Raw genomic sequence first — 115,343 nt, 5'->3', positions numbered from 1 at the left:
ATTCAAGAATGCATCTAAAACTGATCCTTTTGACAATGATTCCTTAAGACCAACTGTTAATCCAATGAATAGGTGAATAATACCTGCTACAATTGAGAATAACAAGATTGCCATAGGTCCATTGTTTACATCAATTCCACCAAGACTGAGTAATGGTTTTGCTGCACTGATGTATGTGCTTTCACCAAGCGGGTTTACAAGCGCAAATCCTGTAGTGTAGATGTCCATTCCAAGGAACTGGTACATAAAGTCACCAAGGTAGCCACCTGTTAATATTCCAAAGAATACTGTTGAAAGACCTGAGAGTGTTAATATATATCCCAAGTTGTATGCACCATTGCTCACTTTACCCATTCTTTTCCAGAGTACAAGACCAGCCAAGGTTAACAATAAACCATAAACCGCATCAGTAAGCATAATACCGTAGAATATTAAAAATCCAGGCATTATCATCATTGTAGGGTCGATTTCGTTGTATTTTGGCGGTGCGTACATTTCTGTAAGCATTTCGAATGGTTTTACAGCTTTTGCATTGTCGAGCATAACTGGTATTTTTTCAACTGGTTCATCAGGTTCTGAAACTTCAACAACTGCGTATCCTTCTGAAGCGCTTTCGATGATTTCCTGAACCTTTTTAACATGTTTCTTAGGAGTCCAAGCTTCAATGAGGTGCGTCCTTTCGGTTTTACCAGTCATTGAGTATGCTTCAGCTCTTTCTTTTTCAATTTCAAGAACTTCATGCAAAACTAAGACTTCTTCAGTCCATTTTTTGGAAAGTGCGTTCAATTTTTCTAAAATAGCTTTTGTTTCGTTTTCGATACCTAAAAGTTCTTTTTCAGTATCATTGAAAATCTCTGATGGAGTTCCTTCAACATTAGCGATGTCAAGTCTTTCAAAACCAGACTTTCTAAGTTCTGCGCTAACAACATCTGCACATTGTTTCAATGTAGCGACAATTACTGGAATTTTTTGTTCCTTTTCGCTTTTATTTACTGGATTTCCTTTTACAATTTCAACGTATCCTTCTGTAGCTTCTTCTAATGAAGATTCTAATTCAGACATATTTTCTTGTGAAACAAGTCCAGAAACAATATATGTGTAAGATCCTTCCCCGAGGAATTTCAAATCAAGATCAAAACCAGATAAATATTTAACACTGTCTTTTAACATTTCAAGAATAGTTTTTCTATTTTCAAGTTCGGCCAGCTTACTAGCGGGTTCTGAGATTTCTCCTTCAACGCTCTCGAGAACGTTTTCTACATTGGAGATAATTTCTTCAGATGATGAAAATGAAAGTTTCTTCTTTGCGGGTACTTTTGGGTTAAGTACGCCTGAAAGACCTGCTTTTTCTCCTACACTGACGTTTGAAAATAAGTCTAATATTCTACTTACTTTAATTGTCAATGAGGCAACATTTCTACCATACTCGGCTGATGGAGCTGGCGTCATAAGCGCATTCCATTCAGGGTCTTCGAGTTTCGTAGATAAGTCGTATAACTCCACTAGCCCGCTTTCATGGAGTTGTCTAATGACAGGATCCACTTTTTCATCCAAGATGACCGCTCTAATTTTGTTCATTCTTGCGGGTCTCAATAAAACCACCTTTCAAGTTTTGACAACGGGAAATTAGAATTCTATTACATCTTCCAATTTGATGTTTAATATTTTGACTTTAGCAATGTTTGCCATTTCAGCAATTGCTTTGCCTTCTTTAGCCATTATTTCATCGGCTTTTTCTTTAGCTTCTTTTTCGTATTTAGAAACTAATTCTTTCGCAGATGCTTCTGCAGTAGTTTCAGCGTCAGAAATAATAGTTTTACCTTCTTCTATTGCAGCAAGCTTTATTTCTGCTGCTTTTTTCTTAGCTTCTTCTATCGCATTCACAGCATTATTTTCTGCATGCTTTATTTCCCTAATGGTATCTATAGCACTCACAGAATAACCTCCTTTGAAGAATAATTAGTATATCCCGTAGAATACATATATATATTTTATTACTTCCGAGATTTTTAATTAGCGATTAATTTTACTGTTTAAAATCACTACGTGCAATATTTTAAAGCAGTCACCATAAATATATCAAGGTTATTTATGCCATTTTGGTTTTTTAAAGATTTTAATACAAAAAATCTTATTATTTGAATATTTAATATAATTGATATACCTTTCGAAATGATTTTGAAAAAAGGTATTATTTGTGGTATGGTTCACCATTAATGATTCTAAAACTTCGGTATACTTGTTCTAAAAGAATTACTCTCATTAACTGGTGAGGAAACGTCATTTTTGAAAAAGATAGTTTAAAATCTGAAATTTCAGAGATATTTTTAGATAATCCTAACGATCCGCCGATAATAAATGTTATATCACTTTTTCCAGAAATTGAAAGGTCGTTTATTTTTTTTGCAAGACTCTCAGAAGTTAGTTCTTTTCCCAAAATTTCAAGAGTTATTAAAAATGAGTCTTTTTTCAAATATTTTAAGATTCTTTCAGCTTCCTTTTCAAGTATTTTTGATTTTTCAACTTCGCTTGGATTTTCAGGGGTTTTTTCATCGGCAACTTCAATAATATCGATTTTTGAATACCTTGAAATTCTTTTCGAGTATTCATTAATTGCATCGCTCAAATATTTTTCTTTTATTTTTCCAACCGAAATAATTGTTATATTCATAATTTTTCCACGTTAAAATTTTAAATTTTTATAAAAATTAAAAAAGAATATGGATTTGAAATATTTAAAAAAATAGGAATTATTGTTTAATGAATTTTTTTGCAATATCCATAATGTTTTCGGAAATTACAAATTTGGTGTTATCTTTTAATGTGTTTGTTGTCACATCAAGAGCCTTATAGAGTTGGGCTTCATTTTTAAAGTATGTCTGAGCAGATTCTGCAACAATCTGGATTGCTTTTGCCTGACCTTCTGCTTCAATTTTCATACTTTCTGCACTACCTTGAGCTTTTAAGATTTTACTCTGTTTTTCTCCTTCTGCTTCTAAAATAGCTGCTCTTTTTAACCTTTCAGCTTTCATCTGTTGGGTCATTGCATTTTTAATGTCAGTTGGCGGTTCAATTTCTCTTAATTCAACCTTTTCAACTTTTACACCCCATGCATCAGTATCCCTATCGAGCGTTTCTAAAAGCTGTGAGTTGATGTATTCTCTTTTATTCAGCGCATCATCGAGTTCAAGGCTACCAATTATTGCTCTCAATGAAGTCTGTGCAAGGTTTATAATTGCGTACTGGAAGTTTTGAACTTCTAAAATTGCCCTGTTTACATCCATTACCCTGTAGTAGATAACTGCATCGATTCTAACTCCTGCGTTATCTCTTGTAATCATTTCTTGTGGTGGAACATCGATTACTTTGGTTCTCACATCGACCTTTATCGGTACATCGATAAATGGAATTATGAAGTTAACTCCTGGATTTAATCTTCCCCTAACTTTTCCAAGCCTGAATACCAGCCCTAATTCAAACTGGTTTACAATAATAACTGATTTTATGATTAAAACCAGTATGAATATACCAAATAACAAATTAAGCCAAAAAGACATAAATTTCCCTCCAAATGTATTAAGTAAAAATCATTTTTAATTTTTGTGTTTATTCGGATAATTCTTCAATGAGTAAAGATACTCCTTCAATTCCTGTAACAACTACTTTTGAACCTTTTTTTATTGGTATTTCAGATTTTGCCTGCCATCTCTCCCCATGTATTATGACGTGACCGTAATTATTTTCACCAATTTCGTCAACGAGGTCCCCGTGTTCACCGATTAAGTTTTCAGCACCGATTTTTACATCCAAACCGGTTCTGTAAACAAATCTTTTCATAATGTATGCAGTGATCAATCCTGCAAGTATTGCTGAAGGAAGCGCCCATTGTGGCGCATAAAGTAAGAATATACCATAGATCAGTACGGCAACACCCGCCACTGGAAAATTGAGTCCTGGAAGAAATGCTTCGAGAAGTATTAATCCCATACCGATTATAATTGTTATATAACCTAATTCCATAACGCACCCTTAAAGATTAGATTATTCTGTAGAAATATAACAAATAATGTATTTGAAAAGAACAATATATAGTTTATTGAATTATATCTGGAATTTTATCGATAATCGCGTTTAAAATTTCATCAAAAACTTGGGTTATCGATTTTGAAGTTGTGTCAATAATAATAAATCCATATTTTGGCATGAATTTTTCATTTTCTGAATTTATGAGGCTGTAGTATCCTTCTTTTATTTTTTTCTGAATTTCTATTTTTTCAAATATTTCTTTTTCCCGGGATTCCATTCTTTTCAAAGCTTCATTTAAATCAACATCGAGCAAAACTACAAGGTCCGGAGTTTTTGCATAATCATTGATTGTATAAATGAAGTCTTTTGGAATTCCCTGAGACATTTGGTAAACGATTGAAGAATAAACATATCTGTCAGAAACCACGTGGGATTTTTTTAAATCTTCTTCAATTTTTGAAACGTGTTCAACCCGATCTGCGGCAAAAAGGAGTGCAAGTGTTTCTTTTTGGCATTTTGAACCAGATAATATTTCGCGGATCGACTTTCCAATTTTTCCATCTGTTGGTTCAAAGGTAAATTTCGCATTTAATTTTTCAGCAATGAGTTTCGCCTGAGTGGTTTTTCCACAGCCATCGATACCTTCAAAAACGATAAATTTGTTCATGTTATTACCAATAAAAAAGAGATTAATTAGTGTTTTTGTCTTAATTTGTTATAGTATGATAATTTTAATCTCATTATTTCTTCTTTTATGCTCCATGTACCGTAATTTTCTAATTTTTCAAGTGTAGGCATGACTTTTTCAAGTATTTTGGGATCCTTTTGACCGAATTTTTTCAATGTAAGGAGAGTTTTTAAAATAACCGATTCGTCTCCGTCATTTAAAAGGCCGATAATTTTTGGAATCGCAGGTTTTATTAGTTCAGGATCAATATCTGCTAAAATTCCTAAAGCCGCATTTTTAACCTTCCAGTGCGGATCATCTAACTTTTCCATTACAATATCTAAATATCCGTAATGACCTTCATTGATAAAATCTCGAACTGATTGGAGTGCTTCTACTTTTATAGTCCAGTCTCCACTTTCAAGGAGGTTTTCAATACGCCTTATTCTATCGTACGCATTTGTTTGGGTTGATGGCTGTACTGTACGCCCAAGTTTTTCTAAAATATCTTTTGATATTTTTGAGATCATTGGATTTTTGTCTTCAGCGCACTCAAGGCACCAATTTATAATTTCGTAGTGATAGTGGTCAGCTCTTGGATTTTTAAGGAGATTTTCAAGTATTTTGTAAGCGTATGCCCTTCTATACCAATGTTCGTCATTTTTAAATTTCGAAACTACAGTCATTAATTTTTCGATATTATCTATTTCTTTGTCTCTGACGCTAAGTGTATAGAATGCTTCGTCGATTCCAGGATCACCATTTTTTATGATTTCAAGCAGTTCTTCGTTACTTTTGAAGAAATAATTTATCGAAATCTTCATATCAATTTTCGGACTTCCATAATTGATTTTTTCAAGCAGTATTCCAGCACGTTCCCTTATTTCAAATATTTTATCAAATAATGAAATATGGATAAGATCTGTTATGAAATTGTCAACAAACTGGAGATTTAATACGGATATTTTGTCAAGTATTGATATTCCAAGCATTCTAACTTTCCAGTTATTTTCAGTTAAATGCATTTTTATAAGCAGTTTCATCGAATTTTGACTTTCTTCTGAGCTATATATTAAATAATCGTTTAATTTTCCATAAAGTTCTTCGGACGATACGTCAATATCTATTCCATAAAGAATACAGAATATGTCACAACCGAAAGTGTAATGCGTCCTGCAAATGTCAACAAGCATCGAAACAACTTTTTCATCATGTTGATTTTGTTTTAAAAGGTATTTTATGATTCCAACTGATGAATAAGGGAATATTTCCAAGTAATCTTTAAAATTATCCAATGTAATATCCTTTTTATCCAGTTCTGTATCGAAATCGTATTTTAATATTAATTTCGCAACTTCGGAAACAATTTTTGTAGGGTCGTTCAATGAAATGTACATTAGATAACCCGCAAGTTCCGAAAGTTTATCCTCACAACCTTCAATTCCCTTTAAAAATTCGGAGAAACTTCTAAGTAGTAACACGTAATTTAACCTTACAAAGATATTTGGATCGTTTATTTTTAATAGTGGTTCCAAATGGCCGTCCAACGCTTCTAAAATATGAAATGGGTCTTCACTATTGTAAAGTATGGCCCTAACAATCCAGAGTCCTTGTGCACGAACCATCCCATAATTGTCTTCCATGGATTTTATTATAAGTTCAATTGAACTGTCAACATATTCGGAATTGTTTTTGGCCAAATTTCCAAGGTCATTCATCAGGTTAATTTTAGAAATCCAATGCTCAGAATTCCACGAATGTACGATTTCGCCAACACTGTTTCTTAGTCGCGCAGCAGAATTTTCATCAATATGTTCTGTTACATACGGATAATTATCCGGATTACTGAGTTCGTTTAAGAATTTCAATTTTACATCGTTTGAAATATCGGGCATTATAAGTCTATCGATAATCGAAAGGTATGTTGTAACGTGGTTGTCATTGAAGCAGGATAGAATCTGTTCAGAAGCCCTAGAATCTATTAATTGAATTGCAATTCCACGAATTAGTGAATTGGAATGATTTAAAAGATCCGAATTTGTTATTTTTTCTCCAATGGTGTAAAATCCTACCAATGCAGTAAATATTAAAAGCCAGTCTTTTTCGTTGTTAATTATTTTATTTACTTCGTGTATAAGTATAGTTTTTAAATAGGGTTTAGTTTGTGAAAGCATGCCTATTGTGTAAAACATTTTAGCTTTTACGTATCTATCCGTATTTGGAGATGTAAATAATTTCAATAAATCTTCCATTACTTCGTTATTTACATTTTCAGGGTTTTTTTCGATTAAAGATAGCGCCACAAATTTCATGACATGATCGGAGCTGTTTATCAATTTTTTAATATAGCTTGGGGGGTATTGTGCATTTAAATCAAGATGCAGGTAAACTTTATTTATTAAATCCACAATTTCATCAATCGTTTCATTATCTTCAGATTCCATTAATATCCATGAAAATATTCCTAATTTTAAATGGTTTTTATCTGTAATCGATTCAATAAGTTCAGGGAGTAAATTGTCGATTAATTCGGGATTAACAGGGGCCATTTTCCATATATTTACGATGGCGCTTAACTTTTCGTAGTAATCTTCCGAATGTATACTTTTTGAAAGCAATGTGCTGTATCTTGCAATTGCATACTTAATTAATGGTTTATTTAATAGTTCATTTGAAATTTCTTTAATTGCATTGTTTTCGCAATTCGAAAGTCTTAATAGGTGAGGTACTATTTTGTACGCCAATTGAGGATACTCTTTTATAATGTTGTTTGTGGCCCAAAGAGTTCGTGCTTGCATCACAGTTTTTGGAGATTCTAATTCAATAAGTAGATTTTTAATTACGTAATCTGCATCATCCTGTGTTTCGTAAGTAATGTTTCCTAACCTGTTTACAGCATCTAACTTTGTATACCAGCTTTCTTTTTTAAGGTCAGATACAATTCTTTTAATGTTCATGATTTCCCAAGTATTCTAAATCGTTAACTATATATTCTGAGTACTTTTGTCATATAGTATATACAAACAAATATAAAAATGGATGTTCAACATTATTATAGCTTTTATGTAGGTAAGGTTTAGGCAACTCTAAAAAATTCACCGGTGTAGTTTATGAATATCGACAAATTAAAACAAAAAATATTATCAAAAATCAGTCAGGAAGAACTAGAAAAAAAAGTAAAAGAAAAAATTGAAGAGAATTCTGGACTTCTTGGTGAGGAAAGTGCAGTAATGCTAGTTGCACAGGAACTCGGGATAGAAATAACATATGGTGATGAAGAGGAATACGATTTTACAATAAGTGATATTGCTGACGGGCAAAAAAATGTTGAAGTCACCGGAAAAATTATTGAAATTTCGCCTGCTAAAGATTTTAATCGAAAAGATGGTTCAACTGGAAAACTTGCATCAATTACCATTGGAGATAATACTGGAATTACACGACTTACGCTTTGGAACGACAAAACTGATCTAATTGAAGGATTAAAAAAAGGCGACGTTGTAAAAATTGAAAATGCATTTAGTAGAAAGTGGAACGACAAGGTTGAATTAAACAGCGGCTCAGAACTTTCAATTGACAAACTTAAAAAATACGATGAATCGAGATACCCCATTTTAAAAGAGAATTACAAAATTTCAGAATTAATGCCTAATTTATCTGGAACTATTAATGCAGAAGTTGTTGCTGCATACCCTAAAAAAGAATTTAGCAGAAAAGATGGAACAAAAGGCCAGCTAAAATCATTGATTTTAAAAGACGATACTGGAAGTATAAGGGGAACACTCTGGAATGAACTTGCAGATTTTGAAGTTAAAAAAGGAGATATTGCAGAAGTAAGTGGATATGTAAAACAGGGGTATTCAGGACTTGAAATTTCTGTTGACAATATTGGAATAGTTGAAGAATCTGCTAAGGAAGAAAAACCTGTTGAAAAAATGAATATTTCTGAACTTGCTGATTTTGATGGAGAATATGTAACAATCTCTGGAAATGTTGCGAACATCTCCGGCTCAAGAGAAGTTCAATTTAGCGATAGAACTGCAGAAGTTCAGGATATGTACTTAAACGATGGAACTGGAATGGTAAAAATTGCATTCTGGGGCGCAAACAGAAATATTCTTAACGATTTAAAAGAAGGAGATTATTTAAACGTTTCAAACTGTAAATTAAGAACTTACACAGACAATACTGGCGAAAAAAGAGCAGATTTAACTTACAACTACATGTCAGACCTTAAAAAAGATGAAACTGCAAGCGAAAAAATAGTTGAGAAAATAACTGCTATAGGGGATATTTTAAGCGGAAGTTCTGATAATGCTGATGTAACGGTTATTGGAATGGTTACAAATGCTTATCCCGTAAATGAATTTTCGAGAAGCAATGGTGGAACTGGAAAAGTTAGAAATATCGTGTTGGAAGACAGTACTGGAAGCATCAGGATGGCTCTTTGGGACAGTGATGCAGAAATCGAAATTTCTGAAGGCGACGTTGTAAAATTAATACATGGGTATGCTAAAGAAAGTGGCGAATACATGGATTTATCAACAGGAAGATTTGGAAGAATCGAGGTAAATCCCGAAGGAATTTCAATAAAATCTCCAAGAAATTACATTGCAGAGCTTGAAGATGGTATTTCCACCGAAATTAGTGGAACTGTTGTAGACTACAGAAAACAGGATGTAATTCTTAGTTTATGTCCAAACTGCAGAAAAAGATTGAATTTAGTCGATAACAAATACATGTGTGAAGTTTGTGGAGAAGTTGCGCCAAACGAACTTTTAGTTTCAAATTTAACAATTGACGATGGAACTGGTGTTATTAACTGCAGATTATATGGAAATAACGTTGAAAAAGTAACAGAACTTTCAAAAAATAAATTAAAAGAAATGAATTTAGATGCACTTTCAAATGTGCTTGGAAAAGATGTTTTATTCTATGGAACACCTTCATTTAGAAACGATGAATTAGAATTTGCAGTAAAAAGAGTTAATTTTGTAGATGCATCAAAAGAATTGGAAGTTTTAAAACAACACTAACTTTTTTATTTTTTTTAATTTTGGATAACATATATATATTTAGATTTAGATAGTAAATAGGGCGCATAACTCAAGTGTTTTTATTTTTATTCATTTTAACAGTAAAACGGTGGTTTAATGAAAAACAAGGTTGTTGTAGTAACTGGAGTACCTGGCGTTGGCGGTACAACTGTGACACAAAAAGCAATGGATATCTTATCAGAAGAAGGTTTAAACTATAAAATGGTTAACTTTGGAAGTGCAATGTTTGAAGTTGCAAACGAAGAAGGACTCGCTTCAGATAGGGACCAGATGAGAAAATTAGACCCTGAAACCCAAAAAAGAATCCAAAAAATGGCTGGAAGAAAAATTGCTGAAATGGCGAAAGAATACCCTGTTGCAGTAGATACGCACAGCACGGTAAAAACACCTAAAGGATACTTACCTGGACTTCCTGCATGGGTTTTAACTGAATTAAATCCAGATATGGTAATTGTTGTTGAAACAGACGGCGACGAAATCTTAATGAGAAGATTAAGTGACGAGTCAAGGAAAAGAGATCTCGAAACAACTGCAAGCATCGAAGAACACCAATTCATGAACCGAGCTGCTGCAATGAGCTACGGTGTTTTAACTGGTGCAACTGTAAAAATCGTTAAAAACAAAAACGGTCTCGTTGACAACGCAGTTGAAGAATTAATTTCAGTTTTAAGATAATCTATATATATTTTAACTTTTTTAATTGTTTTAATATTTTATATTATGATAAAGGGGAAAAAACATGTTTGAATCTATTTATTCCGCATTTTACAATGCACTGGATGCGATTTTTTTACCGATGGTACAAACAATGGATCCTGCAATTTTTATATTCGTAACTGCTTTTTTAGTATCGTTTATTATTAATTTGGCGACCAAAGTCTTGGTAAATCAGGACAGGATGGCAGAACTGAAAAACGAACTTCAGGAATTCCAGGTAAAAGCGAAAAAAGCATCAAAAGATCCTGAATTAATGGCTGAACTCCAAAAAGAACAGCAAAAAATGATGACCATGCAAATGGAAATGATGAAAATGAGTTTTAAACCTATGATTTACACATGGGTTCCAATTATCATCATATTTGCTTATTTAAGACACGTATATGACTTTGGTGGAATTTATCACACAATGATGCCAGCATGGGATGGAGCTATAGTTCAACTCCCAGTGATCATTTCAAAAATCATATTTATTGGAATCTGGCACTGGATCGGCGGAATATTCTACCACGGCGGTTTTGGTGTAGTTTCAGACACTATACTCGGATGGCTTGGATGGTATATATTATGTTCAATGGGAACATCAATGGTTCTTAGAAAGTTAATGGGTATAAAATAACTAAATAATTATTAAATACACTTATTTTTTTTAGAAAACTGTATTTTCAGTTCTTTTAACTGTTTTTTTATAAATTTACGCTTTTACTGGAACAAAATAACCTTAAAACATATATATTAGATTTACTGATTTAATTTTACAAATCTAAAATGTAATTCGAGGTAAATTATGTTAAAATTTAAAATCCTCCTAATTTTAACGGCTTTTATGATTTTAATTTCAGGATGCATTTCAAATTCCGAAAATGCGGAAAAAGAAACACTGGTGGTTGGAATAACTCCTGAATGCTACCCAATAAACTACATGGATGCAGGAATTCACAGTGGATTTGAAATCGAATATATCACTGGAATTGCAGAAAAAATGAATATGGAACCGGAATTTCGAATTTATGAATTTGCAAATCTTTTACATGCTGTAGAAACAAATCGGGTGGATTGTGCAATATCTTTAATCACAGTAACTCCTGAACGAGAAGAACTCGTAGTATTTTCAAAATCCTATATAAATACAACGAGTATCCAAGTTGTTGATAAAAATACTGGAATTGAAACAGTAGACAACTGCACTGTCGGAGTTATAAAAGGAACTGTTCAAGATGGATGTGCAATGAGACTTAAGGAAAACCATGAATTTATATTATATAAATATAGAACAACTACCGAACTGGAACGGGCATTCGATCAAGAAAAAATCAATGTAATGATTGTTGATGAAATATACTTTGAATACGTACTTTATCCTGAAAATAACAATTTAACAAGCATTTTTGAATGCCCATTTGGCGAAAATATCTCAATTGCAGTAAATAAAGAAAACACTGAATTATTAAGCGATATTAATAATGCAATAACTGAATTGGAAGAAGATGGAACTTACGATAATCTAAAAAATAAATGGTTATTAAATGAATAAAATTTAGATGTAGTAATCGACTATAAAATAAAATAAAACACTAATTTCATCCATATCTTTAAATTCAAAATCTGGAATTTCATTTTCAGTAGGGTTGTAGTAGTCATTGCTTAGATTTTTGAACAAAACTTCAACTTTGATATTTTCTGGAAGATTTTCTTTGAAATATTTACTTTTTGAAATAATTTCTTCTATAACTGACTTAACTTCTAAGGCAGTGAATTTTTCTCCATTTTCTGGAACATATGTAATTTTTGTCTTTAACTTTTCTCGAGTTTCAAAAGTCATCCAGAAATCTCCAAACTCTGTTTTTGGAATTCTGTAATCTTTTATTTCAAAACTTCTCTGAATTGTATTTTTCATGAAAACCAACTTCTATAATTTTTATTTAACTTTTTATTTTTAATTCAGAATTAATATGCCTTATGATTTGAATTTTAAAAATTAAAAATTATTTTAGTTTTATTTCGCTCTCTCCTGGAGGAAGTGCCCTTAAAATATCTTCATCATCTACTTCGAATTCACCAAATTCTTTTAAAAGCTCTTTTACAAGATCGCTCTTTTTTAATTTACCCGGTTTTAACAAAAGCCATTTTTTAAAGGTTTCTTTTGTAACACTTTCAGGGGCGGTGGTTATTCTTAATTTTCCATCGTACTCTAACATACCGATTCCAAGTTCAAGTGCAGCACTTCTTATGAAGTTTCTTTTTCCCCTAATTACAAAAGCTCCTTTTTTTAAGAATTCCCCACTTTCTGCGGTTTTTGAAATCTGGTCTGGCCTAACCCAGTAGACATCTGCACTTCCAATTCCAAGTTTCCAAGCTCTTGAGTGTGATGCTGCAAATTTTGCAACTTCAAACAGGATATTTTCATCAGGTATTTCTTCAGAGCCTTCTGTTCTAATAATTGTAAATGGGGCTCCTTCCATGAGTGTGTGGAATACTATATCGTTTTTTTCAACATATCTTTTTATCAACATCTCGTTTGTAGTCGCATCTTTTCCTGCAACAATTAAATATCCGCCAATAACCGTCCATTTTAATTTTTCATACCATTTAAGGACTTTTCTTTCCTTTTTCTTAATATTTTCTTCTTTTTCTTTCAGTACTTCTGAATCAAGTTTTTCTTTTTCTTTCAATTCAGCAAGTTTTTTCTCAGAAATTTTTAAAGCTTCAATTACACCGTGAACTTTATTTTTAAATTTCTTTGATTTTTGGTAAACTATGTCTGCATTTTCAAAAGCATTTTTTCTTAAATCTACAGGTACTGTATCTTCAATAAGTCCATTTCCATAGTCAGCAGATAGATTTAGTGTTAATTCTGCATTTTTTTCATTCACGTTTATTATTTTACTTAAAACTGGATGAGTTTTATTTTCTTTAATTACATTTTTAATTCCATTCCAGTCCATTTTTTCTCTTGCAAGCTTAATTGTGCTTACAATTTCATCTACTAGTGAGTAATTTGCGTAAATCAAATCTCCACGTTTATGGTTTAAAATGGATTGTTTTTCGTATTTTTCTTTAGTTTCAAGCTGGCTTTTTAATATACGCTCCTGTTTTTTCACGAGTTTTTGTAGTTTTGATTCAGCCTGCTTAATCTCTTTTTTCATTATAAATCTTGAGAAATATTCATCAAGTGCAGTTAAAAAACTTTCATAATGTTTAATTTCATTTTCTTTTAAATTTTCATGCATTTTTAAATCAATTGGGTCGATATCTATGAATTCCCCATTTTTAAGTACTGATTTTGGTTTTATTTCATTAAATGCTCTCTTAAAAAATGATTTTGAGCCTTCGAAAAGTTTTTTAATTTCTTCGTTTTTCGGATTTTTCAAATTTTTATCTATTTCTGAAATTAAACAAATTTCTTCTGAATAAACTCCCGCAAGCCCAAAAATTCTTGAAATTATTCTTACAACTTCTGTATCTTTGTTTTCTTCCTTATGGAATTCTTCGATAAATAATTCTTTAGCAAGCGAGTACTCTAAATTTTTTGGATCGAGGTCCTTTTGAGGCGGGAACTTGTAAATTTCTTTTGGAACAATCTTTCTTGTGCTCCACCTTTCAATTTTTAATGGCAAAATGATTTTATCTTCACTATCGAGGAGTATTGCATTTCCATCCCCGAATAACTCGATAATCAGTTTATATTTTAATTCGTTCCATTCAAAATTAAAAATTACAATTCTGTCAAAGTTATGCTGGGCAACACTCGTTATTTTAATGTTTTTCAAGTGTTTCCTAAGTAACATTACAAATGAAGGGGGGTTTCTTGGTTTTTCTCTCTCGTATTCCGTAGTTGTTATGTATTTATACTTTCCAAGGCCTATTGCGATTTCTCTTGAACCAATTTCAGGAATGTGTACTTTTAAAATTAATTCCTTTCCATCCTGGTTATTTACTAAAAAAGCCTTGTCTAATTTTCCGTTGATTACTTTTTGAAGTTCGGATACTGCGGCACTGATATCAACGTTCGTCATCTCTGTTTTCATACGTATCTCTTCCAAATTTTCCAAATGATTTTAATGTTTTTCAAAGAATAATGATTATCTAAATTCCATAAGTCTTATCATGGTAATATAACGTAGATTTCGACGTTTACCATACTATATATACTGTACTTATTAAAATATTTGGCAGGTGGTAAGTTGCCTAGAACAGAAGTTTACTTCCATGACGAAGAAAAACTAAAACTTTACAAAAAAGAATCTAAAGAACTAGGTTTTAATAGTTTTAGCGACTTTATAAGGTTTTCAATAGTATTTACTCTCAAAAACTACGAGAAAGAAAAAAATCCAAACATAACTGATAAGTTAGACCATATATTAAACATTTTAAACACCCTAGAATTGAAAAACAACGCAACACAAGACAAATTACTCAAATCGGTACACCATATATCAAGAGAATTACGTGAGAACTCAACAGGAAAAGAAAAGAGAGAATTAATCGATAAAGCATTTGAAATCATCGGAAATGTGTACCCTCAAACTTTAACATTTGCGGAATTAGTAGAAAAAATGGGAATCACTGATAATCCAAGATTGGTCAACATGTTTAGAGAAGTGGTCATACAAGACCCGTTATTTAATGACTACATCGAAAGAAGGGGAGATAAATTTATAGCTTTTGAAAATCCAAGTGGCAGATTCGCAAGTGTAGAGTTTCAAGAACTTTAAAACAGGTGTTTTAAAATGCAAGATGAAATCTCTAAAAGATACTTAGAATTTTGTACAGGACTTTCTAAATCCACAATAAACTCGTATAAATATGGATTAAGAACTTTCCAAAAGTATGCCAATAAAAGATGGCGAGATGTCATGGTAAATGATGTCATTTTATTTTATACAAATCACAAAGCAACTAAAAATAGTAAAATGTCAGTACTTGGAACAGTAAGCCGATTTTATGACTGGGGAATTGAAGAAAAATATTTACTGGACAATCCAGTTAAAAAGTTTTTAAAGACCCTCAGACGTGAAAAAAAGGAAAGAAATTATTTAACTACTTCCCAAGCAAACTATCTTTTATCAAATATCAAAAGATACGACTACTATGTAATTACTATGTTTATCCTTAAAACCGGAGTTCGAATATCTGAACTTGTAAACCTCAAAGTTCAAGATGTAGATTTGGATTCAAAAATTGCATTTATCGGTTCTGGAAAAGGTAAAAAAGATAGATATGTATTTTTTGATAGGGATTTGGCATTTCACTTAAGGGAATATATCAAGGAAAGAAGTTATCGAGATCCAAAATGTGATAATTTATTTCTTGGAGTTTACAGGGGACATTTTTCACAGAGAAGTCTAACATTATATAAAGAATACATTAACGAAGTAGCTCCAAACATACATATTAGGATAACGCCCCACATTCTAAGACATACATTTGCTACAAGCATGTTAGAACGTGGAATTGACTTAAAATCACTCTCTTTAATTTTGGGTCATGAAGATTTATCCACAACTTCGATATATCTGCACAAAAACAAAGAAGCTCTGCAAAGAGAGTATCAAAGAGTAATGGAAATTAATTTCTAATTCTTATTTTTTTAAACTGAAAAAACTGTTTTTAATAACCTAAATGATAAATAATCACTACTCATTTGTGAAAATATGGAAATTGAAGAATTTTTAGAAATTATAAAAACACTTTCCAAAACCAATTATGAACTAACTGAACACTTTGTTCATAGGTTGAAAGAAAGAAATTTTAAATTTGATGAACTTTATAATATAATCAAAACTAAAAAGTGTAAAGGAATAATTAATCAAAATTCTGATACATTTAAATTATATTATGAATATGATTCAAAAAAAGACATTATTCTCGTTATAGCATACAGATTCAATAAATTCTACTTTATTTCACCAATTCCCCAAGATTCTAAACGGAGGACAAAACATGAGTAAATTTGAAGGTAAAGATGTAACTTTAAATTATGATCCTCTCGCTGATGCAATGTATATCAAAAGAAAAAACATTGAAGCCGAATACGATCACACAATCGAAGTAGATAATATCTATTTAGATATGGGTGTAACTAAAACAGGGGAAAAAATAATAACTGGTGTAGAAATAATTGATGCTTCTGAAATATTTGGAGTAACTAAATTTGATTTAAGCAACATTATTGGAACAAGCGGACTTATAGAAGTTTACAAAGAAACCGTTAAAATAAACATAATTTTAGAAGTTTTAAAAAGAAATAAACCATTTGAAAAGTCAATAAACGCAAAAGCTCTTAATGAATATGGGCTTTCAAACGAATCATTTAATATTCAGGCAACAAGTGCGATTGCTTAAACTTTTTTACTTTTTTCAAATCAAAAAATTAAAACTCATTTTCAAGATAAAAGTTTAATCACTGCTTAAAATTCTTTTAAAGATATTAAAAATAGCTACAATAAATGTCATTTTACTGACGTGTTAAAATTATGTATTTAATGACTATTTAATGGTTATACTTGGGATTAAAAATTTAAAAAAGAAAAAAACTTTTCGGGTTAATTTTCTAAGTTTAAACTCTTTTGGACGTAGAGTTTATCGGAGAGGAATTTATAGAATTAAGCAACATAGCATATTTTAACTTAATTCAGACATGTGAATATTGTGGTCATGCCACGACGTATCTTATTTTTAATATACTATATGTTATTTTTGATTTAATTTTAGTGATATTCTATAAAGATTTATCAAATAACCTTCATAATATCCCCACAATATTAATTTAAATAAATTAATACCCTTTAATTATGTTATACCCCCAAATAATAAAGTTTTATGGCCGTTTGATCGTAAACTATTAATATTACGTGAATAATAGATCAAAAATGGAACTTCGGTTCCAACTTAGTTAGTTATTATGGGGATTTTAACTAACTCGAGGATAGGATTAACGGAATAAATATAAATGCAGTAATAAATACTAGCGATATTTTTTATTCCTTTTTGAAAAAAACTTTTTTAAAATCTGTTTTTTAAATTTAAAATCATTATTTATTAAAAAAAATCAATTTTCTTGAAATTAGAGGTGAGTGTCCCAATTCACCTTAAATTCTATCTTGAGGCCAAAAAGGTAAAAAATTTCAAAGTGGTGTCAATACGATTTAACTAGTTACCTGGGACATTGTAGCTAAAAGATTTTTTAAGTATATAAATTTTACTAATTGAAATATGAAAAAAGCCATAACAATTTACAAGTGAAAAATATCCGGCCCCCAATAAATTCATAAGAATTCGGATATTTTCAAGATAATAATTTATTTCGTATTGACACCAAGTAGGGGGCCCATTAAACATGAATTTTGATCTATAAATATTTTTTGTGTATGTTTTTAATTATTCTGGATCAAATTTCGATCAAAATCCATTTTAAAATTTAAATAAAAGAATAATAACTAAAATCCCGATTATTTATAAATAAAAAAGTGGTCCTGTTTTAGTAATGATTGGGGATTTAACTCTATCGAGGACAACACCATAAGTTTCAGGTGCTACAACGTAAGAACTAAAACAGAACCATTACTAGATAAAATCATATTTTATAAATACATTATGTAATTGAGATGAATTTAGGTCTTTAAATTCACAACCAACTTATAAAAATGACTAATTTGTGAATGTGGGCCCACAAAAGGCATAATACTTTAAAAAAATACATAATAACTATTTTAACGGGATTAAATGACGTTTGCTTTTGCTAAGAATTTTTAATTATTATTTTTAGCATAAATAAACAGGCTCTTTAAAGATGGTATCAAAGAGTAATGGAAATTAATTTCTAAACTTTATTTTTTTAAAAAATAATCTCCATAACGACAATTCCAATTGCTGACACGACCATGAAAAAGCCTGTTAAAATATCAAGATTATGCAATAGTTCATTTAAAAACGGATTTCGAACTATAACTAATTGAAATACATTTAAAACAATAAATGTTAAAAGCATTACTGAAAGAACACTAAACAGCATGTGTGAAATGTCTTTTTTAAAATATTTTCTTATTCTAGTTTCAATATTCATTTTAATCTTTGTCCCAACTTTTAAATTTTCAAGATATATTTTTGATACCATATATCTTATTTGCGATTTAATCAAATAATGGGGGTATCAAGATTTTAAAGGGGTATTGTCAAGGTCTAAACCCATAATTGAAATATAATCAATATTTTAACTATATTTTTAAAATTTCACAATTTAAATCAGAAATTAGAACTCATTTTAAAGTAAAATTTTAAAACATGTATCAAATCAAGATACAGACCCAATAAAAAAGATAAATTTTTGGAAAAATCATATTAAAATTAAAAAAAGAGTTATTCTTTAAAATTTCCTTCGGTGTCTATTATAAATAAAGTGTCTAATTTGTTGGCTTTGGATTTCCAATTTTCTATATCTTCAATTCTTTTTTCTCTTATTTTTTTAGTAATATACTCTTTTATTTTTTCAAAATTATCATAATATTCATCAATAGAAACTAGTGGTTCTATCCACCCCAGATATATGAATTTTTTACTGTTTTCTAACTTTTTCAACTGCCAAACTGGTCCGTAAGGTTTTAAAAACTTGTCCAATGGCAGTATAAACTCGTCAATATATTCTTCGACAGAATCGTCATAATTTTGTAATAGTGCAATTATTAGGTAAAACTCAAAAGTTTGAATAAAAGTACCTCGATATAACCATATTTTGCCACCCATTGTGTTTTTGGAGTACATACTTTTTAATTTTGAGTCAACTTTCTCAGAAATACTTTGTAATATATATTTAATACTCCTATTTTCGTTACTTTTTGGAATTAGTTCTATTAATTCGACAATTAAGTTATTGAGGAGGTTTCTAAACGTAATATGTTCTGATTCATATATGTCAAAAAGTACATGCGCACAATAGTCCATATTACAATTAATATTTTTAACTTGTCCAATATTTATTGCATTAAGCCCAATTTTATAAATATTTAGCAATATACACTGTAAACTTTCTCTTTCGGATTCAAAACCATTATTTTTACTTAAATTCTCAATTTTCGATACGGTGTCGTCAATAAAATCTCCCATATAATTACTTTCTTCAAAATTCCACGTAATTCTTTTATTCATTCTTTCGAACATTTTATAAATACATCTAAAAATATGCTCTAAATATTCCCCATTTTTAGTTTTAACGGCATAATTTGCAAGCGAAAGACATAAAATAAAGAATTCATAATTAAATTTAAAATAATATTTTTTATCGATGGTTTTATCGCAATATATATTTTTTTCTGCCACGTAGTACCATCCATTAAAAAAATACTCGAAAAGAAAATCAAAATTATTTGGCGACTCTTCATGCATTATTTTTTTAAATAATTGTTCGAACGGGTCAAAAATATATTCTTCTTTTTTCAATTTTTCGTTTATTTTTTCATGAGTTAGCCCGCTACATAAATAGCTAATCAGTACACGAGGTTTTGAACATTGTATAATAAATCCCAGATAGAATGGAACCATCATAAAATTAAAATATAAAAGAAAAAATCCTACAAATATTAAATGGAATTTATTTAAAATCCAAAAAATAGGCTCAATAACATTGGAATTCACCGGAATTATGGTACTTACGGCAATATCAAATAATATTGAAAAAATGTATGCCATAATTACTAACCAAAATGTTTTACTCCCTAAAAAAATAGTTGTAAGTTTTGTATTATATTTTTCAGATATGAGTTGCAATCCTACTAACGTTACAGAAATAATAATTCCTCCAAAAGCAGCTTGACTTTGTGCTGACGTACTGAATAAGTACAAAAGCATAGTAGCAAAATCAGAAGGATTTGCATTCCAGTTAATAACTTTCAATGTAAATACTGTAAAAACCACAGAAAAAATAGCACAGATAAAAAATGCATATTTTGTATAATATTGAGTAATTTTATTTAATTCATTAAATTTGTTCCAAATATTAATTAAATACTTTTTAATCCCCATTTTCCCACCATTAATTTATTTTTCCCCACTTAATAAACATAAATCAATCTTAAATAACAAATCAACCGCTTTTAAATCCGAAAAATAGAAAAATATCGTTATTTGGTAGGGTAAAGGTTTTCAACTGTTCCTATCTTTTTTAAAATTTCATAAACTGTTATAATCCTATCATTACCATATACAAAAAGTTCTTCTGCGAGTCCCTTAGAGAAGTCGCTTACCTCCAGTGTCTTTTCCCCATCTTTTTCTACTAATCTGAAATCTAAAATTGCCGAATTGGGCCCTATTGTAGCTCTGGCAGAAATAATATCTCCTTCTTCAAATTTTTGAATTTTTTCAAAGAGTTTTTCGTTCTGATATTTTATTAAAGCAACAAAATTAGTTTTTCCTTCTAAGTCTTCAAGCATCTCATAGACATCTAAAATAAGTTTACCCTCATATGTAATTCTATAATAAACTTTTGAAAGTTTAACATTATCTTCATCTATTCTTTTATTAATTAACTTACTTTCGTATAATTCGTTTAATAAATCTGTTAAATTTCTTGGATTAAGTTCTAAAGCTTTTTTAATTTCACTAAAATACATTTCATCGTTTGATTCTAATAATCTTAATATTTCTTTTACATGCTTTTTTGCAATCAGTCGTAACATGACAATCAGTTCACTTTTTTGTAATAATATGGATATCCATCTATATCTATTTTAAATTGTTTTTATGATATCGATTGTTAAAAAACAACAACATTTAAATACTCGTTTAATTATACAATAAGTTGTTAAAATACAATCAATATCTTTTAGGGTATTGACTTATAAAAAGGAGGTAAACCCACATGAACATCAAATCAAATGGAGTAAAAAGCACAACATTCACCGGAAGAATTAAAGAACACGGAAATTCAGCAAGAGCGCCATGTCCTAGAGAATATTTGGGAAAAGAATACATTTTAACAATCCTCAAAGATTCGGAGGTAAAAAACCGTGATTAAATGTATCAAACATTCAAAGCCACAATATTTCCAAAAAAATTAAAAATTCTCTCAACTCCGATAACTGCTCCAGTTTCAAAAGAAATTCAAGACATGAATTATCAGATTAAAAAAATCATGACTGTTGAGATGAACAAAGCCATTGCAGAAGACGAAAAAAAAGATAAATACTATTTCTACTTCGATATACACCTCAATCTTTCAAGAGATGACACAATCGAGGTTAAAAAAACATTATTGAAAACAGAAATCAAGGTGTTAGGATATGGAAGCCCCGAACCTAGAACAGATTCCAGAAGTTATAGAAATTCAGCTCCCTCACGGGTCAGTGAAACTTTTTCCCGGAACTGAAGCCATAGACAAAAAGGACGCTAAGGGAAATATTATCAAAAATTCAAAAGGATATCCCGATAAAGATTATATCAAATCTTTGAAAGCAAAAGGCAGGATTAATATTTCAGGCGGTACAAAAAACTACGGCTTTTTACAGTTCTCATATCTTGATATAAAAACAATAATAAACGAATATCAAGAAAATGAAGAAGTAAAACAACTTGTAGACTATTACGCAGATATTGAAAACATAGAAAACTTAAAACTCCTCAAAAATGGGGGAATGAGTAAAACTCAGATTTTAGAAAATGCAAAAGTCATGAATCTAAACGAAGATTTAGTAAAAGAAATTGTTTTCGGAGAAGGTCTTTAAAATGGAAGCATTAGCCGAATTAAGACCCAAAATTCATGAAAACGTAAACCCGAAATATCCAACACTAAATGACCCGAGAATAACACTTGATAGATGTACGTTTACAGTATATTCTGACGAGATACACAAACAAATCGATGAATGGAAAAGAAATAATTCCATTCCAAAAGGTTCAGAAACTTACAGAAAAGACGTTTATCAAAAATGGGAACACTTTAAATGTAGGACAGAAGACAAACGGGGTCATACTTCGGGTTTACAATTTCCCTTAGAAAATTTTGAGGGCGAAAATATTGCATGGATGCAGATATCCATGAGAGAGCCACACATGGCAATAGTTTACGTTAATATGCTCAAATACTACCGGAAAAAGCAAAATATCAAAAAACCAAACTATGGTTTTCACGATACAAACTTTCTACCTGTCGATTACACGGACAATAAACAACTTTTAAAAGATTTTGCACATCTCTACTATATATCATGCCTTGAAATTAGAAGAGAATACCAAAAATTAATTAAAAAGCTGTTTAACTACGAATTAACAAAAATTGACGTTACACCAAAATCAATAGAAATTCCTTGCGAATATCTTCATAGGGATGTCATGGAGTATGAATGGCTTTCAGATGTTGCAAAATGTAAATCAGTAGTCAAACATTCCGATTTAACAAGAACTATGTACTTTAACAAAAATTCTAAAAAAATAAAATCTCAATTGAAGTTCTATCAAAAAGCTCCGGGAATTTGCAGAATGGAAATAACGCTGCATAAAAATTTTGCAAGTGATTACCTAAAACTTTCAACTCCTGAAATGTTAGAACAACACATTTTATGTGCAATTCATGATGTTTTAAAACTCTATGGATTGAGTTTAGATAAAATAACCCCTTTCAAACTAAACCACGAGGATTTACTAACTCAATTTGCCCTAGCTTTTAATCTTGAAAAGGATTATCTGAAATTCTTAATTTATGGCAATATTGGAGAAATGACTTTTGATAAAGACAATCAGGGATTAAGAAATAAACTTTTAAAACGTGGATTAATTGAAAAAGGGGACAAAAGGGGTGTTTACGTAAAAACCGATATGATTAATTTCTTAAAATCAGTTCTTGGAAAATATTTTGTTTGCAATTGTGGATGGCTCATGTATTTTGATAGTGATGACGGGTCATACACCTGCCCGTGTTGTAATTCCAAGAGGTTTTTTTAAACGTGATATTCATGATCGCAATTCCAAATAATATGCAATACATGATAATGCCCCATTCAGAACTCAAAACAGTTAAAAAAGAACTAATCGACGAAGCCAAAAAAAGAGCCGAAGAATTTCTAAAATCTATGGATTTAAAAAATTTCGACGAAGAACTAGAAAATAACGATTTAACGTTTTCACTCGGATTAAAAACCCAAAAACTAAATGTAATGTGTTTAAAAATCAGAAAAACAGCCAAAGGTAAATACAGGTTCTATATCGTATCTGAAAACTTTGTAGATATTGATTATACGGTTAGAAATTGGAAAAATTGAAATTAAGGCGGTGATGAACGTCCTTAAATTTTCAAGTGATATCTCTTCCAAACTTTAAGATTACCTTAAAGCAGAAATATTTTTGAAAATTGCAGTATTTGATCGTTTCGATTAAAATAAAGTGATCAATACATTAGGAAAAATTATCAAGTTGATATTGAGGGATCAAAAAAGAAAAAAACAATATTTCAAAGGCAATTATATTTCCCCGTTTTAAGCTATTCGAATCAGGCTTTTTCCACAAAACAACGTATTCCGGACTAACGCCTCATTGAAATGAGGCAATATAATTTTTAAAATTTGTACTATTTACCGATTTCGATTAATTTATTAAAAGGTGATTAATATTACTTTAAAACTTTCAAAACCTTTTAAAAATGTTCCTTACTCTAAAATAACAAAAAAAATTTAAAAACCGTTAAAAACTTTTTAAAATTCCAGATGGCATAAAGAGGTGTTAAAAATGATGGCAGAAAGTGGAATAGACGCAGAATATGAAAGAATTGGAATTCCGGAATCAATTATTGCAATATCAAATCTATTCATGTGTGCGATAAAAGATTTTGAAAATGTTGGAACTTTTAAACCATTTCCAAAAATCTATCAGGACAACAGTGTATTTTCCGAAGAAGAAGATTTTGTTTATGTTGTACGAAAACAAAAAATTAAACTCGGAGACCTGCAAGCAACTTCAACAAATATTTTAAAAGATGATTCTTTAGTAGTTCTTCAAATTTTAGATGCAAAAGCAATAGATGAATCACAAATTATCGAAGAATTAAAAAAAGGAAATGTTGTCGAATACAGCAAGGAAAGAAACTTTTTTTATTCGATACCTGCTGAAAATTATTAACGAGGGGATTTAAATGCAAGCAGTTAATATATGTTCAAATCACGATTATCTTGAAAAAAACCATTTAAAACTAATATTAAATGGTCTTGAAACCGGATTTATCGCAATGCGGGAATTTAGGGAAACTTTGGAAAAACCAGACGATGAAGATATAATTTATAGAAAATTATGTATTGATATCGCAGACGATAACAGGATAATATTTAATGAATTTCAAAAAATCCACATTTCAGAACTGAATTATGAAGAATCAAAAGTTTTAAAGGACGGATATCTAAAACTTGATAGATTTATTGCTGGATATGTTATAAAAGAAGACCAAATAATGGATGAAATAAAGAAAGGAAATTTGATAGGCTATTCAAAAGACGTTGAAGAATATTATGTACTTTACTGTAATGAATTTTAACAATCTATTTTTAACTTTTAACTTTTAAAGATTTCAAGATTTACAACTTTTTTTATATTCTCAAATTAAACTATTATTCGGGGATATGTTCCCCAACTTTGGGATTGTTTAGGTTTGCTTTGGTTTTGGAAACTGGATATGTTTAATCATTTAACTACGGAGTTCATATGATTCATACACCTTTTTGATTTGTTTTCTCCGTACTCACAAAAATATTTTTTACTTTTTAAATTGTTTCAACTTAATATTTATTCTTTATTTCATTGTTATCTACTTTTTTTATTCTTTTTACTCAATTTAACAAACATTTTCTAACTTTAATATTTTTTAACTCAAAACAATTCTTCAAGACCTGGCACAATGAACTCAAAAAATTAAAATCCAAAAGACTCCCAAAACCTAAAACCCGTTACTAAAACCCCGAAGGGAATAAAATCCAATATACAAATTAAACCCCGTAGGGATTAGTATTCTCTCCGACCTTTGGCTCCAGCTAAACCATTAAGATTTTTCGCTTTACGAGGTTTTGCCGAGTCTAGCGAGGGAACCCGAAGGGCAAAACCCGATAAAGGCGGAAAATCGGTTTAGATGGTCAAAGGGCAGTCTAAACCGTATTACCGTAGCATTAGCCCGAAGGGCGATAAAATCAATCCGCCCTAAGCACAAAATTCGCCATATGGCGACATACACCCGAAGGGGTGTATAAGCTATGGCTTGACCTCTGAACAGTTCCCAGATTGCGCGGGGTTTCGGAGAACTTGCGAACAAATTAAAAAATAAAATCAATCTTCGAAAGTTCGAGAAACTCCTGAGCAGGTCGCGACCTGCGAGAGCAATCGAATCATTTTTAATCGATTACTTTAACGCATTCTTAAATGAATAAATGGCGAAGCCATTCATAAATCCGCTATACCTCAGACTTAGGTGTTCTGTGGTCATTCTCCCAAATTGTGTGGAAAGCCCACACCTAGAAAAAGGTGTGAGGCGAGCCACTTGGAACACCCTCCCGTCAGGGATATTAATAGATAGGCGACCTTTATGTGAAAAAAAATAAGGGTTTCCAAAAGAAGCCCATTTTAAATATATTAAAAATAACCTGTTTTTATACAATTAATCGTCAGATATTGCTTTATTTCTAAAAATAGCCTTAAATTAAATAAGCGTTTTCCATCCGTTTTAATCAAATCGGGGAATTTGAACCTTTAAATCTGGTCATTTATCTCTATTGTACGGGTGTTACATCTAACCGGGTTTGCCCCATGATTAAGTTTATATTATCTAAATGAACAGTACATCTTTTTCGTGTTTAATTATATATATTTAAAAGCCATGAATATATGTTATTGCATGATATAAGACTTAAGAACTTAAAATAGAAACACAAGGCGAGGCAGATTATGGACGTTGAAAATTTGATAATAACGACCTTAAAAGACAAGGTAGAGGAATTAACCGGAAATGAGATGGATATAAGACTTGACGAACCGCCTGCAATAAACATGGGAGATTACTCAACAAATATTTCATTTAGATTGGCAAAAGACCTGAAAAAAGCTCCAAAAGTGATTGCAGAAGATATTGCAAATTCATTAAATATTTCAGGAATTGAAAAAATCGAAGCTGTAAATGGATACATCAATTTTTTCATGAATTATTCAGATTTTTCAAAAGAAACAGTTTCAAAAATAATCGATGAAAAAGAAAACTTTGGAAAACTCGAAAAAAGACACGAAAAAGTAATTTTAGAGCACACCTCCGCAAATCCAAACGGTCCTTTCCACATTGGCCACGGAAGAAACATGGTTATTGGGGATAGCTTAAAAAGAATACTTGTAGCATCTGGATACGACGTAGAAACACAGTACTATGTAAATGATATGGGTAGGCAAGAAGCAATCGTTGTTTTTGGAAATGAAAAATTTGAACTCGATAAATCCAAAAAAGCAGACCACGCAATTGGTGAAGTTTACGTTGAAACAAACAAATTGCTTGCTGAAAACGAAGAACTCGAGCAGGAAATTCTAAATTTAATGAAAAATTACGAAGAAGCTTGTGAAGCAGGAATTGAAAATGAATTAACTGAAAAATTTAAAAATGCGGTTGATTATTCATTAGGTGGATTCAAAGAAACACTTTCCACACTAAATATTTACCACGATAAATTCGTCTGGGAAAGCGAGTTTGTAAAAAGCGGAATGGTTAGGGAAGTAATAAAAAGATTAATGGATACTGGAAAGGTTGTTGAAGATGAAGTTTTCAGACTCGACCTTTCAGATTACGGACTTGAGAAAAAGCTGGTTTTAGCAAGATTGAATGGAACAAGTCTTTACTCAACAAGAGATATCGCATACCACATTAATAAAATGGAAAACTGCGATTTTGCAGTGAATTTGCTTGGGGCAGACCATAAATTAACTGCGGTAATGGTTAACAAGACTTTAGCGCTTTTGGGATACAACGAAGCTGAGGTTGTATTTTACGAATTTATTTCCCTTCCAGAAGGCTCAATGAGTACGAGAAGAGGTAGATTCATCAGTATGGACGAACTCTTTGAAGAAGCAAAATCAAGAGCTGCTGAAGAAGTTAGAAAAAGAGGCGTTGCCGAAAGTGAAGAAGAAATTGAAGAAATCGCGAAAAAAATTGCAGTTGGTGCTGTAAGGTACAATATCGTTAGAATTGCACCCGAAAAACCAATGGTATTTAGGTGGGACGAAGCACTCGACTTTGAAAAAGTTGGATGTCCAGTTATCCAGTACGCTCATGCAAGATGTTCGAGAATTTTGGAAAATGTTGAAATTATTTCAAATGATAATTTATTTGCATACGAAATGAACGAAAATGAGAAAACAATTGTAAAATTGCTTTCAAAATTACCAAAAATCGTTGAAAAAGCAGCAGAAGTTAGAAAACCACAGATCGTTGCAAATTATGTACTCGATGTTGCACAAGGGTTCAATAAATTCTATGCAAACTGTCCGGTTTTAAAAGAAGAAAATCAAATAATCAAAAATTCAAGAATCGCAATTGTAAACAATACAAAAATGGTTTTGGAAAATACTCTCGATCTTTTGGGTATAGAAATGCCTGGAAAGATGTAAAATTTAACTTTTTTCTGTTTTTATTTTTTAAATTCAATTGATAGTCACATGAAGATTTATATTAAATAAAATAGATATTAAATTCTCATTTTATAATCATTACAATAATCGCTGTGAAAAAAATGGACGTTTATGATATTTTATTTTTAAAATGTACTGAATACGAAGTAGTTGTAAACGAAAGACACGTTCCACTCTGGATGTTGACTGAAGGGGACGAAGAAAGAATAAATTTTGATCTTCCGTGGACAAATTTACAGGATCTTGCAATATACTTATATGAATTAAAGCGAGAGCAGCAGAAGTCAAAAGAACTTTTAAAATGCAATCTCGAAGAAATAATTGTGGGAATTTCTTATTTAAAATCTAAAAAGTCAGGTTCTCTTTTGTCAGACGAATCAATGGCAATAAAAGCATGCATGGACTATTTATCCGAATTTATAACTGCAAGGATAAATTGTATATACCGATATCACTATCCAATGAAAACGCCTGCAAATAAATCTTTATTTGATGAAGTAATTCTTAAATTCCCTCAAAAGAAGGATATAAAAGCTAAAAACAGGCAGGATTTTGAAGAAGTGATTTCAAGACTTAAAAAATATGATTTTACTTTACAAAATTAATTTTGTGATAAAATGGAATTTGATGAAGAAGTTTTTTTAACTTTTTACGGCGATAAATTAAAGAAATACATGAAAGACCAGATTTCACAAAAGATGGTTAAAAATAACGTTTTTGAATTTGATATAGGCGATTTTTTAAAAAATTATTCTGATTCTTGTGATATAAACGATCAAATTATTGAAAATCCAAAATTGGTTGAAGATCCTCTTTTGTATATATTTAAAGATGCTTACATGGAGCTTTTTGGTGAAGATGACCATATTAAAAAGGAACTAGAAAAAACACAGATTGCATTTAAAAATCCGCTCGGGTGTGACAAAAAAATCGATGAAATAACGTCTTCAGAAATGAACAGGCTCGTTAAGTTTGAAGGAAATATCATAAAAGCGGCAAAAGTCTGCGCATTATTAAAAAAGGCATGTTTTGTTTGCCGAGCTTGTGGGGAAATTTCTTACAAAACAGTTCACGATTATTTTGAACAGCCAAGAAGTTACTGTAAAAATCAGAACTGTAGAAGCGAGATGTCAATTGATTACGACAGTTCTGCTTATGTAAATATTCAAGAACTTGAAATACAGCAGCCAATTGATTTGATGAGAAATCCTGACGATCCTCCAAGAAGTATTCGTGTTTTTTTAGAAAATTCGGATGGGATTTATTCTGGAAGGGTGGATGTTGTTGGAACAGTCATGAAAAAACTTACCCGTCCAAATATGCCTGTGTTTGAAATTTATGCAAAAAGTAACTACGTAAAACTTGGCGAAAGCTTCCAAAAAATCGAAGTAAAAGATATTATAAACAACTACGATTTGATAAACACGTTAGATGAGCTTGGAAAAAAAGAAAATATAATTGATATTCTTTCAAATTACTTAATCCCCCAAATTAAAGGTTACGATTTAGTAAAAAAATCGATATTTTTACAGCAGGTAAAAGCATGTACTAAATTTTTGCCAGATGGATCAGAACTTAGAAAAGACAGCCACATTTTATTAATTACAGATCCAGGAATTGGAAAATCTACAATGCTTAGAAAAATTTCAAGGTTATTCCCTCAAAATTCTTATGCCTCAGTTACAACTGCAACAGGTGGTGGATTAACTGCAAACGTTGTAAGGGAAGCCACTGAAATTGGTGATGGCTGGGTTGTAAAACCTGGAGTATTTGTTCGTGCAAATGAGGGAACTGCATGCATCGATGAATTAACTGTTGATAAAAATGTCATGAAATACATTTTAGAGGCAATGGAGTCCCAAACAATACACGTGAATAAAGGGGGAATTAACGTAAAACTTCCAGCAAGATGTGCGGTTCTTGCAGCCTGTAATCCAAAACGGGGAAGATTTGATAGAAACATGGGCGTAGTTGAACAGATCGGAATTCCGGCACCATTGTTGAGTCGTTTTGATTTAATATTCCCATTAAAGGATTCACCCGATAGAAGACGGGATGCAGAAATTGCAGAACACATACTTGATACCCACGTTGAAACTGCAACGAAAAATTATTCAAAAGTGCTTGGTTCAATCGAAGTCGATGGAATAACTGTCGATGAAAATTTAATTAAAAATTACATAATTTATGCGAGAACATGCGCATATTTTGATGAAAATCACCATTTGTATGCTGGAGAAGTTGATGAAAAGAAAATAAAAAGTCCTCCGCTTTCAAAAGATGCGAAAAAATTAATCCGGGATTATTACGTTGACATGCGAAAGCTTGGAGAAGGAAATAATCCAGTTCCCGTTACTGCAAGACAGCTCGAAGCTGCAATAAGGATTTCAGAAATGCATGCAAAAGCAAGGCTTTCAAGGGAAGTTGAAGAAAAAGATGCCAAAATTGCAATTGATATAATTGAAGAATGTTTGAAGCAGGTTGCATACGATCCAGAAACCGGGAAATTCGATATAGATAAGGGAATGGGTGAACTTCCAAAATCCAAAATGGATAAAATGGATAGAATAGTGGATATTATTCGGGAGCTCTCAGTTTTAAGTACTAGTGGTCTGGCAGATGAAGATGATATTGTAGAAAAAGCTTCAGAATTTCAAATTTCAGAAAAGGAAGTATCAGACCTCCTTTTAAAATTAAAAAAGAGTGCAGACGTTTTCAGTCCCAAATATGGATATTACAGGTTAACTTAAAATTATTTCTAAAATTAAATCTTTTTTAATTTTTATTTTGTCATTTTTTCAGATAAGTTTATATATCTAAAAGTCGATGTAAATTACATACCTTCTGGTAGGTATGGTATCATGAGTACAAGAGAAAAAATAGTGCAAAATGCAGCAAAGTTGTTTCTTAAAAAAGGCTATAATCAAACATCTTTAAACGAAATAGCTGAAAAATCAGGTATTACTAAGGGTGGTATTTACCACCATTTTAAAGATAAAAATGAACTTTTTGTAGAAATGGCCGAGTATTTTAAATCTAAATTTATGTCACTTTTGACAAAAATGGAGCAAGAACCTTCATTAGAAAATTTGTTGAAGAATTATTTTGAAAATTCTGAAATAGTAATGCATGAAATTGCAGAATATCTCGAATTAACTCTTAAAGACATTAGGTTCTTTCCAGAATTTCAATCGAGATTTATACTGGATTCAATTCAGTACGGTCCAGAAGATATGGACTTTACAATGCATACTAAAATGATGTATTCAATTCTGAAAAATAAGATAGAACTCGCCAAGAAAAATGGAGAGATATTAGATGATATCGATTCAAAAGAACTTTCGTTAGAAATTGTTGCAATTATCGAAGGTTATTCAAATTTAAGGCGGTTAAAATTAATTGACGAATCTTACGAATATGGAAATAGGACTATTGAACGATTGTGGAGTCGAATAAAAAAATAAACCTCATGAAAAATATAAAATATGTTTTCCACATCCAATTAAATACCTTCCGGTAGGTATTTTTAAATACTGGTGATTTGATGAAAGCCGAAAAAATCTTACAGAAAATAGCTGAAGCATCAGAAAAACGACCATTTGTGGTTGTTGCAGTTGTTATCGTCCTCACAATATTCATGGCTTTCATGGCTACTGGTGTTGAGTCTCAGACAGATTACGAAAAAATGGTTCCGCAAGATGATCCTGTAATCGTATCTATGAACGAAATAAGGGATGAGTTTGGCGGTACTGAGACAGTAATGCTCGGGATAAAACTTGTAGCCTCCGATAGCTCTGAAAAAGTAACTGATATCCGTGATCCGCGAGTTTTAGAACTTGTGGACTTTTTAGAACAGGATATTGGAAGCATGGATATGGTAACGTCTGTTAGTTCAAAAGTGGACGTTTTAAGGGCGTATAACAACGATGTTATTCCAAATGATATTGCAACAGTAAAGACAATATATCAAAATTTACCCGAAAGTTCAAAAAACGGAATATTTAACGACGATTACTCAATGGTCGTAGTTTACGCAACAACCGATGCAGGAACTGAGGATAAAAAGAAACTCGTTAAAGAAATAAATGCAAGATTGGAAGAATCTCCAATTCCCCCTGGAGTTGAAGTGGTTACAACAGGTACGCCTGCGTTAAGTGAACTTATCCGAAGAATGATGGATGAAAGCCAGGCAGTAACTGGAGCCGCTTCACTTTTAGCGATATTTACAATATTATTATTGTACTTTAGAAATTTCGTAAAATCAATACTGCCTTTAATTCCAGTTATAGTTGCAGTAGTATGGGCTGCAGGTGCAATGGCAATATTTGGTATTCCAATGGATACTGCAACATCAGTTATGGGTTCCCTACTATTGGGGCTTGGTATCGATTATGGGGTGCACCTGTATCACAGGTATGAAGAAGAACTCAGAGAAGGAAAATCCTTAGAAGAAGCGATAAACATTGCAGTAGTAAGTACGGGAAGTGCAGTTTTAGTAACTACTGTAACTACAATGGCAGGTTTCGCTGCATTAACAATTGCGCCATTATCAATGATGTCAAATATGGGTAAAGTCTGTACACTAGGTATATTCTTCTGTATGGCTGCAGTTATCTGTTTATTACCTCCATTAATCGTAATTGAAGAAAGACACACAAGACCATTCCTCAATAAACTTACCTTAAAATTAAAAGGTGAATAAAATGAGTAAATTATCAAAAATAATTTTAGCAATTGGGCTTTTGTCAATTATCACAACTGCAGTTTCAGCACTTGAAATTGACGAGCCACAGTATAATCCAACAGTTATCCACCCTGGAGATGACGTTGATGTATGGATTGATGTCACAAATGACGAAGGTTCAGATGAAAAAATTGAAGATTTAAGGATAACTGTAGATTCAAAATATCCCTTTGAAATAAAGCAAGTAAACCCGACAAAAGGAGTTTATACAATATCTACTTTGGCTGAAGGGGAAAGTGATACAGCATACTTTAAATTACACATAAATGAAGACGCATCATCAAGAGATTACCGGTTTGACGTCAAAGTTTCTTATGATATTGTAGAATATAAAAACGGAGACAAAGTAGTAACTACACGATCATTCACAAAAGTTTACTATATTCCCGTATATGGCCTTGCAAACTTTGAAATTAATTCATATGGGGTTACATTAACCCCTGCAAAAACTGAAGACGTTCAACTTAAAGTAACAAACAAAGGAACTGGAACTGCAAAACAGGCAACATTAACAATCGGATCAAACAGCCTCATAAATCCCGTAGATACGACTAAATTATACCTCGGAAGTCTGAGTCCTGATGTTACCAAATTACTTTCAGTTAGTTTACACGCAAGTGGTGATACAACTGAAGGCTCATATTTAATACCTGCAACTCTTTCATGGATTGATGAAGATGGAACAGAAAACTTTGAAGTAATAAACATCGGTTTTATCGTCGAAGGAGATATTAACTTGGGAATTTCAAATGTAATTACTGACCCGACTGAAATAAAAGCTCAGGAAACTTACGTAAAAATTGACGTTGATATAACAAACAACGGACACGGTGAAGCTAAAAACGTTGAAATTGATTTACTTTCAGAAGATCCATTTACCGATTCCTGGAGTAATTCAAACTTCAAAAATATCGGAATATTAAATTCTGGTGACACGAAAACAGCAATATTCTATATCGATGTAGATAAGGATGCACAATCAGGGCACTACTCAGTTCCATTAAATATTACCTACATGGATGTATTTGATGAAGAACATTCTGAACTCGAATATATTGATTTATACATTAAACCAAAACCTGTACTTGAAATCCTTCCCGAAACCTACACCTTGAAAGCAGGGGACGAAAACACAATCACGCTGACACTTCAAAACATCGGCTCAGAAAAAGCTGAAAGTGTAAAAATAACTGCAATTAAAAATACTGCTCAACCATTTGAGTATACTCAAAAAACTGATTCAATTGGGACACTTGATACTAATGAATCCGGTGAAGGACAGTTAATAATTGACGTAGATTCAGACGCAGCAAATAAAGAGTATTTAATTACCGTAGAAGTTAGAAGCGTTGGAGACTCTGAACAAGGTGACGACAACGTATATATTTCACAAAAAACCATAAGGGTAAATGTTGAAGGCGGAAGCAACTCGACAGTAGTTTATTTAGTAGTATTGATACTTGTTGCTGGTGTGGGATACTATATGTACCTTAAAAGAAAAAAAGGAAAAGAACAAACTGAATAATCTTTTCTAAATTTTTTAAGTTCCTATTTTTTTAATTTTTAATGTTCAATCAATTAGGTTTATTTAATTGTAATCTAATTCAATAGTAACGAGTAATTTTGAAATCTATTTCGAGGACTGGTAATTTTGAACAATAATGAATACGATATATTAGCCCGTGGATTTATAATATTTTCATTTTTTGCACTCAGTTATATGTTATGGCCGTTTATTGGAATTATTGCTCTCGCAGTTGCAGTTGCGTACATGACAAAACCCCTATATGATGTTTTAAGACCAAAATTTGGTAAAACGTATGGTGCAATAATCTGCCTTCTAGGAATCGTGATTCCATCGTTACTTTTGGTTATTTTGGTTGCTGAAGACGTTGTAACATTTTTACTTTCACTGGATATTGAAAATATTATTTCAAAAGTTACTCCAATTTTAAATGATATGGGTTATCTGAGAGTAGATGGGCCTGAAGTTTCAAAACCGGTTTCTGATATCTGGAGTCTTTCAAAACCACTGCTTGATAGTGCAGCAACGCAAATTTCTGCAATTCCCTCGCTATTAATGAAACTGTTATTCCTCTCATTCATGACATTTTACTTTTTGAAAGATGGGGATAGAATGCAAGATAGCTTCATGCTTTATGTTCCAACGGAAAAGAAAGAAAATGCAAAAATATTTTTAAATGAGATACATAAGGCATTAAAGACATTATTCATCGGAAACGCTGTTACATCCGTAATTGTGGGATTTATTTCCATAATTGGGTATTGGCTTATTGGTATTCCAAACCCGATTACACTTGGTGCACTTTCAGGAATACTCAATATTTTGCCTGTTGTTGGCGGTTGGACAATATACGTTCCACTTACGATATATTACCTGTTAACTGGAGAAATTGTTAAAGGAATACTTTTGGGATTGTTTGGAATTATATTCCTATCACTAGCACCTGATTTTGCAATAAGGCCACGTGTGATTTCAAAAGATGGAGATTTGCATCCTGCATTTGTATTAATTGCATTTTTAATAGGTCCATTGGTATTTGGAATACCGGGACTTGCAATCGGCCCAATAATTGTTGCGACCGTGTATGCAATCCATAAAGTTAGGAAAAGTATTGAAAATAGGGAAAAGTAATATTTTTAATATTTATTTTTTGAAACTGCAAATATTATTAATAATGCAACCAAAAGGAATCCAAAATAAACTAAAATACCCTTAAAACTAATATTTTTTGAAATTTCAAAAACTTCAGAAACATTTTTTGAGTTATGTTCTGAAATAATTATATTTTTTGAAACATTCTCTAAATTTTCTATTTTTTCAAAATTTTTAAAAAGATTAATGCTTTCACCTACCTTTACAGTGATTTTTTCAGAGTAGTTTCCAAAAATTTCAGAAGAAAGCCTTAAAAAGTGGTTCCCTTCTTTAATCGATACGTTTAAAGGTGTGTTTCCAACATAATTTCCATTCAGGTAAACGGATATATTTTCAGGGTTCGAATTTATTGAATATATTCCATAACCTTCGATAATTTCGTATGTAAAAGATTTCTGAATTGATTTTGGACCCACATATTCGTCATTTTTTGAATCGAAATCATAATACTCTATAAAAATTTTTCCGGATTTTTCACCAAGTTCAGTATTTTTTGAAGCATCGATTTTAAATGATACTTTAACAATTGTTCCATCGTTAAGGGTTGGAATTTCAATGTTTTCAGGGCTGATTTTCACATTATCGTCATAAATTTCGGGAATTATGGTAATGTTGTATGCATTAGAAGTTCCGCTTATTTCTTCAACTTCAACGTAAATCTTTTCAATAGTTCCTCTTTCGATTTCTGGAGAAGATATTTCTGCATCAAGATATGGGATTGCAGAAACTGAAGCGATATTTAAAATAATACACAATAAAAGAATAAATGCTGATTTTTTAAACATGATTATCACGTTTAGATATATGATTTTAAAAGTTTAAAAAAAGTTATGGTTCATTTTAAATCAATAAATTAATTCCATCCATCATAGCTTCAACTGATGCCATGACAACGTCTCCGTGCGCTTTTCTGACTTCAACAACTTCGTTTCCTTTTCTTAAATGTACGACTACTTCGATTAAAGCATCAGTACCTCCAGTCATCGCACGAACGCTGTAATCCTCAAGTTCAATGTCAGCAACACCTGTAAGTGCTTTTTTAACTGCATTTATTGCAGCATCAACCGGACCAAGACCGTATGCGGCTTCTCTGATATTGTCTTTGATATTGCAGTCGTTTGCAAATTTTAAATTTATTGATGCAAGAGGAGATACCTTGTTTCCAGACATCACCGTAATCTCATCGAGAATTACTTTTCTTTCGAGTTCAACACCCTGAACCTGGCTTATTACTGTTTTTAAATCTACATCGCTGATGTATTTTCCAAGATCGCCAAATGCTTTAATTTTTGAATAAACTTCTTCAAACTGTTCGTGGCTTAATCCAATGTTCATTAATTCTAATTTATATTTTAAAGCAGCTTTTCCACTGTGTTTTCCAAGTATGATTTTTCTTCTGTTACCGACTACCTCTGGACCTATTGGTTCATAAGTTTCAGTGCTTTTCATGAGGCCATCTACGTGAATTCCCGCTTCATGGGCAAATGCATTGTCACCGACAAGTGCTTTGTTTGCAGGAACTGAAAGTTTCATGTATTTTGAAACAATTCTCGAGATTTTGTATAGCTTTTCGGTTTGAATATTCGTTTCCATATCATAAAGTGACTTTAAACTCATAACCACTTCTTCTAATGATGCGTTTCCTGCTCTTTCACCAATACCATTGATTGTAACGTGGCACTGGTCTGCACCAGCACTTATTGCGGAAAGCGTATTTGCAGTAGCCATTCCAAAATCGTTGTGACAGTGGATTGAAATTGGAATTGTCACTGCGGCTTTCATTGTTTTTATAAGTTCCATGGATTTTACAGGTGTTAAAATACCAACAGTATCGCACAAACAAATTCTGTCCGCTTTTAACTCTTCCCCTTTTTTGAAAAGTTCTTTTAAAAATTCTACATCGCTTCTTGTAGCGTCTTCTGCCGAAAGTTCAACAATTAAACCATGTTCTTTAGCATAGTCTACAGCGTGCATTGCATCTTTTAAGTTTTCTTCACGGGTTTTTCTGAGTTTGTATTCCATATGAAGGTCTGATGTAGGAACAACTAAATGAACGCTATCTACATTGCAAGAAAGCGCAGCATCAATGTCTACAGGAAGAGCTCTAACAAATGATGATATTTCAGCATTTAGTTTCTGTTCAGCAACAAGTTTTATTGCTTCTCTTTCGCCTTTTGAGGTTATCGCACTACCTGCCTCGATAATATTTACACCAAGTTCATCGAGTTTTATTGCTATTTCAAGTTTTTCACTCGGGGATAGCGAAACTCCTGGAGTTTGCTCTCCATCCCTTAATGTAGTATCGAATATGTTAACCATCTTATCCTCTCACACCATTAGTTTTCAGTATTTTTGCCAAATTTAAAATGATAAGTTTAAATAATATTTCACTGATTAATTGATAAACCATAATATTTGTAGTATAGACTATGAATCAATATATTATAATTTATTATTTAAAAGGTGGTGTTGTTTGGTTACAGTGATGAAATTTGGTGGAACATCGGTTGGTAATGGCGAAAGGATAAGGAATGTTGCGAAAATCGTCGTAAACAAGACAAATGAAGATAAAGATGTTGTAGTTGTAACCTCTGCAATGACACAAGTCACTAATTCGCTTGTAGAAATCTCTGCTCAAGCACTTGATGTACGAGATATTGCAAAAATAAACAACTTTATCGAAGACTTAAGGCGAAAACACGAAATTGCAATAGAACAGGCAATTGAAAACCACGATATAAGAGTGGAAGTTTCAAAAACGATTCAAAGTTCAATAAACGACTTAGAAAAAGTTCTTGTTGGAGTTTCATACCTTGGAGAGTTAACCCCCAAGTCAAAAGACTTTATTCTTTCATTTGGTGAAAGGCTTTCAGCTCCAATTTTGAGCGGTGCAATAAGGGATATGGGTAAACACTCGCTTTTCCTTGCAGGAAGGGATGCAGGAATTATTACCGACGATACATTCACTTGTGCAAAAGTTTTAAGACTTGATGTTGCTGACAAAATCGAGCCCTTATTAAGGGATGGATTTATTCCCGTAGTTACAGGTTTTGTCGCAGGAACTGAAGAAGGACACGTTACAACTCTTGGGAGAGGCGGAAGTGACTATTCAGCTGCGTTAGTTGGTCGTGGATTAATGGCAGACATGGTTGAAATCTGGACTGATGTTAGCGGTGTTTTATCTGCTGATCCAAGAATGGTTGAAAATGTAAAAAAGATTCCAAAAATGTCCTACATTGAAGCAATGGAACTTGCATACTTTGGTGCGAAAGTTCTCCACCCGAGAACAATGGAGCCCGTAATGGAGAAAAAAATACCTTTAAGAATTAAAAACACGTTTGAACCAGAAAATGAAGGAACATTAATTACTGATGCATCAGAAACAAGCAATGGTGTCATAAAAGCAATTACTACCATCAAAGACGTGATTTTAATTAACATATTTGGTGGTGGAATGGTTGGAGTGAGCGGAACTGCTGCAAGAATCTTCAACGTTCTTGGAAAATCAAATGCAAACGTAATTTTGATTACGCAAGGTTCATCTGAAACAAACATCTCGATTGTAATTTATGATGGTGAGCTTGAAGCTAAAAAATGCGTTAGAGAATTAAGGTCTGAGTTTGGAGAATGCCACCTTGTAAAAGATATAACATTTGACAAAGAGGTCTGTGTAGTTTCCGTAGTAGGATCAGGAATGAAAGGCGCAAAAGGAATTGCAGGAAAATTATTCGATGCAGTTGCAGAAAGCGGCGCAAACATAAAAATGATTGCACAAGGTTCATCTGAAACAAACATCTCATTCGTAATCAACGAAGACAAGCTTGAATCATGTTTAAAAACACTTCACAAAACATTTGTTGAAGATGAAGTAAACTTTTAAAAAAACTTTTAAATTTTTTTAATTAAAAAATAAAAAAAAGAGAAGTTACTCCTCGTTTTCAGGAGTTTCAGAAAATTCTTCAGCCATTATTTCTTTTTTACCGCTGTTCAATGCTTTGGATTGTCTTTTTTCTCTATCTATACTCATCTGTTTTTTTACAGAGTCAAGCGCATCTTTTAGAACTTCTATGAAGTCCCATCTCTGTTTTTCGGCAATTAGTTCTATTTCTTCGCCGTCCCATTCTATTCTTTTAGTTGCCGAAAGTTTTGGTTTTCCTTCTGCAACGTAAAGCTTTCTTGGAGTTTTTACGTAAGTTTTTACACTATAGTATGGAACTCCACCTTTATCTCTTTCTTTTTTAACTGCCAGTTTAATCCAGTGGATTTTTTTCGAATAAACGGCAATTTTTTTAATTTCGTTAAATAAAATCCTTTCTGCAAGTTCTCTTTGGTCTTCATCGAAATCGCCCTGAATTTCAACTTCAACCATTGATTCGGCCCTTAAATCTCTTAAGTATTTTAAAATGTCGAGTCTTGTAACGATACCTCTTAATATATCGTTTTTAAATATTGGAACTCCTCTAATGTCCTGCTTTTCCATTAAATCTGCTACTGCAGCAATTGAGTCGTCTTCATCTGCAGTAATAAGTGGTTTATTTACTATCATTGATACAGGCTGTGCCATTCTCGGCATTTTGTCGCCCGTAAGTTCTCCAACAGTCATTTTAGTTTTTGGTTTGAAGACTTTTTTAACTATGTCATCTTCTGTAACCATTCCCATGGGATTTCCTTCTGTATCGAGCACAATTAGTCTTCCGATGTTGTATTTCATCATCAAACTTCTTGCTTTACCGATACTTTCATCGATATCAATTGTGACGGGGCTTTTCGTCATTATTTTATCGATTTTAACGTCTTTCAAAAGCTCTGACTGTGATGCACACCTCATGACGTCGTAATCCGTAATAATTCCGATTAGTTTGTCATTTTCGTTGATAACTGGGGCTACTCTTTGACCACTGTTTATCATTTCAAATGCGGCATCGAGCACTTGCGTATTCATTCTTACGCAATATGGCTTGAACATCAGATCTTCAACCTGTTGATGTACAGAGTTTCCAAGTAGCAAATCATGCATTGTCACGAGATAGATATCATCATCCTTCTCGATTATCAAATTATGGAACTTTCTATTTTCCATGATTCCAACAGCTTTTGATATTGGTGTATCAGGATTTACTGTGACAACGTCTTTTGTGGCTATGTCAATTACTTGCTCTTTCAAGACCTTCACCCCTTTTCGAGTCCATAGTATAATTATGATTTTGAGATTTTATATTATTTCCTATATGATTTCGAAAAGTATTGATAAATTCTCCGTTTCAACGGGTTAAGAAGAATATTTGGATGTATGGGGGTAGTTATATCTTTAAGTTAAAATCTATATTTTGGGGGGCAAGTTTAATTTTTAAGGTTTAAAAGTACCAAAATTAGTATCTTTCGAGTTCGTTTGCAATAACATTTAAAATTTCGTTTGTAAGCATGTTGACTTTTTCAGTTCTTTCTGAAACTTCAACTACTTTTTTCCTCAATCTTTCAGCATCGCACTGTTCGATATCTCTTGCTTTCAATGTTTTTCTTTTATCTTTTTCAGCATTTTCTTCTGCAATTTTTGTGGTTGTTACAACCATTTCCTGTAAAATTTCAACCAATGCTGCGACAGATTCGGCAGATACATTCATATCAGTATTTTCTTTCATAATTCTTTTAATGGTTCCTTTTGGTATCATAATAAGACCTCTTATATTATCTTTAGAATTATATAGAATTTAAATTATTTAAACCTTATATAAACAGTAAATCAAAAATAGGAAAATAACACAAAAGTATATTTAAAAAAATGAAATTAAATTAATTTTTCATCGCCAAGTGGCACAATATTTTTTTGTTCGTATTCTACGTACTCAATCCACTGTTTTTTGCACTCGCACTCGAGATCTAGTTTTTCAATTTTCTGAGTAACTGTAAATTCGTTGAAGATATCTTTTATTTTATCGTTACAGGTACAATCAATAGCGTTATGCGCCCCCCTTTTTGAAGAAACTCCTGCAGTGTCACACATTACGAGAGCATCCGGGTTTTTAGACTTTACTTCTTTCAATATTTCTAAAATACTCCATAGGAATGGTGGCCTGTACTGGTTTTTTTTCCAAAGGGTTTCAATTAACGTTCCTTTGTGAATTGATGCAGGACAGAAAGAAATTCTGCTGCAGCCCATTTCGATGCATTTGTTTGCAGTATCTATTGAATCAATAATCGCTTCTTTTTCAGAAATAAATGGCGGTTTTATTAAAATATATGCTTTTATCCCGACATCGTATTCTTTTGCAACAGAAAATGCATTTTCAATTGTTTTTGTTGGAACGCCCTTATGGATTGCAACGTTTCTTATTTTTTCATTCATACTTTCGATTCCAACACCGATTTCAATGTTACACGAAAGAATATTTTTTATGGATTGCATATTTTCAGGAGTTACAAATTCAGCTCTTGATTCAATTGCAACCTCTTTTGCACCCATTTCTTCGATTCTTTTGAATATGTATTCTCTTGTTTCAATCGGGATTTCAAAAGTATCTAAAAAACTTCCTGATGTGAAAAGTTTTATTGACATATTTTTATTCAATTGATCTTTATACTTCTCAACTGCATATTCGAACTGGTTTTTTAAGTTTTCAGAAGTAATCTCGGCAGGTGACGCGTCCATTAAGTAGCTACACATCGTACAGCCGCCGCTATCGTATGCCCATTTACAGCCCTTTGTTCTCAAAATTATTGTAAAACTTTTACCCATTGATTTATCGCGAAAAACATCGTCTTGAATCCACACCGCAATTGGATAGTCAGGATTTCTTTCTTTTCGTTTTTTAAGATGTTTTTCACGGATATTTTTTAAATAATCAGCCATAGACATAATATCTCCTCAAAATAAGAAAATAAATTAATAAAAAATTTAAAATAAAATAATTAGGTTTTAATTAATTTTCAAGTTCATTCAGTGAATAAACTCCAAGTTCTCCAGATTTAATTGCTTCAATAGCTTTAATTGCAGCGTATGCACCTTGCAATGTGGTCATACACGGAATGTTCAATTCTACTGCTGCCCGTCTGATGTAATATCCATCAGTTTTAGCTTTATCTCCTGAAGATGTGTTTATTAATAAATCAACTTCTCCTTTTTGCATTAAATCGAGAACGCTGTTTTGCATGCTTTCTGAAATTTTACTAACTTCCCTTACTGGAATGTCAAATAATCGAAGTTCTCTTGCAGTTCCTTTTGTAGCAACGATTTCAAAGCCTAAATCGTGGTACTTTTTAGCAATTTTTGTGATATTGTCTTTATCCCTGTTTCTTACGCTGATAAATACGGTTCCAGAAGTTGGAAGTTCCATGTTTGCTGAAAGCTGGGATTTGTAAAATGCTTTTCCAAAGTCCTGATCAATTCCGATAGCTTCACCGGTTGATTTCATTTCTGGGCTTAATACCGGGTCAACTCCAGGAAGTTTTAAGAATGGAAAGACTGCTTCTTTTACGCTTACATATTTTGCTTTCGCAAGTCCAGAGTATCCCATTTCTTTTAGTTTTTTACCCATAATCGCATTTGTTGCAATTTTTGCAAGCGGCACACCAACCGATTTACTTACATATGGAATGGTTCTTGAAGCTCTCGGGTTTGCTTCGATAATGTATACAACGCCATCTTTAACTGCGTACTGGATATTTAATAAGCCAATTACTCCAAGTTCGAGTGCAAGTTTGGTTGTATGTTCTGCAATTTTTTCAATTACTTCTTTTGAAAGCGTTTGGGGCGGAATTACACAAGCACTGTCTCCACTGTGAATTCCAGCTTCTTCAATGTGTTCCATAATTGCTCCAATGAATACACTTTCTCCATCGCACACTGCATCCACATCGACTTCAACAGCTTCTTCTAAGAATTTATCAATTAATATCGGGTGGTCTGATGAAACTTTAACTGCTTCTCTCATGTAATCTTTTAAATCTTCTGTGTTGTAGACGATCTGCATTGCACGTCCACCTAAAACGTATGATGGCCTAACAAGTGCGGGGAATCCTATTTTTTCAACAACTTTAAGGGCTTGCTCCTCACTGAATGCCGTTGCACCATCTGCTTGAGGTATTTTTAATTTTTCAAGCACGTGTATGAACTGATCCCTATCCTCTGCAAGGTCGATTGATTGAGGTGAAGTTCCTAAAATATTAACTCCAGAATTGTAGAGTTTCATTGCAAGGTTAATTGCAGTCTGTCCACCGAACTGGACGATAACTCCAAGCAACTGCCCGTTTTTATTTTCGTTTTCAATTATATTCATTATTTCTTCGTAAACTAATGGCTCGAAGTATAGTTTGTCCGATGTATCGTAGTCCGTACTTACGGTTTCAGGGTTGTTGTTTACAATTATTGCTTCAATTCCAAGTTCTTTTAATGCAAAAATTGCGTGAACTGTTGAATAGTCAAATTCCACACCTTGACCGATTCTAATTGGTCCGGAACCTAAAATTATTACTTTTTTCCTATCTGATGATACGCTTTCGTTTTGTTCTTCATCGAAGTATCTTTCGTATGCCGAGTAGTAGTATGGTGTTTTAGCTTCAAATTCTGCAGCACATGTGTCCACCATCTTGTAAACCGGAATTACTTCGAGTCTGTTTCTAAGCTCTCTTATCTCATTTTCAGTTTTTGAAAATATTTTTGAGATCTGAACATCTGAAAATCCTAAAGATTTTGCTTTTAAAAGGATTTCTTTTAATTTTTCGTCATCCACTGGAAGTCTTGAAATTACTTCGAGTTCCTTTTTACAGTCGATAATTTTTTTGATTTTTTCAATGAAGAATGGGTTTATTCCAGTTCTTTCACAAATTCCATCAACGCTCCAGCCTTTATCGAGTGCATAAGCAATTACAAAGAGCCTTTCGTCTGTCGCATGTTCTAAAATATCAACAATTTCTGAATTTGAGTATTCTTTATCTTTTCCATCCGCAATTAATCCGAATCTTCCAATATCTAAACTTCTAACTGCTTTTTGAAGAGCTTCTTGAAGGTTTCTTCCAATCGCCATGATTTCTCCGGTAGACTTCATGGAAGTTCCAAGTCTTTTATCAACAGTCCTAAATTTGTCAAAAGGCCATCTTGGAATTTTTACCACAACATAGTCAATTGTTGGTTCAAAGCTTGCAGGTGTTTCTTTTGTAACGTCATTTTGTATTTCATCGAGCGTTCTTCCAATTGCAATTTTTGCAGCGATTTTTGCGATGGGGTATCCTGTTGCTTTACTTGCGAGTGCAGAGCTTCTCGAAACTCTCGGGTTTACTTCGATTACAACGTAATCAGTCATTTCGGGGTTTACTGCGAACTGAACGTTACAGCCACCTTCAATTTTCAAGTGTCTGATAATTTGTAATGAAGCATCTCTTAATTTTTGGTGGAATTCATCGCTTAAGGTCTGTGACGGTGCAGTTACGATACTCTCTCCGGTGTGTATTCCCATCGGATCGATATTTTCCATGTTACATACAACAATGCATGTATCGTTTTTGTCTCTCATTACTTCGTATTCGTATTCTTTCCAGCCTAAAAGACTCTGATCAATTAAAACCTGTCTGATCATTGAGTATTTCAATCCTTTTTTAGTAATTTCAATTAATTCTTCTTCGTTAGTTGCAATTCCACCGCCTGTTCCTCCAAGGGTGAATGCAGGCCTTACGATAGCAGGGTAGCCAAGTTCTTCGGTAGCTTTAATTGCTTCTTCAACAGAATGGACCGCTGCAGATTTTGCAATAGGTTGGTTAATTTCTTCCATTGCTTTATTGAATAAATCTCTATCTTCTGAAGTTTCAATTACGCTTTCAGTTGAACCTAAAAGTTCAACACCGTGTTTTTCCAAGATTCCGCGTTTTGAAAGTTCCATTGCGAGATTTAAACCAGTCTGACCGCCCATTGTTGGAAGAATTGCATCAGGCTGTTCTTTTTCAATGATTTTTTCCAATATTTTTGGGGTTAATGGTTCTAAATAAACCTTATCCGCAATATTTGTATCAGTTTGGATGGTTGCAGGGTTTGAATTTACTAAAATTGTATAAATTCCCTCTTCCTTTAAAGATTTACAAGCTTGTGAGCCAGAAAAGTCAAACTCCGCAGCCTGTCCGATAACAATGGGGCCTGAACCCAAAATCATTACCTTTTTTATATCCTCTCTTTTCAAAATTCCACCTTAGGATACCTTTTCCATATAATATGGTATTCTCGTTTTTAAACTCTATGCTTATATAAAATTCAAATTGTCAAAGTATATCCAAAGACCCATATTTAAATTATCCGCTCGAAATAATTTCAAATCTGAATCAATCAAAAATAATTTTTTACAAAACCATAACAAAACGGAATTTATTAAAAATATTACCAATTTATTCTTTATTATTCACGATATTCTGTTTAAGCTATTTTTTGAAATATTATACTATTTTATAGTTTTTTAACATAAATTTATTTTATGAAAATGATATCGTGGAATGTAAACGGGATTCGTGCATGTTTGAAAAATGGTTTCATGGATTTTTTAGAGCGTGAAAGTCCAGATATAATGTGCATACAGGAGACAAAAGTGCAAAGTGGACAGGTCCAGCTTGGACTTGATGGTTATTTTCAATACTGGAATTATGCAGAAAAAAAGGGTTATTCTGGAACCGCAATTTTTACAAAAATAAAACCAAACAATGTTATTTTGGGAATAAAAAACACTGAACATGATGGTGAAGGCAGAGTACTTACCCTTGAATTTGACAAATACTATTTAATAAATGTTTACACCCCAAATTCACAACGGGGCCTTACAAGGCTCGAATATCGACAAAAATGGGATCAAGATTTTTTAAACTATATAAAAACGCTTGAAAATGAAAAACCCGTGATATTTTGTGGAGATTTAAATGTCGCACACAAAGAAATCGATTTAAAAAATCCTAAAAACAACGTAAAAAATGCAGGATTCACTCCAGAAGAAAGAATTGGGTTTGATAATATTGTAGATTCTGGATTTATAGATACATTTAGGGAATTTAACAAAGAACCGGATAATTACTCGTGGTGGAGCTACAGGTTCAATGCAAGATCAAAAAATATAGGCTGGAGGATTGATTATTTCTGCATTTCTAAAATTTTAAGGGATAATTTGAAAGATGCATTTATAATGTCGGAAGTTATGGGTTCAGACCACTGCCCTGTTGGAATCATATTTGAATAATATTTTAATTTCAGTTTTGTTTTTTTAATTTTCAAAGCATTTTATTTTAGATTTATTTTTAATATTTAAAATCGATAAGCTTTTTAAGCGAGACGGCATTACATTTAAGAGAACATTTTTGAAAAGGATTTTAGAAACAGTGATAATTATGAAAGATACTGTAATGGCATATTTACTTGAAAATTCGATTAAATTTAAGGGAAAACCAAATCCAAAAGCAGCAATGGGAAAAATTCTTGGAGAAAACCCCGATTTAAGAAGTAATGTTAAAGAATTAAATGAAGTTATTTCAGAAGTTGTAAAAGAAATAGAATCAATGTCTCTTGAAGAACAGCAGGCAAAATTGGATGAACTTGCTCCAGAAGGGCTCGGTCAAAAAACGGAAAGAAAAAGAAAAGAAATTGAACTAAAAAACGTTAAAGGAAATGTTGTAATGCGGTTTGCACCAAATCCTTCAGGACCTTTACATATAGGACACGCAAGAGCATCCGTATTAAACGACTTTTTCACAAAAAAATACAACGGAAAATTGGTTTTAAGGCTTGAAGATACCGATGCTAAAAGAGTTCTTCCAGAAGCTTATGAAATGATTCAAGAAGATTTAAAATGGCTTGGAGTAAAAGTCGACGAAGTAATTGTTCAGTCAGAAAGGCTTGAAATTTACTACGAATACGGTAGAAAATTAATTGAAATGGGGCACGCTTACGTTTGTGACTGTGATGCAGAAGAATTTAGAAATTTAAGAGAACAGGGAATTCCTTGCAAATGTAGGGATACAACTCCAGAAGAAAATATTGCATTATGGGAAAAAATGCTTGCTGGCGAGCTTGAAAACGTTGCAGTACGGTTAAAAACTGATATTGTACATAAAAACCCATCAATCAGGGATTTTCCAATATTTAGAATTGAAAGAACACCTCACCCTAAAAATGGAACAAAATATCATGTATATCCATTAATGAATCTTTCAGTAACTGTTGATGACCATTTGCTCGGTATGACGCACGTTTTAAGGGGAAAAGACCACATTGTAAACACCGAAAAACAGGAATATATTTACAACTACTTTGGATGGGAAATTCCGGAATACGTTCACTACGGAATTTTAAAAATCGAAGGACCTGTTTTAAGTACTTCAAAAATGCACGCAGGAATTTTAAGCGGAGAATACTCAGGCTGGGATGATGCAAGGCTTGGAACATTGAGGGCACTTAGAAAAAGAGGAATAAGGCCAGAAGCACTCTATAAATTAATGGTTGAAATTGGAATAAAACAAGCAGATGTTAGATTTGCATGGGAAAACCTCTATGCGGCAAATAAAGACATAATTGATAAAGATGCGAGAAGATTTTTCTTTGTCGAAAGTCCTAAAAAATTAGTAATTTCCGGTGCAGAAAGCAAAAAAATTGATCTTAGAATGCATCCTGATAGAAATGAACTTGGCAACAGGGAATTATTGTTTGATGGCGAGATATACGTTTCAGATGACCTTGAAGTTGGAACAATGTACCGATTAATGGAATTATTTAATATTGTTATTGAAAAAATTGAAAATGATGTTATATATGCAAAATATGACAGTGATGACCTTGCAGTTGCAAAAAGCAATAAAGCAAGTATTATACACTGGATTCCTGTAAAAGACAGCATTCCTGTAACCGTTATCGATGAAAATGCTGAAAAAATCGAAGGATTTGCAGAAAAAGATTTTGCAGTTGTAAACGAAGATGATTTTGTCCAGTTTGAAAGATTTGGATTTGTAAGGGTTGACGAAAAAGAAGACAATGGATACACCTGCTACTTAACCCACAAATAATTATAATATATAACTTATAACTTTTTTAAAGTATTTTTACACAATTTTATTTTAGATTTTTTATAATTTATAAAATGAAAAATTAATTAAAAAAACAGTGATTTCAAATGGAAAGTCAAAAAAATGTTTTAAAATTAGTTGTTGATTCAAAAATTGCTGGACACAAGTTAATCGATGTTTTACGGAATAATTTTGAACTTTCCAATAAAATGATAAAAAAGTTTGACAAAGAAAAGAAAATTTTTGTAAATTCAAAAAATATTTCCTTAAAATCAAAATTAAAAGAAAATGAAACTGTTTCTGTTGAAATTGATTGTGGAATCAATACTATTGATCCCGAAAACTTAGCCCTAAATATAATTTACGAAGATGACGATTTATTGATCGTCGATAAACCAAAAAATATGGTTGTTCACCCTACTAAAAATGTACTATCAAAAACACTTGCAAATGCAGTTTCAAATCACCAGAAAATAAATAATCAAAACTACAAAATAAGATTTGTAAACCGTCTTGATATGGACACCACTGGACTTTTAATCATTGCAAAAGATCCATATTCTCATCAACATCTTGCAAAACAGATGGATGAAGGAATTTTGGAAAAGATATATATTGCGGTAGTAAATGGGCATCTGGATTTAAAAGAAGGAATTATTGAAGATTCAATCGATTTAAATGACGACGGTATAAAAAGAGAATTATCTAATGTTGGAAAAATTTCTAAAACTAAATACAAAGTAATCGAAGAACTCAAAAATGCATCAATTCTTGAAATAAACTTACTTACCGGCAGAACTCACCAGATAAGGGTGCATTTATCAAATATTGGAAATCCAATAATAGGCGATGTTCTTTATGGGGAAATTTCCGATTTAATAAATAGGCAAGCTCTTCATTCGCATATTTTAAGCATTATTCATCCAATAACTAAAGAAAAAATGAAATTTTCATCAAATCTTCCCAAAGATATCGAAAATCTTATCGAAAATTTGAAAGATTAAATTTTTGTGTTGTGAGAAAAATGGTACTTTTAAAAAATGGAAAAATTGTGTCTGACAATAAGATAACTGAATCGGATATTTTAATCGAAGATGGGATAACTCAGAAAATTGAAAAAAATATTGATTATTCTGGCGAAATAATTGATTTAAAAGGAAATTATGTTTTTCCAGGTATGATCGATTCTCATGTTCATTTTCGCTGGGGAAATCCTGAAAAAGAAGATTTTGTTTCCGGAAGTGAAGCTGCAATTGCAGGGGGAATTGTTTATGCAATCGATATGCCAAACAACACGCCACCTGTAACGTCAAAAGAAATATTTTACAAAAAAATGAACGAAGGAAACGAAAAAAGCAAGATAAATTTATATTATGCTTATGGAGTTACTGAAAATAACTACTTAGAAACTGTTGAAGAAGCAAAAGTCTACAAAATATTCACGGTAAAGTCCGTTGGCGACCTTTTTATCAGCGATTATTCAAAATTAAGAGAAATTTTAGACCAAAATAAAATTTTTGCAATTCATGCAGAACATAAAAACATAATTTTAGAAAATTCCAAAAAATATCAATTAAATAGTTTTGAAAATCATTGTAAAATTAGAAGTCGAGAAAGTGAAATTGAAGCAGTTAAAGAAGTTTTAAATGTTTTAGAAAAAATCGATAATGAAAGTAAAAATAAACCGCACGTTCACTTCTGCCATATTTCAGTTAAAGAAGCACTGGATTTAATAAAAACTGCTAAAAAAACTTTTAAAAACGTTAAAATCACTGTTGAAGTTAGTCCTCACCATTTATTTTTAAATTGTGAAATGGCGGAAGATTTAAAGGGATTTGGAAAATTCAATCCTCCATTACGGGAAAAAGAAGATAATTTGGCACTTTTAAATGGAATTGTTGACGGAATAGTTAATATTGTTGCAACGGATCACGCACCACATTTAATCGATGAAAAATTAAATTCTGTTGAAAACTGCCCGTCAGGAATTCCAGGGATAGAAACAATGGTGCCATTGATTATGAATTTAGTAAATGAAGGAAAGATCTCGATTTTTGATGCGTACAGAGTTTTATCAAAAAATCCTTCAGAAATTTTCAAGATAAATAATAAAATTGAAGTTGGAAATAGCGCAAATATGAGTATCATCGATATGGATAAAAAATACAAGATATCTGCTAAAGATTTTAAATCAAAGGCTAAATTTACACCCTTCGAAGGAAAAACCGTTGAAGGAAAGCCCTTCGCAACATTGGTTAATGGGAAGATATATATATTATAATCTTTCTAAAACATATTATATAATGTAAAATTTAGAACGGTGGTAAATGTGACGTATAGGTCGGAACAGTCGGAAATAAAAGTCGAATCATTGTGTAAATTAAGTTCATTTGAATGTGTTGTTTTATTCCAGTGGTGGCAGTAATCACTGTGTAATTTGTTAGTGGACGCTATAGTCTGTTTAATTAGTATTTTTGCAGTTGTTATCAAGAATTTAAAGATATCAGTATAGTTAATATCAATATATCTAACAATACGGATTAATATAAAAATTCCAAGTATCGACTACACGGTTTATCAAGTTATTCAAGATTTAAATTTTAGAGGGTAATCATGGCTATAAATTTTAAAAAACAGGCAAATGCCATAAAAAATTTCGACAAAAACCCAATTATTGCGGAAATTAAGGTTCATTCTCCAAAATACGGCGATTTGTTGAAAGGACGATCTGAAATGGATATTTTAAGAATATATGAAGAAGCTGGAGCAGTTGGAATTTCATATATTACAGATAAGCAGTATTTCAACGGAAACTTTAATATTTTTAAAAAGATCTGTGAAAACACCGAGCTTCCAGTTTTAAGAAAAGATTTTCTAACAACAAAAGATGAAATCGAAAAAACAGCAAGTGCTGGGGGAAGCACCGTTTTAATAATTGCAAGATTATTGAAAGAAAAAACAGCAGAATTTGTAGATTTTGCACTTGAATGTGGGCTTGATACACTTGTTGAAGTACACAACAGGGAAGAAATTGAAATTGCCAAATCTACGAATACGACAATGATTGGAATAAACAATAGGGATATTTCAAAATTGGAACTCGATGATGGAACAGTTTCATTAACTGAAAAACTTGCAGATTTAATTCCAAAAGATAGGATACTTGTCAGTGAAAGTGGAATTGCCAATTTAACCGATTTAAAAACAGCATTAAAATACGCAGATGCTGCATTAATTGGAACATCATTCATGACAGCCGAAAACCAAAAAGAGTTCGTAAAAAGTTTTGTTGGGGGAAAATAATGTTAAACAAACTAATAGAACGAGAAAATTTATCATTTGAAGAATCATACGAATTATTCAACATGCTTTTAAATGAAAGTGAAATGAGAATAGCAGCTTATTTGGTGGCTTTACAGACAAAAGGAGTTACTGCTGACGAAATTGCAGGATTTGCAAAAGCAATGCGGGATAATGCAGTAAAGATTGATCTTGGGGAAGTTACCGACACTTGTGGAACTGGTGGAGATGGCTCAAAAACAATAAACGTGAGTACAGCAGTTTCAATAATTCTTTCATGTTTTACAAAAGTTGCAAAACACGGAAACGTTTCAATTACTTCAAAAAGTGGTTCTGCAAACGTTTACGAAGCATTGGGCTGTAAAATTCCAGAAACTCCTGAAGACGCGAAAAAATCAATGGATAAAACCAACTTTGCATTTTTATTTGCTCCAAAATACCACCCCGCACTCAAAAAAATAATGCCTGTCAGAAATGAACTGAAAGTAAAAACGATATTTAATATTTTAGGGCCTCTTGCGAATCCTGCAAACCCGAAATATCAGATACTTGGAGTAAACTCTCCAGATTTATTGGATAACGTTGCAATCGCGTTATCAAAAGTTGGAGGCATTAAAAAAGCGCTTGTATTATATGGTGATGGACTTGACGAGTTAACTCCAAATGGAACTTCGAAGATAACAGAATATAATGGTAAATTTGAAACTTATGAAGTAACTCCAAAGGACTTTGGATTAGATTACGCAAAAATAATGCCTTGTGAAAGCCCCGATGAAAGTGCAAAAAGATTAATCGATGTATTTTCTGGAAAACTTAATGAAGATAGGAATTTTATATTGATGAATGCTGCGGCAGCACTTTATACTTCTGAAAATGCTTCCGATTTCTTAGATGGTGTTGAAATTGCAAAAGAAGCGATCGAATCCGGAAAAGTTCTCAAAAAACTTGAGGAGATAAGAAATGTATAAATTGGATTATGTAAACCCGTTAAAACTTTACGGAGTTTTAAGGGATGAGGGAAAATATCCCGTAATGCTCGAATCGAGAGCTAAAGGACAGATCAATGCAAGGTATACGTATATTTCTTCAAATCCCGAATATATGCTCAGAATTGGAAATAAAACCAAAATGGACAATGAAACGATTTCAAAAGAAAGCAATCCATTTAAAGCTTTAAAAGAAAATTTCAAAATAACTCAGAAAGGAGATAGGTTTACCGGCGGATATGTTGGGTACGTTGCATATGACTGTATTCACAACTACATTGGCGGAAAAATCGAGGAACCATCAGTATTTGGGTATTATGACCATATGTATGTTTACGATCATGTAACGAGAAATTTTTATTACCATTCAGAAAATAACAACCCAGAAGAATTAAGAAATGCTGAATACATTGTAGAAAAAGCAAAAAATTTCAAAATCGAAGAAGAAGACGGAGGAATTGAAGTTTTAGGGTGTGATGCAGACCTGGATGATTACGTAAAAATGGTCGAAAAAACTAAGGAGTATATCTATTCGGGGGACGCATTTCAGGTCGTTCCTTCAAGAGAATATCGATTAAAAAATGAATTTTCCGCATTCCAACTTTACAGGAATCTCAGAAACGTTAATCCAAGCCCATACATGTTTTTGCTTGAGTTTGACAAGGATGTTGTTGGGGCATCTCCAGAAACAATGGCTTCAGTTCAAAATAATATATTAAAAGTAAATCCGATTGCAGGAACAGCTCCAATTGGAAAAACTGAAACTGAAACTAAAAAGCTTGCAGAATCGCTTTTAAAAGATGAAAAAGAGCGAGCAGAACACATGATGCTTGTTGACCTTGCAAGAAATGACGTTAGAAAGGTTTCGAAATCCGGAAGTATTGTACTTGAAAGATTTTTTGACGTTGTAAGATACAGCCACGTTCAGCACATAGAAAGCGAAGTTCTTGGAACATTAAAAGACAATTCAACAATATTTGATGCAATAGAGGCAGCATTTCCTGCAGGAACATTAACCGGAGCTCCGAAATTCAGAGCAATGGAAATTATTGATGAAATAGAAAAATCAAGAAGAAAAATCTACGGCGGGGCTGTCGGATACTTCTCAAACAGCGGAAATGCAGACCTTGCAATTGGAATCAGAATGGCAGAAATTGACAGTGTCTGTCGAGTTAGAGCAGGCGGGGGAGTTGTAGCTGATTCCGTGCCTGAAAACGAATACTACGAAACAGAGCGGAAAATGGCTGCAATGATGAAAGCACTGGGTGTTCAAAATGATTGTGATAATAGATAATAAAGATTCGTTTGTATGGAATTTGGCAGATTATGCATCGATTTATGATTCTGTAAAAGTTGTTCCAAATACAATTTCGATTGAAGAGTTAAAAAAATTGAATCCTGATGGAATAATTATCTCACCAGGGCCGGGAGCACCTGAAAATAAAAGGGACGTTGAAAACTGTCCAGAAATCATAAAAAATATGGATGTGCCAGTTCTTGGAGTATGTCTTGGTCATCAGACTATTGCACACATATTTGGTGGAAAAGTTGGAAGAATTCCTCCAGTTCATGGAAAATCGAGTTTGATAACGCATGATTCAAAAGGGATCTTTAAAGATGTGAAAAATCCATTTACTGCTGGAAGATACCATTCTTTGGCAGTTTTAGAAGTTCCAGAAAATTTCACTGTTACTGCAACAACGGACGATGGAATCGTCATGGGATTAAGGCACAATGATATACCAATTGAGGGAGTTCAATTTCACCCTGAAAGTGTTTTAACGGAATTTGAAGAAAAAGAAGGGCTAAAAATTATTGAAAATTTTGTAAAATTTGCAAAAAATTATAAATCTTCGAAAAAATAATTAAGTGAGAAATCATGTTCATAAAAATTTGCGGAATAAAAACCCCAGAAGAACTCGAAATTGTTGAAAGTTACGGCAACGCTACGGGGGTAATTTTGGAGTGTGCTTCAAAAAGAAGAATAGGTCTTGAAACAGCAAAAAATCTTGTAAATTTATCGAATATTCCGGTATTTGCAGTTTCAACAACGTCGGAAGTTTTGGTATGGGAAAATATTATTAAATTAACCAATACGAATTACTTGCAGATGCATTCAGATATCGACCAAAAAACAATAGATTTCATAAAAAATGAGTACGGATGCTTTATTATGAAATCATTTAAAATCCCTGAAACAAGTGAATCACCTGAAATAGATGCAGAAAAAATTATTTCCGATATTGAAACTTATGAAGTTGATAGAATTTTATTAGATACTGGAAAAGGGTGTGGCCAGACTCACGACCACAGGATAAGCCAGATAATTGCAAAAAAATTTGACATTATCCTTGCAGGTGGACTCGATCCAGATAACGTATTTGATATTGTAAAAAATGTAAAACCGTTTGGAGTTGACGTTTCAAGCGGAGTTGAAGCTAATAATTCAAAGGATGAAGAATTGATAAAAAGATTTTGTGAAAATGTAAAATCGGTGAAATTATGACGTGTGAAGGATACTTTGGAGAATTTGGTGGGCAGTATATCCCGGAAGTTTTGATGCCCGCAATCGATGAGCTTAAAGAAGCATATTCTGAGTTAAAAGATGACGAAGAATTTCAAAATGAGCTTTCCTACTATTTGAAAAATTATGCAGGACGTGAAACACCGCTTTACTATGCAGAAAATCTGACCAAAAAGCTCGGCGGTGCAAAAATCTATCTAAAAAGAGAGGATTTACTTCACGGTGGAGCCCATAAAACTAACAACACAATTGGCCAGGCATTACTTGCTAAAAGAATGGGTAAAACAAGAATAATTGCAGAAACTGGTGCAGGACAGCACGGTGTTGGAACTTCAATGGCAGGGGCATTGTTTGGCCTTGAAACCGAAATTTTCATGGGAAGACTTGATACTGAAAGGCAACAGCCAAACGTTTTTCGAATGAAACTTCTCGGTGCAAAGGTAACTCCTGTTGACACGGGTTCAAAAGTTTTAAAAGATGCTGTAAACGAAGCAATGAGAAACTGGACTGCAACATTTGAAAATACGCACTATTTAATTGGAACTGTTATGGGTCCGCATCCATTCCCAACGATTGTTAGGGATTTCCAGTCCGTAATCGGAAAAGAAGTTAAAAAACAAATTATGGAACAAGAAGGAAGATTACCAGATCACTTAGTAGCATGCATTGGCGGTGGAAGTAACGCACTTGGTTTATTCCATGCATTTATTCAAGATAAAGACGTTAGAATGGTTGGAATTGAAGCTGCGGGAAAAGGGCTCAATACAAGTCTTCACGGAGCATCCATTTCAAAAGGAAAGAAAGGGGTTCTTCACGGAATGCTTTCATACTTCTTACAGGATGAAGACGGTCAAATCGAAGAAGCATACAGTATTTCAGCAGGACTCGATTATCCTGGAATCGGCCCAGAACACGCATATTTACACGACTCTGGAAGAGCAGAATATGCATCAGCAACCGATGATCAGGCATTAAATGCATTTATGGAACTTACAAGAAGTGAAGGTATAATTCCAGCTTTGGAATCATCACACGCGGTAGCTTATGCGATTGAAAATGCAGGAAACATGGATAAAGATGAAATAATGGTCATAAACCTTTCGGGAAGGGGCGACAAGGATTTAAACACCGTAATCGACATCATGCAAAAAAGAGGGATGTAAATGAATAAGCCAGTTTTAGTCAGTTTTTTAGTATCTGGAGATCCAAATCCCGATGCAACATTGAAATTCATGAAAGCACTCGATAAATATTCCGGAGTAATCGAACTTGGAATTCCATTTAGCGACCCTGTTGCAGATGGGCCAACAATCCAGGCAGCAGACGTACGGGCACTTTCAAACGGATTTAAAATTGCCAAATCATTTGAAGTATTGAAAGAATTTAGAAAAGAGTCAGATACTCCCGTAATTTTGATGACCTACTACAATCCCGTATTTAAAAGGGGAATTGAAACATTTGTAATGCAGGCAAAAGAAGCCGGTGCAAATGGACTTATTATTGTTGATTTGCCATTACAAGAAGCAACAGAATATCGAGAAATCTGTAAAAAACACGAAATGGGGACCGTATTTCTTGCAGCGCCAAACACTCCAGAAGAACGCTTAAAAATATCTGATGAAGCAAGTACTGAATTTTTGTACCTTATTTCGACATTTGGAATAACTGGTGCAAGAGAATCTTTCGAACAGATGACATTTGATTTTATCAAAAGAGCAAGAACAACCTGCAAGGGAAAAATTTGTGTTGGATTTGGAATTTCAAAAGGAAGTCATGCAGAAAGTTTGATTGAACAGGGTGCGGATGGAGTAATTGTTGGAAGTGCTTTTGTAGATATTATTAAAAATTACGGCGATTCAGAAGAAGCCCTTGTTAAACTAGAAGAACTTGCAAAAGAATTAAGCGAAGGAATCGAAAAAGGATACGAAAAAAGAAATAAATAATTAAAAACAATTAAAAAAACTTATCCAGGGTAACCTGCCTTTGATTGCTTTTTAAAATCTTACTTTTTGTTTCATAGTCTTTCATCGGGACATCGAGGTATTTTTTTATTTCAAGAAGTGCTGATTTTAAATCATTAAATTTACCAAGTCTATTTTCCATTGCAAGTTTTACCCCGGTTCTAATTTGCCATACTCCAACTGGCGCATAGTATTCTGGAGTAATTTCTCTAAATACGAGTATTTTTGATTGTTTTTTTCTTTTTTTAAGATATTCTAAAATGCTGAGCCTTGCAGCGTAAAACGCACCCGTTATTTCATCAGCGTATCCTTTCATTCCAGTAATATCTTCAAAGTCCCCTAAAATCTGGTAATTTTCACCGCTGAATAATGATCCTTTAAGCCATACTTCAAGCATTTCAAATGCGTACATATCAGGAATTAAAAGCACTGCATACCGATTCCCGAGGAAATTTTTATAATAAACTTCATAATCGTTAATTTGATTATTTTCTAAAATCTTTTTCTTTACATACTTTCCAAGCAAATCCTGTGCAGCAGTAATGCTCCATTTAGTTGGAACAAGCTTTTTATTTATTCCAAGAAGCCCTGTTGAAAGAAGTTTTATGATGTAGTATTCATCAAAACCAGAGTCGTATAATGAAATCATCCCTTCATTCGCCTTTAAATCATCATTTACAATATAATCGGATTTTCGAGGGATTTTCGGGTTTTCTGCAAGTCTGAATTTCAGCATGCTTTCTCTTGGGCCTACGGGGGGCGTAAATCCGCCAGTTATCAATTCGAGTTTTGGCGCTTTTTTAAGTTCGATTTCACTATCAACTGGTTTATTTGCCATTGCAAGTTCCTGAATATTATTCAAAAAATTTGAATTTTTGTTGACAGATACATTTGCATTAGTTTCGCCCATAACAAGCATTGAACGGTATTCCATGATTTCTGGGATCGTAACATTTTCCCATTTGCTTGGATCATCCATAAAAGAAGTATCCCCTTCTACGGGGGGAACCATTGGCCCAATTCTGACATTCGGGTATCCAAATTCTCCAACAAAAACAGAAGGCGGTGACGCTCCAAAAATATCCTTTTTATTTATTCTGGATTCAACTGCCTTTGCAACCCTGAATTTTTCAAGTATCGGGCACCTTGGCCTTCCACAAAGCAGTTTTCTACCCTTGCAAAGAGCGCATGTTTTTGACCGGAAAAGTTCCATAAAATCCCTTTGAAATTTTAAATTATAATTTTCAGATTTATCGAAATATCTGGGCTTTTTTTATAAATAATCTTTAGGTATTCAAGAATTTAAACTTATTTTAGATTTTTTGTAAACTTTGAAAGATTTAGATGTATTTGATTGATTTTACAAAGATATATAAGCTAATCTGACCAAACGTATAATCTTAACTTCAAAACAGAAGGCGATTCTAATGAATATCATTTATATTTTGATAGTGGGTTTAATTATCGGCTATTTATTTAAGAGCAAATTTGAAAAAATCGATTTATCAAAACCGATAAATCTCGCACTCCTTCTTTTGATATTTTTTATGGGTGTGGAATCTGGAAAAGTTGATTTAAATGCATTTTCAACGTTTGTAGTTTCAATGGAATTTTCAATTATCGTAATGGTCACAAGCCTCCTTACAGCAGTATTTTTAGGGGGTAGATTTAGATGAATTTTACAGTTTTAGTTTTAATCGCCCTAATTTTGGGATTTATTGTTGGAAAAATATATAGAATAGAGTTTGGAAACATGTACGAGATAATGCTCTATATCCAGATTTTGATAATTGGAATTGATCTTGGAAAAAGCAGTGGCCTTAGAGGCGTTAAAAAAGTTGGAAAATTTGGGATATTACTTCCTTTATTTACAATTATCGGGTCATTAATTGGCGGGATAATCGCATCAATCGTTTTAAATATTCCTTTAAAATATGCACTCGCAATTGCATCAGGAATGGGCTGGTACAGTCTTTGCGGCCCAATTTTGGCAGAATATTCTACAATTTATGGAGTAATGGGATTTTTGGTAAATCTTGCAAGGGAAGTTTTAACAATTATCGGCTATTCATTCGTGATAAAAAAGTTTCCAAAAGATATGGCAATTACTATTGGTGGTGGAACCAGTATGGATTCGACACTTCCCATAATTGTTAAATTTGGTGGAAAAGACATAATGATTCTTTCATTTGTTCACGGGTTTATACTGACGCTTTTAATTCCATTTATAACACCGTTTATATTAATGCTCCCTATTTAAACTATATTTTGAAATGGGGAATATAACCAAATTTTAAATTTTCAAAAAAGCCTATGTTATTTTAAAAATTAGAAAAAGGAAAAAATGTTTATATTATTCTTCTTCAGGTGTAACGTGATTTCCGCTTATATCATTTACTTCTTCATCAAGGGAAATGTCATTGGGCACAAATTCTTTCTCCAAGTCGGGCCACCAACTTGTGAAATACCAGTAGCCATTATCCAGTACCGTATTTGCATGTATTTTGTTGCCGTCACAATCGCAACTCAGTGCTAAGATTCCCCCACCCCCGTAACATCCGAGGTTATTATTACAGACATCATTGTTAATTATTTTATTTTCATCAGACCCGCACAGTAATGCTATTCCATGGTAACAGCCAGTCACATTATTTTTTTCTATCATGCAGTTTGTGGCATTTTGAAGTACTATTCCAGCAAGTTGGCAAGATATTGTCGTATCTCTTACAGTTGCCCCCTTACAATCTATTAAATATACTCCAAAACTGTCACCACTGATACAGTATCCGTTTCCATCAAATGTAACATCATCTGAAGTAATTATAATAGGCCCAGTTATATCATTCATTAAAAGATATTTCCCAGAATCATTTATTTCGCCTGAAGAATTTATGTATCTAGTATTGCCTTGATCCCCCGTAGGAGCAGCGCTTACGGCAACTAAGCTCATCATTACTGCGAGAGCCAAAGCTATTAATGGTTTATAACTAATCTTAATCATTTTTAATTCACCCCCGTGGTTACAATTAGATTTATCCGTTTTATAATATTTAAAATTAATTAAAAAACGTTTATAACACTTTAATAGTTTAATAACTAATTTATAACATTATTTATTAAAAAATAAAAAAATATAATGTATATTTGTATAAAATACGCGGTTTAAACATAAATTTGGTAAAAAAAGTGCAATAAAATAGATTTTCAATTATAATTATTATTAATCTTAAAATTTAAAGTAATCAGTTATTACGTAATTTTTAGGTGGGATTAACGTTTAAATTTTAAAAGGGGCATATAGTATCAAAAATTAATTATAGTATTTTAAAAATATTATTTTTTAGGGGTTTTTGGAGGGGTTGTTGTGCACAAATATATTGCAGCAATATCCATAATTTTTACAATTATTTTTGCAGGATGCCAAATGGAATCACCTGTTGACACATCTACGAATTTTGAAGCGCAAAACGAAGCAACGGTTTTAATCGAAGATTTTTCATATAAACCTTCAAGCATAACTGTGAGAGTTGGGGCAACAGTTATTTGGATTCAAAAAGATAGTGTGAGGCATAGTGTAACATCAAATGAAGGAGTATTTGATTCAGGACTTCTTTCAAAAGGAATTTCTTGGAATTATACATTCAATGAAGCAGGAACTTATGATTATTATTGCATACCACATCCATACATGAAAGGAACTGTCGAAGTGGTAGAATGATGCCAGAAACTGCATTTAAACTGGTTTATTATACGGGATTTACTAATTTTTTATTTATTATTCTAATACTGTTATCTTGCAGATGCAGAAATTCACTGCCAAAATCTATTATTAATCTAAAAATTTACAGGATAATTTTTAAATATCACTGCCACTACTGGGTTTTATTTTTAATTTCAGTAATAATACACTCTTACGGGGTATATTCAATGAGATAATTGGGGGATAAATTATGGATAAAAAGTTTTTTGAATGCAAAGTTTGCGGGGATATTCACTGGGGTAAAAAAGCTCCAAATCCATGTCCTACGTGCATGACCAAAGATTCATATGTTGAAATTACAAAAGAAGAACTTCCAAAAAAACTTGGAATGTAGTATTTGTTTTCGGATTTTTATTTTTTATTTTTTAATTTTAAATTAAATTTTTTAGTAAATTTTATATACCTCAATGTTAACAATATCTAACATTGAGTTAGAAATAATTAACATAATGTTTGAAATAAATAACAGTAATTTATGGTGATTATGTATGTTTGGAAAACCAGAATGGTTTGAGAGAAGAAAGTATGGTGGTTGGGGACTTCACCCAAAAACATGGCAGGGCTGGCTTTATATTGCGGTAATGATCCTACCATATATAATATTTCAATCGCTTCCTTACTGGGATGAAACAACAAGAACTTACGTTACAGTAGTGTGGGTTTTATTTTTACTGCTTGATATAGGGCATATCATGGTTAATTTAGATAAAGATGAGCGAGAATCTAAAATAGAAGCAATATCTGAGAGAAATGCTGCATGGGCAATGGTTTTAGTTTTAGTTGCGGGAATAATGTATCAATCTATTACAAGTGCATTAAACCAAATTTTTCATGTCGACTGGTTTTTAATTGCAGCTTTATTTGGCGGAATGATTGTAAAAACGATTTCAAATTATTATTTGGAAAAATCTGAACTTTAGGTGATTACATGGACAGTAGATTTAAAAATAGAGTTAGTTTAGGATTTTTAATAATGCTTTTTGGAATATTTATCGAATATGTGTTTCATGTTAGCAATTTAATAACTGCGATTTTGATAAATGCAGGGGTTATTTTAATAATTTATAATTTATATTATCACATAAAATACTGTGAAGTTCCTTCAAAAGACGAAAGAATCCGAAAGATTGCAAACGCGGGACTTGCATACTCATGGGTTTTGACATTTTTAGTAATGAATCTGATATTTTGGGTAGATTACTTTAACTGGTTTGAAATAACTGTTGCGCAAGTAATTGGGATAATTTATTTTGTAATGCTGATTAGCGCACTTTTATTTCAGCAATATTTTAAACGACAGGGCGATGTCGAATGAAAACAAGAATAAAGGAATATCGGGCAAAGTACGACATGACTCAGGAAGAACTTGGAAAACTTGTTGGGGTTAGGAGAGAAACGATAAGTTTTCTCGAAAAAGGAAAATATAATCCTTCCTTAAAACTTGCCCATTTAATATCAAAAGCGCTGAATGCAACAATAGACGAACTGTTCATTTTTGAAAATGATGAATAAAATTAAAAAAAGTTTATCGAAATAGTATTAAAATAAAAAGAAAGGCATCAGCAGATCATAAAATGGCTCATCACAAGTTCAGCCGGGGATAACATCATCATTTGCCTTAATTTTTTAAATATACTGCCCAAGAATTCCAATAACTTCATTTTGAAGTTCTTTTTCATCAATTGGATCCATTTCGATATAAGAATTTGCAATAATATAAAATGGCATTTCGTTCTTTTCAATTGTTGATATATATATGTATTCATCGCCAGATTTTATGCTTGTTTTTTCAACATTTCCCATAATTTTATTCAATGTTTGGAAAACACCACTGTACTGACCAGCAACTTCTTCCGGGTCTTTTAATGTGGAAATAATCGTTAAACCTTCCTCGTTAACCACAGTAACGTCCAAAAGATCGTGTGAAAGGGCAAGTTCTAAAAGATCATAGGTGTCGGATGCTTTTTCAGGATTTTTTGAAACTGCATGGGTTTTCAATTTTTGAAGTCCCTCAATTACTTCAAGTTCAAGCAAGTCCTGTTCTTCTTTTTTGGTATTTTTTTCGTCTTTTTTCATTTTAATTAGTGTGTAGTATGAACCAAAAAGTCCCGCACCAAGTGAAACTGTAAACAAACTCAAATTTTCCATTCTTAGACCCCTTTGGATATTTTATCGTTTATTTTAATTTTTGAAGTCCTTTTATTACTTCATCTTTTAATTCTTCGCATTTTTTAGTTTTTTCTTTCTTCTTTTTTCGTAAGGATAATCTTAAAATTAAGAAAGAACATATAAAACCCATCCCCGTAGATATTGCGAACAGGTAGATGTTGTTCATAAAAGCCCTCTGTTGGATTATGGGTATTACTATAATATCAAAAATATTTAATTATTTTTATCGGTACTTGCTATAAGAGGTAGTGAATTTTTCAACAGTAATATTTAAAAATTCAATTTCGACATTGTTCATGGTTAAAATTTCACTAATTTCTTTTTTAATTTTATCCGTATTTAAGCTTCCTTTTATAAATCCAAGCAATTTTTTAGGAACTACAACTATTGAACACTTACATTTATTCCCATTATCTTGATTTAGCGACATATGAACTTCAAATTCAGATATATCGTTTACATTTTCCAAATATTCATATATTCCGCGTTCAATTTTTTCTTTCAATTGTTCAGATTCTGTTTTCTTCTTCTCTGAATGTTTAGTTTTTATTTTATTGAGTTCTTTTTCAAGATCTATCTCGTATTTATTTACTGAATAGTTCGGTTCTGGTTTCTCGGATTTTTGATTAATTATGGTTATTTCTGGTATTATGTCAATTACATATGAATCAAAAATGTTTGTAATGTCTTTTTTAATTATTTTTGGATCTACGGCAGATTTTACCCCGTATTCTCCATCTGATGTTGTATTTATGAAGCATTTAGCAATAAATTCGCCTTCATCACTATATTCTATCGAAAGTTCGCTGTCAAATTGTAAGGCATTGGTACTTTCTTCAAGATACTTGTTTATTTTTTCCAAAAGTTCGCTTTCTATTGCATTTATTTCTGTTTTCGACGGTTCAAAGATCTCTTCAAGAAGATCTTCAATCATTTCATCATCAGGAGTCCTTAAACCTAATTTTTTCATCAATTCTTCTCTTGAAATCTCTTCTTCAACTTCTACGGCCTCTCCTTCATCAAGATCTTCTTCAATTTCAATTTCTTCAACTTTTGGAACATAATTTGGAACTTCTGCTTTTTTCTCAGTTTTTACAGGTTCTGATATTTTGTTTGAAAGTACTGATTCAGGGTATTCTTCAACAAAATAATCCAATTTCGATTTGCTGTATTCATAAACATCAATTGCAGCATTGTCATCTTCTTCAACAAGACGATTAATAATTTCAAAGGCAATGTCTCCAAAAGTTAATTTATTTTCCGCCTGATAAACTGCAGCAATCGGGGAACGTCCATCGTATGTAATATACCCCCTTAGATAGTTTCCATCACTCTTTTTGAAGAGTTCTACAAGTGTATATCTTCCAAAATATTTTTCAAAATCGCCAGAAGCTCCCAATTTTATTGGACTACCTTCTGGAACTGATATTCTTGTATCGTTTGCAATCATTACTTTCTTTTTTTCTACAACGCTTTTTTTAACGGGTTTTTCTGTAGAAAATAATTTTGCATCTGAATTTTGCATCATGGATAACATGGAATCAGTATATGAAAAAATATCAACAATAGCACCAAGATCTGCCATTTTCATGGCGTTTAAAATAGCATCATTCCCGAAAAATTCCCCTTCGTATTCAGAATATCCAGCAATAATTTTCTTATCCTTTAAAAAAAGATGGCTTTCTTTAAATTGTCCGTTACTTTTCAAAGAGAGTCGAATATGCCCTAAAAAATCATCCGGAAGTTCATCAAAAAGTTCTTTATAATTCGATCCCATTTTCACAAATTTTCCTTCAATAATGTCCATTTTATCCCCTTTTAATTCTTTTCGAGATATTTGAAGCAATAAGTCCTGCGAAAACGCCGGCTCCAAACCCATTATCGATATTTACAACCACAAGTCCAGGACTGCATGAATGAAGCATTGTAAGTAGGGGTGTCAGTTTATAACCGTAACCAACAGAGGTGGGGACGCCAATTACTGGAATATCGACAAGAGATGAAATTACTGATGGAAGTGCTCCTTCCATACCTGCAACAGCGATAATGCAACATACATCTTCTTCAATCATGTTTTTGACTGGAGTAAATAACCTGTGTATTCCTGCAATTCCTACATCGTAATTTTTTATTACTTCACAGCCCATTATTTTTGCAGATTCGGCTGCTTCTTCGGCTATGGGAATATCTGAAGTTCCTGCTGCAAGTATCCCGATTTTTTCAGTTTTTTCAACTTCAAATCCTTGTTTTTTTAAAACAGCAGTTCTTCCAAGCTCGTTTATTTCTAGAATTAGATCAGTTTCGTCTTTAAAATATTTTTTAAGTTCTTCAGTGTCATTTACTCTCGTTGCAAGAGCAATGTTATTTTTAAAAGCTAGTTCTTTTAAAATTTTAGCTACATCCTCACAACGTTTTCCTTCAGCATAAATTACTTCTGGAATCCCGGTTCTGAGTTTTCTGTTGGTATCAAGTTTACAAAAGCCGCCTAATTCATCAAAATAATTTAATTTTAATTTTTTTTCGGCTTCTTCCAAACTTAAATTTCCGGTTTTAAATTTTTCGAGGATATCTTTCATAATGTCATCTGCAATCTAAAAACTATCTCACTTATGTCCTGTTGTAATATATATTTTTTAATCTTTAATTTTTCAATAAATAACTATTAAACTCTCTGCCATGAAATATCGTTTTCATCGAAAAATTCGACGTATTTTCTTTTATCTTCTCCGTACAAGCCTTTCCAGTCGATTCCTACAAAATCAAATTCCTGTTTCGAAATTAACTGATTCAATATATTTTCAGAGAGTTTTGCATGTTTTGGAGTTAAATATCCAACGTAATATTCTTCCCTTAACGCAAGTTTCGTAAATTTTGGAGAATAATGCCCTCCGCCGATTCCAATTATTTTTTCTTTTTCTTCGTATTCGGAATTTTGAATTGAGTTCAATGTATCAATTAAGGAGTTTGTAATAATTTCTGCAGCATCATCGATCTGCCACTGTTCTTCACTGCTTCCAATTTCTACAAATGCAGACGGGGTTTTTAAATCCGTTGGGCCATGGTGCAAAACTTCAAAACTTACTTCAAAGCCAAGTTCTTTGTATTCTTCCATTTCATTGTATTTATTTATATTTTGGAGCATCAATGTATTGAATACTGGGTTGCAGGGAGAAATTTCTTCAGGATTTCCGCCATGAGAATTATCTTCGGTTAAATTTCCGGGAGTATGTACTGTAAGTGTTGGTTTTTTGCTTTCACTTGCATGTTTTGATAAAAATATGTACATTTCAGAGTCTGGAAAATCTGAAAAATTTGATTGAGTTGACTTTTTTTCAAGTTCAAATACGTTGTAGCCGTAATTTTGAACATGTTTTTTAATGTTTTGACTTGCAGGGTCGGTTTTTGAAGAAATAAATAAGTAATCCATTTTAATCGCCTAATTTCGTTTGCCAATTTTTGTTATTTTAAAATTGCAGACTTCGGTATTTATAGTTTCTTTATTTTTATTCTGCGGATAGTTGTACCAAAAATAATCATTTAAAAAGATGCTCTAAAAGATACCAATTGAAAATATGAAATTAATTTAAAATGATTATTATGTTAAAATTTTAGAAAACTGATATCCGTACTCTATATATACCCCGTATTCTATAGTTAAAACGAAATATTATTTAATTCACAATTTAAAGTTGCGAATTTGTAAATTATGATTTTTGTTTTAAGTCTGCATTTGTTATAATTATAAACTGTGGTGATTCAATGGCTGAAGATACTAACGTGGTTGTCGAAGAAAGCTTATTTGACGAATTTAAAGAACACTCAATTTCAGAGTTTTTTAGAAAAAACAGACATATGCTCGGTTACAGTGGTAGATTAAGGAGTATGACTACGATCGTACACGAACTTGTAACAAACAGCCTTGACGCATGTGAAGAATCTGAAATTCTTCCTGAAATTGCGGTTGAAATTAAAAAAATAGGTTCTGAAACATTTGGAGTTAATATTGAGGATAATGGGCCAGGTATTCCTCCAGAATTTGTTCCAAAAGTATTTGGTAAGATGCTTGCAGGGTCAAAATTACACAGATTGGTTCAATCAAGAGGTCAGCAGGGTATCGGTGCTGCAGGTGTTTTGTTATTTGCACAGATGACCACAGGAAAACCATTAAAAATCACAACTTCAACTGGAAACGGTACTATTCATGAAATGGAAATTAAAATGAGTATTGAGAGAAACGAAGGGGATGTTGTTTCACACAAAACCAGAGAAGGATTCTGGAGAGGAACTAGGGTTGAAGGAGAATTTAAGGACGTTACCTACAACAGAAGAGAACAAGGGCCATTTGAATACTTAAGACGAATCAGCCTTTCAGCCCCACACGCTAAAATTACCTTGGAAGACCCTGAAGAAACAATCGTTTTCGAAAGAACGGTAAACGATATTCCAGAAAGACCTGAAGTAATGAAACCTCACCCATATGGTTTAACAACTGATGAATTACTTCACATTTCTAGAATAACCGATTCTTCAAGAGTTTCAAGCATGTTAAATAGTGAACTCTCAAGAGTTACCATGAAAAGAATTAAGGAACTTGAAGAGTACGTTTTAAGAGATACTCTTCTTGAAAACTACCGTTCAAGTGTATTCTGGGATACAATTGTAGGATGTTATTTAAACTTTGATTTCACGAAATACTTTGATATATATGGCCATTATTTTGATAAGAAAGAAATTGAGGATGTAAAGCAGCTTATAAACGGACTTCCTGAAGGTTTGGGTGAATTAAAAACCTACTGTATGAAGTACCTTGTAACGCAGTACTTAGTTCAAAAATTGGATGACGAAGAATTAAAAGAGCAAAAAAACCACTTCAAGAAAAAACCTGAAAATTTCATGGAATACATGGAGAAAAAATATTTAAATGCTTCATTACTCGATGAATTCAGAAGGAAATTAAAAAACATTACAAAATCACCCGAAGAATTTGTAAAATCCCTTGTAGACCTTGCAATGGTTTCAGATACCGAGCTTGAAAAATACCGAAAAGCAATTAGGGATCTCTTAAAGAAAAATCCAAAAGAAATGACATGGAAAGATTCTGAGATTATCGTAAACGTTTTACAGGATATGGATTTCATGGCACCTTCAACAGTTGGTTTAAGGCCAATTGGTGAAGAAAACATTGAAAAATCACTCAACACTCTTGAACCAGAATTTTTAAAGACCTTAACAAGAAAACCTAAAACTTACAAAGGGGGAATTCCTTTCGCAGTTGAAGTCGGTCTTGCATACGGTGGAGAAGCTGGAAGAAGTGGGGATGAATCCAAAAAAATGGAAATCATGAGATTTTCAAACCACGTTCCATTATTATTTGATACATCGGGTTGTGGTTTAACAAATGCTGTTAAAAGCGTTAACTGGAGAAGGTATGGCCTTAGAAGTGACGAAGATGCGCCAGTTACTGTATTTGTAAATCTTATTTCAACGCACATCCCATATACTTCAGCAGGAAAACAAGCAATTGCATCAAGTAATGAAGAAAATGAGGAAATTTTTAATGAAATAAGACAGTCATTAATGATCTGTGCAAGAGAACTCGAAAAACACATTTCAAAAATCAGAAGAGAAAAAGAAGAAGAGCAGAAGAAAAAATATGTTATGAAATACGCGGTAATCTTTGCAGAAGGACTTGCAAGTATTACTGGAAGACCAAAAGAAGAGATCGAAGCAAACGTTGTTAATTTGCTTAGATAATTACCTTTTTTTTTAAATTATTCTATTTCCTTTTTAAAATTTAAAATTTTTAAAAATCCACTAATTTCATTTAAAAAATTAATTATATCCGTTTTTTCATAAATTAATTAAACTTTTTTTGGGGGATGTTATGTTATCGAAGGGGGCGGTTATCGACAAATTACGGTCTTATAAACCATGCAACAATTGTAACGGGCCAATTTCTAAAACAATTTCATTAGCTGATTTAAAACGCAATGAACGAAAAAGAAAATGTGATTGCGGACATTCTCAATTAGATGATGTGATGCTTGATGTGTTAAATTTAATGGTTGAATTTGATGAATTTCAAAATAATGATTTAAACGCTGTAACTTTGAGGGATGCTGGAACTCCGCTTGTAGAAATTGGATATCCTTTAAAATATTTGCCTGTCGTGTCTAACGATGAATTAATTGTGATGAAAGATGTATCAAAACCTTGTGCAAAGGAAATATTAAAAATACCTGAAGTTAAAGGGGTTATTTCAAATAGTTCAAAAAATACGGAACTTAGTCGTGCAGATGATTCGGGTGAGGTAAATTCTCTCATTGCGGGAGACGATTTTCGATGCGATATTTTTGTTTTAAAATCAATTATGGATTGTGTAGTTATCTGTAAAAACCAGTCAAAAGTCCATATCGAATTTCCAAGGCCATTTAATCCAAAGATTGCAAAAATTGATCGATTAAATCTTAACGGAAAAGTCGTGATCGATGGATTCTGCGGTTCAGGTACGTTGGGGCTAGCAGCACTAAAAAAAGGTGCGAAAAAGGTTATATTTTCAGACATAAACCCCCACGCATTAAAAGATGTTATATATAACTTGAAACTAAACTTCTCAAAAGAAGTGTTTGAAAGAATTGAAATCATTAATTCAGACTTTTTAAATCTAAATGTTACTGGAGACATCTGTTTTGTAGATTTATTTCCACACGTGAACAGAGAACCTTTTTTAAATAAAGCAAAAACAATTTCTAAACAAGTAGTACTTATTTAAACGTGAAATGATGAGACAGTCTAAAAAATTAGGCCAGTGTTTTTTAAAAGATAAAAATTTCGTTAAAAAAGCAATTAATCGTGCAGAACTAACCGATAAAGATATCGTTTTAGAGGTTGGGCTCGGAGAAGGGGCACTGACAAAAGAACTTGCTAAAATCGCAAAAAAAGTTTATGTAATTGAACTTGATGAACGATTGAAACCTTTTGCAGATGAAATAACATCTGAATTTGAAAATGTTGAAATTATCTGGTCAGATGCTTTAAAAGTTGATTTAAAAACTCTTGGATTTAATAAAATCGTTGCAAATCTGCCTTACCAAATTTCTTCGCCAATAACATTTAAATTTTTAGAAGAAGATTTTGAAGTAGCTGTTTTGATGTACCAGTACGAATTTGCAAAGAGAATGGCTGGAAAACCCGATACTAAAGAATACAGTAGGCTAAGCGTTGCAGTTCAGTATAACGCAGATGTTGAATTTATTTGCAAAGTTCCACCAAGTGCATTTTCCCCAAAACCAGATGTAAATTCTGCTATTGTAAAATTGACAAAACGGGAACCTAAATATCATGTTAAAGACGAAGAATTTTTCAAAAAAGTTTTAAAAGCAATATTCCAACACAGGAATAGGACAATTAAACGAGCTTTAATTGATTCAAGTCATGAAATTGGAATTGAACGCAATATTTTGAAAGAAATTTTAGAAAAAATTGAAAATAAGTTTGAGTTTACAGAACGTGTGTTTAAAACTCCGCCTGAAAAAATCGGGTATTTGAGTAATTTATTGTATGATGAAATTTAGAAAAATGTGGACGAAATAAAATAAACATAATAGGCATAAGTAATATTACCAATGTTATTAAATAAAGTTATAAACATATATTTTTTTAATGGCACAAACGCCGTAGATTTTTAAAATTACGTATTAAAAATATTTATTTAAATATTAATATTATTTTCAAGTAAAGTTTATTATTACCTCCAACATCCTACCTTTAAATGTGGTTAGTGGTATTTTGAGCCAGTCTTCACTAAACTATATATATTGTAAACTGTCATTATAAATCATGACAATTAGGTGATGGTCATGACATACAAAAAAAATGGTAGAAAACTTGATGACGATTTTTGGAAGACGAAAAAGCTTTCAATATCAGTTGGTGAGGTATCCATTGGCAGACCAAAACAAGAATTGGACGAACCTATGGGGCCTACACCAAAACCAAGTGTTACAGATTTGAGATCTTGGGATTTTAAATTATTAAAACGATACCCTCCTTTCTATGCACCTTTCTGTGACATGTGCTGTTTCTGTACGTACGGAAAGTGTGATTTACTTGGTAAAAAAGGAGCTTGTGGAATTACTGCTGAAGCTCAACAGGCTAGAACTGTTCTTTTAGCATCATGTATCGGAACTGCAGCTCACGCAGGACATGGAAGACACATGCTCCACCACGTAATCAAAGAAAAAGGAAAGGATTTTCCCGTAGATATGGGTAAAAATATTGAGATAGAAGCTCCGATAATTCGAACAGTTATCGGTAAAAAACCAGTTACTGTTGGTGATCTGGATGAATCTTTATCTTACGTCGAAGAACAGTTATCGCATCTTCTTTCAGCATGCCATACAGGTCAGGAGGGAAACGCTCTTGATTTTGAATCTAAGGCACTTCACGCAGGAATGATGGATGATCTTGCAAGGGAAGTAGCAGATATTACTCAAATTGTTGCATATGACATGCCAAGAGGAGATGGTGACGAACCACTTGTAGAACTGGGTCTTGGAACCGTCGATAAAGATAAACCAGTAGTACTCTGTATCGGTCACAACGTAGCACCTGGCGCAGAAATACTCGATTATATTGAAGACAACGATCTCTACGAAGATGTTGAAGTTTGTGGTATCTGCTGTACTGCAATAGATATAACAAGGTACAATCAGGCTGCAAAAGTTATCGGTCCGCTATCAAAACAGATGAAATTCATCAGGAGTGGTGTTTCAGACGTTATCGTGGTTGACGAACAGTGTGTCAGAACAGATGTTTTGGAAGAAGCTAAGCGAAACGGTGCAGTGGTTATTGCAACAACTGACAAAATGTGTCTTGGACTTCCAGATAAAACAAAAGAAGACACTGAATTAGTAATCAACGAATTAGTTAATGGAAACATCGATGGTGCACTTATACTCGAGCCTAAAAAAGTAGGAAAAGTTGCAGTGGAAGTTGCTAAAAAAATTGCAAAAAGAAGAAAATCTTTAAAATGTCTTCCAGATATTTCTGAAATTCCAAAACTTGCAAAAGAATGTACAGAATGCGGTTGGTGTGTTAGAGTTTGTCCAAACAACAGGCCAATAATGGATGCAGTAACTGCCGCAGCTAAAGGTGACCTCAAAAAACTTGCAGACCTTTATGAATACGATATGTGCTACACCTGTGGAAGATGTGAGGAAGAGTGTGAAAGAAACTTACCACTCGTTTCATTTATAACGAAAGCTGGAGATCATCTTGTAAAGAACCAGAAATTTAAAATACGGGCTGGAAGAGGTCCAGTTCAAGATGTCGAAATTAGAAAAGTTGGGGGCCCTATCGTATTAGGGGATATTCCTGGAGTAGTTGCATTTGTAGGATGTTCAAACTATCCAAACGGCGGAATAGAAATTGCAAAAATGGCTGAAGAACTCCTAAAAAGAAGGTATATCGTTGTAGCAACCGGATGTTCTGCAATGTCAATTGGGGAATACATTGATGAGGATGGGCTGACACTCTATGAAAAATATGATGGAGTTTTTGATGCCAGTGGGCTTGCAAATATCGGTTCATGTGTTTCAAATGCCCACATTTCGGGAGCTTGCATAAAAATTGCAAACATCTTTGCTAAAAAGCCACTCTCTGGAAACTTCGAAGAAGTTGCAGACTACATCTTAAACAGAGTTGGAGCTTGTGGTGTAGCTTGGGGTGCATTTTCACAAAAAGCAGCCGCAATTGCATCAGGCTTTAACCGATGGGGAGTTCCTGCAGTACTTGGACCACACAGTTCAAAATACAGAAGGCTCTACCTTGGAAGAATTGATAAAGAAGATATGTGGGACATCAACGATTTAAGGAGTGGCGAAACGGTTAAGGGAGAACCCGCTCCAGAACACCTGCTTTATGCTGCAGAAACTATGGAAGAAGCACTCGTAAGCACCGTAAAAATGTGTATAAGACCAAATGATACGCCTAAAGGAAGACAGTTAAAACTTTCACATTACATTGATTTGTATAAAAAATACTTTGGCGAAATTCCACCTGACTTAGAATTATTTGTAAGAAATGAAAGAGACATTCCAATTACTTATAAAAAAGACGTGATGGATGATTTAACAAGTAAAAACTGGACTCCAAGGGAAGCTCCAAAAGAACCCTCATTACTAGGGAGGAAATAGGGTGAAAATATGGATGGAAATAGAACTACTCCCTGGCAACCAACTGTAATTGCAGGCCCAAAATATGGAATGCTTGTAACACCTGCAATTGCTAAAATGATGTTAAAAAAGGCTAAGAACCCTCTATTCGTGATAGGATCTCTTATAAAAGATGATGAAGGGTTAATTTCGCAATGCAAAGAGATTGTAGAAACGTGGAATCTGCCTGTTGCAGCTACGGGGAATATTTACAAATCTTTAACTGAAAACGGTATTAAATCTAAAAGGTACGGTACAATTGAGATCGTAAATCTTTTGAAAGATCCCGAATGGAAAGGAATAAACGGTGAAGGACAGCACGACCTTGTATTATTTATTGGGGTCACATACTACCTCGCATCACAAGGTCTCTCATCACTCAAGCATTTTGCGCCGCATTTGAAAACAGTGACGCTCTGTAAATATTTTCATTCAAATGCTGATGCATCATTTCCGAATATGTCTGATTCTGAATGGACAAACTACTTAGAAAAAATGTCAAAAATTTAAGGGAGATACCCATGTTTGGAGATATACCTGTTGAAATAAGTCCGATGTACGAAGGAGAAAGGATAAGGGCAGCAAACATGTTTGTAGAACTTGCAGGCCCCAAGTCAGTTGGTGCAGAGCTAGTTTTAGTTTCTGACAATGCCGAAGACGGAAAAGTTGAAGTTATCGGTCCAGAACTTAAAGATATGGAAGAAGGAAAAATCTATCCATTTGGACTATTGATGGAAGTTTCTGGAGAAAAACTTGAAAAAGATCTCGAAGGAGTGATTGAAAGAAGGATTCACGAAATCTGTAACTATATTCAAGGTTTCATGCACTTAAACCAAAGAGACAAAATCTGGTGCAGAGTAAGCAAAGATTCTCATGCAAAAGGTTTTGAATTAAAGCATCTTGGACAGGCTCTTTCAATACTTTTTAAAGATGAATTTCCAATCATCGAAGCAATTTCAATTAAAATATTCACTGAAGAAACAAAAGTAAAAGAATTTGTTGAAAAAGCAGTTTCAGAATATCAAAAAAGAGACAGTAAAGCAAGAGACTTGAGCGAAGATGATGTGGACGTGTTTTACGGATGCATCATGTGTCAGTCATTTGCTCCAACTCACGTTTGTATAATCACGCCTGACAGGCCTGCTTTATGTGGTGGAATTAACTGGTTTGATTGCAGGGCTGCTGCAAAAATTGATCCGGAAGGTCCAATATTTGAAGTTCCAAAAGGAGACTTGTTAGATCCCGTTACTGGAGAATATACTACATTAAATTCAACCGTTGCTGATAAATCACAGGGCACATTTGATAAAGTATATTTACACAGTATCTTTGGACACCCACACACATCATGCGGTTGCTTTGAAGCTGTAGCATTTTACATTCCTGAAGTAGATGGAATTGGAATTGTTCACAGGGATTTTAAAGGAGATACTCCAATGGGAATTCCATTTTCCGCAATGGCAGGACAGTGTTCCGGTGGAAAGCAGGTTGAAGGGTTTGCAGGTCTTTGTATTGAATACATGAGATCACCAAAATTCTTACAGGCTGATGGCGGATATGAAAGAATTGTATGGCTTCCAAAAGAAATTAAGGAAAAAGTTCTCGAATCAATTCCTGAAGAATTGAGAAACAAAATTGCAACTGAAGAAGATGTTTCAAGCATTCACAACTTGAAAAAATTCTTAACCGAAAAAGACCATCCCGTTCTCAAAAGAATTGCTGAATTAGAAGCACCTGTTGAAGAACAAATGGAAGAAGCTGAGGTAGAATCTGCAGGAGAACTCGTTCAATTTGCACAGATTCCTGAAATGGCAATTCCTACATCGGGTGGAATCAAAATTATACTTAAAAATGCGAAAATTTATGCTGAAAAAATTATCATAAAAAAGAAATAGGATGTTAAAATGATTATCGCAGTTACCGGAAAAGGCGGAGTTGGAAAAACTCTTCTTTCATCTTTAATAGTTCGGAATCTCACTAAACGTGGAAAAGACATCCTGGCAATAGATGCAGATCCGGATTCTAACCTACCCGAAGCTCTTGGAGTGGAAGTGACAAAAACCGTTGGAGATGCAAGGGAAGAGTTGAAAAAAGAAGTTAAATCTGGAAATACATCTCCAGAAATGGATATGTGGAATAGTTTAGACTATAAAATTATGGAATCAATTATTGAAACTCCAGAATTTGATCTTCTTGTAATGGGCCGACCTGAAGGAAGTGGTTGTTACTGTGCTGTAAATAACATGCTCAGAAAAATCATTGAAACGGTTTCTTCAAATTATGATATTGTAGTAATCGATACAGAAGCAGGACTCGAACATTTGAGCAGAAGAACTACTCAAAATGTTGATACTCTACTTGTAGTTACTGACTCATCAAAACGAGGAATTTTAACTGCTAGCAGAATTAAAGAGCTTGCAAAAGAACTGGATATCAGTTTTAAAAAGTTATACCTTGTATTAAACAGGATAAAACCTGAAAACGAAAAAAGCGTTCGTGAAACAGTTAAAGACTTCGGTCTAGACATTATTGGAATAATATACGACGACGAACTTACAGCAAGCTATGATATGGAAGGAAAACCTTTATTTGAACTTCCTGATGATTCAGAGACTGTAAATTCCGTTTCAAAAATCGTTGAAAAAATCTTAGGATAACTGGATGTGAAATCATGGATACGATGTCACAGATTCTAAAATTACTCGAAAAAACCGATTCGATCGAAATAAACGAGTTTAGAATGGATGTAGATGAGTTGGAACTTACCATAATGCCTACATTACAAAATGTCGTTCAAAAAGTTGTTGAAAAACAGATTGAAGCTAAAAAAGAATTCGAAAGTCAGATTGAATTCAAATACCCTGTAAAAGACTACGCTGGAAAAGTAAACGAAGTTAAACTCGGTGGAAAAAACAGAAAAACCGTTAAACTTGGTGGACAGACAAGCCTTTACAGATTTGAAGAACCTCAACCAAATGCACCAACTGTTACTTTCGATGTATTTGATATTCCAATGAATGGTCTACCAAGGCCTATCAAGGAAAATTTTGAAGATGTAATGCACAGCCCTGGAGAATGGGCAGAAAAAGCCGTTAAAGAATTTGGCGCAGATATGATTACACTTCACTTGATTGGAACTGACCCAAAAGTTAAAGATAAATCATTAAAAGACGCTGCAAAAGACCTCGAAGAAGTTTTACAGGCCGTAAAAGTTCCATTAGTAATTGGCGGTTCAGGTAATCCTAAAAAAGACCCGCTTGTTCTTGAAATGGCTGCGGAGGTTGCAGATGGTGAAAGATGTCTTTTGGCTTCAGCAAACCTTGATCTCGATTATCAAAAAATTGCACAGGCAGCAGTCAAGCACGACCATGCAGTTCTTTCATGGGCAATTTCTGACGTAAATATGCAGAAAGTTTTAAACAAAGCACTCATGAAAGAGGGTTTAACCCATAACGATATTGTAATGGACCCAACAACATGCGCGCTTGGTTACGGTATCGAGTTTTCAATCGATGTAATGACAAGAACAAGACTTTCCGCATTGAAAGGAGAAGAAATTTTACAGATGCCGATGTCTTCTGGAACAACAAATGCATGGGGTTCAAGAGAAGCCTGGATGAAAAAAGACGAATGGGGGCCTACAAAGTACAGGGGACCTATTTGGGAAGTTGTCACAGGCCTTACAATGATGCTCTGTGGAGTTGACATATTCATGATGTTGCACCCGCTTTCAGTTAAAACATTGAAAGAAATTGGAACAACACTCACTTACGAATATAAATCAAAAGAATCCCGGGATATTTCCGACTGGATAAATAAATTCTAAGGGGGTTTTAAAAGTGAAAGTTACAGCAATGGATATTTACAAATTACTTCCTAAGACAAACTGCGGAAAATGTGGCGAAGCATCATGTATGGCATTCGCGGCTAAACTATCCCAAAAGGAAGCAGAACTTTCAAGCTGCCCTCAACTTAAAGGTGCTGACTTTGAAAAATTAACAAACGTACTCGCTCCAGCAGTAAAAGAAATTAAGATTGGAACTGGTGATAAGGCAGTAACAATTGGTGGAGACGAGGTATTATATAGATATGAACTTACTTACTACAATCAAACAGCATTGGCAGTTGATTTAAGCGATGATATGGATGATTCCGCATTTGATCAGAAATTAGCAGAAATCAAAAACTTGGAATTTGAAAGAACTGGTGAAATTCTTAAATTAGATGCAGTAGCCTTAAGAAATAAATCCGGAGATGCGGAAAAATTCAAAAAAGCAGCAGAAAAATTAAAAGACGCAGAAATTCCGGTAATTCTCTGTTCATTCGATTCCAATGCAATGGAAGCTGCACTTGACGTACTCGGGCCAAAAAGACCTTTAATATATGCAGCAACTGAAAATAATATCGATGAAATGGCAAATTTAGCATTAAAACACAACTGTCCCGTAGCATTATTCGTTCCAAACGATCTCGAAAAAATGAAACAAATCTCAAGAAAATTGAGGGAATCTGGTGTTAAAGATATAGTTTTAGACCCTGGAACATACATTGGTGAAGCAATCGGAGACACAATGGACAACTTCATCATGATAAGAAGGCTTGCAGTTGAAGGGAAAGATGAAGATTTCAGATTCCCAATTTTAGCAGTTCCTGCTGTCTGCTGGATAAATCCAAAAGAAGATGAAATATTAACAAAAATGAAGGAAGCAACAACTGCAGCAGCACTCATGAACAGGTATGCTGATGTAATGATTTTACACGGTGTAGATATCTGGGAAATGATGCCCGTTTTAACCTTGAGACAGAGTCTGTACACTGACCCGAGAAAACCACAGTCAGTTGAATCAAAAATCTATGAATTTGGAACAGTTGATGAAAATTCGCCAGTAATCATGACTACAAACTTTGCATTAACTTACTATACAGTTGCAGGTGATTTGAAGTCTGGAAAAGTAAACTGCTACTTACTAGTACTTGATACGACTGGAAAAGCAGTTGACGTAGCTGTTGCAGGCGGACAATTTAACGGAAAAGCAGCAGCCGAACTCATAAAAGATACGGGAGTCGAAAAATTAGTTAACCACAGAAAACTAATCATTCCAGGACTTGCAGCATCTGTATCGGGAGAAATTGAAGATGAATCTGGATGGGAAGTTATTGTCGGTACGAGAGATTCTTCAGAAATCCCGGCTTTCTTAGCAAAGATATGGTGATTTCATGAAATCATTAATGGTAATTGACGCAAGAAAATGTACAGAATGCAACGACTGTATAGAAGCATGTAAAAAAGAACACGGGGTTGCAAGAGCTATTAAAACTCAATCAATCCCCGTATTTTGTTTGCAGTGCCATCCTGACAAAGCGCCATGTAAACAGGTCTGTCCGGTAAATGCTATCGAAGAATTGGATGGTGCACTTGTAGTTGACGAAGAATCCTGTATATTATGCAGGCTTTGTATGATTGCATGCCCTATTGGAGCACTTACGATAAACAATGATAAAAAATCAGTTCAGAAATGCACGCTTTGTATTGAAACAGATAGACTGCTTCCTGCATGTGTTGAAGCATGCAAAAGCAATGTTTTGAAATTATTCTCTGTAGAAGATTTAGAAGAACTTAAAAGAGAAAAATCGCACATGGATATCGTTATAGACTCCCTAAAAATGTACGGGGATAAATAACTACATCTTTTAATTTATTAAATTTAAAAGAAATTAACAATTTATAAAAGTATTCCAATCAATAGATAAATATGGTAATTAGTAACGGAGGCGATAGTTATGTGTGAATCAGCAGTTTATCTAGACGACGGTACTGTAATAATGGCTGATGTTATGAAAATAGTCGTAAATGGCGATACTTTAGAACTTTACGATATATTAAATAATAAAAAAGAGATCAAGGCTAAATTCAATGTTTTGGATTTAGAAGGACATAAAATAGTTGTTACTGAATTATAATTATTTACTTTTTTAATTTTTAAGATTCATTATTTTTTCTGAAATTTTTCTAATTTCGTTCTGCGCTTTTGAATTTTCATAATTAACGAGAGGTTCTCTTTTCATATCTGCAACAGATACTTCTGAATCATAAGGAATGCATCCGAGTATTTCAAGGCCAATTCTGTTTAAATTTTCTTCTGCAAAGCTTTTTTCATTTTCATTTGAAATTTTATTTAACACACATACGATTTTTTTAATTCCAATTTCTTCTGCAAGTTTTTTAATCCTTTCAACAGTTTCCATGGATTTTGAACTTGCTTCTGAAACAACAATCATTACATCAACAGCTTCTGCGGTTTTCCTACCTAAATGTTCAATTCCAGCTTCCATATCCAAAATTACGACTTCATCTTTTTTTAGGATTAAATTTCTGATAAGTGCTTTTAAAAGAACGGATGCAGGGCAAACACAGCCGGTTCCCCCTTTTTCAACAGTTCCCATGACCATTATTTTTAAATTTCCATTTTCGTCGTAATTTACAGATAATTTTTCTGGAAGATCACCTGTTTTAGGATTTATTTTAAAAACTTCCCCAAAAGATGAATCCTGTTCAGCACCCGTTCTTTCTTTTATTAATTCTTTCATTTTTGAAATCGGAATTATTTTTTCAGTTATGCCGAGACTTGATGCTAAATTCATGTCCGGATCTGCATCTATTGCGTAAACCTTGTATTTTTCTGATAAGATACAGGCTAAAGTTCCAGAAAATGTTGTTTTTCCAACTCCACCTTTTCCAGTAATTGCAATCTTCATTTATTCACCTTTTTTTCAATGCTTTTTCAAATGCATCATGATGGAATGTAGCAGCTTTGTATCGCCCACTTTTTTCGTCTGAAAAAAGTCTGATTCTTCCAGCTCTGCAAGGGTAGTGCTGTATTCTAAGACCTGCATTTGTTGAAATATCTGAAATATTTTTTCCAATCAAATCTTCTGCAATAAAGGCAGTCCCTCCACAAGGGGAGCCTCTTATAACTTTTATTTCTGTTGCAACATCATTTTCAACTTTAATTTCAACTTCAGGTTTTCCAAATTTCAATACAAATTCATCAAAAACTTTATTTCCGTTTTCTTCAAGTTCACACATTATATCGGGACATATCACGTTTTTAAAAGATTCAAGCTGGTTTTTTAATCCTTTTCCTTTCCAAGCCCCAACTATGATATATCCAACATTATCATGAACCTGTTCGACAAGATCTAGTGTAATGTCAGGATTTAGCGTGTAAGTAATCAAAATATCCGCAGATTTTATTTTTTCAAGCTGTTCTTTTGGAAATTCTGTAAAATCATCAATAGATTCTGGTTTTGGAATATCTAAAATAATGTATTCGCATTCAAATTCTTTTTTAATTGTATCATATGCCCGTTCCCCAAAAGGCCCATCAGAAACTATAAAAACTTTCATTTTTTCACGATTTCGTTTTAAATCAATTATATTTTACTAATTATATACTCATTCCGATACATAATAACAATGCTACTCGTTTTAAGTACTATTTTCTAGACATATACATCAAGAATTGGTGCAGATATTTCTGTTCATATGGAACCACGATTCAGTTCCTGAAAAACGGAATAAAGAATGAAAATAAACATGCCCGTATAACCTATAGAATACCGGATACGAACTATTGCAATTTTTATATTTTTAGTACATTTCCTTAATTTTTTCTATAAGCGTTTTTTTTGTATATGTTCTGGTTTCATAATGTCTGCTTATATAGACGTAAAATTCAGAGACAGAATAAGACAAAATTTGTTCATATCGGGATAACTCGAATAATGTATGTAATTGGAATTTTAATTGATTTATTCTTAAAATCGATTTAATCCCGATTAATCGAAAATACTATATACTTCTTAAGACAAGTATGTATTAAGATATGGGGTAATTTTATGCAAAAGATTAGATTATTTTCCGGAATTTTGTTTATTATGTTAATATTAATGTCACTCTGTGCATGTATTAATTCAAATTACAGTTCCGATGATAAAGATCAGAGGGATGAGATTTCGAACGCATTTACTTCCATAATAAAAAATTCCGGTGGAAAAATACTGGAAATAAATAATTCTGAAAATAGCTGGTCTGAAATAACAGTTATGGTAAATAAAGATTTTATTGGTTCGGTAACTTTGAATACGAACTGGAATACGGACTGTTACGGAAAATGCATTATCGATTCAATTAGAAATTCAGGAGTCATTGCAGAAAACTCGATAATTACGGTAAATTATTATTTAAATGATGAATTGATTTCAGTTTATTCTTCAGAAACTGGACCTAAAGTATATTATAAATTTGAATAAATTTTTTTAATTTTTATTTTTTTAAAATAGTAAAGAATATCAAAATTAAAAATTTTAAAATAGAGTTTTTTAAATTATTCCCAGTTTTTAGCTTCGTTGAGTACGTTTTCTACAATTTCTGGAGCTAAACCAATGTATGTTTTATAATCAAACATTTTTTCAATTTCTTCAAGTGAAACGTATTTCATGACTTCAGGTTCTTCTAAAAGTACTTCTTTTAAGTGTCTACCTTCATCATGAGCTTTCATTGCGCATCTTCTAACGGTTTCGTGACCTGTCTGTCTGCCCATTCCACTGTTTGCCAAAAACATCATAACTCTTTCTGCCATGATTAATCCTTTTGTCATTTCGAGGTTTTTATTAACGTTTTCAAGATTTACGCTTAATTTTCTCATTCCTTTTATTGAAAGGTTTAAGATATGGTCTAAAATTACGCATGACTCTGGGAACAGACATCTTTCAGAAGATGAGTTTGTTAAATCCCTTTCTTCCCAAAGGGGAATGTTATCAAATTCTGCAAGCGCATTTGCTTTTACAATTCTTGAAAGTCCACAAATCTGTTCAAATGTAATTGGATTTCTTTTGTGTGGCATTGTGGATGATCCGGTCTGTTTTGAAGCATCAAATTCTTCTTCTAATTCTTTAATTTCGCTTCTCTGCATACTTCTTACAGTAACTCCAATTTTATTCAAAGTTTGTGCAATCAATGCTAAAGTGGCCATGAATTCTCCGTGTCTGTCTCTTTGAACAACCTGATTTGAAATTAAAACAGGATCAAGTTCTAAGATTTCCCCAACCCTATTGTGGACTAAAATTCCATTTTCACCGATTGCAGCCATTGTACCAACTGCACCTGTGATCATTGAAACACAGAGCCTTTTTTTAGAGCTTTCAAGTCTTTCAACATGCCTTTGAATTTCTGTAGCCCATAATGCAAATTTCATTCCGTATGTGGTTGGAACTGCGTGCTGTCCGTGTGTTCTTCCAATACAAACCGTGTTTTTATGTTCTTCTGCTTTTTTTAAGAGTTCTCCTCTTAATGTTTTTAATTTTTCTTCTAAAACTTCAAAAGCATCTTTAAATTGGAGGGACTGTGCAGTATCAATAATATCGTTTGAAGTAGAACCAAAGTGGATGTATTCTCCAGCATCTCCTTCACACTGTTCTGCAAAAGCTTTTACAACTGAAACAACATCGTGTCTTGTCGCCATTTCAATTTCTTTCACTCTTTCAAGTTTTACAAATTCGGTTGATTTTTTCCTGTTTATTTCTTCTGCAGCTTCTTTTGGAATCATTCCAAGTTCTGCTTCAGCCATAGCGAGCGCTGCTTCAACTTCCAACATTTTTTGAAGTTTTGTTTCTTCTTCCCATACTTTTTTCATTTCAGGAGTTCCGTATCTGAAGTCGATAGGGTGAATTGCCATATAATCACCTTTTATAATAAAATTATTTTCTGTTTCGTTCTATTTCGTATATTTTCTTCACATCATCTAATGTATTAATGTCATTTATAGATTTGTCTTCTCTTATCTGAACAACCCTTGGAAAACGTAGGGCATAACCCATTTCATATTTTTCAGAAGTTTGAATTTCCTCATACGTTACTTCAAGTACTATTTTAGGTTCTAAAATTACTTCTTCGCCCAAATCTTCAATTTTTATCTCATTAACTATTTTTGTGAGTTTTTCAAGGTCGTCTTCAGTAAGTCCAGTTCCAACGTTTCCAATAACGTGCAGATTATCTTCATAATCTTTCACAGAAATTTCGTATGAACCGTACCAGTCTTTTCTTTTTCCCATTCCAATTTTTGCACGAGTTACAACCACATCAAGATTTTCTAGTGTTGGTTTAACTTTATACATTGTTTTAACACGGCTTCCCGGTGTGTATGGAGCATCTGGATTTTTAATCATGATTCCTTCATGCCCGATACTTAAACTCCAGTTAAAAAATTCTTTTGCAAGGATTGGATCATCACTGTTTAATTTAAATGACGAAAACAGCATTTTGTTTGAAAAAATCTCTTTTTCAATTTTTGAAAGTTCCGTATCCCAGTTATTGGTTCCAAATAATTTTTCTAAGATTTCTCTTCTATCTTTTAGCGGAGTGTCGATTAAACCTTTTTCATAGTATAAAACATCGAAAAAATATATTCTTAAAGCTATTTTTTCTGCCATTTTATCTATATCGTATTTTCGCCTGAACCTTCTTAAAATGTCCTGAAACGGTCTTGGTTTTCCAGAAGATAAATCCATTGCAACACATTCTCCTTCTAAAATGATGTTATCAATATCTATTTTTTTAATTTCTTCAACAAGTTCCGGAACTGAATTTGTAATATTTTCAAGCCTTCTGCTGTATATTTTTACATTCCCGTCTGATTTATGCACTTGAACTCTTGCACCATCGTATTTAGTTTCAAACTGGGGCATTTTAGTTTCAATTATTGCAGCTTCAATTGACGGGGTTAACTGTGCAAGCATCGGTTTTATTGGCCTGAATACTTTTAGCTGTAATTCCGAATCATTTTCAATGTTTGAACCAGAAATCAATTTTTCGCCCAAAAGTCCGATATCGTTTGTTACTGCGTATATCTTTTCAACAGTTTCTTTATTTATATTAAAATAATTTGAAAATGAGGCCAAAATTGTTGGAATATTCATTCCAATCCTCATATCTTCCAAAATGAGCCTTGAAATATACCTTGATTCAACGGGAGTTGCTAAAATAAGTAAATTTGAAATTATTCTTGTTTTCTTCTTTTGGGAAGAATTTCCCTCAATTTCAGAGAGTTTTTTTAATGTGGAGTAGACTTCTTCAAGAGTAAGTGCCTGGCTGAATAATGACACCTGTTTTATATTCGAACTTAAATTTTCAACAGCAATTCCAATGTCCCCAGTTTCTTTTATTTTTGATTTCAAATCTTTTTCAGAAATTCCTGTAGTTTTCACTGCTTCAAGCAATAAATTTGGTCCGATACCGATTTCTTTATTTTCAAATTCTGCAAAAACTCTTCCAATCGTAATTTGTGACACTTGTTTTAAATTTTCAGGTTTTCCATTAGTTTTGATAAAATCGATTAATTCAACAAAATAGTCTGTTTTTTCAAGCCTTTTCGTAGTTTTTTCAATTTTATCAAGAATTTTACAAAAATCAATAAAAAGCATTATTACACCTTAAAAAATAAAAAAGATATTATTTTAAGTCAACTTCAATAACAATTCCATCTTCAGGTTCAGAAGGTTCTGTTTCTGGAGTCTTAAGTTCTGTTTTTTCAGGAGTTTCGGGAACTTCTTCTTCACTTTCTTTAGAATAATCTGGGTCATTTAGGTATTTTTCCATATTCATTATATAATCTAACGAATCGTCAAAGTCTTCAACGGCCTGAGATACAGTTTCAATAGCTTCTTCTTTTGAACTATTTCCAGAAATATTTTCTGTAGTATTTACAACCTTTTCTGAAAGTTCCAAAGTCGAATCTGCATAGTCAAAATAAGTTTCGGTAAATGAATCCGTGGTATCCAATAATTCTGAATCATTCAGAGTCTTCATTCCAACCATTAAAATCATCATAACGACAAAAACTGATATAAGTATTTTTAACTGCTGCATCATTTTTTCACGACAGTATCGATTTTTAATATTTTTTAATTTAACCTTCTTTTAACCGCTTCAGAGTGGTTAAATAGCCCCTCTGCTTCTGCAAGAGTGGTTACGATATTTCCAATTTCCATTAAACCTTCTTTTGTCAATTCCTGAACTGTTGGTTTTTTAATAAATGTTTCAACGCTGAGTCCAGAATACATTTTTGCACATGCGGACGTTGGAAGAACGTGGTTTGTACCGCTTGCATAATCTCCAACTGGAACTGGCGCATAGTTTCCTAAAAAAATACTTCCAGCATTTTCAATTGATTTTAGTACTTCTCTTGGATTTTTTGTCATTATTTCCAAGTGTTCTGGAGCATAAGCATTTGAAAGTTCAATACATTCATCAAGCGAACCAATAACAATTGCAGAATTTAAAATTGATTTTTCAATGATTTCCGTTCTTTTAGCAGTTTTTATTTCCATTAAAATTCTTTCTTTAATTTTTTCAGCTTTTTCTTTTGAAGTAACGGTTATTACACATGATGCATTGGGATCGTGTTCAGCTTGCGCTAAAAAGTCCATCGCAACATATTCTTCATTTGATGATTCATCACACATAATAAGTACTTCTGAAGGGCCTGCTGGAAAATCAATTGAAACTTCTCCGTAAACTAATTTTTTAGCAGCAGTTACAAAGATGTTTCCCGGTCCAACAATAATATCGACTTTTGGAATAGATTTGGTACCATATGCAAGAGCGCCAATAGCCTGGGCTCCACCAATTTTATATATTTCATCAGCCTTAGCAATGTCTGATGCAACAAGTGTTGCGGGATTTCCTTCGGTTCCGTTTGGTGGAGACGTTACAACAACTTTTTTGACACCTGCAACTTTTGCAGGAGTTACCGTCATTAAAACGGTAGACGGATAAAATGCCCTTCCACCAGGAACATAGCATCCAGCCTTCTCAACACATCTGATGATTTGTCCTGCTTTAATTCCGTTTTTTTCAACTTCCCATTCTGTTAAATTTTTAAACTGAATTTCGTGGAATTCTTTGATATTCATATAAGCTTTTTCAAGGGATTCAACTACTTTCGAATCAATTTTTTCGTACGCTTTATCGATTTCTTCGGAAGTTACCTTAAAATTATCAATTTCAACACCATCAAATTTTTTAGTGTATTCTTTTAAGGCATTATCCCCATTTTTTTGAACGTTTTCTAAAATTTCACTTACCGTTGGTAAAATTCCTGAAATATTTGTTTTGTTCCTGTTAATTATGACATCTAAGTCTTTTTCGTTTAATTCGGATATTTTTTTGACTATCATAAACCACACCAACTATTGAACCTCGATAAGAGCAATTTTTTCACAAACTCTTTCAATTAGTTTTCCGTGAAGGTTAATTTCGAAAACTTCCCTTATCTTTTTTTCTTTTTCTTCATTTAATTCAAGAACACTATCGTCAACGAACCCATTAACGATGTTTTTAATCTGTTTGAACGTTTTTTCATCAGTGCATATAACACAGATATTTCCCTTTCTTGCACCAAGGACTTTTATTGCATTAGATATTTGTTTTTGTCCGGATGCACGAAGCAGGATTTCCATCCAGATATTTTTCGATATATTATTTTTTGTTTTTGCCTGATATATGCTATGCAAAACATGTGTTTTTGTAGCAATTAGGTCTGCATTTAATATTTGAAATTCAAGGCCCATTTTAAAAATTTCATCAGGGACTTCTGCATCTCTAATGCCTTTTATTATCATATTTTCGCTCTTATTTTACTTTAAAATCATTTAAAACATGAATTTTAAGAATAGTCATAATATTATATTTTAATATACCTTTATATTTCTTTTATAAGTATTTATTTTAAAATTTATTCGATAAATTAATGTTTGGAAGTTTTTAGCATTAAATATCAAATTTTATATATAAAATTGAACTTAAATCTCAGTATTATATAAAATTTAAAGAAAAGGGAAAAATCATGAAAGTTATTTTAGTTGGTGCAGGTCCTGGTGACGAAGGATTGATTACGTTAAAAGGCGTTGAAGCGATAAAAAATGCAGATGTAATTGTTTATGATGATTTAATTGGGGAAAAACTTTTAAAACATGCTAAAGAAGAGTCTGAACTTATTTATGTTGGAAAAAGAAAGGGAAAGCACTCCTACAAGCAGGAAGAAATAAACGAAATTTTAGTCAATAAGGCAAAAGAAAATAAAAATGTTGTACGACTTAAAGGTGGAGATTCTTTTGTATTTGGGAGAGGCGGGGAAGAAGTACTCGCTTTAAAAGAAGAAGGAATAGAATATGAAATGGTACCTGGAATTACTTCTTCGATATCAGTTCCAGAAATTTTTGGAATTCCGGTAACCCACAGAAAAGTTGCAACGTCTTTTACTGTTGTAACTGGACACGAAGCGGTAGACAAGGCTGAAAACGAAATGCAAGTCAAATTAAGCGAATTAAATGCAGATACAATTGTAATCTTGATGGGAATTACGACTCTTGAAAAACACGTAAAAGAATTATTGAAAAACCCAAAAAGAAATGAAAATACCCCAGTTGCAATTTTGATGGATGGAACAAGGGAAAATCAAAGAATGGTTAAAGGAACCCTCTCAAATATCGTTGAAAAGGCAAAATTGGAAAATGCATGCCCTCCGGGAATTATTCTGGTTGGAAATGTTGTAAATGTACTTTAAAATTAATAAAAACTTATAAAAAGTAATACGGCCATACTGCAAGTATTAGAATAACTGGTGAAAACTTGAACGAAGACTACCAAAAAACAATTGAATTCCACGGCCACGAATGTCCTGGGGTTGCAATAGGATACAGAGTTTCAAAATACGTGCTTGACCACTATGAAAGATCTGAAGACGAACAGCTCGTTGCAATAGTTGAAAATAACTCCTGTAGTGTTGATGGAATACAGCAGATGCTTGGATGTACATTTGGAAAAGGAAATTTGAAATTTAAAGATAACGGAAAGCATGTTTACACTTTTTATTCAAGGGACAACAACAAAGCGCTTAGAATGTACTTAAAATACAATCTCGCAGATAAGGTTGGAACATTTAATAAAAAGTTCAATGAAGGAACGTTAACAGAAGAAGAAAAGAAAGAAATGTTTGAAAGAAGAAAAGAAGCTATAAAACACCTCTTGGAAGCCCCTGAAGAAGAATTGTTTGATGTGAAATGGGTAAAAATTGAAGAACCAACAAAAGCAAGACTTTACCCTTCACTTACCTGTGATAACTGTGGAGAGACATTTATGGAAATTAAAGGAAGAACAATTGATGGTAAAATCGTTTGTAAAGAATGTTTCCAAAAATTAGTTCACTAAATTCTTTTTTATTTTTTGATTTTAAAAGATTTTTAGATTAAATAAATATTATAGAAAATTCAGCCTCAAGTAAAAATAGGCTAAAATTATGGTAATCATAAACAAAGGGAATATATAATATATAATAATTCGATTTTCAGCGTTTTTTAATCTTTTCTTTTTTGAAATTATTTTTTTATTAATATGCCGCATGGATTCAGATCTGGAGTTTGCAAATTCATTCGAATCATTGATTTTTTTACTAACTTCCTCTTTTAATTCCCCAATTTCATTTTTAATCTCAAAATATTCTGAAATAGCTCCCATAATTAGGCCCCCGGTATATGGTAATAATATATTGTTATTCAAAATATTAATACTTTTTAAATTATCTAAAATACATAATAATTTTTTTAAATTTTAGAATTTTTCAAAAAAATAAAGAGGTATTTATCCTTATTCACGATTTAAGTATTCGTAAGTGAATGCAGCAACTATTGCACCGAGAAGTGGGCCAATAATGTATATCGGAAAATAGTACCAGAGATTTAAGCCGTAAATACTGTCTATTAAGTAAGGTCCAAAAGTCCTTGCAGGATTTAATGATGATCCTGCGATATTTCCTGTTGTTGTGATTATTGCACCGACTGTTAAACCAATAACCAGCCCTGCAAATCCCGCTGGGGCGCGTTTGTCGACAGCAACACCCATAATAACAAACATCAACAGGAAGGTTCCAATAAATTCTGCAAGTATTGCTTGGAAATAACTTATTCCTGAAAATGGTGCGGTAGCTCCAAGCCCCCCGACTGTTACGGAATCAAGTCCAACACATGCAAAGAACAGTATGGAACCTATTGCAGCACCAGTTAACTGGGCTATAATATAGGGAATTACTTCTTTTGTGGGGAATTTTTTAACCGCCCATAGACCAACAGTTACTGCCGGATTAATATGTGCTCCAGAAACACGTCCAAGTGAATAGATTACTGCGGCAATTGCTAGTGCAAATGCAAATCCAATTGCAAACCAGTCTCCAAGTCCCCCAAGAAGTCCGATTCCTGCAGTTCCCGTATTATTTGTAATCATTAAAGTCATTGCAGCAGCACCGGGTCCAAAGAATACTAAAACACCTGTTCCAAGGCATTCGGCAAGTAATCTTTTGACCAAGCTCATTTTTTTCCCTCCTGAAGTGCATTATAGCAAGGCATACAGAGCATTCTTGGAATAGTTTTTTTTAATTTTGTAGCCGGGAATGGATAGCCACCTTCCCACTGGTCAACTTCTTCACGTACAACGTGATTCATACAAACTCCCATTCCACAAACGATACACGAAGCAACTGCATCTGTATCTTTTCCTTCTAATTTACATAGATAACACTTCATATTCCCCCTCCTTTAAAATGAAGAATAGTTAGTTAGATTGCTTCTTTATACTGACAGTATTGGTGTCTGAAGTCTACTAAACAGGCTGTTGCACAATCTTTACAGACTCTTGCAGGTGCTCCCGGAGTTTCTTTATGTAGTGCAATAATGTTTGTCATTAGTGTTGCAGTTATGGGTTCACTTGTTAAAAGACATGGATAGTCTGCAAGTCTCATCAATGCTGAAAATCTAACAGTTATTGCACATGCCGGGTAGGCATACCTTTGTGGATTCATTATGACCTGATTTTTGAAAATGGGATTGAGGTCTACTTTGAAATTACCTACTTTTGGAGTTATTGGGGCATCGCTTCCATTTTTAACTCTTCTAGCTTTATCGATTAACTTCCAACCCCTATAAATCATGTCCATGAAATCATGATTGTGAAGTTCTGCAGCAGCGCCTCTGGTGGGGTAGAGCTGTACATAGTTGTGGAATCTTTTGGTGAGTAGATCTACAACCGTCGGTGCATTAAATCCATCTAATTCGAGTATACATTCAGTTGCAGCAGCAGTTGATCCTGTTGCAAGAGATAATACCTCATATTCATTTTTAAAGTTCTTTACATTGGATCTCAAAGTGTTGTCCATTACATTTGAAACGGATTCGATTATTGCCATTATAACGTCGTCTTTACACATGTTAAATGTCGATTGGGCAATGTGATGTGCAATATCTCCGACACAATATGCTGGAAGCGTTACAATGTTTCCATAGTGAACTTCTGATTCCATTGCAGCAAGTACGGCAGATTTCATTTTCTTTTTGTATTCTGCCATGTATTTTTGTACATCAAAACTTTCATGGCCAAAATCATCCATAAGTTTTGCTTGAGCCTCAATTGGTTTATCATAAATGAATTTTATCATTTCAATTTCTTCATTTACGGCGTCAGTTAATGATTTTCCAGCTTCAACCGCATTTGCGAATTTTTCTCCAAAACCATACGATGTGTTCATACCCCAGGATTTTGAAGCTAAAATTGCTTGTTTGTGTTCAAGGGGCATATCTACGTTTTTGAGAATCCTGTTTACGATGTTACTAGTACTTCCAGGAATTAATGCAAAGTCCACAACGCAGGTGGGCCCATAAAAACCACCATATCTTCGAAGGACTTCTCTTCCGATAAGTGCTTCTGACTTTTCAATAGTCTGAATAAATTTTTCAACGCTTTTTCTAAATTCTGGATCTTCTTTGTACATTATTTCGAGTATTGCTGGAGTTTGATAATGTTCAACGAATGGGTCATCTTCGGGTCTTACTGTTTTTGTAAGATCACATAAAACATCAAAGTGTGCATTGATGGAATCTTTATGTAGTTTAAATACGGAAGCGTCCTGATTTCCAACTGCTTCCATTTTGTTTGCAACATCTACGTATCCTTTTGCATGCTTTATCTTAAATTCATGCCCTCTCTTTTCCTTAATTATATCAACATCCGCCCATTGTGCAGCCATTGCTTCATCAACCATTTTTGAATATATTTCTTCCATATCAAATCCCCCTCATCGATTGGATATTTTGAGGCTTAGACGTTAAATGGGGGTGATAACTAAATTTAAAGCCCCCTCCGCCTAATTAGTGGCCATAAAATTTTATGAAAATAGCCTATTATATGCTTTTTTAAATAAACTAGAAAAACTTATAATTTTTCGTATTTTTTGATATAGTCGTTATTTTGAACGTATTTTTCTTTCTTCAAAAAAACAGCAAACCATATATAGTATAATGGTAGTGTAATATTAAGACACTACAATAAACAATATTTAATCAATGGGAAAAATTTAAAAGTAATTCGCCCCAGAATTAACTGAATTTACACGGGTGGTAATTTGGTGGTTTGTCAAAAAGAATTTACAAACCTTTACTTTAAGCATACTTATCCCCAGTACTGGAACCGTATAATCGAAAAATATGGTTTAAAACCAGTTAATACAAATGAATTTACGGCACTTTCATCTCACAGATTTATTGGAATTTTGGGAGACTTTATCTCAAAAAATATCACAGCAGGCCCATGTCTTTTAACGCATCAAGAAATCAAAAGTTTAAATTATAATACAACTGAAGAAGAAGTTTTAAAAATGCTAATGAGACACCCGACCCTCGAAGATTACGTCTCAATTGCACTTGAAACCAATGAAGATTTTGAAACTAATATTATAATTGAAACTTACGAATACGCTAAATTAATCGAATATAAAACGAAAATCAGTTTTGAAGATGCATTAGAACTTACGAAAAAAGCAGCCGAGAACCTTATAAATTATTATAATAAAAAGCTTTCAAACAATGTAAATTACCATTTAACCCATAAAAATTCGGAAGATGCACGTTTGAGAGAATTATCTTTGGAATTTAAAACGTATTTTTTGAATAATGCAAATTTATCAAAAAAAGCAAAAGAAATTATCAAAGAAAATCCTGAAGAAAGCACATGGCTTAGAATTAAAGCATCATTTCTTCCCGAATTTATAAAAAAAGATGAATCAACAATAATTGAACCAGCCTCAAGTATCGAAGGAATGATTTACGCATCAGTTCTTTCAAATTCATCAGGAATTGTTACACGAAGTCCTCAGACTTTGAATAATAAACCCGTAATGAATGAAGGGATCGAAAATGAAATATTATATTTAAATAACGATATTTCAGAAGAATTAAAAAAATTAATCCTTCCAAAAACCAAAAAAACCCAGTACGGATGTCCAGCATATAATATCTTTGCATTTTTAGATACCGAAGATATCTCAAAAATCGAAATAAATTGTAACGATGAAAACATTGGCGGTTGTGTTTTCAACTTAAAAGAAAAACTCGAATCATTCAAACCATAAAATTGATTTAAAGACGATATTTAATATTTTATACTATTTTATATATTTTTAAAGAGAGATTATTATTGAGAACAACAGGTGGTTTGATGGTATATGATTTAATTATTATTGGGGGCGGTCCAGCAGGACTTACTGCCGGAATTTATGCAATGCGGGCGAAAATAAGCACATTATGTCTTGAAAAAGAAAATGAAGGCGGAAAAATTGCAGAAGCCGGAATTGTTGAAAATTATCCTGGTTTTGAATCGATAAAAGGTTTTGAACTTGCCCAAAAATTTTCAGAACATGCAAAACACTTCGAACTTCCAATAATACATGAAGAAGTTGAAAAAATAGACACTTCTTCAAAACCCTACAAAGTAATTACTAAAAACGAAAAGTACGAAGCAAAATCAATAATAATTGCATCAGGAAGTCGCTACAAAAAACCGGGTTTAAATGAAGACGACTATATGGGAAAAGGGGTCTGTTATTGCGTAATGTGTGATGCATTCTTTTTCTTGAACAAGGAAATAATTGTGCTTGGAAGGGGCACTTCTGCAATAATGGCTGCATATAATTTGAAGGATATTGCAAAGAAAATAACGATAGTTACAGATAGGCCCGAATTAAGGGCTGTCGAAAAGATAATGGAAGAGAGAATGAACTTAATGACTAATCTTGAAGTAGTCCTCAATGCAAAACCGATTAAAATTGTTGGAACCGAAAAAGCAGAAGGAGTTAAGGTTTCGATAAACGGAACAGAAAAAACCATTTTTGCAGAGGGAATATTTATGAGCTTTGGGTACGTCCCAAATACTGAATTTTTAGAAAAAAGCGATATAAAACTCAATAAGCGAAAATTCATTGAAACCGATGAAAACTGTAAAACAAGTGTTGATGGAATTTATGCTTGCGGGGATGTTACCGGCGGAATTTTACAGGTTTCAAAAGCAGTTGGTGAGGGGGTAACTGCATTTACCGGTGCTTTAAGTAGTATTCAAAAAGAATAATATTTTTTAAACTTTTTTAATTTTTAATATTTAACTCATTTTTTAGTGGTTTTCTTTGCAGTTGTTTTTTTAGCAGTCGATTTGGTAGTTTTTTTAGTTTCGGTCTTTTTTGGAGCTGATTTTTTAGTGGTTTTTGGTTTTGGTTCTTCATTTTTTTCTGCTTTAGTTCCATCTGCGTTATCGTCTTTTTTCTTTTCTATTTTTTCAGTGTGCCTGCATTTTGGGTAATTACTACATCCGATAAATTCCCCAAATCTGCCTCTTCTTTTAAATAAGTCGCTTCCACATTTTGGACATTTTCCAACGATTTCTTTTTCATTGGATTCCCCGTTTAATTTTTCCGTGTATTTACATTTTGGGTAATTTTCACAGCCCCTGAATACGCCGTAAGGGCCTTTTTTGATTAAAAGCTTACCACCACATTTTGGACATATTTTTTCTTCTTTTTCTGCTTTTTCAATTTCTTTTTTATCTTCTTCTGAAATTCTTGTGGTACAATCAGGATTTACACAAATTTTTACCCTATCAAGTCCAATTATTGGGTTATGGCATGTTTCACAGACTTCATTTAAAACTTTAATTCTTCCTTTTTGAGGTAGTGGGAATGTAACATCACAGTCTGGGTAATTGCTGCATCCAACAAATCTTTTTTTGCCTTTTGTACGGATGATAATCAGGTCACCACCACATTTACACTTCCCAATTATCTGTAAAGATCGGTTTGTCGAATCGAGTTTATCTACAAGTTCATTTCCAATTTCTTTTTCTTTTAAACGGAATTCTCCAAGGATTTTGGTAAGCTTGTTTTGTGTTTCTGTTATGACATCTTCTTTTTTAATTTTTTTATCCTGAATAAGTTCCAATTTATCTTCAAGATCTCTTGTAAGGGTTTCTTCAACAATTTCGGGACAGTACTTTCTCAAAGTTTCGGTAACTCCGATTCCAAGGTCGGTAACCGTTAAAGAACCATCTTCAATCACGTAACCTCTTTTGGTCAGTTTTTCAAGAATGTCCGCCCTTGTTGCTTTTGTTCCGAGTTTTCTTTTTTCGAGTTCCTTGATAATTGAAGCCATTGTGTATCTTTTTGGGGGCTTCGTCTCTTTTGCTTCGAAATTAATATTATTTACATTTATTACGTCTTTTTCCTTTAAATCGGGAAGTTCTATCTCATCAAATTTAGTGTAGTAGTAAATTTCGTGCCAGCCTTCCTTAACGGTTCTCGAACCGCTTAATTTGAATGGTTCACCGTTTATATCGAGATTAATTTTTGAATATTCCCTTTCAGTATTATCCCAGTAAAGAGCAATAGTCCTTCTTGCAATTAGTTCATACAATTTTAACTCATCATCAGGCAGGTGTTCTTTTGGAACGTCTACTGCGTGTACCGCAGGGTGCGCAGGATCGTCCTTTTTACCTGAAATTGGTTTTCTGTTTTCGCTTAAAATTCTTTCAATGTATGGCTTGTAATTTTTATTTTTTGAAAGATTTTTCAATATTTCGTCCATGTACGCTTTATCATCAGGAAGTTTTTGGGAACTCGTTCTTGGATATGAACAGTATCCTTTTTCATAGAGTTTTTGTGCAATTTCCTGTGTTTTTTTAGGTGAAAATCTAAACATGTTGTGTGCTTCTCTTTGAAGTGCACCTAAATCGAAAGGCGGATTTGGAGGAATGCTTTTCATGGTTTTTTTAACGTCTGAAACAGTAGCTTCCTTTTGGCCTTTTACTTTTTCAAAAGCTTCATTCGCCTGTTCTTCATCCCAGAATTTTTCAAGTTCATGAATTGCAATTAATTCATTATCCAAAAGAGCTTCAAGCACCCAGTATGGTGTCGGAACGAAATTTTTAATTTCCATTTCTTTATCTACTAAAAAAGCAAGTGCTGGACCTTGAACCCTACCTGTACTGAGGGTTTTCCATCGTTTAACAGAACTTACGGCCTGCATGAGTGCTCTTGAAACGTTTATACCAAAATACCAGTCGATTTTGTGTCTACTGTCTCCTGCATCAACGAGCCCAAAATCTATTTCATTCGGAGTTTCATAAGCTTTTACAATTTCTTTTTTTGTTAAACTTGAAAATCTTAATCTGTGAGCGTTTTTTTGTCCACATGAGAAATTTAATGCGTGGTATCCAATTAATTCTCCTTCTATATCCCAGTCCGTTGCAACGTAAAACTTGTTAGCTTCTTTTGAAACTTTTTTCAGTGCATCGATGTATTTTTGAATATATTTTTTTTCATCGAGAGTGGATGCTGGAACCCAATCTATATCATAAACAGGGTAGTCTCCAAACTTGGTTTTGGTTTTTTCTTGGAGCGTGTAGAGGTGACCTACTGCTGAAGCTACAATTACGTTTTCCCCACTTCGTTCCACTTCATAATATGGCACAGAATTATGGGATTTTTTCTTTGGTTTTCCAAGAGCTTCTGCAATTTTTTTAGCAACGTTTGGTTTCTCACAGATAATTAGTCCAGTCATATTTTTTCACGTTTTAAATTAATAATAAAATAATTGAAAAAAGCAGTTTAAATAATTTCTTTTAATAATAGTGGAATATCTGAAATTCGCTTTGCAACATGGGCACCAGCATTTTCAAGTGCTTCCATTTTACTTTTTGCAGTTCCAACCCCTTTTTCGATAATTGCACCAGCGTGACCCATTCTTTTTCCTTCGGGTGCAGACTGTCCTGCAATATATGAAATTACTGGTTTTTTCATTTTTGAAATCATTTTTTCAGCTGCATTTTCTTCAGCATTTCCACCGATTTCTCCAACCATTACAACTGCATCAGTTTCGCTGTCTTTTTCAAACATTTCTAAAACTTCAATGTATCTCAAACCAGTTATCGGGTCTCCACCAATTCCGACACATGAGGATTGACCGTAATTTGATGAAGTGAGCTGGCTTGCAATTTCGTAAGTTAAGGTACCGCTTCTTGATACCATTCCAATGTTTCCTTCTTTTAATATACTCATCGGGATAATTCCAAGTTTTCCTACTTTGGGGGATGCTAATCCTGGAGTATTTGGTCCTATTATATTTACGCCGTGTTTTTTTCCGTATGCTACAATATCCATTGAATCCTGAATTGGTATGTGTTCAGTAATGATTGTAACGAGGTCAATTCCTGCATCTATTGCTTCATATGCTGCATCTTTTACAAATGGTGCAGGTATGAATATCAAAGATGCATTCGCATCGTATTTTTCAACAGTTTCCAAAACAGTATCATAAACAGGAATTCCGTAAACATCCTGGCCACCTTTTCCAGGAGTTACGCCTGCTACAATATTTGTATTGCATTCAAGCATATTTTTTGTGTGGAACTTTCCTTGATTTCCAGTAATTCCTTGAACAATTGCTCTTGTGTTTTCGTCTAGTAAAATCAATATTTCACCTCATTACATGAAAGAGTGAATAACAATGAATATAAAAATCCGTAATATCCAAGTATTACCCTATAATATATAAAGATTCAGCTTTTAGAATAAAATTTGGAAAAACGGTTTTAAAATTACAAATCAGCTTAAAAAAATAAAAATTTGGGGGCATTTAAAAAATTTTTAGAAAAATCATGAATTATACTCAAATATTCGGGGGTTGAAAAAGTAATTTTTAGATATGGATTTTAAATGTTTTTTTAAAGCATAATTTATGATTGATAATCATACACACTGTTCGTCAGCAACCCATATCAAAAATGACAAGATTTATGACGTGTTTTTATAATAATTTATTATAGTATAAATACTTAGCCCAAATTTGACTATTTTTGATCATAAAATAAAATTAATATATAAATAAATCGATTAATTTTTTCTTATAGTGTAGGTTATTTTACTTTTGTAAATTAATTGGTAATAGGTGCTGTTTAAAAATATCCAAAATAATAAATATAATGTTTATCGAAAGACTAAAATTATTAAATTATTTGGCAATTTGGGCATAGGGATAGAGCATGGAAGACCAAACAATAATATTTGAAGAATGTTATTCAACTGCAAGAAATATTTCATCTGCAATATTGAAATATTTTATAAAATACAATGAATTTGAAAAAAAAGGATATGATATCGATCCTTACAATTATACAAAACTCACAATACATAATATGCTGGTCTTTCGGCTTATAGAAAAAGAAATAGATATGATGGATTTAAGTTACGAAGAGAAAAACACAGTAGCACTTTTAAAAAAGTATAAAAATCGTGATATTTCGGAACTATCTCCTAAAAATTATTTAAAATTTTCAGTATGGGCAAGTTTGGATGGAAATATTAAATACAGGTTAAGTGATTGTAGACAGGAGTTAAAAGATGACGATAAATGGGACATGGTTACTGCATATCTTGTTCCACATACCAATATAATTAAAATAAGCAACGATATCTTTTTGAAAACTGCAATAAAAAACGATTTGATTGAATTATAACTTTTTTTATTTTTGAATTTTTTGAAAATAAGATTAATTATATAAATATTAACGCCATACTAAATTTACATCAAAGTGGTAACCACGGTAGCATATGGTGAATTTTTCAGTTTGCCATCGTTGTATGATGACAGTTACCCCCGCTGACTAAATTCGTGATTTTCATGATTTTGGGATGAAGACATCAGCACTATCTGACACAGCTACCATTTATTAATCTAATGTTAAATAAACTGTTTTTAAAAATTATAACCTGTATTTTAACTGATTCTGTGATAAAATGTTGTATGTTGTTGGTATTGGTCCTGGAAACGAGGAATATTTTACAAAAGAAGCTGAAAATGCGCTAAATTCTGTTGATTTAATTGTATGCTATACGGGATACAAAAAATATGTCGAAAGATTCGATACAGAAATTTACGTAAGTGGCATGACTAAAGAAGTTGAAAGGGTTGAATATGCCCTAAAAGAAGCTGAAAATAAAAATGTGGCACTTGTTTCAAATGGGGATGCTACAATATATGGTCTTGCATCACTTGCTTATGAATTGAATGAAAAAAATTTACACAACGTTAAAATAAACGTCGTAAGCGGACTTACATCTGCAAGCGTATGTTCATCAATACTTGGTGCACCACTAAACCACGATTTTGCAGTTGTTAGTTTGAGCAACCTTTTAACGCCCTTAGAAACTATTTTAAAAAGAATAAATTGCGCAATAGAAAGCGATCTGGTTCTTGCAATTTATAATCCTCTTGGAAAAAAAAGAAAAGAACCGTTTTTAAAAACTATTGAAATAATCTCGAACTATTCTAAAAACCGAAATATCGACTATATTATCGGAATTGTTAAAAATGCAGGAAGAAATGATTGTGAATACAAAATAACTACAATAAATAATCTTGTTGATAATTTAGATGAGTTTATGCAATATATTGACATGAGTACAACTCTTGTTGTTGGAAACAGCAATACAAAAATTATCGACGGTATGATGATTACTCCAAGAGGGTATATGTCAAAATACGAGTAAATTTGAATTAAAATGCCAAAAAAATATATATATTAGGAAACGATATTATTCGAAAGCCTTTTTTCAGGACTATATAGTTTATATAGCATTTGAGATAATTGCTATATAATTCCAAACACTACAAGCTTAAAACGGTGATATTATGGCAGGAACAAAACCAGGAGATTTAGGTGGAGTTAAAGTAGGTCAATACGTAGTTATTGAGGGTGTTGCATGTAAAGTTATGGACACAGCACACTCAAAACCAGGAAAACACGGTGGTGCAAAAGTAAGATTAGTTGCAGTCGGTATTTTTGAACCAGTTAAAAAAGAACACGTAGGACCCGCAAGCTCAAGAATCGATATTCCACTTATCGACAAAAGAAAAGGACAGGTTTTAGCACTCATGGGCGACAATGTTCAAATCATGGACATGGAAACCTACGAAACATTAGAAATCCCAATGCCTGACGATGTTGAAGGTATCGAAAGTGGTGTAGAAGTAGAATACTTCGAAGCAATGGACAGATACAAAATCACAAGAGTTATCAGCAAATAATTTTCTGATTAAAACTTTTTTTAAATATTAATGCTTTTTTTAAAATAGATTTGAAAAATAAAGATTATTTAAATTTTAATTTACATCAATAATACGGTATAAATTATTAAAAATAGTAAAACAGAATAATCAACTGCTTTTAATGAATTCAGAGCTTTTTCAATTGTTATTTCTCCTTTTCCAAGTTTGTAGTATCCAATTTTTTCAAGTTCCATATTTAATGAATTTGCAAGCGTTGCCATGGTGTATCCGGAATTTGGTGAGGGGGTTTTGTTTCCCTCATTAAAGTAACCATAAATTGCAGATTTTATATTTCCGCCGTAAAATGGTGCAGAGATAATTAAAAGCATTCCTGCAATTCTTGATGGAATGAAATTTAAAATATCATCAAGGTACGCAGCAGTTTTTCCATAATATTGGTATTTTTCTGATTTATACCCAATCATTGCATCAAACGTGTTAACTGCCCTATATAAAAAAGCGCCAGGAAGTCCGAAAATTGCAGCATAGATTAGCGGTGCAATGATACTATCCGTAATATTTTCTGATGCACTTTCAATCGAGGCTGACAAAATATGTTTTTTGTCCAATTCACTTGTGTTTCTGCTTACAATACACTGAACTGACTTTTTTGCACCTTCAAGATCGTTATTTACAATAAACTTTATGGGTGCCTTTGAAAATTCAATTAATGATTTGTGTCCGATTGAAAATGAAAGAATTATCGAATAAATAGATATTTTAATGTATGAATTTGAAATCGAGTTTATAATCTGTTCTATTTCATAGGTCATGAAGAATACAATTGCCAAAACTAAAATAACATTTAAAAAACCAAAAAGTAAATCTCTAGTTTTATTTACCGAATTGGTTGATTTGAATACATTCTCAAAAAAACAGATTAATTTTCCAATAAATACAACCGGGTGGATTTTTTCAGGCGGTTCTCCAATATATCTATCGAAAAAATCTGCTAAAATTAAGTAAATTGGATTTGTCATTTTGTAACCTTTAGAGTTTTCCAAGTGCGTTTAAGAAGTTTTTAGTTTTGTCTTTTTTAATTTTATTGAATTCTTCTAACTTTTTAACATCTATTTTGTCATTTAATAATTCTTTAACATCGTTCATCGCAGCCATTAATTTTAATATCCCTTCAATTTCCGTTTTTTCAAATCCAAAAGATTCTACAAAATCCCAGTCGTAATGGAGGTATATTGAAACACCACCGAGGTTTTTTATCGGTATTTCGTATTTTGGAAGTTCTTTTTCAAGTAAGAATTTCAAATCAAGTATTTTTTTTGGTTCGATATTTTCTACGATTAACCAGTTCAAATGTGCTGAAGAGGGGGTAACGAGTATTGATGGAAACTGGTTTGATCGAGTCCTTTCGTCAGCCGATTTTTTCAAATAGTATGTTAAAAGGTCTTTTGAGAGATTTTTGAGTGGAACTTCTAAAGAAATATTTTCAAAAATTTCATCTTCTGCTTTAAGTGATTCTTTAAGCTTTTTCAATGGTTTTCCATTTTGATATAATCCTTTTTCTTCCAGATCCATTTTCAAATTCATTTTCTTAAGTTTGGTTTCATCCATTGCACGTACGTCAATTATGCCGCTTTCACAGTCGTCGCCTTTAAAATCACTACAAATCATTTTGTATTTTTTAACAATGCATCTTTCTTCATCTGAAAGCGATTCTTTGAGTTTTTCGTCGATCTTTTGAATTATTTCATCTGCATATGCGCTCAAATAGGCTAAAGAAAGTATCTTTTTAACATACTGGTCATTTAAAAGTTTATTTTTTGAATAATTTTTTTTAAGTGATGTAATTATGGCATCGCCAAACGTTTTTTTGATGTATCCTTCGTAATCTTCTTCTTCGATCTTTATTCTTTTAAATTTTCTTTTTCCATTTTCCAAAATAACAAGGGATAGTGTAATCGAACTTAAAATTCCTTTTCCTTCGGTTTCAAAAGCGCTTAAAATTCTTTTGTATGCTTTTATAAAAAAAGGAGGAATTTTAGAGAGCATTTCTTTGTATGAACCATCAAAGGAAAGGTATGGAAGTATCGTTTTGTTTCCTTCGTCTTCTTGAATATTTCCAATAGCAATTTTATGGGAAACTATTGCATATTTTACCCTTTCAAGGGATCCTTTTTTTTCATCCACCATTCTTCTGAGATATGATGAATAATTGATTATTTCGTAAATATCATCGTCTTCTCCACCTTTCAACCGACCAACACCAATATACGGAGTATCAAATCCCTGAAGTTCCATTTTTTCTCTAAAATTTTCTAAAATTTTTAAATTACTTTCGAGAGTTTCAGATATAGGGTATGCACTATCTTCTTTTTTGGACTCAAAATCTTTTAATTCATCTCCAAAATTCGTTAAACAATCTAAAAAATCATTACATTCCTTAATTAAGACACTACTGTCCATATTATCCCGAAATCATGTCCTCTCGACAAAAGTACCTAATCGTATTTCCGCATTTTCAGGGCATACGTACTTAGGATAGGTTATAATCTTCCTAAATTTCCCATTAACAATATCTTCGAATAGTATTTGTATGTTTTTATATTTTCTGGTTTTGTACGCACAAACATTGCAGCCTTTAACAAAATAATGTTCGTTATGCGTTATAAAATTCATTACTCCCGGTTCGCTGTATACTGGAGGCCCAATTCTTAATTTTACACTTGGGAGTTCATTAACTAAAAATTCCCAAGATAGATAACACGTATTTTCATCTGCAAAATTTTGGTATCTCAAATATTCAAAATCATGTTCTTTAACTAATTTGTTGATACTTTTTTGTATTTTTTCCATTTGTGGATAAATTACATCTTCAACGATATTTTCGGGCCTTTTAATTTCTAAAGTTAGTAAATAACCCCTTTCCCGCCTGTTTAAAAAATCTGTAATTTTTTTATCAAATCCATAAAAAAAGTCTTTTGAAGGGTTTTTCAAAAACATTTTTGAATAAAATATGAATTTGCAAAGGTTTTCTTCGTTTAATGCTGCTGCAACGTTTCTATTTAGATCAACGGGATCGTAAACTACTAGGGGATCATCAAATTTTGAAAAAACATGATCTTTTTTCAAATCATACATTTCGTAAATTTCGTTTAATACTATTGATTTAGTTGGTTTCCAGGTTTTTACGTCAGATATAAGGGTTAAAAATCCGCCGTATTTTAATATTAAAAGTTCACAGAGGTATCCTGAAAATCCTGCAGTTTTTAAGTCAGAACCATAAATTCCAAGACCTTTTAAGAATTTTTTCAAAAGTCGAATATCATCTGATAAATTTTTATTTTTATAAGACATTATCAAAAATTCGTTATGAAGTGGGGTTCTGTCAACCGCAGAAATTATTTTTTCGCAGTTTTCAATACCGTAGCACGGAACAATATCGAGATTGAATTTTTCAATTTCTCCAGAAACATAAGGGTGTTCCGCATATTCTACCCATGATTTTCCATTGAAATAATCAATTACTTCTTTTCCGATTTTTAATCCCGATTCTTTTAAAGTATCTCGATCGGTTTCTCTTTCAAATCTTAAAAATATGTCAATATCGTGATCATCCTTTAGATTTGCATCTCTTGCAGTTGATCCGACCTGAATAATATCAACAACAGGTTTTTTTGAAATATCTTTGATTTTAGCGATTATTTTATCCGAAAATACTTTTAATTCCTTTTTTTCAACTTCTGTCGGACTGATATCGTTTAAAACTTCGTTTAGAATATCATTATAATCGCCAATATTTAATTTTTTCAAAATACCCACCTGAAAACAAAATTTAAAAATAACTATGTAATATATTTAAAAACAGGTTAAACAGTGTTTCTTACGTTTTCGCGTTTACATTGAACATCAATTGAGTTTTTAACGTTCTTTAAATTTTGATATTTCTCAGATTGCATGTTTATGTATTTAAAAGCATTTTCAGCCAATCTTTTTGAGAGATTTTCGGGGATTGTATTGTCTCTTTCAGATAAACCGTCTGCAAGGCATGCAGCAAGTAAAAAAATAGCGGCCCGTTGTTCTGTTTTGAGTTTGTGGATATGGTGGGGCTTTACGTCTAGTTCTTCGTAGGTTTTCAAATAGACGCAGTCCTTTCCTTCAGGGACCATTTCTTTGAAGACATGTACGAAAAATTGGTGGAGTTCCATCAGTTGTTCTTTATGCATTGGTTCCCCCTTTTAAATTTGTTGTGGATTAAATTAAACCATCATATTATATATACTTTTCAGAGGTTTCGTTTTTACTCTTTTTATTCCCATATTGAAATATTGATAAAAACTTAAATGTAAAATCATACCTAAATCATACCTTATACTTTATATTATAATCTCCATTATACCAATACTTATTTATGCAGAAAAACGTACTAAATTTTAAGATTAATTGTGATTATCTGATTTAATTTTGTATTGTTCATAATTATAGGTGATATTTTGATTTTACTTGCATTACCAAACAAGGGAAGAATTTCAAAACCCGTAAACGAAATTTTGGAAAAAGCGGGTTTAAAGATAAGCGTACATGGGAGAAGTCTCTTTGCACAAACTGTTGACCCAGAAATAAAAGTAATGTTTGCAAGGGCAAAAGACATTCCTGAATTTGTGAGGGACGGTGTTGCAGATGTTGGAGTTACGGGATACGATTTAATGCTTGAGCGAGATACTGAAGAAGAACTTGAAATGCTTTTAGACTTTAAGTTTGGAAATGCGAGACTTGTAATTGCAGCTCCCGAAAATTCAACTGTAAATTCAATTAAAGATGTAAAAGATGGAATGAAGATTGCAACAGAGTTTCCCGGCCTTACAAAACGATATTTGGAAAAGAAAGGATTGAATTTAGAAATTATTGAATTAAGTGGTGCAACTGAAATTGCCCCATTTATTGGTGTTTCAGATTTAATCTGTGATTTAACTTCAACTGGAACAACACTCCAATTAAACAGGCTAAAAGAAGTAGAAAATGTTGTTTCATCAACAACAAGGCTCGTTGCAAACAAAAAAAGTATGGAAGACCCAGAAAAATGTGCAAAAATAAATCAGGTTCTTTCAGGAATTAAAAGTGTACTCTACGCACAGAGTAAACGATTGATAATGATGAACGCTCCAAAAGACAAAGTTTCAGAAATTACCTCAATAATTCCTGGAATGGGCGGTCCAACAGTATCAGAAATTCTTTCAAATGATAAAATGCTTGCAATCAATGCAGTAATTGATGAAAATAAGGTATTTGAAACAGTTACTAATCTTGAAATGCTTGGTGCAAGAGATATTTTGGTCGTTCCAATAGAAAGAATACTATAAAATTTTTTTTAATTCAAGCCATTTGATTTTAGATTAAAATAATATCTCTTAAATAATCTTTTTATAGTTAAATTTAAAAAGAAAGTAGAGTATATTTATCTAGGTTTGAAATGAAGTTTATTCTTAAAATCTCGTCATGTTAAAATAATTTATTTTTATTATTTGGGTGAATAAAATGAGCGAAGATCTATCGATGAAATGCGGTCTTGAAATTCACGTGCAGGTAGACACAAATTCTAAATTATTCTGCCAGTGCCCTACAAATTATAAGGATGTTGAACCAAACACGAACATCTGCCCGGTATGTATTGGACACCCGGGTGCAAAACCAATGCCTCCAAACAAAAAGGCAATTGATATGGCAATAATGGTTGCAAAAATGTTGGGCTGTGAAATGGTTATTGACAAAGATATCTATTTCCAGAGGAAACACTATAACTATCCTGATTTACCAAGCGGGTATCAAAAAACATCTGTTCCAATTGGGGAACACGGTACGTTTTTAGGTGTTGGAATTACAGAAGTTCACCTCGAAGAAGATCCTGGACAGTACAAGCCTGATCTTGGAACAGTGGACTACAACAGGAGCGGAACTCCGTTAATTGAGATTGTAACAGATCCAGACATGAAAAGCCCTGAAGAAGCGAGAGAATTTTTAAGGCAGTTACTGAGATTATTTAGATATATCGGCAACCTAAGGGGCGAAGGTACAATGAGGGCCGATACGAACATATCCATTAAATATAACGGAATTCAAGGAAACAGGGTTGAAGTTAAAAACGTAAATTCCATAAGGGGAGTTTACAAAGTTTTAAAATACGAATTAATCAGACAGAAAAACGTTCTCAGAAGAGGCGGAGAAATTAAACTCGAAACAAGAGCTTTCATGGAAAGCCAAATGATTACAAAAGGAATGAGAAGTAAAGAAACTGCGGACGATTACCGGTACATTCCAGACCCCGATTTACAGCCTATTGTATTAAGTAACGACTGGGTTGAAAAAGTAGAGGCTCAGATGCCAGAAACTCCAATGAACAAGGAAAAAAGGTTTGTTGAACAGTACGGAATAAAAGAAGACGATGCAAAAGTTTTAGTTTCAGATTTGGAACTTGCAGATGTCTTTGAAAAAGTTGTAGCTGAACTTGGAAACGACAAAGACGGAATTTCGCTTGCAGTTACATGGATTAGAAATGAGTTGAAGAGAGTTTTAGTTTATAACAAAATAGAATTCTTCGAAACAAATTTAAAACCAGAACACATGGTTGAATTGATTAATTCAATTAAAGACAAAACAATCAGCCAGAAAATCGGTAAAACAATTATCGAACAGATGGTTGAACACAAAGGAGAAAAAACTCCAAAAGAACTGATTTCAGAAATGGGTTTAACTGTTATCGAAGACACAAGTGAACTCGAAAAAGCCTGTGAAGAAGCTATTAAAAACAGTGAAAAAGCAATTGAAGATTATAAATCTGGAAATCAGAGAGCATTAAACTCAGTTGTAGGCCAAGTTATGAAATTAACCCGTGGAAGGGCTGAACCTGGAACTGTTGTTGAAATACTTAAGAAAAAAATTGATGGATAATTTTTTTACTTTTTTAAATTTTTAAAATATCAAAAATAAAAATAAAATTTATTCTTTTAATTTCCATTCAATATCTAATAATTCACTGTATTTTTCAAGAACTCTTTTTATATATTCCTCGAAATTTCCTTTTTCAAACTCTTCCGACCATTTTTCATTTTCAAATTCAAAAGCTCCTGAAATTATGAGTTCTTTTACACGTTTACTTTCAACTAATGGATAACCTATATTTGAATCGTATTTCGCAATTTTTTTAAATAATTCCATGGATTCTTTTGTTATATCGACATCACTTACTTCATTTACAAGTTTGTCGATTATTGGGGAAACCCATTTCCTGTGGAATCTGCATATTCCTAGATTTTCAAGCGTAATTTCTTCAATTGAATTTTTAACGCTTAATTCTGCAAGCTCTTCAGGTTCTAAAAAAACACCGCATTGATAATGTGTTAAATATTTTCCCTGAATTAAATACGGCATGAAATTTCCAATTGCCCAGTACATTGTTGGCGAAATCTGTCCATTTTCCCCGAAAGAATCGTAAACTCCGAAGTCTTCGAATTTTTTATTTTCGACTCGTTCAGGATATTTTTTATTTAATATTTTTGCAGCTCGTCTAGCTCCAAATTTACAGAGTTTTCCAAATTCGTTAGTTTGAAAAGCAATAATTTCTGCAAGTTTTACGGCCTGTTCTGCATTATGTTTTGAATTTTTTAATATATCGGCATCATTTTCAAAATTTGAAATATCAAATACTGGCTTTTCAATTCCAACTTCTTCTGGTTTTAACATTCCATTATCCAAAAGTTCAAAAACAAAGGAACACAGGTTTCCAAATTCAATTGCATCAAATCCAAGTTTATCTATTGTATGCACAACATGGTCTGCGGCATAAAGATCAAATACTCCAATACAGGGACCGTTTGCTTCATACGGCTCGTAATCTACGTGAAGACCGTTTCTATATTTTTTACAGACTACGGGACAGGGTTCTCCACAGTTTGTCCAGTTTTTAGTTTCAATTGCTTCTTTATCAAATCTACTTACAAAATATTCGAGTATTTTTTTATGTAATTTCAATCTTCTATTTTTATCGATAAAAGGCATTCTCCAGTTAAATATTGGTGTTAAATCCATCGTAACGTGGTAGTTGTTCCCAAATGTTCCGCCTGTTTTTCTCTCTTCACTGTATCGGTATTTTTCAGTATGTTCCAAAATTACCTTTGAATACTGCTTTTGGTAGTGTTCTTCAACGACCGATTTTACGTTCTTTTCAGGAGTTTTTTTGCCAAAAAATACAACTCCTAAAATATTGTGGGCTTGGTAGAGAACTGAACCACCGCCCCCTCTTGCAGCCCAGTCCTCAGAACCTTCAACAATTTTTCCATTTCTTATTGTTTGAGAGTAAATTGCACCCATATTTGTAGTTTTTGAAGCAGATCCGACAAGAAATGCCCTGTAATTTTTTTCTTTAAATAATTCGATGATTTTATCGTTAAATTCGTAAATGTCACGTATTTCTTCAGTAAATGGGATAAATTTTATTTTTAATTCGTCTTCTTCCCCATTAATTACTAAAATACTTGGAACTTCACATTTTCCAGTAATTGCAACGTTCTGTACTCCCGTATCTTTAAATGTGTATCCGGCACCACCCATTGCAGAAAAGTGAAATCCATCCCATAATGGAGACCTAAATGAAAAAATTAATCTATGGCCTCCAACAATTGGTAAAACCCCTTTTCCAAAGCAGAAAAGGTTTTTTTTATCGTATGCATCATATTTCCAGGTTTCATATTTATCATGCAAATCAATTCCAAATGAGATTGGAAATTCTTCTCCAGAAAGTACTTCGTAATTTTGTCTTGATCCATCAATCAAAATGTTCATATACCACACCCTGACAAATTAATAAACACTTACAATTAATTGGGGTTTAAACCTATTTGTTTTTATTTGTTTTTAATTTTAGCGGGGATATTATGAAAGAGAATGAATATCGATTCATAATGCGAGTTTTTGTGTTAATATCTTTTGCATCTGTTTTATTTGTGGCATTTCCTTTTCTGGATACTATTGCATTTGCATGTGCATTTGCATACATGACAGAGCCTTTTTTCAATGTAATAAAACGATATACTGGAAGAAACCTCGGTGCGATAATCTGTATTTTAATGATAACCGTTCCTGCACTATCCCTGGTAGTTTTAATTTTGACAGATGTTGTGGAATTTTTAAACACTTTAAATATTCAAAGTTTTGTTGATAATTCGATACAGTTTGTAAATTATTTTGGATTACAAAATATTGCAAAAGAAGATTTAAATTCGATAATTTCAGAATTGTGGACTTTTTTAAAGCCAACTGTAAATAAAATGGCAAGCCAAATATACGGACTTCCGCTTTTATTCATAAAAGGGTTAGTTACCATATTTTTAACGTACTATTTTTTAAAAGATGGTTATAGATTTAAAGATGCAATAATGCCACATGTTCCTGAAGTTTACCATGTTCAAACAGAACTGTTTATCCGAAAACTTCATGAAGCTTACAAAAATCTCTTTGTAGTAAATGCGCTAACTGCATTTACTGTAGGCTTAATTTCAATTGCAGGTTTTTGGGCAATAGGTATTCCAAATCCCGTAACACTTGGGGCGCTGAGTGGTATACTAACACTACTTCCTATCGTTGGTGGTTGGACAATATATATGCCATTATCTGTTTATTATGTTGCAGTTGGAATGTATTCTAAAGCAGTTTTACTTTTTGGTTTTGGGGTAATTTTCTTATCTCTAGCACCTGATTTTGCAATACGCCCAAGACTTGTAAATCATGAAAGTAGTATCCATCCGGCGCTTGCGCTGGTTGCATTTTTGATGGGCCCGCTTGCGCTTGGAGTTACGGGTTTTGCATTAGGCCCTTTGATAATGGGTACATTTGATGCAATATTTAGGGTCAAAAATGGGAAAGATAGTATTATAAACTTAAAATAGCTAATAACTACAAAGTGATATGATGGAAAAGAAAATAGCAGTAACTGCAGGCACATTTGATTTATTACATCCTGGACACTTTAATACGCTTAATTTCGCAAAAAAACATGCGGATGAACTCGTTGTAATTATTGCAAGGGACGAAACCGTAAAAAAAATTAAAGGAAGAAGCCCAGTAATTCCTGAAGAACAACGAAAAATAATGATAGAAGCACTTAAACCTGTAGATCGTGCAGTTTTGGGTAGTTTAACTAACAAACTTGAACCGATTTTAGAAATTAGACCTGATATTATAGTTTTGGGTCCGGATCAGACAACATATCAGATAACTGAACTGAAATCACAGCTTGCGAAACATTTTTTATATCCTGAAGTACTGAAAGTCGAAGAATATGTAAGATGCCCATTTCACAGCTCATTTGATATTCTAAAAGAAATTGTGAGAAGATGGTGCTGTAAAGAATTAAAAGTATAGATTTGTGTTATTTATGGAAATTTTTTTGATTTATTTACTTTTGGTAGTCGTTGGATGCATTGTGGGATTCACAACCGGTGCTTTGGGCCTCGGTGGCGGTTTTATCATGGTTCCAACATTAATGTACATTTTTCAAAATCTCGGAATTTCTGATGACCACGTTGTTGCAATGGCTGTTGGAACGAGTCTTTCAGTTATTTTTTTAACTTCACTAAATAGTGCTTATTCCCATTCAAAATTTGGAAACATTATTTGGAGATATTCGATATTACTCGGGTTTTCAGGAATTTTGGGAACATTTGTGGGTGTTAGGATTGTTACAAATTACATTAGTGGCGATCTTCACAGAATGCTCTTTGGGGTTATTTTGATAATTCTTTCATTAAATATGGCATTTAACAAAACTAATCCTCAGGTCGAAATCAATAAAAACGTTAATTATTTGCCTGTCGTACTTTGCGGATTTTTAATAGGGATTCTGTCAAGCATGTTTGGAATTGGTGGCGGAACTATTGCAATTCCGATTTTGACGTTATTTTTAAAAACGCCTATAAAAAGGAGTATTGGTACATCCCTGGGAATGATGGTAATCATTTCATTAAGTGGTTTTTTGGGCTATCTATTTAGCCCTGTTGAAATAGCAGATACCTATAAATATCTAAATTTCATAGGATATGTTTCAATATCGGCAGCCCTGTCGATTGGTGCAATGAGTATTATATTTTCAAGATATGGCGCTAAAATTTCAAATAATATTAACTCCAAGCTTTTGAAGAAATTTTTTGGAATCATACTCATGTTTGTTGGATTAACAATGATAATTTAAAATCAAAAATTTAATTTTTTAACTAACGGTGATATTTTGAAGACTATTTTGGGAAAAATTCATTTAAAATGGTGTAAAAACTGCAACATCCCCGTACTAGATACCAAATGTGCAATTTGCGATTCTGAAACGGTTGAAGTTAAGGTAACTCCTCCCGGGGATGCAAGACCTGCTTTCAAAGGAGATTTGGATTTAATAAACAAAACCATAAAATCTCAGTTTGGAATAGAAGAAAATTTATTTAAAAATAAACTAGTGCTCGTAAACAAGGCTCCAGGAATTGAATATTTTCAAGAAATTGTCGTTGATGGAATAATCTTTGGAATTTTAAATTTCAACGAGAAAAAACACGAATGGAAGATAATTCCAACGATTGAGGGTGCCAGAAGACTTATTACTGCAGGCTGCAAGAAAAAATTACTCGTAGTTAAGGAAGATGTTCCCAAATTTATTTTGAATAAAGGGGCATCTGTTTTAAGGCCAGGAGTTGCATTTGCATCAGAAGACATCTGTATTGATGATGATGTTATTATATTAATAGAAAAACCCGACTCGAGTATGGATTTTAATGAACTGGATGTTTTGGGTGTTGGAAGATCCAGAATGAATTACGAAGAAATTGTAAATTCTGAAAAGGGAATGGTTGCAAAGGTTAGAAAATCTGAACTTCCAAAAAATTCAGAGGTTTTGCATGAAATTGGCGAATTTGATGAAGCAATCGAAAAAATGATCGAAGCAAACAAAAACGCAATGCAAAAGGTTGAAAGTAATTCCATTGGATTTATGAGAAATACGGTTGTAAAAATTGGAAGACCAGTTTCTGTCGCATATTCTGGTGGAAAGGATAGCCTTGCAGTACTTCTTTTAGCATTTGAAGCGTTTAAAAATTCAGAAAACCCTGTAGAATTTGATGTATTATTCAATGACACAGGAATCGAATTTAACGAAACTTTAGAAAATATCGAAGAAATTTCTAAAATGTATAATCTCGAAATTTTGAAAACGAATTCAGGAGAATTCTGGGAAAAATTAGAAGAATATGGGCCCCCTGGAAGAGATAATCGGTGGTGCAGTGAAGTATGTAAAGTATCTCCGCTTGGAATACTTATCGATGAAAAATATGAAAAAGGATGTTTTTCGTTTGTGGGCCTTAGAAAGTATGAATCCATAAATCGTTCAAAAAAACCAAGAATATGGAATAGCCCAACGATTAAAAAACAAATGTTATCAGCACCAATATTAAACTGGACTGCAATGCACGTTTGGATATATATTTTAAAACATAAAGCTCCGTACAATGTATTGTATGGGCAATGTTTTGATAGAGTTGGTTGTTTCATGTGTCCTGCAATGGAAATTGGAGAAATTGAATTAGTAAAAATGAGTTATCCAGAACTCTGGGAAAAATGGGAAGGATTCTTGAAAAACCACGCCCAAAAATGCGGTAAGGATGAAAGTTGGGTAAAAGGCGGTTGGAGATGGACTAACAAAACAAGGTCAAACCAAAAACAAGACGAACAGATAAATGAAAACTGGCTCGGATAGGTACGTTAAACGTGTGCATATATTAATGAGTTCTTATAATATTCATATGAAAACAAAAGGTGATATATTGCCAAAGATGCTACTGCTCCCAAAATTAACAATGTCTCTTGGCGGATATATAAGAGAGACTGTTGAAATTTATCAAGAAGATGGTGTAAAGGAATTCCCCCACAGAAATGTTGTGGTTGGAAATCCTACAAACGAACCTATAAAGATAGATGTTCCTGCATATGATGATGAATGGGTAAAAAGACATCAAGAACTTGGTTTAATTGTAGTTCCTGTGGAAGTGGGCGAGGATTTCGTTGGAATATTTAAAATGGTTGAAGAAAAGGTTAAAAAAGCAGATTAGATTAATCGGTGAAAAAAATGATTAGAGGGGTGCTCTTTGACCTTGACGATACACTTTACAATTCTTCGAGTTTTGCAAGCCGTGCACGAAAAGAGGCATTGAGGTCGATGATTGATATAGGCTTGAATGCTACCGAAGAAGATGCTTTAAAAATACTGAATAAAATTATTGAACAGAAGGGTTCAAACTATGGGGGCCACTTTAACGACCTTGTAAAGGCAGTTACTGGAACATACGATCCAAAAATAATTACAACAGGCATTATCACCTACCACAATGTTAAATTTGCGTTACTTAGGCCTTATTCTGATACAATAAAAACCCTAATGGATTTAAGAAGTATGGGCTTAAGCTTGGGAATCTTAACGGATGGAATTACCATAAAACAGTGGGAAAAATTAATAAGGCTTGGAATACATCCATTTTTTGATGAAGTCATAACTTCAGAAGAGTACGGGCTTGGAAAACCAAACATTGAATTTTTTAATTATGGTCTTAAAAAAATTAATTTAAAACCTGAAGAAGTGGTTTATGTTGGGGATCGGGCCGACAAGGATATGGTTCCTGCAAAAAACGTCGGAATGACAACAGTTAGAATACTACAGGGAAAATATTCAGAAATTACTGATGATGTAAGTGATTACACGATAAAAAATATTTCAGAACTTTCGAAGATAATTAAGCCACTTATTTAATTTTTATGGGATAATATGATCGATGAATTAAAAGGATTAATACTGTTTATGACTAGAATTCCAATTGGGCGGTCAAAAAGTGATTTTGAAGGTATTGCAAAATATTTCATGTTCATGCCACTTGTTGGAACGTTAATTTCACTTTTTGGAGTAGTTACTGCATATTTGTTAAACTATTTGGGATTTACTTCTGGAAATATAATTGGAGCAGCGGTTTTATTTACTCTTTTATATGTTCAGGGATTTCACCACCTTGATGGCCTTGCAGACTATGGCGATGCGTGGATGGTAACTGGAAATGCGAGAAAAAAATTAGAAGTCATGAAAGACGTTTACATGGGAATAGGTGGTTTTGTTTTTGTATTTTTTGTTGAACTGCTTTCAATATTTTCATTTGCTTATCTTTTTGAAACTAACGAATTTACATTATTCTTAAAGTATGTTATAATAATTGAAACCTGTTCAAGACTAGGTCTTCTTTCATGCGCTTGCTGTGGAATTCCTGCAAATGAAGGTACTGGAAGATATTTTGCGAAAAGATCAAACGAATCTCATCTTTTAGCAGGGCTAATATTTTCACTTGGAGTTTCAATGTTACTCCAAATTCCAAAAATAGGGGTTTTATGCTCAATTTTAGCAGTGTTTTTGGGAATGTTCATTGCTTGGAAATCCAATAATAAATTAGGCTGTGTAACAGGAGACATTTTTGGAGCAACTGCAGAAATATCAAGAATGGTATTTTTAATCGTAATTATTGCATTTACTCCGTATTTTGCACTAGTTGGATAAATTAAAATAAAAAAATATAAAAAAAGTTTAAAAATTAAATAAACTATCTAAATACATCTTCTTCTTTTTTTCTAATTAATTCTTTTCCAGTTCCATCATTAAATGGTACTGGCGCATTTCTAATAATTACTAATGGAATTCCTTCATTGGATTGGCCCATGACAACTGATGCAGTTGCTGCAAGTTCATCTGCAATTCCAACTTCAGTAGTTTTTAATTCTCTTCCAAAAAGGTCTTTTTCTCCTTTTCTATCCCAAAGTCCACAAACTCCGCTAACTCCAATTGCAACACCACACGAACCCTTTCTAAATGGTCTACCCATACTATCGTTGATAATTACACCAACATTTTTTCCAGTAATTTCTTCAATTCCCTTTCTTATTTCGTTTGCACTTTTGTCCGGATTTTTTGGAAGTGGTTTTATTCCTTTCGAAGTGTTACTTTCATCAACACCACTGTTTGCACAGACAAATCCGTGTTTAGTTTCTGTTACTATAAAATTAGGCCCAAGTCTAACGGTTTCATTTGATTCATCTAAAATTACCTGAACGACTTCGGGTTCTTTTCCAAGTTTTTTAGAAAGTTCAATAGCTTCGTTTGAAGGTTTTATTGTATCTTTTAAGATAACATTCTTCTCACTTTTAGAAACGACAGTTTCTGCAATAACGATTATATCTTTATCTTTTAGAGGGTATTTTGAAATGAGTTCTGCTAAAGTATAATCTTCATTTCCACTTATTAATGGAATTTCAAGGCCGATTACTTCCATTTTTACTCTTTCTGTTATCATGT

Annotated in this window: 114 protein-coding genes (1 of these 114 cut by a window edge); 70 read left to right on the top strand and 44 right to left on the bottom strand. The window is 32.8% G+C overall.

All coding sequences use genetic code 11. The features are described from left to right. The 7 genes from HNP90_RS04645 to HNP90_RS04615 all read right to left on the bottom strand — a co-directional run. A protein-coding gene (locus HNP90_RS04645; protein ID WP_011976700.1) for a V-type ATP synthase subunit I crosses the window boundary here: on the bottom strand, positions 1 to 1,593 show its 5' portion. The gene continues 468 nt to the left of window position 1, outside the view; 1,593 of the gene's 2,061 nt are visible here — the first part of the coding sequence; it begins with the start codon at positions 1,591 to 1,593; the stop codon falls past the left edge of the window. A 33-nt stretch (positions 1,594 to 1,626) separates the two neighbouring features. Further along, positions 1,627 to 1,935 (bottom strand): ATP synthase subunit B family protein, encoded by a 309-nt coding sequence (locus HNP90_RS04640; RefSeq protein ID WP_011976699.1) that lies wholly within the window; start codon positions 1,933 to 1,935, stop codon positions 1,627 to 1,629. A gap of 256 nt (positions 1,936 to 2,191) precedes the next feature. Then, positions 2,192 to 2,671 (bottom strand): 23S rRNA (pseudouridine(1915)-N(3))-methyltransferase RlmH, encoded by a 480-nt coding sequence (gene rlmH, locus HNP90_RS04635; protein WP_011976698.1) that lies wholly within the window; start codon positions 2,669 to 2,671, stop codon positions 2,192 to 2,194. Positions 2,672 to 2,750: 79 nt separating this feature from the next. Next, entirely contained in the window at positions 2,751 to 3,557 is an 807-nt protein-coding gene (locus tag HNP90_RS04630) for an SPFH domain-containing protein (protein WP_011976697.1), read from the bottom strand. 49 nt (positions 3,558 to 3,606) lie between these two features. Further along, the gene (locus HNP90_RS04625; protein ID WP_011976696.1) at positions 3,607 to 4,020 is read right to left on the bottom strand and encodes an NfeD family protein; all 414 of its coding nucleotides are present in this window, start codon (positions 4,018 to 4,020) and stop codon (positions 3,607 to 3,609) included. A gap of 73 nt (positions 4,021 to 4,093) precedes the next feature. Further along, positions 4,094 to 4,693: a dTMP kinase gene (gene tmk / locus HNP90_RS04620; protein ID WP_011976695.1), complete on the bottom strand. Its 600-nt coding sequence runs from the start codon at positions 4,691 to 4,693 to the stop codon at positions 4,094 to 4,096. A gap of 26 nt (positions 4,694 to 4,719) precedes the next feature. Continuing rightward, a complete protein-coding gene (locus HNP90_RS04615; protein WP_011976694.1) occupies positions 4,720 to 7,650 on the bottom strand; it encodes a VHS/ENTH/ANTH domain-containing protein in 2,931 nt (976 codons plus the stop codon). Positions 7,651 to 7,803: 153 nt separating this feature from the next. On the opposite strand from HNP90_RS04615, the gene HNP90_RS04610 reads away from it, so the two are divergent. The 4 genes from HNP90_RS04610 to HNP90_RS04595 all read left to right on the top strand — a co-directional run bounded on the left by HNP90_RS04610 (position 7,804) and on the right by HNP90_RS04595 (position 12,001). Further along, positions 7,804 to 9,729: an OB-fold nucleic acid binding domain-containing protein gene (locus HNP90_RS04610; RefSeq protein ID WP_011976693.1), complete on the top strand. Its 1,926-nt coding sequence runs from the start codon at positions 7,804 to 7,806 to the stop codon at positions 9,727 to 9,729. 117 nt (positions 9,730 to 9,846) lie between these two features. Then, positions 9,847 to 10,425: an adenylate kinase gene (locus HNP90_RS04605; protein WP_011976692.1), complete on the top strand. Its 579-nt coding sequence runs from the start codon at positions 9,847 to 9,849 to the stop codon at positions 10,423 to 10,425. A 64-nt stretch (positions 10,426 to 10,489) separates the two neighbouring features. Continuing rightward, positions 10,490 to 11,086, top strand: coding sequence for an EMC3/TMCO1 family protein (locus HNP90_RS04600; protein ID WP_011976691.1), 597 nt, complete (start codon positions 10,490 to 10,492; stop codon positions 11,084 to 11,086). Positions 11,087 to 11,254: 168 nt separating this feature from the next. Continuing rightward, the gene (locus HNP90_RS04595; RefSeq protein WP_011976690.1) at positions 11,255 to 12,001 is read left to right on the top strand and encodes an ABC transporter substrate-binding protein; all 747 of its coding nucleotides are present in this window, start codon (positions 11,255 to 11,257) and stop codon (positions 11,999 to 12,001) included. Between the two features lie 3 nt (positions 12,002 to 12,004). Here the strand turns inward: HNP90_RS04595 and HNP90_RS04590 are convergent, their stop codons facing one another. Both HNP90_RS04590 and rqcH read right to left on the bottom strand, forming a co-directional pair. Further along, positions 12,005 to 12,364: a hypothetical protein gene (locus HNP90_RS04590; protein WP_011976689.1), complete on the bottom strand. Its 360-nt coding sequence runs from the start codon at positions 12,362 to 12,364 to the stop codon at positions 12,005 to 12,007. Positions 12,365 to 12,452: 88 nt separating this feature from the next. Then, on the bottom strand, positions 12,453 to 14,495 hold the full coding sequence (gene rqcH / locus HNP90_RS04585; RefSeq protein WP_011976688.1) for a ribosome rescue protein RqcH: 2,043 nt from the start codon (positions 14,493 to 14,495) through the stop codon (positions 12,453 to 12,455). A gap of 156 nt (positions 14,496 to 14,651) precedes the next feature. On the opposite strand from rqcH, the gene HNP90_RS04580 reads away from it, so the two are divergent. The 4 genes from HNP90_RS04580 (at position 14,652) to HNP90_RS04565 (ending at position 16,812) form a co-directional block, all read left to right on the top strand. Further along, the gene (locus HNP90_RS04580) at positions 14,652 to 15,182 is read left to right on the top strand and encodes a hypothetical protein (protein WP_011976687.1); all 531 of its coding nucleotides are present in this window, start codon (positions 14,652 to 14,654) and stop codon (positions 15,180 to 15,182) included. A gap of 15 nt (positions 15,183 to 15,197) precedes the next feature. Then, the gene (locus HNP90_RS04575; protein ID WP_011976686.1) at positions 15,198 to 16,046 is read left to right on the top strand and encodes a tyrosine-type recombinase/integrase; all 849 of its coding nucleotides are present in this window, start codon (positions 15,198 to 15,200) and stop codon (positions 16,044 to 16,046) included. 75 nt (positions 16,047 to 16,121) lie between these two features. Beyond that, on the top strand, positions 16,122 to 16,418 hold the full coding sequence (locus HNP90_RS04570) for a hypothetical protein (protein ID WP_011976685.1): 297 nt from the start codon (positions 16,122 to 16,124) through the stop codon (positions 16,416 to 16,418). After that, a complete protein-coding gene (locus HNP90_RS04565) occupies positions 16,411 to 16,812 on the top strand; it encodes a DUF2283 domain-containing protein (protein ID WP_011976684.1) in 402 nt (133 codons plus the stop codon). The genes HNP90_RS04570 and HNP90_RS04565 overlap by 8 nt, the downstream gene beginning before the upstream one ends. Before the next feature lie 1,492 nt (positions 16,813 to 18,304). Here HNP90_RS04565 and HNP90_RS04560 read toward each other — a convergent pair. Both HNP90_RS04560 and HNP90_RS04555 read right to left on the bottom strand, forming a co-directional pair. Then, complete coding sequence (locus tag HNP90_RS04560) at positions 18,305 to 18,583, bottom strand: hypothetical protein (protein WP_258558931.1); 279 nt, start codon at positions 18,581 to 18,583, stop codon at positions 18,305 to 18,307. Positions 18,584 to 18,825: 242 nt separating this feature from the next. After that, positions 18,826 to 19,782 carry a hypothetical protein gene (locus tag HNP90_RS04555; protein WP_181486640.1) on the bottom strand — a complete coding sequence of 319 codons (957 nt, stop codon included), beginning with the start codon at positions 19,780 to 19,782 and terminating at the stop codon, positions 18,826 to 18,828. Positions 19,783 to 20,104: 322 nt separating this feature from the next. On the opposite strand from HNP90_RS04555, the gene HNP90_RS04550 reads away from it, so the two are divergent. After that, a complete protein-coding gene (locus HNP90_RS04550; protein WP_181486639.1) occupies positions 20,105 to 20,275 on the top strand; it encodes a hypothetical protein in 171 nt (56 codons plus the stop codon). 307 nt (positions 20,276 to 20,582) lie between these two features. Here the strand turns inward: HNP90_RS04550 and HNP90_RS04545 are convergent, their stop codons facing one another. Further along, the gene (locus HNP90_RS04545; RefSeq protein ID WP_011976681.1) at positions 20,583 to 21,137 is read right to left on the bottom strand and encodes a helix-turn-helix domain-containing protein; all 555 of its coding nucleotides are present in this window, start codon (positions 21,135 to 21,137) and stop codon (positions 20,583 to 20,585) included. 182 nt (positions 21,138 to 21,319) lie between these two features. Here HNP90_RS04545 and HNP90_RS04540 point away from each other — a divergent pair, with 182 nt between their 5' ends. The 14 genes from HNP90_RS04540 (at position 21,320) to HNP90_RS04475 (ending at position 35,495) form a co-directional block, all read left to right on the top strand. Continuing rightward, a complete protein-coding gene (locus tag HNP90_RS04540) occupies positions 21,320 to 21,475 on the top strand; it encodes a DUF2080 family transposase-associated protein (protein ID WP_081430729.1) in 156 nt (51 codons plus the stop codon). Next, a complete protein-coding gene (locus HNP90_RS04535) occupies positions 21,476 to 21,826 on the top strand; it encodes a hypothetical protein (RefSeq protein ID WP_048060404.1) in 351 nt (116 codons plus the stop codon). It abuts the gene before it with no gap. Next, the gene (locus HNP90_RS04530) at positions 21,741 to 22,181 is read left to right on the top strand and encodes a hypothetical protein (protein WP_011976680.1); all 441 of its coding nucleotides are present in this window, start codon (positions 21,741 to 21,743) and stop codon (positions 22,179 to 22,181) included. The genes HNP90_RS04535 and HNP90_RS04530 overlap by 86 nt, the downstream gene beginning before the upstream one ends. 1 nt (position 22,182) lies before the next feature. Then, complete coding sequence (locus tag HNP90_RS04525) at positions 22,183 to 23,397, top strand: hypothetical protein (RefSeq protein WP_011976679.1); 1,215 nt, start codon at positions 22,183 to 22,185, stop codon at positions 23,395 to 23,397. Positions 23,398 to 23,408: 11 nt separating this feature from the next. Beyond that, positions 23,409 to 23,714 (top strand): hypothetical protein, encoded by a 306-nt coding sequence (locus tag HNP90_RS04520; protein ID WP_011976678.1) that lies wholly within the window; start codon positions 23,409 to 23,411, stop codon positions 23,712 to 23,714. A 463-nt stretch (positions 23,715 to 24,177) separates the two neighbouring features. Continuing rightward, positions 24,178 to 24,567, top strand: a complete 390-nt coding sequence (locus HNP90_RS04515) for a hypothetical protein (RefSeq protein WP_011976677.1) — start codon at positions 24,178 to 24,180, stop codon at positions 24,565 to 24,567. A gap of 13 nt (positions 24,568 to 24,580) precedes the next feature. Beyond that, positions 24,581 to 24,976, top strand: a complete 396-nt coding sequence (locus HNP90_RS04510) for a hypothetical protein (protein WP_011976676.1) — start codon at positions 24,581 to 24,583, stop codon at positions 24,974 to 24,976. A 1,397-nt stretch (positions 24,977 to 26,373) separates the two neighbouring features. Then, positions 26,374 to 28,074 (top strand): arginine--tRNA ligase, encoded by a 1,701-nt coding sequence (gene argS / locus HNP90_RS04505; RefSeq protein ID WP_011976675.1) that lies wholly within the window; start codon positions 26,374 to 26,376, stop codon positions 28,072 to 28,074. 122 nt (positions 28,075 to 28,196) lie between these two features. Next, on the top strand, positions 28,197 to 28,700 hold the full coding sequence (locus tag HNP90_RS04500; protein ID WP_011976674.1) for a hypothetical protein: 504 nt from the start codon (positions 28,197 to 28,199) through the stop codon (positions 28,698 to 28,700). Positions 28,701 to 28,712: 12 nt separating this feature from the next. After that, a complete protein-coding gene (locus tag HNP90_RS04495) occupies positions 28,713 to 30,845 on the top strand; it encodes an ATP-binding protein (RefSeq protein WP_011976673.1) in 2,133 nt (710 codons plus the stop codon). A gap of 111 nt (positions 30,846 to 30,956) precedes the next feature. Then, positions 30,957 to 31,559, top strand: coding sequence for a TetR/AcrR family transcriptional regulator (locus HNP90_RS04490; protein ID WP_011976672.1), 603 nt, complete (start codon positions 30,957 to 30,959; stop codon positions 31,557 to 31,559). A gap of 80 nt (positions 31,560 to 31,639) precedes the next feature. Next, positions 31,640 to 32,797, top strand: coding sequence for an efflux RND transporter permease subunit (locus tag HNP90_RS04485; protein WP_011976671.1), 1,158 nt, complete (start codon positions 31,640 to 31,642; stop codon positions 32,795 to 32,797). A 1-nt stretch (position 32,798) separates the two neighbouring features. Further along, entirely contained in the window at positions 32,799 to 34,364 is a 1,566-nt protein-coding gene (locus HNP90_RS04480; protein ID WP_011976670.1) for a COG1361 S-layer family protein, read from the top strand. A gap of 126 nt (positions 34,365 to 34,490) precedes the next feature. Continuing rightward, positions 34,491 to 35,495: an AI-2E family transporter gene (locus HNP90_RS04475; RefSeq protein WP_011976669.1), complete on the top strand. Its 1,005-nt coding sequence runs from the start codon at positions 34,491 to 34,493 to the stop codon at positions 35,493 to 35,495. Positions 35,496 to 35,500: 5 nt separating this feature from the next. On the opposite strand, the gene HNP90_RS04470 is transcribed toward HNP90_RS04475, so the two are convergent. Together HNP90_RS04470 and HNP90_RS04465 are read right to left on the bottom strand one after the other, a co-directional pair. Continuing rightward, the gene (locus tag HNP90_RS04470; RefSeq protein ID WP_011976668.1) at positions 35,501 to 36,301 is read right to left on the bottom strand and encodes a PEGA domain-containing protein; all 801 of its coding nucleotides are present in this window, start codon (positions 36,299 to 36,301) and stop codon (positions 35,501 to 35,503) included. A gap of 55 nt (positions 36,302 to 36,356) precedes the next feature. Beyond that, the gene (locus HNP90_RS04465; RefSeq protein ID WP_011976667.1) at positions 36,357 to 37,835 is read right to left on the bottom strand and encodes a (R)-citramalate synthase; all 1,479 of its coding nucleotides are present in this window, start codon (positions 37,833 to 37,835) and stop codon (positions 36,357 to 36,359) included. Positions 37,836 to 37,989: 154 nt separating this feature from the next. On the opposite strand from HNP90_RS04465, the gene HNP90_RS04460 reads away from it, so the two are divergent. Continuing rightward, positions 37,990 to 39,396 (top strand): aspartate kinase, encoded by a 1,407-nt coding sequence (locus tag HNP90_RS04460; RefSeq protein WP_011976666.1) that lies wholly within the window; start codon positions 37,990 to 37,992, stop codon positions 39,394 to 39,396. A 45-nt stretch (positions 39,397 to 39,441) separates the two neighbouring features. Here the strand turns inward: HNP90_RS04460 and HNP90_RS04455 are convergent, their stop codons facing one another. From HNP90_RS04455 to carB, 4 genes are all read right to left on the bottom strand, one after another. Next, positions 39,442 to 40,680 carry a CBS domain-containing protein gene (locus tag HNP90_RS04455; protein ID WP_011976665.1) on the bottom strand — a complete coding sequence of 413 codons (1,239 nt, stop codon included), beginning with the start codon at positions 40,678 to 40,680 and terminating at the stop codon, positions 39,442 to 39,444. A gap of 205 nt (positions 40,681 to 40,885) precedes the next feature. Beyond that, positions 40,886 to 41,185 (bottom strand): histone family protein, encoded by a 300-nt coding sequence (locus HNP90_RS04450; RefSeq protein ID WP_011976664.1) that lies wholly within the window; start codon positions 41,183 to 41,185, stop codon positions 40,886 to 40,888. Positions 41,186 to 41,301: 116 nt separating this feature from the next. Continuing rightward, positions 41,302 to 42,369, bottom strand: a complete 1,068-nt coding sequence (locus tag HNP90_RS04445; protein WP_011976663.1) for an archaeosine biosynthesis radical SAM protein RaSEA — start codon at positions 42,367 to 42,369, stop codon at positions 41,302 to 41,304. 64 nt (positions 42,370 to 42,433) lie between these two features. After that, complete coding sequence (gene carB, locus HNP90_RS04440; protein ID WP_011976662.1) at positions 42,434 to 45,679, bottom strand: carbamoyl-phosphate synthase large subunit; 3,246 nt, start codon at positions 45,677 to 45,679, stop codon at positions 42,434 to 42,436. A gap of 288 nt (positions 45,680 to 45,967) precedes the next feature. On the opposite strand from carB, the gene HNP90_RS04435 reads away from it, so the two are divergent. From HNP90_RS04435 to trpA, 11 genes are all read left to right on the top strand, one after another. Next, positions 45,968 to 46,717 carry an exodeoxyribonuclease III gene (locus tag HNP90_RS04435; protein WP_011976661.1) on the top strand — a complete coding sequence of 250 codons (750 nt, stop codon included), beginning with the start codon at positions 45,968 to 45,970 and terminating at the stop codon, positions 46,715 to 46,717. 148 nt (positions 46,718 to 46,865) lie between these two features. Further along, positions 46,866 to 48,533 carry a glutamate--tRNA ligase gene (locus tag HNP90_RS04430; RefSeq protein ID WP_011976660.1) on the top strand — a complete coding sequence of 556 codons (1,668 nt, stop codon included), beginning with the start codon at positions 46,866 to 46,868 and terminating at the stop codon, positions 48,531 to 48,533. A 107-nt stretch (positions 48,534 to 48,640) separates the two neighbouring features. Beyond that, positions 48,641 to 49,537 (top strand): RluA family pseudouridine synthase, encoded by an 897-nt coding sequence (locus HNP90_RS04425; RefSeq protein ID WP_011976659.1) that lies wholly within the window; start codon positions 48,641 to 48,643, stop codon positions 49,535 to 49,537. A 20-nt stretch (positions 49,538 to 49,557) separates the two neighbouring features. Continuing rightward, positions 49,558 to 50,814: a dihydroorotase gene (pyrC, locus tag HNP90_RS04420; RefSeq protein WP_011976658.1), complete on the top strand. Its 1,257-nt coding sequence runs from the start codon at positions 49,558 to 49,560 to the stop codon at positions 50,812 to 50,814. A gap of 332 nt (positions 50,815 to 51,146) precedes the next feature. Then, positions 51,147 to 51,836 (top strand): indole-3-glycerol phosphate synthase TrpC, encoded by a 690-nt coding sequence (gene trpC / locus HNP90_RS04415; protein ID WP_011976657.1) that lies wholly within the window; start codon positions 51,147 to 51,149, stop codon positions 51,834 to 51,836. Further along, positions 51,836 to 52,801 (top strand): anthranilate phosphoribosyltransferase, encoded by a 966-nt coding sequence (trpD, locus tag HNP90_RS04410; protein WP_011976656.1) that lies wholly within the window; start codon positions 51,836 to 51,838, stop codon positions 52,799 to 52,801. The genes trpC and trpD overlap by 1 nt, the downstream gene beginning before the upstream one ends. Further along, on the top strand, positions 52,794 to 54,113 hold the full coding sequence (locus HNP90_RS04405) for an anthranilate synthase component I (RefSeq protein ID WP_011976655.1): 1,320 nt from the start codon (positions 52,794 to 52,796) through the stop codon (positions 54,111 to 54,113). The genes trpD and HNP90_RS04405 overlap by 8 nt, the downstream gene beginning before the upstream one ends. Then, positions 54,094 to 54,684, top strand: coding sequence for an aminodeoxychorismate/anthranilate synthase component II (locus tag HNP90_RS04400; RefSeq protein WP_011976654.1), 591 nt, complete (start codon positions 54,094 to 54,096; stop codon positions 54,682 to 54,684). The genes HNP90_RS04405 and HNP90_RS04400 overlap by 20 nt, the downstream gene beginning before the upstream one ends. A gap of 14 nt (positions 54,685 to 54,698) precedes the next feature. Then, the gene (locus tag HNP90_RS04395) at positions 54,699 to 55,325 is read left to right on the top strand and encodes a phosphoribosylanthranilate isomerase (RefSeq protein ID WP_011976653.1); all 627 of its coding nucleotides are present in this window, start codon (positions 54,699 to 54,701) and stop codon (positions 55,323 to 55,325) included. Beyond that, complete coding sequence (trpB, locus tag HNP90_RS04390) at positions 55,322 to 56,506, top strand: tryptophan synthase subunit beta (RefSeq protein ID WP_011976652.1); 1,185 nt, start codon at positions 55,322 to 55,324, stop codon at positions 56,504 to 56,506. The genes HNP90_RS04395 and trpB overlap by 4 nt, the downstream gene beginning before the upstream one ends. Continuing rightward, complete coding sequence (gene trpA / locus HNP90_RS04385) at positions 56,507 to 57,286, top strand: tryptophan synthase subunit alpha (RefSeq protein ID WP_011976651.1); 780 nt, start codon at positions 56,507 to 56,509, stop codon at positions 57,284 to 57,286. Between the two features lie 10 nt (positions 57,287 to 57,296). Here the strand turns inward: trpA and HNP90_RS04380 are convergent, their stop codons facing one another. After that, positions 57,297 to 58,517: an Nre family DNA repair protein gene (locus HNP90_RS04380; protein ID WP_011976650.1), complete on the bottom strand. Its 1,221-nt coding sequence runs from the start codon at positions 58,515 to 58,517 to the stop codon at positions 57,297 to 57,299. A gap of 214 nt (positions 58,518 to 58,731) precedes the next feature. Here HNP90_RS04380 and HNP90_RS04375 point away from each other — a divergent pair, with 214 nt between their 5' ends. Then, positions 58,732 to 58,980, top strand: a complete 249-nt coding sequence (locus HNP90_RS04375) for a hypothetical protein (protein WP_011976649.1) — start codon at positions 58,732 to 58,734, stop codon at positions 58,978 to 58,980. Continuing rightward, complete coding sequence (locus tag HNP90_RS04370) at positions 58,977 to 59,564, top strand: LysO family transporter (protein ID WP_011976648.1); 588 nt, start codon at positions 58,977 to 58,979, stop codon at positions 59,562 to 59,564. Before HNP90_RS04375 ends, HNP90_RS04370 begins: the two co-directional genes overlap by 4 nt. 93 nt (positions 59,565 to 59,657) lie before the next feature. On the opposite strand, the gene HNP90_RS04365 is transcribed toward HNP90_RS04370, so the two are convergent. After that, positions 59,658 to 60,305, bottom strand: coding sequence for a NosD domain-containing protein (locus tag HNP90_RS04365; RefSeq protein ID WP_011976647.1), 648 nt, complete (start codon positions 60,303 to 60,305; stop codon positions 59,658 to 59,660). A 363-nt stretch (positions 60,306 to 60,668) separates the two neighbouring features. On the opposite strand from HNP90_RS04365, the gene HNP90_RS04360 reads away from it, so the two are divergent. The 5 genes from HNP90_RS04360 (at position 60,669) to HNP90_RS04340 (ending at position 62,576) form a co-directional block, all read left to right on the top strand. Further along, the gene (locus HNP90_RS04360) at positions 60,669 to 61,022 is read left to right on the top strand and encodes a cupredoxin domain-containing protein (protein WP_048060402.1); all 354 of its coding nucleotides are present in this window, start codon (positions 60,669 to 60,671) and stop codon (positions 61,020 to 61,022) included. 232 nt (positions 61,023 to 61,254) lie between these two features. Then, entirely contained in the window at positions 61,255 to 61,398 is a 144-nt protein-coding gene (locus HNP90_RS04355; RefSeq protein ID WP_011976645.1) for a rubredoxin-like domain-containing protein, read from the top strand. A 154-nt stretch (positions 61,399 to 61,552) separates the two neighbouring features. After that, on the top strand, positions 61,553 to 61,984 hold the full coding sequence (locus tag HNP90_RS04350) for a hypothetical protein (RefSeq protein WP_011976644.1): 432 nt from the start codon (positions 61,553 to 61,555) through the stop codon (positions 61,982 to 61,984). 8 nt (positions 61,985 to 61,992) lie between these two features. Next, positions 61,993 to 62,379 (top strand): hypothetical protein, encoded by a 387-nt coding sequence (locus HNP90_RS04345; RefSeq protein ID WP_011976643.1) that lies wholly within the window; start codon positions 61,993 to 61,995, stop codon positions 62,377 to 62,379. Continuing rightward, positions 62,376 to 62,576 carry a helix-turn-helix transcriptional regulator gene (locus tag HNP90_RS04340; protein ID WP_011976642.1) on the top strand — a complete coding sequence of 67 codons (201 nt, stop codon included), beginning with the start codon at positions 62,376 to 62,378 and terminating at the stop codon, positions 62,574 to 62,576. Before HNP90_RS04345 ends, HNP90_RS04340 begins: the two co-directional genes overlap by 4 nt. Positions 62,577 to 62,690: 114 nt before the next feature. Here the strand turns inward: HNP90_RS04340 and HNP90_RS04335 are convergent, their stop codons facing one another. From HNP90_RS04335 to HNP90_RS04315, 5 genes are all read right to left on the bottom strand, one after another. Further along, on the bottom strand, positions 62,691 to 63,212 hold the full coding sequence (locus HNP90_RS04335) for a hypothetical protein (protein ID WP_011976641.1): 522 nt from the start codon (positions 63,210 to 63,212) through the stop codon (positions 62,691 to 62,693). 28 nt (positions 63,213 to 63,240) lie between these two features. Next, positions 63,241 to 63,399 (bottom strand): hypothetical protein, encoded by a 159-nt coding sequence (locus HNP90_RS04330; RefSeq protein WP_181486638.1) that lies wholly within the window; start codon positions 63,397 to 63,399, stop codon positions 63,241 to 63,243. Between the two features lie 57 nt (positions 63,400 to 63,456). Next, positions 63,457 to 65,040 carry a DUF2226 domain-containing protein gene (locus HNP90_RS04325; RefSeq protein ID WP_011976640.1) on the bottom strand — a complete coding sequence of 528 codons (1,584 nt, stop codon included), beginning with the start codon at positions 65,038 to 65,040 and terminating at the stop codon, positions 63,457 to 63,459. Between the two features lies 1 nt (position 65,041). After that, positions 65,042 to 65,809 (bottom strand): nickel pincer cofactor biosynthesis protein LarB, encoded by a 768-nt coding sequence (gene larB, locus HNP90_RS04320; protein ID WP_011976639.1) that lies wholly within the window; start codon positions 65,807 to 65,809, stop codon positions 65,042 to 65,044. 86 nt (positions 65,810 to 65,895) lie between these two features. Then, entirely contained in the window at positions 65,896 to 66,660 is a 765-nt protein-coding gene (locus HNP90_RS04315; protein ID WP_011976638.1) for a D-aminoacyl-tRNA deacylase, read from the bottom strand. A 332-nt stretch (positions 66,661 to 66,992) separates the two neighbouring features. Between HNP90_RS04315 and HNP90_RS04310 the strand changes: the two genes are divergently transcribed. The 11 genes from HNP90_RS04310 (at position 66,993) to HNP90_RS04260 (ending at position 79,408) form a co-directional block, all read left to right on the top strand. After that, entirely contained in the window at positions 66,993 to 68,987 is a 1,995-nt protein-coding gene (locus tag HNP90_RS04310; RefSeq protein ID WP_011976637.1) for a DNA topoisomerase VI subunit B, read from the top strand. A 130-nt stretch (positions 68,988 to 69,117) separates the two neighbouring features. Further along, the gene (locus HNP90_RS04305; RefSeq protein WP_011976636.1) at positions 69,118 to 70,005 is read left to right on the top strand and encodes a 50S ribosomal protein L11 methyltransferase; all 888 of its coding nucleotides are present in this window, start codon (positions 69,118 to 69,120) and stop codon (positions 70,003 to 70,005) included. 10 nt (positions 70,006 to 70,015) lie between these two features. Next, positions 70,016 to 70,807, top strand: a complete 792-nt coding sequence (rsmA, locus tag HNP90_RS04300; protein WP_011976635.1) for a 16S rRNA (adenine(1518)-N(6)/adenine(1519)-N(6))-dimethyltransferase RsmA — start codon at positions 70,016 to 70,018, stop codon at positions 70,805 to 70,807. 285 nt (positions 70,808 to 71,092) lie between these two features. Then, on the top strand, positions 71,093 to 73,429 hold the full coding sequence (gene cdhA / locus HNP90_RS04295; protein ID WP_011976634.1) for a CO dehydrogenase/acetyl-CoA synthase complex subunit alpha: 2,337 nt from the start codon (positions 71,093 to 71,095) through the stop codon (positions 73,427 to 73,429). A 9-nt stretch (positions 73,430 to 73,438) separates the two neighbouring features. Then, on the top strand, positions 73,439 to 73,957 hold the full coding sequence (gene cdhB / locus HNP90_RS04290) for a CO dehydrogenase/acetyl-CoA synthase complex subunit epsilon (RefSeq protein ID WP_011976633.1): 519 nt from the start codon (positions 73,439 to 73,441) through the stop codon (positions 73,955 to 73,957). Positions 73,958 to 73,968: 11 nt separating this feature from the next. Next, complete coding sequence (gene cdhC / locus HNP90_RS04285; RefSeq protein WP_011976632.1) at positions 73,969 to 75,342, top strand: CO dehydrogenase/CO-methylating acetyl-CoA synthase complex subunit beta; 1,374 nt, start codon at positions 73,969 to 73,971, stop codon at positions 75,340 to 75,342. A 9-nt stretch (positions 75,343 to 75,351) separates the two neighbouring features. Further along, entirely contained in the window at positions 75,352 to 76,104 is a 753-nt protein-coding gene (locus tag HNP90_RS04280) for an ATP-binding protein (protein ID WP_011976631.1), read from the top strand. A gap of 14 nt (positions 76,105 to 76,118) precedes the next feature. Beyond that, positions 76,119 to 77,273 (top strand): CO dehydrogenase/acetyl-CoA synthase subunit delta, encoded by a 1,155-nt coding sequence (cdhD, locus tag HNP90_RS04275; RefSeq protein WP_011976630.1) that lies wholly within the window; start codon positions 76,119 to 76,121, stop codon positions 77,271 to 77,273. Between the two features lie 13 nt (positions 77,274 to 77,286). Further along, on the top strand, positions 77,287 to 78,660 hold the full coding sequence (gene acsC, locus HNP90_RS04270; protein ID WP_011976629.1) for an acetyl-CoA decarbonylase/synthase complex subunit gamma: 1,374 nt from the start codon (positions 77,287 to 77,289) through the stop codon (positions 78,658 to 78,660). A gap of 4 nt (positions 78,661 to 78,664) precedes the next feature. After that, a complete protein-coding gene (locus tag HNP90_RS04265; protein ID WP_011976628.1) occupies positions 78,665 to 79,129 on the top strand; it encodes a 4Fe-4S binding protein in 465 nt (154 codons plus the stop codon). 99 nt (positions 79,130 to 79,228) lie between these two features. Next, positions 79,229 to 79,408: a CooT family nickel-binding protein gene (locus HNP90_RS04260; RefSeq protein ID WP_011976627.1), complete on the top strand. Its 180-nt coding sequence runs from the start codon at positions 79,229 to 79,231 to the stop codon at positions 79,406 to 79,408. A 12-nt stretch (positions 79,409 to 79,420) separates the two neighbouring features. On the opposite strand, the gene HNP90_RS04255 is transcribed toward HNP90_RS04260, so the two are convergent. Both HNP90_RS04255 and HNP90_RS04250 read right to left on the bottom strand, forming a co-directional pair. Continuing rightward, the gene (locus tag HNP90_RS04255; RefSeq protein WP_011976626.1) at positions 79,421 to 80,203 is read right to left on the bottom strand and encodes an ATP-binding protein; all 783 of its coding nucleotides are present in this window, start codon (positions 80,201 to 80,203) and stop codon (positions 79,421 to 79,423) included. Positions 80,204 to 80,207: 4 nt separating this feature from the next. Beyond that, the gene (locus tag HNP90_RS04250) at positions 80,208 to 80,855 is read right to left on the bottom strand and encodes a DUF166 domain-containing protein (protein ID WP_011976625.1); all 648 of its coding nucleotides are present in this window, start codon (positions 80,853 to 80,855) and stop codon (positions 80,208 to 80,210) included. Between the two features lie 491 nt (positions 80,856 to 81,346). Here HNP90_RS04250 and HNP90_RS04245 point away from each other — a divergent pair, with 491 nt between their 5' ends. Next, a complete protein-coding gene (locus tag HNP90_RS04245; RefSeq protein WP_011976624.1) occupies positions 81,347 to 81,760 on the top strand; it encodes a hypothetical protein in 414 nt (137 codons plus the stop codon). Positions 81,761 to 81,834: 74 nt separating this feature from the next. Here the strand turns inward: HNP90_RS04245 and purB are convergent, their stop codons facing one another. The 5 genes from purB to cgi121 are packed head-to-tail and all read right to left on the bottom strand — an operon-like array spanning position 81,835 to position 87,127. Next, positions 81,835 to 83,184, bottom strand: coding sequence for an adenylosuccinate lyase (gene purB / locus HNP90_RS04240; RefSeq protein ID WP_011976623.1), 1,350 nt, complete (start codon positions 83,182 to 83,184; stop codon positions 81,835 to 81,837). A 22-nt stretch (positions 83,185 to 83,206) separates the two neighbouring features. Further along, complete coding sequence (locus tag HNP90_RS04235) at positions 83,207 to 84,928, bottom strand: ATP-dependent DNA ligase (RefSeq protein ID WP_011976622.1); 1,722 nt, start codon at positions 84,926 to 84,928, stop codon at positions 83,207 to 83,209. 28 nt (positions 84,929 to 84,956) lie between these two features. Further along, positions 84,957 to 85,376: a hypothetical protein gene (locus HNP90_RS04230; RefSeq protein WP_011976621.1), complete on the bottom strand. Its 420-nt coding sequence runs from the start codon at positions 85,374 to 85,376 to the stop codon at positions 84,957 to 84,959. Positions 85,377 to 85,408: 32 nt separating this feature from the next. Continuing rightward, positions 85,409 to 86,683, bottom strand: a complete 1,275-nt coding sequence (gene hisD / locus HNP90_RS04225; RefSeq protein ID WP_011976620.1) for a histidinol dehydrogenase — start codon at positions 86,681 to 86,683, stop codon at positions 85,409 to 85,411. A gap of 12 nt (positions 86,684 to 86,695) precedes the next feature. Beyond that, positions 86,696 to 87,127: a KEOPS complex subunit Cgi121 gene (gene cgi121, locus HNP90_RS04220; RefSeq protein ID WP_011976619.1), complete on the bottom strand. Its 432-nt coding sequence runs from the start codon at positions 87,125 to 87,127 to the stop codon at positions 86,696 to 86,698. A gap of 224 nt (positions 87,128 to 87,351) precedes the next feature. On the opposite strand from cgi121, the gene cobA reads away from it, so the two are divergent. Beyond that, complete coding sequence (cobA, locus tag HNP90_RS04215; protein WP_011976618.1) at positions 87,352 to 88,071, top strand: uroporphyrinogen-III C-methyltransferase; 720 nt, start codon at positions 87,352 to 87,354, stop codon at positions 88,069 to 88,071. A 65-nt stretch (positions 88,072 to 88,136) separates the two neighbouring features. Continuing rightward, positions 88,137 to 88,715: an FmdE family protein gene (locus HNP90_RS04210; RefSeq protein ID WP_011976617.1), complete on the top strand. Its 579-nt coding sequence runs from the start codon at positions 88,137 to 88,139 to the stop codon at positions 88,713 to 88,715. A 48-nt stretch (positions 88,716 to 88,763) separates the two neighbouring features. Here HNP90_RS04210 and HNP90_RS04205 read toward each other — a convergent pair whose 3' ends face one another. The 4 genes from HNP90_RS04205 to HNP90_RS04190 form a co-directional block, all read right to left on the bottom strand. Next, on the bottom strand, positions 88,764 to 89,021 hold the full coding sequence (locus tag HNP90_RS04205; protein ID WP_011976616.1) for a hypothetical protein: 258 nt from the start codon (positions 89,019 to 89,021) through the stop codon (positions 88,764 to 88,766). 129 nt (positions 89,022 to 89,150) lie between these two features. Beyond that, positions 89,151 to 89,870, bottom strand: coding sequence for an MIP/aquaporin family protein (locus tag HNP90_RS04200; protein ID WP_011976615.1), 720 nt, complete (start codon positions 89,868 to 89,870; stop codon positions 89,151 to 89,153). Next, positions 89,867 to 90,082, bottom strand: coding sequence for a DUF2180 family protein (locus HNP90_RS04195; RefSeq protein WP_011976614.1), 216 nt, complete (start codon positions 90,080 to 90,082; stop codon positions 89,867 to 89,869). Before HNP90_RS04195 ends, HNP90_RS04200 begins: the two co-directional genes overlap by 4 nt. 32 nt (positions 90,083 to 90,114) lie before the next feature. Then, on the bottom strand, positions 90,115 to 91,614 hold the full coding sequence (locus tag HNP90_RS04190; RefSeq protein WP_011976613.1) for a DUF2193 domain-containing protein: 1,500 nt from the start codon (positions 91,612 to 91,614) through the stop codon (positions 90,115 to 90,117). Between the two features lie 339 nt (positions 91,615 to 91,953). Between HNP90_RS04190 and HNP90_RS04185 the strand changes: the two genes are divergently transcribed. Next, positions 91,954 to 92,958: a hypothetical protein gene (locus HNP90_RS04185; protein ID WP_048060400.1), complete on the top strand. Its 1,005-nt coding sequence runs from the start codon at positions 91,954 to 91,956 to the stop codon at positions 92,956 to 92,958. An 86-nt stretch (positions 92,959 to 93,044) separates the two neighbouring features. Next, a complete protein-coding gene (gene trxR / locus HNP90_RS04180) occupies positions 93,045 to 93,950 on the top strand; it encodes a F420-dependent thioredoxin reductase (RefSeq protein ID WP_011976611.1) in 906 nt (301 codons plus the stop codon). Between the two features lie 35 nt (positions 93,951 to 93,985). Here trxR and topA read toward each other — a convergent pair whose 3' ends face one another. Together topA and sucD are read right to left on the bottom strand one after the other, a co-directional pair. Further along, entirely contained in the window at positions 93,986 to 96,430 is a 2,445-nt protein-coding gene (topA, locus tag HNP90_RS04175) for a DNA topoisomerase I (RefSeq protein ID WP_011976610.1), read from the bottom strand. 47 nt (positions 96,431 to 96,477) lie between these two features. Beyond that, entirely contained in the window at positions 96,478 to 97,341 is an 864-nt protein-coding gene (gene sucD / locus HNP90_RS04170) for a succinate--CoA ligase subunit alpha (RefSeq protein ID WP_011976609.1), read from the bottom strand. A 569-nt stretch (positions 97,342 to 97,910) separates the two neighbouring features. Between sucD and HNP90_RS04165 the strand changes: the two genes are divergently transcribed. The 3 genes from HNP90_RS04165 to HNP90_RS04155 all read left to right on the top strand — a co-directional run bounded on the left by HNP90_RS04165 (position 97,911) and on the right by HNP90_RS04155 (position 99,955). Beyond that, positions 97,911 to 98,384 (top strand): hypothetical protein, encoded by a 474-nt coding sequence (locus tag HNP90_RS04165; protein ID WP_011976608.1) that lies wholly within the window; start codon positions 97,911 to 97,913, stop codon positions 98,382 to 98,384. Positions 98,385 to 98,664: 280 nt separating this feature from the next. Continuing rightward, on the top strand, positions 98,665 to 99,417 hold the full coding sequence (cobJ, locus tag HNP90_RS04160) for a precorrin-3B C(17)-methyltransferase (protein WP_011976607.1): 753 nt from the start codon (positions 98,665 to 98,667) through the stop codon (positions 99,415 to 99,417). Between the two features lie 142 nt (positions 99,418 to 99,559). After that, a complete protein-coding gene (locus tag HNP90_RS04155; RefSeq protein WP_011976606.1) occupies positions 99,560 to 99,955 on the top strand; it encodes a translation initiation factor IF-5A in 396 nt (131 codons plus the stop codon). Between the two features lie 80 nt (positions 99,956 to 100,035). Here the strand turns inward: HNP90_RS04155 and cbiB are convergent, their stop codons facing one another. The 4 genes from cbiB to HNP90_RS04135 are packed head-to-tail and all read right to left on the bottom strand — an operon-like array spanning position 100,036 to position 104,157. After that, positions 100,036 to 100,956 carry an adenosylcobinamide-phosphate synthase CbiB gene (gene cbiB, locus HNP90_RS04150; protein WP_011976605.1) on the bottom strand — a complete coding sequence of 307 codons (921 nt, stop codon included), beginning with the start codon at positions 100,954 to 100,956 and terminating at the stop codon, positions 100,036 to 100,038. Between the two features lie 10 nt (positions 100,957 to 100,966). Next, positions 100,967 to 102,397 carry a DUF530 family protein gene (locus HNP90_RS04145; RefSeq protein ID WP_011976604.1) on the bottom strand — a complete coding sequence of 477 codons (1,431 nt, stop codon included), beginning with the start codon at positions 102,395 to 102,397 and terminating at the stop codon, positions 100,967 to 100,969. Between the two features lie 12 nt (positions 102,398 to 102,409). Then, entirely contained in the window at positions 102,410 to 103,744 is a 1,335-nt protein-coding gene (gene cca / locus HNP90_RS04140) for a CCA tRNA nucleotidyltransferase (protein WP_011976603.1), read from the bottom strand. A 56-nt stretch (positions 103,745 to 103,800) separates the two neighbouring features. Further along, entirely contained in the window at positions 103,801 to 104,157 is a 357-nt protein-coding gene (locus tag HNP90_RS04135; RefSeq protein ID WP_011976602.1) for a UPF0058 family protein, read from the bottom strand. A gap of 267 nt (positions 104,158 to 104,424) precedes the next feature. Between HNP90_RS04135 and hisG the strand changes: the two genes are divergently transcribed. Together hisG and gatB are read left to right on the top strand one after the other, a co-directional pair. Then, positions 104,425 to 105,291 (top strand): ATP phosphoribosyltransferase, encoded by an 867-nt coding sequence (gene hisG, locus HNP90_RS04130; RefSeq protein ID WP_011976601.1) that lies wholly within the window; start codon positions 104,425 to 104,427, stop codon positions 105,289 to 105,291. 175 nt (positions 105,292 to 105,466) lie between these two features. Further along, positions 105,467 to 106,876, top strand: a complete 1,410-nt coding sequence (gatB, locus tag HNP90_RS04125) for an Asp-tRNA(Asn)/Glu-tRNA(Gln) amidotransferase subunit GatB (RefSeq protein WP_011976600.1) — start codon at positions 105,467 to 105,469, stop codon at positions 106,874 to 106,876. 48 nt (positions 106,877 to 106,924) lie between these two features. Here gatB and HNP90_RS04120 read toward each other — a convergent pair whose 3' ends face one another. After that, a complete protein-coding gene (locus HNP90_RS04120) occupies positions 106,925 to 108,766 on the bottom strand; it encodes an aldehyde ferredoxin oxidoreductase C-terminal domain-containing protein (RefSeq protein ID WP_011976599.1) in 1,842 nt (613 codons plus the stop codon). Positions 108,767 to 108,858: 92 nt separating this feature from the next. Here HNP90_RS04120 and HNP90_RS04115 point away from each other — a divergent pair, with 92 nt between their 5' ends. The 7 genes from HNP90_RS04115 (at position 108,859) to cobS (ending at position 114,551) form a co-directional block, all read left to right on the top strand. Then, entirely contained in the window at positions 108,859 to 109,869 is a 1,011-nt protein-coding gene (locus HNP90_RS04115; protein WP_011976598.1) for an AI-2E family transporter, read from the top strand. 22 nt (positions 109,870 to 109,891) lie between these two features. Then, positions 109,892 to 110,344, top strand: coding sequence for an FAD synthase family protein (locus HNP90_RS04110; RefSeq protein ID WP_011976597.1), 453 nt, complete (start codon positions 109,892 to 109,894; stop codon positions 110,342 to 110,344). Positions 110,345 to 110,357: 13 nt separating this feature from the next. Continuing rightward, the gene (locus HNP90_RS04105; RefSeq protein WP_011976596.1) at positions 110,358 to 111,170 is read left to right on the top strand and encodes a sulfite exporter TauE/SafE family protein; all 813 of its coding nucleotides are present in this window, start codon (positions 110,358 to 110,360) and stop codon (positions 111,168 to 111,170) included. Between the two features lie 36 nt (positions 111,171 to 111,206). Continuing rightward, on the top strand, positions 111,207 to 112,715 hold the full coding sequence (locus HNP90_RS04100) for a phosphoadenosine phosphosulfate reductase domain-containing protein (protein ID WP_011976595.1): 1,509 nt from the start codon (positions 111,207 to 111,209) through the stop codon (positions 112,713 to 112,715). 67 nt (positions 112,716 to 112,782) lie between these two features. Then, on the top strand, positions 112,783 to 113,067 hold the full coding sequence (gene ehbP, locus HNP90_RS04095) for an energy-converting hydrogenase B subunit EhbP (RefSeq protein WP_011976594.1): 285 nt from the start codon (positions 112,783 to 112,785) through the stop codon (positions 113,065 to 113,067). 17 nt (positions 113,068 to 113,084) lie between these two features. Next, positions 113,085 to 113,762: a TIGR02253 family HAD-type hydrolase gene (locus HNP90_RS04090; protein ID WP_011976593.1), complete on the top strand. Its 678-nt coding sequence runs from the start codon at positions 113,085 to 113,087 to the stop codon at positions 113,760 to 113,762. Positions 113,763 to 113,777: 15 nt separating this feature from the next. Beyond that, positions 113,778 to 114,551 carry an adenosylcobinamide-GDP ribazoletransferase gene (cobS, locus tag HNP90_RS04085; protein ID WP_011976592.1) on the top strand — a complete coding sequence of 258 codons (774 nt, stop codon included), beginning with the start codon at positions 113,778 to 113,780 and terminating at the stop codon, positions 114,549 to 114,551. Between the two features lie 43 nt (positions 114,552 to 114,594). On the opposite strand, the gene HNP90_RS04080 is transcribed toward cobS, so the two are convergent. Next, positions 114,595 to 115,341, bottom strand: coding sequence for a coenzyme F420-0:L-glutamate ligase (locus HNP90_RS04080; protein ID WP_011976591.1), 747 nt, complete (start codon positions 115,339 to 115,341; stop codon positions 114,595 to 114,597). Positions 115,342 to 115,343 lie beyond the last annotated feature (2 nt).

It is taken from the genome of Methanococcus maripaludis (assembly GCF_013760955.1).
GTDB classification, from domain to species: Archaea; AGJL01; Methanococci; order Methanococcales; family Methanococcaceae; genus Methanococcus; species Methanococcus maripaludis_A.
Note: the sequence above shows the minus strand (reverse complement) of the source record. Positions and strands in the feature narration are given on the sequence as shown.

Bases quoted from the DNA above. Each gene is read 5' to 3' on its own strand.
- rlmH (WP_011976698.1), bottom strand. From the start codon at position 2,671: ATGAATATAACAATTATTTCGGTTGGAAAAATAAAAGAAAAATATTTG.
- HNP90_RS04630 (WP_011976697.1), bottom strand. From the start codon at position 3,557: ATGTCTTTTTGGCTTAATTTGTTATTTGGTATATTCATACTGGTTTTA.
- HNP90_RS04625 (WP_011976696.1), bottom strand. From the start codon at position 4,020: ATGGAATTAGGTTATATAACAATTATAATCGGTATGGGATTAATACTT.
- tmk (WP_011976695.1), bottom strand. From the start codon at position 4,693: ATGAACAAATTTATCGTTTTTGAAGGTATCGATGGCTGTGGAAAAACC.
- HNP90_RS04615 (WP_011976694.1), bottom strand. From the start codon at position 7,650: ATGAACATTAAAAGAATTGTATCTGACCTTAAAAAAGAAAGCTGGTAT.
- HNP90_RS04610 (WP_011976693.1), top strand. From the start codon at position 7,804: ATGAATATCGACAAATTAAAACAAAAAATATTATCAAAAATCAGTCAG.
- HNP90_RS04605 (WP_011976692.1), top strand. From the start codon at position 9,847: ATGAAAAACAAGGTTGTTGTAGTAACTGGAGTACCTGGCGTTGGCGGT.
- HNP90_RS04600 (WP_011976691.1), top strand. From the start codon at position 10,490: ATGTTTGAATCTATTTATTCCGCATTTTACAATGCACTGGATGCGATT.
- HNP90_RS04595 (WP_011976690.1), top strand. From the start codon at position 11,255: ATGTTAAAATTTAAAATCCTCCTAATTTTAACGGCTTTTATGATTTTA.
- HNP90_RS04590 (WP_011976689.1), bottom strand. From the start codon at position 12,364: ATGAAAAATACAATTCAGAGAAGTTTTGAAATAAAAGATTACAGAATT.
- rqcH (WP_011976688.1), bottom strand. From the start codon at position 14,495: ATGAAAACAGAGATGACGAACGTTGATATCAGTGCCGCAGTATCCGAA.
- HNP90_RS04575 (WP_011976686.1), top strand. From the start codon at position 15,198: ATGCAAGATGAAATCTCTAAAAGATACTTAGAATTTTGTACAGGACTT.
- HNP90_RS04570 (WP_011976685.1), top strand. From the start codon at position 16,122: ATGGAAATTGAAGAATTTTTAGAAATTATAAAAACACTTTCCAAAACC.
- HNP90_RS04565 (WP_011976684.1), top strand. From the start codon at position 16,411: ATGAGTAAATTTGAAGGTAAAGATGTAACTTTAAATTATGATCCTCTC.
- HNP90_RS04560 (WP_258558931.1), bottom strand. From the start codon at position 18,583: ATGGTATCAAAAATATATCTTGAAAATTTAAAAGTTGGGACAAAGATT.
- HNP90_RS04550 (WP_181486639.1), top strand. From the start codon at position 20,105: ATGGTACTTACGGCAATATCAAATAATATTGAAAAAATGTATGCCATA.
- HNP90_RS04545 (WP_011976681.1), bottom strand. From the start codon at position 21,137: ATGTTACGACTGATTGCAAAAAAGCATGTAAAAGAAATATTAAGATTA.
- HNP90_RS04540 (WP_081430729.1), top strand. From the start codon at position 21,320: ATGAACATCAAATCAAATGGAGTAAAAAGCACAACATTCACCGGAAGA.
- HNP90_RS04535 (WP_048060404.1), top strand. From the start codon at position 21,476: ATGTATCAAACATTCAAAGCCACAATATTTCCAAAAAAATTAAAAATT.
- HNP90_RS04530 (WP_011976680.1), top strand. From the start codon at position 21,741: ATGGAAGCCCCGAACCTAGAACAGATTCCAGAAGTTATAGAAATTCAG.
- HNP90_RS04525 (WP_011976679.1), top strand. From the start codon at position 22,183: ATGGAAGCATTAGCCGAATTAAGACCCAAAATTCATGAAAACGTAAAC.
- HNP90_RS04520 (WP_011976678.1), top strand. From the start codon at position 23,409: ATGATCGCAATTCCAAATAATATGCAATACATGATAATGCCCCATTCA.
- HNP90_RS04515 (WP_011976677.1), top strand. From the start codon at position 24,178: ATGATGGCAGAAAGTGGAATAGACGCAGAATATGAAAGAATTGGAATT.
- HNP90_RS04510 (WP_011976676.1), top strand. From the start codon at position 24,581: ATGCAAGCAGTTAATATATGTTCAAATCACGATTATCTTGAAAAAAAC.
- argS (WP_011976675.1), top strand. From the start codon at position 26,374: ATGGACGTTGAAAATTTGATAATAACGACCTTAAAAGACAAGGTAGAG.
- HNP90_RS04500 (WP_011976674.1), top strand. From the start codon at position 28,197: ATGGACGTTTATGATATTTTATTTTTAAAATGTACTGAATACGAAGTA.
- HNP90_RS04495 (WP_011976673.1), top strand. From the start codon at position 28,713: ATGGAATTTGATGAAGAAGTTTTTTTAACTTTTTACGGCGATAAATTA.
- HNP90_RS04490 (WP_011976672.1), top strand. From the start codon at position 30,957: ATGAGTACAAGAGAAAAAATAGTGCAAAATGCAGCAAAGTTGTTTCTT.
- HNP90_RS04485 (WP_011976671.1), top strand. From the start codon at position 31,640: ATGAAAGCCGAAAAAATCTTACAGAAAATAGCTGAAGCATCAGAAAAA.
- HNP90_RS04480 (WP_011976670.1), top strand. From the start codon at position 32,799: ATGAGTAAATTATCAAAAATAATTTTAGCAATTGGGCTTTTGTCAATT.
- HNP90_RS04470 (WP_011976668.1), bottom strand. From the start codon at position 36,301: ATGTTTAAAAAATCAGCATTTATTCTTTTATTGTGTATTATTTTAAAT.
- HNP90_RS04465 (WP_011976667.1), bottom strand. From the start codon at position 37,835: ATGGTTAACATATTCGATACTACATTAAGGGATGGAGAGCAAACTCCA.
- HNP90_RS04450 (WP_011976664.1), bottom strand. From the start codon at position 41,185: ATGATACCAAAAGGAACCATTAAAAGAATTATGAAAGAAAATACTGAT.
- HNP90_RS04445 (WP_011976663.1), bottom strand. From the start codon at position 42,369: ATGTCTATGGCTGATTATTTAAAAAATATCCGTGAAAAACATCTTAAA.
- HNP90_RS04435 (WP_011976661.1), top strand. From the start codon at position 45,968: ATGAAAATGATATCGTGGAATGTAAACGGGATTCGTGCATGTTTGAAA.
- HNP90_RS04430 (WP_011976660.1), top strand. From the start codon at position 46,866: ATGAAAGATACTGTAATGGCATATTTACTTGAAAATTCGATTAAATTT.
- HNP90_RS04425 (WP_011976659.1), top strand. From the start codon at position 48,641: ATGGAAAGTCAAAAAAATGTTTTAAAATTAGTTGTTGATTCAAAAATT.
- pyrC (WP_011976658.1), top strand. From the start codon at position 49,558: ATGGTACTTTTAAAAAATGGAAAAATTGTGTCTGACAATAAGATAACT.
- trpC (WP_011976657.1), top strand. From the start codon at position 51,147: ATGGCTATAAATTTTAAAAAACAGGCAAATGCCATAAAAAATTTCGAC.
- trpD (WP_011976656.1), top strand. From the start codon at position 51,836: ATGTTAAACAAACTAATAGAACGAGAAAATTTATCATTTGAAGAATCA.
- HNP90_RS04405 (WP_011976655.1), top strand. From the start codon at position 52,794: ATGTATAAATTGGATTATGTAAACCCGTTAAAACTTTACGGAGTTTTA.
- HNP90_RS04400 (WP_011976654.1), top strand. From the start codon at position 54,094: ATGATTGTGATAATAGATAATAAAGATTCGTTTGTATGGAATTTGGCA.
- HNP90_RS04395 (WP_011976653.1), top strand. From the start codon at position 54,699: ATGTTCATAAAAATTTGCGGAATAAAAACCCCAGAAGAACTCGAAATT.
- trpB (WP_011976652.1), top strand. From the start codon at position 55,322: ATGACGTGTGAAGGATACTTTGGAGAATTTGGTGGGCAGTATATCCCG.
- trpA (WP_011976651.1), top strand. From the start codon at position 56,507: ATGAATAAGCCAGTTTTAGTCAGTTTTTTAGTATCTGGAGATCCAAAT.
- HNP90_RS04380 (WP_011976650.1), bottom strand. From the start codon at position 58,517: ATGGAACTTTTCCGGTCAAAAACATGCGCTCTTTGCAAGGGTAGAAAA.
- HNP90_RS04375 (WP_011976649.1), top strand. From the start codon at position 58,732: ATGAATATCATTTATATTTTGATAGTGGGTTTAATTATCGGCTATTTA.
- HNP90_RS04370 (WP_011976648.1), top strand. From the start codon at position 58,977: ATGAATTTTACAGTTTTAGTTTTAATCGCCCTAATTTTGGGATTTATT.
- HNP90_RS04365 (WP_011976647.1), bottom strand. From the start codon at position 60,305: ATGATTAAGATTAGTTATAAACCATTAATAGCTTTGGCTCTCGCAGTA.
- HNP90_RS04355 (WP_011976645.1), top strand. From the start codon at position 61,255: ATGGATAAAAAGTTTTTTGAATGCAAAGTTTGCGGGGATATTCACTGG.
- HNP90_RS04350 (WP_011976644.1), top strand. From the start codon at position 61,553: ATGTTTGGAAAACCAGAATGGTTTGAGAGAAGAAAGTATGGTGGTTGG.
- HNP90_RS04345 (WP_011976643.1), top strand. From the start codon at position 61,993: ATGGACAGTAGATTTAAAAATAGAGTTAGTTTAGGATTTTTAATAATG.
- HNP90_RS04340 (WP_011976642.1), top strand. From the start codon at position 62,376: ATGAAAACAAGAATAAAGGAATATCGGGCAAAGTACGACATGACTCAG.
- HNP90_RS04335 (WP_011976641.1), bottom strand. From the start codon at position 63,212: ATGGAAAATTTGAGTTTGTTTACAGTTTCACTTGGTGCGGGACTTTTT.
- HNP90_RS04330 (WP_181486638.1), bottom strand. From the start codon at position 63,399: ATGAACAACATCTACCTGTTCGCAATATCTACGGGGATGGGTTTTATA.
- HNP90_RS04325 (WP_011976640.1), bottom strand. From the start codon at position 65,040: ATGGACATTATTGAAGGAAAATTTGTGAAAATGGGATCGAATTATAAA.
- larB (WP_011976639.1), bottom strand. From the start codon at position 65,809: ATGAAAGATATCCTCGAAAAATTTAAAACCGGAAATTTAAGTTTGGAA.
- HNP90_RS04315 (WP_011976638.1), bottom strand. From the start codon at position 66,660: ATGGATTACTTATTTATTTCTTCAAAAACCGACCCTGCAAGTCAAAAC.
- HNP90_RS04310 (WP_011976637.1), top strand. From the start codon at position 66,993: ATGGCTGAAGATACTAACGTGGTTGTCGAAGAAAGCTTATTTGACGAA.
- HNP90_RS04305 (WP_011976636.1), top strand. From the start codon at position 69,118: ATGTTATCGAAGGGGGCGGTTATCGACAAATTACGGTCTTATAAACCA.
- rsmA (WP_011976635.1), top strand. From the start codon at position 70,016: ATGAGACAGTCTAAAAAATTAGGCCAGTGTTTTTTAAAAGATAAAAAT.
- cdhA (WP_011976634.1), top strand. From the start codon at position 71,093: ATGACATACAAAAAAAATGGTAGAAAACTTGATGACGATTTTTGGAAG.
- cdhB (WP_011976633.1), top strand. From the start codon at position 73,439: ATGGATGGAAATAGAACTACTCCCTGGCAACCAACTGTAATTGCAGGC.
- cdhC (WP_011976632.1), top strand. From the start codon at position 73,969: ATGTTTGGAGATATACCTGTTGAAATAAGTCCGATGTACGAAGGAGAA.
- HNP90_RS04280 (WP_011976631.1), top strand. From the start codon at position 75,352: ATGATTATCGCAGTTACCGGAAAAGGCGGAGTTGGAAAAACTCTTCTT.
- cdhD (WP_011976630.1), top strand. From the start codon at position 76,119: ATGGATACGATGTCACAGATTCTAAAATTACTCGAAAAAACCGATTCG.
- HNP90_RS04265 (WP_011976628.1), top strand. From the start codon at position 78,665: ATGAAATCATTAATGGTAATTGACGCAAGAAAATGTACAGAATGCAAC.
- HNP90_RS04260 (WP_011976627.1), top strand. From the start codon at position 79,229: ATGTGTGAATCAGCAGTTTATCTAGACGACGGTACTGTAATAATGGCT.
- HNP90_RS04255 (WP_011976626.1), bottom strand. From the start codon at position 80,203: ATGAAGATTGCAATTACTGGAAAAGGTGGAGTTGGAAAAACAACATTT.
- HNP90_RS04250 (WP_011976625.1), bottom strand. From the start codon at position 80,855: ATGAAAGTTTTTATAGTTTCTGATGGGCCTTTTGGGGAACGGGCATAT.
- HNP90_RS04245 (WP_011976624.1), top strand. From the start codon at position 81,347: ATGCAAAAGATTAGATTATTTTCCGGAATTTTGTTTATTATGTTAATA.
- purB (WP_011976623.1), bottom strand. From the start codon at position 83,184: ATGGCAATTCACCCTATCGACTTCAGATACGGAACTCCTGAAATGAAA.
- HNP90_RS04235 (WP_011976622.1), bottom strand. From the start codon at position 84,928: ATGCTTTTTATTGATTTTTGTAAAATTCTTGATAAAATTGAAAAAACT.
- HNP90_RS04230 (WP_011976621.1), bottom strand. From the start codon at position 85,376: ATGATGCAGCAGTTAAAAATACTTATATCAGTTTTTGTCGTTATGATG.
- hisD (WP_011976620.1), bottom strand. From the start codon at position 86,683: ATGATAGTCAAAAAAATATCCGAATTAAACGAAAAAGACTTAGATGTC.
- cgi121 (WP_011976619.1), bottom strand. From the start codon at position 87,127: ATGATAATAAAAGGCATTAGAGATGCAGAAGTCCCTGATGAAATTTTT.
- cobA (WP_011976618.1), top strand. From the start codon at position 87,352: ATGAAAGTTATTTTAGTTGGTGCAGGTCCTGGTGACGAAGGATTGATT.
- HNP90_RS04205 (WP_011976616.1), bottom strand. From the start codon at position 89,021: ATGGGAGCTATTTCAGAATATTTTGAGATTAAAAATGAAATTGGGGAA.
- HNP90_RS04200 (WP_011976615.1), bottom strand. From the start codon at position 89,870: ATGAGCTTGGTCAAAAGATTACTTGCCGAATGCCTTGGAACAGGTGTT.
- HNP90_RS04195 (WP_011976614.1), bottom strand. From the start codon at position 90,082: ATGAAGTGTTATCTATGTAAATTAGAAGGAAAAGATACAGATGCAGTT.
- HNP90_RS04190 (WP_011976613.1), bottom strand. From the start codon at position 91,614: ATGGAAGAAATATATTCAAAAATGGTTGATGAAGCAATGGCTGCACAA.
- trxR (WP_011976611.1), top strand. From the start codon at position 93,045: ATGGTATATGATTTAATTATTATTGGGGGCGGTCCAGCAGGACTTACT.
- topA (WP_011976610.1), bottom strand. From the start codon at position 96,430: ATGACTGGACTAATTATCTGTGAGAAACCAAACGTTGCTAAAAAAATT.
- HNP90_RS04165 (WP_011976608.1), top strand. From the start codon at position 97,911: ATGGAAGACCAAACAATAATATTTGAAGAATGTTATTCAACTGCAAGA.
- cobJ (WP_011976607.1), top strand. From the start codon at position 98,665: ATGTTGTATGTTGTTGGTATTGGTCCTGGAAACGAGGAATATTTTACA.
- HNP90_RS04155 (WP_011976606.1), top strand. From the start codon at position 99,560: ATGGCAGGAACAAAACCAGGAGATTTAGGTGGAGTTAAAGTAGGTCAA.
- cbiB (WP_011976605.1), bottom strand. From the start codon at position 100,956: ATGACAAATCCAATTTACTTAATTTTAGCAGATTTTTTCGATAGATAT.
- HNP90_RS04145 (WP_011976604.1), bottom strand. From the start codon at position 102,397: ATGGACAGTAGTGTCTTAATTAAGGAATGTAATGATTTTTTAGATTGT.
- HNP90_RS04135 (WP_011976602.1), bottom strand. From the start codon at position 104,157: ATGCATAAAGAACAACTGATGGAACTCCACCAATTTTTCGTACATGTC.
- gatB (WP_011976600.1), top strand. From the start codon at position 105,467: ATGAGCGAAGATCTATCGATGAAATGCGGTCTTGAAATTCACGTGCAG.
- HNP90_RS04120 (WP_011976599.1), bottom strand. From the start codon at position 108,766: ATGAACATTTTGATTGATGGATCAAGACAAAATTACGAAGTACTTTCT.
- HNP90_RS04115 (WP_011976598.1), top strand. From the start codon at position 108,859: ATGAAAGAGAATGAATATCGATTCATAATGCGAGTTTTTGTGTTAATA.
- HNP90_RS04110 (WP_011976597.1), top strand. From the start codon at position 109,892: ATGGAAAAGAAAATAGCAGTAACTGCAGGCACATTTGATTTATTACAT.
- HNP90_RS04105 (WP_011976596.1), top strand. From the start codon at position 110,358: ATGGAAATTTTTTTGATTTATTTACTTTTGGTAGTCGTTGGATGCATT.
- HNP90_RS04090 (WP_011976593.1), top strand. From the start codon at position 113,085: ATGATTAGAGGGGTGCTCTTTGACCTTGACGATACACTTTACAATTCT.
- cobS (WP_011976592.1), top strand. From the start codon at position 113,778: ATGATCGATGAATTAAAAGGATTAATACTGTTTATGACTAGAATTCCA.
- HNP90_RS04080 (WP_011976591.1), bottom strand. From the start codon at position 115,341: ATGATAACAGAAAGAGTAAAAATGGAAGTAATCGGCCTTGAAATTCCA.